The organism is Serratia fonticola (assembly GCF_001006005.1).
GTDB classification, from domain to species: Bacteria; Pseudomonadota; Gammaproteobacteria; order Enterobacterales; family Enterobacteriaceae; genus Chania; species Chania fonticola.
In genome coordinates this window covers 5,125,363-5,240,705 of sequence record NZ_CP011254.1, presented here as the reverse complement: position 1 = coordinate 5,240,705, position 115,343 = coordinate 5,125,363, and the positions used below count along the sequence as shown (strand labels likewise).

The window sequence follows — 115,343 nt, the reverse complement described above, 5'->3', positions numbered from 1 at the left end:
CCGGTGATCCTGCTCAACCAGATTGTTCAGGTACTTGCTCTGCCTGATGGTCATCCTTTCGGTTTGCTGGCGTTGAGTGTGGTCAGGGCGGCCGTGTTGGCGCCACTTTTATCGATAGTCACCCCCTCTGGTTCATCGTGATGACGAATGGCCTTGCGAAAGAAACGCAACGCAGCGGCGGCGTCCCGTCTGGCGGTCAGCAGGAAGTCGACGGTTTGTCCTGCAGTATGGGGTTGTAAGCGGGAACCCGCCAAAATTTTGTGAGAGCGCTACAGCTTTTTGGGATCCACGCAGGAACCGAAATCCTGATCCACTCCGGCAGTCGGAATCAGGGGTTGTACGCAGGAACCCCTGATTTTTTCGCAACCAGTAACGGCGGGGATTGTCACGTAAACGACCGGTTGAGTGGCAATCATTAAAACAACGATTTTAACGCTGAAACTTATCACATAATCCGTAACTTATTCAACGTCATGCAAATCATATGGTCTTTAGCTTTGGTGACGAAATTTTCTGGGGTTCCGGCGTACAAAAAAACCTTAACGTGATTTTCGTTCCACTGAACGTCTGACCCCAGCACCATGAGACCTAAGATTCTATTGGTTTCCCAGTTTTAAACTCCGATGTATCCAACAAAGGCATGACATTGTCTCGCTTAAAACCATAATTCCCAATGGCAATAGCTAAGTTACTTATTGTGTCAGCATTTATAAAAATCGCCTCTTCCCTAACAGTTTTGTTAGTATTAAATGTATCAACAAACTCTTTTATATTCATGTTATAAGCAAACTTAATATGTCCATCTGTAACTATATTTTCCTCTTTCAAAGGACGGATTGAATGAGTATAAAAATCATGTGAATCATCAAGTTGCACATGAATAGGAATTTCATCTCCGTTTGTTTTATCCAGACAAGATTTCTGCTTTATAACCTGAAATAAATCAAGCTTAGTATGAAAATGACTCATTTCATGAATTAGAATATTAATAGCGTTAACTGTGCATTTTGCAAAAAAATTATCCGTCAGCAAAATCCTTCTGTCCTTATCGTTTATTTTTACCAATGCATCAGTAGCAGCTGTCTCGGTCATAGAGCCATATCCATAATATATAGTATCTCTTTTATTTTTTAAGACTTCTCCTATTTCATATTTTATTTTTTTGTAGATGGAGGCCAGTCTTGGTTTAACATCATCGACATCGACAATGCCGTAATATCTTAGGTGGTTGTCCAGTTCATTATTTCTTTTATCTTCTAATTGTTTTATTGCTGAATCCAACAAATTCATGGCGTTAAATGACACTCCTTTAAAAAATTCATATTTATCATGCTCAATACATTTAAGTTGCTCAAGCCCTCTGGCAACAACATTAATGCCATTGGAATTTAAAAAGGTTACAAAATCATCAGGTAAATGTGATCCAGAGCAAAGTGGTGCTGCGTCCGCAACCGGAAACCTCAGAGGGTCATTCCGGGTTATAAACGAACCTGTTTCATACAGTGCATTCGCAACTGGACTTAGCATGGCACTGAAGCCCGTGTTACTGTTATCTGAATACGCTGTATTTCGGGAAACTGAGGGGGACACGCTTCTCTCAGAGGTGAATGCGGGGATATCAGTTGTTGATGAAACAGGGATACCATCAAGCCTTACCTGGCTCAACAGCATCAACAACGGTGCGGCTATGCCCTGTCGCGGAGATGTAGTCTGGTAAGATGGTCTGCTCAGTTCTTCGTGAGAATTGACTGCTCTGTTAATACTGCTTCCTAAATGGTGTATTTCATCCGGGATGGCAGAGCGGACCGGGTTTATGCCCTGAGCCTGTGTTGTGGAGCTTCCCCTGATATTATCGTGAAGTTTATTCTGATAAGCTCCGGCTGTAAATCTGTGCTGCAACGCTGATACTGGCATGATTAAGTCCTGGTCCATGTAAAAATTACTTAATTATATATCTGTGCCTTTATTACTTTCAATTAACAACTCTTTCGCTTATTTACTTCCTTCCGGTAGTGTTCGGCTCCGCATTAACGTCCGGTATACTGTTGGCCGTGACACTGAAAACAATTCAGCCAGGTCGCTAATCGAGTACTGCCCGGTTTCATGCATCCGGTACAGCTCCTTCTGTTGTTTCTCAGACAACTTTGGTTGTTTCCCCCGTAATTTCCCTTTCGCCCGTGCAATAGCCATGCCTTCCCGGGTACGCAGACGTATCAGGTCGCCTTCAAATTCCGCGAAAGTCGCCAGCACGTTGAAGAACATTTTCCCCACCGGGTCTTCCGGATCGTAGAGGCTGGCTCCCAGCGCCAGCTTCACACCTCTGGCCTGTAATGCATCCGCAATTTCCCGCGCATCCGGAACTGACCGGGCCAGCCTGTCCAGTTTTGGTACGACCAGCGTGTCTCCCTGCCGAACGGCCGCCAGAGCCTGATCCAGACCGGGCCGCTGGCGATTTGAGCCGGTCAACCCCTTATCGGTATAAATCCGATCCGGAGAAACACCGAGTTTCACCAGCGCCTCCTGCTGGGCGGTCAAATCCTGCTTATCAGTAGAGCACCGGGCATAGCCAATGCGTATTTCTGTCATAAATATGTACGTATAAGGGGCCGTCAAAGAGATTGATACCGTACCAGTTATATGAGACAACGTCAGCAGTGATTTTCTCCGAAGCGCAAAATTAATTTTTACCGTCCGCAGAACGATCCTCTTACGGACATATCCAGTGTGAGGTCAGGATGACATCCCGCCGTAAAGATAAAGGCAAAAGACTCTCTGTTTTAACGGATGCAGAAAAATTCGCGTTGTATGGCCTGCCTGACTTTGATGAAGGCCAGCAGCTGGAGTATTTGTCGCTCACGACAGAGGAGCTGACGCTGGCAACCAGCCGCCCCGGAATACTGGCGCAGATTTATTGCATCCTGCAGACGGGTTATTTCAGGGCCAAACACGCCTTCTTTCGTTTTTCACCGAAGGACGTGGAAAGTGATTTCGATTTTGTGGTTCAGCGTTACTTTCGTGAAATATCCCTCACCGACAAAACCATTACCGATCATGAATATTATGTCCAGCGTAAGCTTATTACCGACTTCTTCGGGTATCATCAGTGGTCCGGCTCCGTTAGCCCGCAGCTCGATGCCCGCGCAGCACAGATTGTGCGTCGTGATATTACCCCTGGATTCGTTGCCACTGAACTTATCTGCTGGCTGAATGAAAATAAAATCGTCCGGCCGGGCTATTCCACGCTTCAGAAAATCATCAGTAAGGCGCTGTCAACGGAACGACAGCGCCTGGCGGACATACTGTTGTCTTTCCTCGATACAGAAACACAGAGCGCACTGAATTCACTCCTGAAAAAAGATGATGCACTGTCCGGGCTGGCCGTGTTGAAACAGGAGGCGAAAGATTTTCGATGGCGACAAATGTCCAGGGAAAGGGAGAAACGAAACCAGCTGGAACCGATATATCAGAAGGCGCGACAGTTGCTGCCCGAACTCGGGATCTCGCAACAAAATTTGCTGTACTTCGCCAGTCTGGTCAACTTTTATACCATCCACGATCTGCGGAACCTCAAAACAGAGCAAACCTGGTTGTATATGATGTGCTATATCTGGCTTCGCTACCGGCAACTGTCAGATAATCTCACCAGCGCCATGATGTGGCACATGAAGCTGACAGAAGAGCGCTGCAAGGAAGAGGCCAGAAAAAACTTTGAAGCAGATGTTCTGCAGCGGCAACAGGAGAACAATAAAGTCGGCCGTCTGTTATCCCTGTTTGTCGATGACGATGTGATGGACAGCATCCCCTTTGGAGATGTGCGCCAGAGGGCCTGGAAAATCATGCCCCGGGAGGTCCTGCAGAACACCGCGCAGCGAATGCGGATTAAACCTGCCAGCCGGATGGCCCGACGATGGGAGGCGGTTGACACTCAGACTGCTCATATACGACGCCATTTACGCCCGCTCTTTTGTACTCTGAACTTTTCCAGCGTGACGCCTGAATGCCCCTGGCTTGCTGCGCTGGCATGGGTCAGGGCGACGTTCTCAAGGCAGTTGCGGTTGACGCAGCGGCCGCTGGCAGAATGCCCACCGGCTACGCTCCCGCCACGACTGCGAACCTGGTTACTGAGCGTTGATGAAAACGATACGCCAACCGGGCTTCATGCTAACCGTTATGAATTCTGGTTGTACCGACAAATAAGAAAGCGACTTGAGGCGGGAGAGCTTTATCTTGATGACAGCCTGCAGCACCGCCACCTTTCAGATGAGCTGGTTTCCGTAGAGGAAAAAGCCGACATTCTGGCCCAGATGGATATCCCGTTTTTACGTACCCCAGTCGAACAGCAGCTGGATGAACTGACCCGCGAACTGCATGAACAGTGGATAGTGTTCAACAGGGAGCTTAAGCAGGGTAAGTTGTCACATCTGGAATTTGATCATGATACACAGAGACTTAGCTGGCGTAAGTCGGACACGACCGGGCAATCGGACAGTGTGACGGATTTTTATTCACAGTTGCCCCTGTGTGAACTGGCGGATATTTTTCGCTTCGTTAATCAGCGGTGTCAGTTTCTGTCGGCACTGACGCCGCTACAACCGCTGTATGTAAAAACGGGGGCTGATGCAGACAGTCTGATGGCGGTAATAATGGCACAGGCCATGAATCACGGTAATCTGACGATGTCCCAGACCAGTGATATTCCCTACCATGCGCTCAACGATTCCTACGAGCAATATCTGCGTCTTTCCACACTGAAGGCTGCATGTGACTGTATTGGCGACGGAATTAAGACGCTTCCTGTCTTCCCATATTACTCACAGGAGCTGGGGGAACTGTATGGCGCTGTCGATGGACAAAAATTCAGCGTCGAACGTCCGACGATCAAAGCCCGGGCATCAAAAAAATATTTTGGACTTGGGAAGGGCGTGGTGGCCTACACTCTGCTGTGCAACCATATTCCACTAAATGGTTATCTCATCGGCGCGCATGAGTATGAAGCACATCACGTTTTCGATATCTGGTACAGAAATACCAGCGGGATTGTACCAACAGCGATAACCGGTGACATGCACAGTATTAACCGGGCTAATTTTGCCATTCTTCACTGGTTCGGGCTGCGTTTCGAACCCCGCTTTACCTCGACAGAGGACATGCTGAAAGAGCTATACTGCGCGGGCGATCCGGAGCGTTATAAAAAATGTCTTATCCAGCCTGTAGGTCAGATAAATCAGCAAGTTATCATCGATGAAAAACCGCACCTGGACCAGATTGTCGCCACTCTGGGGATGAAAGAAATAACTCAGGGTGCCCTGATCCGCAAATTGTGTACCTATTCAGCGGAAAATCCGACAAGGAAGGCCTTGTTTGAGTTCGATAAACTGATCCGTAGTCTTTACATCCTCCGGTATCTTCGTAACCCGCAGGTGGCCAGAAACAGTCACCGGTCTCAAAATCGCATTGAGTCCTGGCATCAGCTTCGTTCAGCGATCGCGCAGGTTGGTGGCAAAAAAGAGCTGACCGGACAGAATGATGTTGAGCTGGAAATCAGCAATCAGTGTGGGCGGCTTCTCAGCATCATTATTATTTATTATAACTCCGCCCTGTTGTCGCGGTTGTTGCAGAAGTATGAGGATATCGGTAACACCCGGGGACTTGCTCTTCTCAGACGAATGTCGCCCGTAGCCTGGCAACATATCTTTCTTAACGGGCATTACACCTTTATCAGTGAAGGGAAAGAGCTCGATCTGGACGCCATGATTGAGGGGTTGACGTTGTCATAGCCAGGCCCGCAAAATTTTGGCGGGTTCCCGCTTACAACCCCAGTATCTACCGCGCGGTACAGATATTTCCACTGGCCTTTGATTTTGATGTCGGTTTCGTCCATGCGCCACCGCCGACCCACGGTGCGCTTATGTCGACGAAACGCCTTATCCAGCAACGGCACCAGACGGATAACCCAGCGGTGAAGCGTCGAATGGTCAACGATGACGCCTCGCTCGGCCATCATTTCTTCGAGATTGCGCAGGCTAAGGGCATAAGCCAGATACCAGCGAACGCACTGGGCAATGATATCGATGGGATAGTGCAGACGCTTGAAGGCATTTCGGATCAGAGACATGGTCAGGCAACATCACAAAAAAACAGTATGTTACCTGACGCCGCCTTAATGCGACAGAACCCTCGTTTATGCCCAGGCAAACTCAAAAGACCTTATTGAGTTTCCTAACCATGGACGGAAACCCAATCTCAGAAAAGTTCATGTAATGATCATTTTTTGAAATACAAATCAGATGGTCATGAGATAATTCCCCATTCATCAAATCATCAAGTGAGTATGTATGCCTAATATTACTAATACCCATCTGACACAACCCCATTATCCCCTCGCTTTTGTCGAGGCAAAGACTGACCATGGCGGTGAGCGTTTTGTGGTTAATAAAAATACAGGAATCATTTACCAGCTTTCGAGGGTTACAAACAGTAGCTTGCAACTAAATCAGGTTGATTTATCTACACTAAATGGAATGGGCATCAAATTTATAGATAAGGTTACACACTTCAATGCTAATGAGATAATGAAAAATCCTAGTATGATCAATACTGTTCTTAGCCCGTATAGCTTTAATAGCACATTGCCTGGCCGATTCAAAGCCATCACCGATTTAGATGCGGTAGAAAAGACCCAATACAAACAGTTATCAGAATCCGACAAAACGGCACAACTGCGTCAGGCTCTCCTCTCGCTTGTAGACAACGATCTGAAAGAACCGTTCAGTAGTCTGTTAAATGAGTGGGGAACCTATGGTGTTTCCGCCTGCGAGGTCGATAAGGGAGCTTATTCCAATTTCAAAGAATTCTATGATGAAGAAATGGCAAGCCATGCCGTAAAAAAAGATGATTATGCCAAACTTGATTTTTCCACCCAAAATATTAAATCACACATTACCGACCCACGTTGTTTAAACGCTAAACTGACGCCATTACAACTGTTCAAAGCGGCTTTTCAGCTAGGAGATGCCCCTGCAGTTTCCAACTTTCGTTTTATGAACAACCCAGCCAGTAAAGACGACGGTAAATACCGGGAGTGGATGTATCACTTTGACAACAGTAATTATGCTGCCGAGTTTAAACTGATTACCACACGTACCGCAGGTACCGAGCAAGCCAACAACGAACAGTACCTGGCTGCGTTCCCCTATGATACCGAAAAAACCATCCGTTTTACGCAAAGCGAAGCGGCAACAAAATTCCCGACGATGGACGACCTGCAAAAAGAATTCAGTAATATACCGGGAGCCCGCTATGTGGTTATTCGTAACCCCGACAACACAACGCCGATTGAAACAGGTATTCGTACCGAAATGATCGTACATCACCGTTCTGCAAGCGGCAAAAACGAAACGGAATCACGCGACGCCGAATTGATGACCTTCCATGGTGCTGAGCGATGCCAACCTTTCCTTACTCCACAGGAACTTGAACAAGCCCCGCATCTCACGTCATTACAACGTTTCGTATTGAGTGAATTCCGTGATGCCGAGCCGCAACAATTTGTTGAAGCATTAAAAGAACAAAAAGAAACCCTTAATGCACAAATAAGGCAAAGCCTAACGGGCAACGCACTTAAACCACTAGAAAAAATAACCGTGGCAAAATTCAGTGAAGAGGGACAACAAATCACCAACGAGGAATTATTCAGTAAACAGATAAGCACTTACAATAACCTACCCGAAGTTATGGATAAGCTCCCAAAACTGGAGTTTTCTTCTGCGGACTTAACTGAGGACGTGCTCACTATCGTTCCCATGCTAATGAACTACGATCAGAATGCAGAATTGAAGCCGGACTGCTCCGAAAACAAGGCATTTCCTGCCAGAACCCAATTGCGGGAACGCACTAACGAACAATTCAGGGAACCGTTGGAACGAGATTTACAACACGTCCAAATGAGTAACAGCCCCAACAACCTTCTCTCCATGGATAAATTGATTGATATCACTCATCATATTCAGGACTTTTACCAGAAGGGAGTCCATTCTCTCAAAGAGTTAAAGGCAGACCCTAAAGTGATAGCGTTATATGAAAGCCGGGCAGAATTGGCCAGAGAGTACGCCAGTCAGTTCCCGACACGCGCAACTCACCCAGAAACCCATCAGGTACTCTCACTGTTCACCTACTACATGGTAGACGATCTGGACCAGGCAGCCGCCACTTTGCATAACCTGGCGGCCAACGTCGATAGCACTCAGCTTGCCCGTATGAAAGAGCAACAGCAACCACTACTACAGCACTTTATTACCCATCGTCTGTTAAACGATCAACTGGCAGACTGAACCTGTTTCTCCGGGGCCATGATGGCCCCTTTCTCTACAAACGAATAAATAACCAATATGATTATTCAAAATTATCGAAGCATGATTGGCCAATTTTTTCCGCTCCAGCAGGAAAATAATGAAGCCCGTACAGCAAATCTGACCCAGGACAGAACCGCCGGGGAATTTATCAAAATGGATGCCGTGCCGGGTGATAGTAAAAGTAGCATTGAGAAAATGACTCACCCTCTGGCAGGGTGCGATGAAACAGGAAGCATGTCACCTTATATGATGGTGCTGCTTGGCGATCAAAGAGCGCTGGATTTTGCCGATAAAGTGCTTCATGCACCGAGACAGCGCTTGTTGGACACACTGGGTATCGATGCTGATAACAAAGCAGATCGCCACGCCCGGCTACATAGCGAACTGGAATCCCTCGCTCGCTTCTACCCAAATAATCCTGAGTTTGAACCCCAAAAGATCATATTAAATGACCAGCCTTTTATCGAGCAGGAGCCTACCAAACCTTACTTTGCTGGACAAAAAATTATCACACCTGATTTCACCACCTACCGTGCAGAGCAAGAAAAACAAAGAAATAATCTTTTATTATGTAAAACGCGAGATGATAGCGCGCTGTATTTCAATCAAACCCCGATCATCGAACTAAAAAGGTACAACGAGGATGTATTTGCCAAAGAAAAAGCGCTGCGTGCTGGCGAGAACTTTTTGAATAAAACGCAATATTTCACCCCAATGGTCGAGTATTTAACCCAATTCAGCAAAGAAGGGGATATTTTGGTACAAAACCCCTTTGAAACCAGCAGCGATAAAAATACGCCGCACTTACAATTTATTCCTGGCGATGTCCCCTTGCCCCTGTTCTATCAAAACTCGCAGGTGTTAATTGATGAAAAGTACCAACAGGTTGACTGGTATTTACCTACCTTGGCTGTGACCGTGGATAGCCGACAACATGACTGGCGAGAACAGACAGAACGGGTACAGACGGTGTGCCAGGAGTTACTGGCTAATCAACACATCAGTACTACACCAGTGCTCAGGAATCTGGGGAATGGCCTGATAGAAATGTATTTGATCTTCAAACAGGATGGTAGCGATTTGGCAGCAGAAATTATGCAACAGGCCCCCGGTTGGCTGGAATCCTGCGGTATTTTCATTTCTAATACGCCAAAAGCAGTTATGTTTACCACCTTGGGTGCAGTTCAGTATTACGCCCCCTACGGGGTCACGGATAAGGAACAACTGTTGACAAGCCTAGTGCAGCAACTCATTAACTGAGCATAAATGCTTGTACAGTGATAGCCTGGCAACACATTTTGTTAATCGATATTACACATCCAGAGCCGCGCTGAGATTGTGGACCTGAATTCACTGGTTAACATGCTGAGGTAGGGTAACGGAAATATCGACGGAGAAGTCGTCTAAATAGCGGCTCTTCCGTTTTGAAGTGGCCAAAATTTAGTCTTAACGAATGGAAGGGACTTCCCCTGATTATGCGCCTGATTAACTCTTGTGCAATCATGGGGTAAACACAGCCCCGGAGGGATTCGTTATGACCATCACGACAGTCGGTATCGATCTTGCTAAAAATGTGTTCGCTGTTCACGGTGTTGACCAGAATGGCAAAACAGTTCTGATTAAATCCAGAGTAACCCGCACCGCTCTTCCCGGGCTGATTGCTGGTTTGCCACCCTGTGTTATCGGAATGGAGGCCTGTTCCGGAGCGCATTACTGGGCAAGACTGTTCCGGCAGTATGGTCATGAGCCGCGTCTGATGGCTGCAAAGTTTGTATCTCCTTATCGCATGGCCGGTAAATCAGGGAAAAATGATCCAGCTGATGCACAGGCTATCTGTGAAGCGGTTCGTCGCCCACATATGCGATTTGTACCAGTTAAGGATGAAAGCCAGCAGGCGATGCAGTGCCTGCACCGCACTCGTCAGGGGTTTATCGAAGAGAAAACAGCAACGTATAATCGCCTGCGAGGATTGATATCTGAATTCGGCGTCATCGCGCCACAAAGTACTGATGCCCTGCGACACATGGTTTCTGCACAGAAGAATTCTTTACCACTTCAGGTTCAGCAATGTGTTGATGATTTGCTGGAGCACGTTGCTCGTATCGAAGCCAACATAGCTGAATATGACCGAATTTTGTCCCGCATGGCCAAAACAGATCATCGCAGTCAGCGGCTGATGGAGCTGAAGGGTATTGGCCCCACAACGGCCTGTGCGCTGGTCGCCAGTATCGGTAATGCACATGATTTTAAGAATGGGCGCCAGCTGGCAGCCTGGCTGGGGCTAACTCTATCGCAGTACAGCAGCGGCGGAAAGTCGAAGCTTGGCAGGATAACGAAAGCTGGCGATTCGTATCTGAGAACACTTCTGGTTCAGGGTGCCCGCTCGGTACTGATCGGGGTGGAAAAAAGGACTGATTCATTCAGTCGTTGGGTTTGCTCACTGGTCGAACGCAGAGGATACTGGCGCGCTGTTGTTGCCATCGCTGCCAAAAATGCAAGACTGTGCTGGGCATCATTGCATTACGGTGATGATTTCAGGCTGTACTCAGCCAGCTAAAGCACGAAGCAGCAGTATAACCATCTGACCTGCAACTCGTTGATGATAAAGGGTTAGACCCCGTGAGGCCTATCTGGCTATTGTACAGGATATACGTATCCGCTTAACGAACAAGAACCTCACGCGCGTCTTTCATCAGGGTCCGAATCGATGACGATTCATCATGGCCGTTTATAGTGCCGCAGTCTCTCCCCCTTTATTTTTACTGAAGAGCAGACAGAAACCTTGCATACCGGCGTTGACATGCCGGGGAAGCCCTTATAGTACAATAATTTTCGATATCCAAACTGACCCCTTAAAGAACCTTTTGGGGTATGGACATGCCAAGGATAAACAACTTTAATAAGGTGTTTTTCTATGGACAAACTAGTATGAAGATAACCCGTTAATTGTACTAAAGATTATTAATGTCCATAGTCGTCCATATTTCCTTTAGATCGATGAAAGCTTTCTCGATCTCTCCTCGGTGCCTAATTGCGGCAATCTGGAACTGTTTGGGTGGCAGATCAGGGACAAAGTGTGGAGCGAGACGAGGCTAAAGATCGGCGTCGGGATTGCGCAAACCAAAACGCTGGCCAAGCTGGCAAATTTTGCCGCCAAAAGATGGGTGAAACAAACCAACGGCGTGGTCGACCTTTCCAGCCTGGAGCGGCAGCGTAAGCTGATGAATAAGGTGCCGGTAGAAGAGGTCTGGGGCATTGGGCGGCGGATAGCAAAAAAGCTGAACGCGATGGGGATAGAAAGCGCGCTGCAACTGGCCGATGCCAGCACTACCATGATACGTAAACGCTTCAGCGTGGTCATCGAACGAACGGTGCGGGAACTTTGTGGTGAACCTTGTCTTGAGCTGGAAGAGTTCGCGCCAACCAAGCAGCAGATTATCAGCAGCCGCAGCTTTGGCGAACGCATCACCGAGTATGAACATATGCATCAGGCGATCTGCTTATACGCCACACGAGCGGCAGAAAAACTGAGGGCGGAACGGCAGTATTGTCGGCACGTCAGCGCCTGGATCAAAACCAGCCCGTTCGCCACTCACGAGGCCTATTACGGTAATTCGGCCAGCGTCAAATTGAACACGCCAACGCAAGACACCCGCGATATTATTGCCGCCGCCATGCGCTGCCTGGATGCCATTTGGCAACCCGGTCATCGTTTCGATAAGGGCGGTGTGATGCTGCAGGATTTTTTCAGCCAGGGCGTTGCACAGCTCGACATGTTCGATGAGTATCAGCCTAGGCATGGCAGTGAAGAGTTAATGAAAGTAATGGACTCTATCAATAACTCGGGCCGGGCCAAACTGTGGTTTGCTGGCCAGGGAACGCAGCAGGTGTGGTCAATGAAGCGTGAACTGCTGTCACCGGCTTATACCACCAGGCTGAGTGATTTGCCCCGTGCTCGGGTATACTGAGCGGCGATTTTCCCTGACCACTACGCCATAACGTGGTGTTTTATAATTTTATCAGTAAGTTACTAGCTAATGGATTAACGCTATGCGCAGGCCTCTATCATCTTATCACCCGCTGCTTTATTGGTTACGAGTCCAGCAAAAGCGGGTTTTGCGCCATCTTACGTGGCAATGGTCATCGCGCCGGTACGCCAGTGAGAAAAGGCCGGAGCAGCGGCTGGATCACCGTTTTATCAAGCACACCTCGAAGCTGATCCGCAAGCTGGGCAATAGCGATATTGGTTTGCAGCACAATAAAGTGATTAATCTGCGGCTGGCGGTTGCGGCAACCAGCGGAATTATTATCAAGCCGGGTGAGTATTTCTCGTTTTGTAAGCTGGTGGGGAAACCGACTCGCACGCGTGGTTTTGTTGAAGGGATGGAGCTGTCGTTTGGCGAAGCGCGCAGCGGTATTGGCGGGGGTATTTGCCAGCTCAGCAATTTAATCCACTGGATGGCAATCCACTCACCGTTGGTAGTGGCCGAACGGGCCAACCACAGTTTTGATCCTTTCCCGGACGAAGGGCGGATCTTGCCTTTTGGCTCGGGAGCCGCCATTTTCTACAACTATATTGATCTGGTGCTGCATAACCCGACTCAGGATAGCTTTCAACTGGTGTTCAACGTTGCGGAACACCAGTTGGAAGGTGAGCTGCTGTGTTCGGCCCCTCGCACGGTGAAATATCATATCTACCAGAAATCCCACCGATTTATCCGTCGGCAACAGCGTGTCTACCGACAGAATGAAATCTGGCGTGATATCTCCACCAAAGGGCAGGACTCGGTGGTGTTACATTCTGAACGGCTATACCAGAACGATGTGGTGGTAAAATATGATGTTGAAGAACATAGGGTTGAGTGAATATCGTCAATCACGCGGAGCCTCAGCGCCTTGCCATTGACAGCACAACGGTAACAGAAGGAACCCTTATCATTAAGTGGGTAATATTTAGTTAAGCAGAACAAACCCTGCGAATTAAATCAGATGAAACATCAGTTTCACTCTGCTCTCTTATTAGGATAAGGATATTTACCATGAATAATACCGTCAATGGAACCATCAATTTTTCTGGACAAATCGTCGCCCAAAGCATGGGGATTGAAGAGGGTGGCATTATTTTACAGCGGCCACGCAATGCAGGCCTCACCGTCAGCGTTAACGGCAGCGAAACGCAAAATGGCTACGTGCAGCTTGGTGCCGTAAGCGAAGTGCAGCTGGCAAACCCGGGGGCTCAGGCCCAGGCAACCCGCTTTGACATCCGTGTTGCGGGTATCTCGGAGCAATATACTCACGCCTTGGTGTTTTTTGAGGGGGGCGCGACGGTTGATGTAGTCACCGGTGGCCTGATTAATATGGCGGAGGCGGGGAACGTGCAGATCCAACTGCGTAACCAGCAAGGCGATATTGTTCAGGCAGGGAGTAACTCTCAACTGGTCAGTTCGGCGTTTGTCCCGGTGATGGATGGTGAGGTTTATGCCTCCTTTGCCGCAAACTTCTGCAGTACTGGCCGCGCAACGCCGGGTAATGTGGCGAGCAAGGTTGATTACACGCTCTATTTATTTGAGCTGGCTGCCTGATTGATCGATAGTGCTATCTAACCCACCGTTCGGTGGGTTTTAGACTGCTAACAAGCGCCAACAGAGCCAGAACGCTGGGGCGCTGCATGCTGCGTTCGTCAGGAAAATTAGCGGATAAGGCAATATCGGGCCTACATTTATTGCGCCGTCAAACCATCAGTCTTCACCCAGCCCGTGGTTTTATCGCCGGTTTTGGGATGAAGATAACTCACAAACAAAAATCCCTTATAAGCTTGCCCGTGCGTGGCGGTAACGCTATCGCCATTGACGACAAACTTTCCGCCCTCATCCTGGCAGAGCTTATCCGGCGAGTCGTAAAAATAGAGTTTCTTACTCTTCACCAGATACTTCGCCGCAGGCGAGGCCGTTTTGCTTATTGCGGATTCGGCGCTGGCCTGCGCATCGTGGCAAATCTCGTCGAGCGGGGCCAGACGATCAACGTTGATCCAGCCGGAGGTATTGCCATAACCGACTAACAAATAGCCATTTTTCTCGCCTTCGACGGGCTCAAGCGCGGCATACCCCACCACCTGCACCTTGTCATCCGGGATCACAAATTGAGATTCATTGACGCACTGCTCGGTGGGGGTGGCGTGAAAATAAGCCCGGCCTTTACCACGCACCACATATTTAGGGGAATCGGCAATGATGGCGCCTAATTTCATCTGGTCCAGAATGGTCGCACAGCGCTGCTCTTTCTGTAGGCATTGCTGATATTGCTTGCCGTACTGTGGATTAAAGGTGAGCGGTTGCGGATGCTGTTCGTCGGCGCTGTTATCCAGTAGCTGGCCGGTGTGCGGATCGTACATGACCCAACCAAGATGTCCGGCCCCTGGCGAATCGGGCGAGGCTGACTTGCGGCGATCGAACAGTTGAATGGCCTGTATGCCGTTGGCCCGTGGTTCAATATTGATTTCCAGCTTGTTCGCTGGCACTTTCTCCGCCCGGATCAGCGCCTGATTGCTGCTGGCTAACAGCTTGATCAACGGAGCCTGACAGTCAAACAGTGAAGCAGGTCGGTCAGGGGGAAAACCTGGGCCCACTGGCGTCACGGCCTGTAGCGCTGTCCAAGGCGCAAGCAGCACTATTCCAACTACGGCTAAAGTGGCGAGCTTCTCCATTTCTATCCCATCTCCGGTGAGGCAGCATACCTGCCGGCCGCCATCATACCCGGCCAGCAGTGAGTTATGCCACACCGACTACCCGCAACAGCGCCGTCACTGCCGCCGCAGCCAGCAGCACCACGATTAGCGGCGTTTTCCGCCAGGCTAATAATGCTCCCACGGCCACACCGCCTAAACGGGCATAACCGGCAAAGTGCTGCCCTTCGAACAGCGTCGCGATCACTGCTACGGCCAGCAGCAATGTGGTGGCAGAGTCGGCGAGCAAGGCCTGAACCCGGTCAGAAAAGCTCAGGCTGCGGCCCAGCAGGAAACCGGCAAAGCGAAACGCAAAGGTGCCGCTGGCCAGGATCAGAATGCCGATGATGAGTGTTTGGTTACCCATTATTTTTCTCGCTTTCTGATCAGTAAACCCAACAGTGAAAACAGCACCGGCATGCCAATCGGTACCAAGGGCACGCTAGCCAGGGCAATCAGGGTGCCGGAGCAGGCAGAAATGCTGGTGCGTAGTTTTTTCAGCGAACCAACAATCAAGGCCAGCAAAATGGTGGGGAACACGGCGTCCAGCCCGATGGCATTGATATCGGGAATAAAGCTACCGATGGTGCCACCAATCAACACGCCCAACGGCCAGCAGGCGGCGATCCCCAGCCCACAGAGCCAGTAGGCTGCCCGTTTTTTGGCCAACGTCGGTTGGGAAATGCCGAACACCACGCTTTCGTCGTTCATGATATGGCAACCCAATAACTTAAAGCGGCTGCGCTCGATCACCTCTTTCACTGCCATACCGAAAGGCAGGTGGCGTGCATTAACCAGCAGCCCGGCAGCCGCCGCAGCAAAGGGGCTACCACCGCTGGCTACGATGCCGATAAACAGAAATTCAGAGGCACCCGCCAACACCAGCAACGACAGCATCAGTGGGACCCAGAGTTCGAAACCCAGGCCGGTCGCCAATGAACCATAGGAGATCCCCACGATGCCGTCTGCCAGGCAGACCAGCGCGATCCCTTTGATCACGCCCTTATCAAGCGAGGGGAAAAAGTGTTTAGCCATACTATTTTTCTCACTGCCTTTCTCAAAACGAACGGTTGTTCTATTATAATGAACACTTCAATCTCGATTTACAAGTCGAACGATCGTTCGTTATAAGGTGAGTTACGCGACCTATGAAACAACCCATCAATATCATTGCGGAAGCTCTGGTGCGCGAACGCCAGCGTACAGGCCTCTCGTTGGCAGAAATTGCCCGCCGGGCAGGAATTGCCAAATCCACGCTGTCACAACTGGAAGCGGGGAATGGCAATCCGAGTCTGGAAACGCTGTGGGCACTCTGCGTTGCGCTGGATATCCCCTTTGCGCGTTTGATGGAGCCGCAGCAGAGTAAAACGCAGGTGATCCGACGCGGGGAAGGGGCTGCGGTGGTGTCGGAAGTGGCTAACTATACGGCAGTGCTGTTGGCAACCTGTCCGCCTGGCGCCCGGCGGGATATCTATCTGCTGACGACCCAGCCGGGAGCCGACCGTCTTTCTCATCCGCATCCGTTAGGCTCGGTAGAACACATCGTCATCACCCAAGGGCGCGCCTTGGTCGGGCTGGTGGAAGAGCCTGCCGAGCTGAATGCCGGGGATTATATTTGCTACCCAGCCGACCGGCCGCACATCTTCCGCGCCCTGGAGCCGGATACGCTGGCCGTGCTGGTCTCAGAACAAAACTAACATCCCCATCACTCTAACTCTCTCCCAGAAGGGAGAGGGAACCGAATGTTGACTACGGCGTTCTGCCTTATACCTCCAGACTGACTTCCGTTCTTACCTACAACACCGTACCCGCTCCCTCTCCCTTAAACAGCTGTTTATGGGATCCTCCGATTTTACAATGGGAGAGGGCTGGGGTGAGGGGGAACAGCGGTCACTTTGCGTCCATTTGTTAGATCCCTGTCATATTTTTGTTATTTGCCCATTCCAAAACGCACGTTTCGCTTGTTTGGGTTAAAAAATTTCATTAGTCTAATTTTTGAAATAAACGTTTAACGACTGAATGGGGTATTTAACAATTACATCAGGATTTCATTTCAACGCATTGTTTTAAAGTTAATTTTTAATTATTCCCAGGCATCTCATAACCAGTATTAACTGATGCGATGCCAGGTGGAACAGGGTTTTAAGGCGATAATAACGAGCGGATTGTTGTTTGAATGTAAAAAATATTTTTCATTAGCCGTCAAATCAACAGGCCTCTTCACTCTAACGATTAAAGGGTACAGAACATGAAGCTGAAGAAATTGATCGTCACCTCGCTACTGATGTGCATGCTGCCAGCCTCGGTGTTAGCCAAAGATATCAAGATCGGCGTGTCGATGGCCTACTTTGATGACAACTTCCTGACCATCCTGCGCCAATCCATGCAGAACAAAATGAAGCAGGAAGGTAACGTCAGCGGCCAGTTTGAAGATGCCAAAGGCGATATCGCACAGCAGATCCAGCAGATAGAGAACTTCGTCAGTCAAGGGGTCGACGCCATCATCCTTAACCCGGTGGATACCCAGGGCGTCAAGCCAATGATCAAACTGGCGGAGAACGCCCATATTCCACTGGTGTTCGTCAACCGTCGGCCAGAAGCCACCCTGCCAGCGGGTATGGCCTATGTAGGTTCAGATTCCAAACTGGCGGGCAAGCTGCAGATGGAAGAACTGGCCAAGCTGATGAACGGCAAGGGCAACGTGATGATCCTGCTCGGTGAACTCTCCAGCGAAGCCACCCGTGACCGGACCCGCGGCGTTGAGGAAGTGGTGGCCCAATATCCGAATATTCACATTATCGATAAGCAAACCGCCAAGTTTTTCCGCAAAGAGGCGGTTGACGTGACGACCGACTGGATCCTCTCCGGCCAGCAGATTGATGCCATTGCTTCCAATAACGATGAGATGGCGATCGGTGCCATTCTGGCGCTGAAACAGGCGAAGAAAACCGGCGTGCTGGTAGCGGGTGTCGACGGCACCCCGGATGCCCTGGAGTTTATCAAGAAGGGGGATTTGAGCCTCAGCATCTTCCAGGATGCCAAAGGCCAGGGGGAAGGGGCTGTACAAACGGCCATTCAACTGGTCAAAGGCGAGAAGGTCGAAAGCAGCGTCATGATCCCTTACCAACTGATCACCAAAGCCAATTACCAAGACTTTGCCGACAAGAACAAAAAGTAATGACCAACCGGCCCCTTGCCTAACGTGAGGGGCATCGTTCACAGCTATCGGCAGGATAACGGCGGAGGTTATCAGTATGTATCCTTATGTGCTGGAGGCGGAAGGCATCAGCAAGCAGTTCCCGGGCGTTAAGGCGTTGGATAACGTGTCGCTCAAGATCAAACCGGGCAGCGTGCATGCGTTAATGGGGGAAAACGGTGCCGGTAAATCAACGCTGATGAAGTGCTTAATCGGTATTTACCGGCCCGATGCTGGCACCATCAAGGTCAAAGGGCAGCCGGTGACGTTTAACGATACGCTGGCGGCCTTGCACTCGGGCATCTCCATGATCCACCAGGAGCTGAACCTGGTGCCGCATATGACGGTGGCAGAAAATATCTGGTTGGGGCGTGAACCCGCCAAGCTGGGTTTTGTCAATCACGAGGAATTAAACCGCAAAACCCGTGAGCTGTTGGCGCATCTCAAGATTAAATTAGACCCGGAAACTCAACTAGGCACGCTGAGCATCGCCAACCAACAGATGGTCGAGATTGCCAAGGCGGTGTCTTATAACGCCGACGTATTGATCATGGATGAGCCGACCTCGGCATTAACGGAAGGGGAAGTGGTGCATCTGTTTGCGATCATTCGTGAACTGAAGCAGCAGGGCAAAGGCATTATCTATATCAGCCACAAAATGGATGAAATCTTTGCCATCACCGACGAGGTCAGCATCTTCCGCGATGGTACCTCGATCGCCAGTGATAAAACCGAGAATCTGACCAAACAGTCGCTAATCACCATGATGGTGGGCCGCGAGCTGACCCAGATGTTCCCCAAGTTCAATAACAATATCGGTGAAGAGGTGTTGCGTGTGGCCGGGTTGCGGCGCAGCGGCTGGTTCCACGATATCTCCTTTGCGGTTAAGCGTGGGGAAATCCTCGGAGTTGCCGGGCTGGTGGGCGCAGGGCGCAGCGAAGTGATGGAGAGCCTGTTTGGTATGCACCCGGCCGAGGGGGGCGAGATTTATATTGAAGGCTTGCCGGTAAAAATAGATTCCCCCTCCAAAGCCATCGAGCAAGGGCTGGCATTCCTCACCGAAGACCGTAAAAAGTCTGGTCTGTTTCTGGTGCTATCGGTGGTGGAGAACATGAGCATCGTCAACCTTTCCGCCTATACCAGCAAAAACGGCTTTGTCAGCCAGACGCAAATGGCTAAAGACTGCATGGAGCAAATTAGCAAACTCAATATTAAAACCCCGACGATGGACCAGATTATCAATAACCTCAGCGGCGGTAACCAGCAGAAGGTCTTGATTGCCCGCTGGCTATTGGCGCAGCCGAAGATCCTGATCCTGGATGAACCCACGCGCGGTATCGACGTGGGGGCCAAGGCAGAAATTTATCGCCTGATCAGCGAATTGGCGCACCGTGGCGTCGCCATTATTTTGGTTTCGTCCGAACTGCCGGAAATACTCGGCATGAGCGATCGCGTCATGGTGATGCACGCCGGACGCATTACGGGGATCCTGGATAAAGATGAAGCAGACCAGGAAAAAATCATGGCGTTGGCCTCGGAATAACGCAAAGGTAAAACATAATGAATAACGTCAAAGTGGAAACTCAGCCAGTCAAAGCCTCGCTGTTTGCCGGTTTTAGCGGCAAGCTGCCGAAAGATACCGGCATCTTTATCGTCATGATCGGTATTGCGCTGATTTTTGAAATGCTGGGCTGGTACGTGCGCGATCAGTCGTTCCTGCTTAACCCGAACCGCCTGCTGCTGATCGTCTTGCAGGTGGCGATCATTGGCATCATCGCCGTTGGCGTCACCCAGGTCATCATTACCACCGGTATCGATCTCTCTTCTGGCTCGTTGATTGCCCTGACGGCGGTGGTGGCGGCCAGCCTGGCGCAAACCTCCGAAAGCATTTCGCCAATGTATCCGGGCCTGCTGGATCTGCCCGCCGCGATCCCCATCGGGGCCGGGATTGGGGTGGGGATTATTTGCGGATTTATCAACGGGTTCTTGATCACCCGCACCGGCATTCCACCGTTTATCGCCACCTTGGGGATGATGGTTTCTGCCCGTGGTTTGGCACAGTATTACACCAAAGGTAATCCGGTCAGCTTCCTGTCGGACGGTTTCACCTCGATTGGCCAAGGTGCCATGCCGGTGATTATCTTCCTGGTGGTGGCGGTGATTTTCCATATCGCCCTGAAGCACACCCGTTATGGCAAATACGTGTATGCCATCGGCGGCAACATGACTTCGGCCAGGGTCTCTGGGATCAACGTCAATAAATACCTGGTGACGGTCTACACCATTGCGGGTGGGTTGGCAGGATTAGCGGGCGTGGTGCTGGCGGCACGAGTCAGTAGCGGGCAGTCGAGCATGGGGGTGTCTTATGAGTTGGACGCCATTGCCGCAGCGGTCATCGGTGGCAGTAGCCTGATGGGCGGAGTGGGGCGCATTACCGGCACGCTGATCGGCGCGGTGATCCTCGGCCTGATCAAAAGTGGCTTTACCTTTATCGGTGTGGATTCCTACATTCAGGACATTATCAAAGGCATGATCATCGTGGCCGCGGTGGCTATCGATATGCGCCGTAACCGCAAGAAGCTGTGATCCTAGTCTTGGCTGCCGGTCTGGTAACCGGCGGTTTGGCTTGGTGGGCAGTTTTATGCATCGCTGCCATTGATACGCCGGGCCAGTTCGTAACGCGCGCCCCAGTATTGATTATCCAGGCTGGAAACGGTGACGCCCATACTGGTAGAGGCGTGAACAAACTCACCCTCTCCGATATAAACGCCGACGTGGCGCTGACGGGATGAGGTTTTGAAAAACACCAGATCGCCCGTGTGTAACTGGCTTTTAGCTACTCGTGAACCCAGTTTCATTTGTTCACCAGTGCTGCGTGGCAAGCTGACGGCAAACTCATCTTGAAACACGCGCTGCATATAGGCTGAGCAGTCGATGCCTTTGCGCGAGTTACCCCCGAATTTGTATCGAACTCCTTCCCATCGGTCATAATGCGACAGGATTTTTTTTAGCTCCTGAGTATTATTGTGGCCGGAACTGGCTGAAGCGGAAAAGCTCATGCAAAAAGCTGAGCAAGTGAGAAATACAGCAAAAAATTTAAGCATAAAAGATTTCTGAAAGAGCAACTGAACGTCTATCCCTGTAATGGAGTGGCCGGATCGCCTGACTCATTCCTTCTGAGTGGTGGTAATATACACAGTTATCGCTCATAAATAAACCATAAATAGGCTAATTATTAACCATGCCTATGCGAGTTATCGGCTTGTTACTTTTGATAGTAGGCCTCTGGTTGGCTGTGGAAACCCGGGAATGAGGGGCAATCAAGGAATTAGCTACCGGTGGAAGATTTTGCCAACCAAAATTGCAACATGCGCTGCTATCGGTTTATCGGCTGGGTACGGTGGTGGGATCTCAAATTGAGACGAATCATATTGGTAATTTTATCAATTGCGCCATTTTCGCCGATGGTGAGTGTTATTTTTTATCTAATATAATGTTAATTAAATCGAAATAAATTAAGCCTCATCTGTGATGGTTTTCGCATTTAAAACACTCTCCTGCACAATACCACCTGAGAACCGCCCACTCTGCACACAATATGCATGCCCGGAACTCGTGCCGTACATCCATTATCAGGGGGGTTATCAGGCTGTGCCCTCGAATCGTAGCCATCAGGAATGACAACCTGATCAAGGCCGTACAGGAGTGAGGTTCCATGACCAACTTGAATACTATTTTGCCCGGCGAAAAGGCGCAGACGACTGAAAAACCGATTGATAAAGTTGAAGAGATATTACCCATTGCCCATCTTTTTACCCTGGGGCTTCAGCATGTCCTGGTGATGTATGCGGGGGCGGTTGCCGTCCCATTGATGATCGGCGGTAGCCTGGGGCTGGATAAGCTGCAGATTGCTTATCTGATCAGCTCCGATCTGTTTTGCTGTGGCGTGGTGACGCTATTGCAATGCATCGGGATTGGTCGCTTTGCTGGTATTCGGTTGCCCGTCATCATGTCCGTCACCTTCGCTGCCGTCACGCCGATGTTGGCCATCGGTGCCAACCCCGAAATCGGCCTGACCGGTATCTTTGGCGCCACCATTGCGGCTGGAATTATCACCACGTTGCTGGTGCCGTTGGTGGGCCGTTTGATGCCGCTGTTCCCAACCCTGGTGACGGGGATTGTGATCACCTCAATCGGCCTTAGCATTGTACGGGTCGGGATAGATTGGGCCGCCGGGGGCAGGGGCAATGCCAACTACGGTAACCCGGCCTATATTGGCGTCTCGTTGCTGGTGCTGATTTTTATTTTGCTAATCACCCGGTTTAGCAAAGGCTTTATCTCTAATATTTCCGTGTTGTTGGGGATTGGCTTTGGTTTTGTGGTGGCGCTGCTGATGGGAGAAGTCAGCTTTTCTGGCCTGAATGATGCCGCCTGGTTTGCCATCGTGCGCCCCTTTGCCTTCGGTTGGCCCACCTTTGATCCGGCTTCGATTATCACCCTGACGATCGTCATGCTGATCGTATTTATTGAGTCGATGGGCATGTTTATGGCGCTGGGGGAAATTGTCGGCCGCCCAACCACCAAGCAGGATGTGGTCCGTGGGCTGCGGGTTGACGGCCTGGGAACCATTATCGGCGGTATTTTCAATACGTTCCCGCATACCTCGTTCTCCCAGAATATTGGCTTGGTAAGCGTTACTCAGGTGTCCAGCCGCTGGGTGTGCGTGATGGCAGGTTTGATTCTGGTGCTGTTCGGCCTGATCCCCAAAATGTCTATTCTGGTGGCCTCGATCCCGCAGTTTGTCTTGGGGGGCGCGGGTATCGTGATGTTTGGCATGGTGCTGTCTACCGGCATCAAGATCCTGACCAGGGTCAACTTCAATACCAATCGCTATAACGCCTATATTGTCGCCATCAGTCTGGGGCTTGGCATGATCCCGATCGTGGCGGCTGATTTCTTTAACCAGATGCCAGCGAGCCTGCAACCGTTGCTGCACAGCGGCATTTTGCTCTCTTCAGTGGCGGCGGTGCTGCTGAATCTCTACTTCAATGGCTATCATCCGGAGGAATAACGCTGCCGTTTATTGATGATCTCCGTTAACAGTGGCTTGCCAGCCAGTGGCGATAACAGGTAAAAACACTGTTCGACATAAAAGGAGTAATCAATGCGGATAACCTTGGCCCAATTTACCTGCCGTGAAGGGGACATTGCCCATAACCTGGCCGCCGTGCTGGCGCAAATTGAACGTTGCAGCGGCCAAACCGACCTGTTGGTGTTGCCAGAAACGCAGCTTACCGGCTTTACCCATCCTGACGGCAATACGGACTACGCGCTGCAACTGCAAGGCCCGGAACTCGCGCAAGTGGTAGCGGCAAGTCAGCGTACGGGTATTGCCGTCGCAGTGGGTTTTCTTGAGCAGGATGGTGCGCAGTTGTTCAACAGCTCGGTGCTGATCACACCGGAGCAGGGCATCTATCTGCATTATCGCAAAAGCCATTTATGGACCAACGAACGCGTCGAAGCACAAGCGGGCGATCGCCTGGTCTGCGGGCTGTGGCGTGGGCGGCGTGTTGGTTTACTGATCTGCTACGACATCGAATTCCCAGAGGCATCACGAGCGTTGGCCCTGATGGGTTGTGATTTGTTGCTGGTTACCGATGGCAATATGGATCCCTATGGTCATGTGCATCGTAACGCTTTGCTGGCTCGCGCTCAGGATAATCAGATGTTTGTGGCGATGGCCAACCGCGCCGGGCATGGATGTGGGATGCAGTTTGCCGGGGAAAGCCTGGTTGTCGATCCTCTGGGGCGTGAGGTGGCCAGCCTGGGGCGCGAGCCGGGAATAATGCAGGCGGAGCTGGATTTTAGCCTGCTGGAAGCGGCTCGCCGCGAATATCGTTACCTGGAAGATCGGCGTTTGGCACTCTGTGGGGAGACGCAGTGGCAGCAGCGGGATGATGAACAACGCTGGTGGCCATTAATTGCGCGTTAACACCGCTTGCTGAAAGGCCAATGGCTTAGGTAAAGTCATAGCCAGATTGGTCACTGTAATTGATAGACTTGCAGCACTCTAAGGAGCCGTACCATGCAATTCCCCGCCCTGAGTAAAAGAATCGTACCATTGGCTGCGCTGTTGGTGCTGTCATTTCCCGCCGCTTGGGCAGCACAAAACGCCCCAGACCCGATCCCATCGGCGTTAATCGGCAACTGGAGCGTGACCAAGATCATTCCCACCCAGACCGTGAGCTGCTGGGATGAAAAGCAGGCACAGCAGTTGGTCGGTAATAGTATCAACTATAAAGCAGACGGTTTTACCTGGCATGAACAGCAACTGAGCAATCAGGGGGCGACTACCACCACGGTAGAGGCGCAAGAGTTTGTGGAAGACAACTCGGGCGATAATTGGTACGTCGATTTCCCGACTTTGGGCATCAGTACGCCTTCGGTGCAGCGAGTCATCATTCAGCATCAGGATGTCACCGTACCGGGGATCACCGATCAAGGGACTGAAGGCGTTCCCGGTGATAACGTGTTGGTGAAAGATCGTAATACGCTGCTCTTCTCCCAATGCGGCGTGTGGTTTGAGGCGCAACGGCAGAAAAAATAACGGCTTCTGATATTTTCCCCTCTCCCCAAAAAGGAGAGGGGGCTGGCAGGGCGCCGTGGTCAGGTACCGGAGCTAATTTGCTGCACGTTGAGTACCCCTTCCAACCCCAGCGTATACGGAGCTGAAGTCAGGCGCGGATGTTAATCTGTGGCACGTTTGGCCCCCTCTCCCTTTGGGAGAGGGCTGGGGTGAGGGGCTGCAAAACTGTTGGGTATCAGTTCGTCGGTTGGCAATCGGGTATTTCGAGTTTGCGTAACAGTGCAGGAATATCGACGGTGTCTATTTTATCGGCTTGCAGATAGCTCAGGGCGTAGTCATGCCAAATACCAGACTCCAGGAACAGGATCATCAATTCGCGGTCCAGATGATGTTCATTCGCCATGCTGACCAGAATATTGAGTGCCTCAGATAACAGCTTGCCCGGTTTATAAGGCCGATCGGCCGCCGTCAGGGCTTCAAACACGTCGGCGATCGCCATCATACGCACCGGAATGCTCATCTGCAGGTGGGTCAACTGGTACGGATAGCCTTTGCCATCCATGCGTTCATGATGGCCACCGGCAATCACCGCCACGTTGGCCATAGTGCGTGGGAACGGCAGTTTTTCCAGCATGATGATAGTCTGCATAATGTGTTCGTTGATTTTATAGCGCTCTTCCTCACTCAGGGTGCCCCTTCGAATGCCCAGGTTGTAAATCTCCCCGTGGTTATAGAGCAAGGTCGGCTCCTTGAGTTTGAAGTGATAGCTTTCCGGCAGATGGCTTTTCTCATCGCGGTAGATGATATGTTCTTCTTTATCCGCCAGCAGTGGCTCCTGGGTAGGTAAGGGGACGGCAGGGCGGCGGTTTTTTCGCGCCAATTCTTCCCGGGCCACGCCTGCGGTGTCATCCAGAGTGCGGGTCCATTGATATTGTGCAATCTGTTGAATACGTGCGAGCGCGCTGTCAGACAGGAATTCGCCACCGATATTGCACTGGGCAATAAAATAGAAATCCTCATCCAACTGCTGCAACTCATCGCGTAACCGTTGTTCTTCCTGCTCGGTAGCGGGGTTCGTAGCGTGCTTGCGCAGGAAGCTAACCTCTTTTTCCCGTTTCAGCACCTCAAAGCGCATCCGCACCTCGTGAATACGGTCGTAAATCATCTCCAGCTTGGTGGCCTTATCCACTATGGCTTCCGGCGTGGTGATTTTCCCGCAGTCGTGCAGCCAGCAGGCGGTGTGCAGTTCCTCCCACTCATTGGCGGAAAGGGTAAAATCGGCGAACGGCCCTTGTTTGGCCTCAACCGCTGCCTTGGCCAGCATCTTGGTAATGACCGGTACGCGCTGACAATGGCCACCGGTATAGGCGCTCTTGGCGTCGATCGCTCCGGCGATCAATTGAATAAAGGCTCCCATCAGATCCTTTTGCTCTTGCAGCAGATATTGCGTCTCTATCGCTACCGATAAGCTGCCCACCAGGGCATTAATCAGCTGTATTTTGGCTTGCCCATGTTCCGCGCCAGCTTCGGCAGGATTAAACAGCAGCAGGAACCCCATGAGTTGCTTATCATGAGTTTGCATCGGGACGGCCACGTAGCGTAGCGGCAAATGGGAGCCAAAGACCGTAAGCAGTTGGTCGGGGATATTCTCGTCAGTAAAGACTCCGGCAACGGTTTTCCCTTCCAGGACCTGCCAAAACGCGCTGGGTTTCAGTGGATCAAACAGTAAAGATGCTACCTCCGAACTGGCCACCTCTTTTCCAGCCCAGTTGCAGGCTATGGGGGAAAAGCAGCCGGGCGTTTTGTCTGACAGGAGAATAATGCCGCCGCTCATGGCCGCGATTTTGCCAGTTTCATTGAGCAAGCCCTGCATCTGCTGCGGGAAATTATCCTTGGCGGATAACAGGCTGCCCATCGAGATAAACTGCTTGAGCGTCAGCTTCATTTTGGACATGGCTTTGTGCAGGTCGTCCACTTCTTCAATCACCGAGCGTTCCTCCGCCCGCTCATCAAAATGCAGATTGCTGATGGCATCGGCATCCTGGCGCAGGCGGATCAGCGGCCGGGAAATACGTAGGGAGAAATACCAGACCAGCGGCAGGCTGAGCAGCAGCAACGCAAAGGCGATCAGGGTCGAGCGGTTGCGGATGGCGTTGGCATCGGCGGTCAGATAGGCCGAGGGCGTGGCAATCACCAACTGGTAGCCTTGGCTTTGCCCCTTAAGATCCACAACGGCCCCAAACCAGCTCTGCCCTTGTGCCGTAAATAGGTTGCCTGCATCGTGATGGGGATCTAGCAACGTTTGCAGCACCGGGATGTGCGCAATGCTGTTGAGCCCATCCTGGCTTTTGGAGTTTTGCGCAGGCAGGCTGGCGATGGTTTCGTTGGCAGCGTTGATAATCGCCGCCTGGCTATCCGGCGGTAGGCTTTGTTGAAGAAACAGCGAAAGTGAAGCCAGCGAAACGTCCAAACCGATCACGGCATGGCCATCTGCAGCCTGGATGCTGTAGGTGAAGCCGGTCTCGCCGGTACCTTTGAAGGTATAGAGCGGTGAAGTAATCAGTTGCTGAGTTTTTACCGCCAACTGATACCAGGTGCGCTCCCGGGGATCATAATTGTTATACGGCACGGTTTTTATCGCCATAACCTGCTGTTTGCCGTCCAAAAAGATATTCTGTGCCTGGGGTGAGGTCTCTAAAAAGCGATAGCTTTGCGCCAGCCACTGGGCATCTTCCGGCGCATTAAATAAAGCTCGGTTGGCAGGGGAGAGGCGGCGCAGTATAAAGAAATCGCCGTTGGGATAAGCGCTGTATACCGCGTTGGCATAATCATTTTGCTTGAGTATCTCGACCAGCGGGCCGATAAACGCCATGCGTTGTTCGAGCGTGGTGGCTTCTATTATTGGCATGCGTGCCAGCATATTCACCGACATTTTCATGCTGCGGGTAACGGAGTCCAGCTCCGCAGCAATGGCCTCCCCGGTTTTTTGATACTGCCGGTTGGTGCTGGCCTCGGTCAGTTTGGTGAGTTGGCTGTGGCTAAAAAACACGATCACGCTGCCGATGGAGACAATCAGCAAGGTAAACAGCGCGGCAATCTGGATATGTAGCGGATAGCGGCTTCTCAAACCGGTGATCTTTCCTGCCATAGTGCCCACCTTGGATGCCAATTTTTAGCTTTTATAAATTATAGACGAAACAGGGGATTATCTGACTGGGGGGGTAATAAGCTATTGGATTGATTTTAAAGTGAAATTTTTTGTTTTGTAGCTAAATAAACCAATGCGTTATTAAAAAATAAAGCTTTATGAAACAACGGCGACAAAGATAACACTTTTGTCGCGTGCGTTGTTCCTGAAACCCTTGAGGCTGTTACTTAACACCAAGCTTCTCCCTCAGTAGTGGCATATAGCTATCGATGTTATAAGTTTTATCCCCGGTGATGCTGGCGCAGGCGTTATGGGCGTAAATAAAATAGCTTACGCCAACGCTTAGGCCTAAATCATTAAGTTCGGGTTTTTTGGGGTCTAAAAGACCATAGCTTTCAGGGATTAAGTGAGTAAAAACATCTTCTGATCCGATATTTAAGACTTCTCTAACAATAATAGACTTGCCCATGGCGAGGTCTAAAGGTGCTCTAGATTTAACAGTGTCATATTGCTCACTCATGCATAAACGGTATTTATCGCATCCAGATAACTTGTTACTCTCACAATAAGCTGTTGACATTTCGGTTAGATTGTCAATATATAAATAAGAGACGTAGTTACTTTTGCACCCAGAGGTGAAAAGTAATAAAAAAAGCATGTGGTTATATTTTTTCAACTTTATTTGACTCCAGCTTAAACATTTCTTCGGCGTTAGCATGTCCGGTATAGGACATGCGAGGTAACACATTTAGTGCCTGATTATAATCCGCACCTGGACAACTCTCCCAAGGGCCACCCGTTCGAGCGATTAGATTGGCTGAGCTTCCATCGGCAATCGAATAGTCAATGTAGATATTATCCCAGCGTTTGACATTGGCGGGTTTGGGGCTTTTGCCTTTTCTGGATACGGGATCAAGCGTAACTAATAGCTCTATAGGGATATCAGGGTTTTCCTTCGCCAATAAAATCGCCCGGTCTCCACCCCAACTATGGCCGACCAGTACCACTTTCTGTCCGGCAGCATGCCACTCTTTCATTAGCGGCGGAACTTTGCCACCACCATGTTCGGAGTAGGCCACATCCTGTTTGCGCTGGGTGATAACCTTGCCACTGTTATCCTTGGTATCTCTACCATTTTTCTTCTCATAAGGAGCAAAAACAAACTTTAACAAGGGCTGAAAACTTGCGTCCATCGCGCCGCCAATAAACACCACCAACGTCTTTAAACAGCTGGCGGTAATCTTACCTTGCTGCTCTTTTACGCTGGGCAAGATAATATAGTCGCCCGGGTTGTTATTTTTGTGCTTATATTCAAAACCCGGAAAAATAATTCCATCTGATGCGCACATTATCTTGCCTCCAAATGCTTACGTAACATCAATAGTTCCTTTCTGATGCGTCGTTGAGTGTAGGCCACCAACTCAGCGAGCCGTACGTCTTCCTGATTAATGGGGTTATCAGCAAAATGCACCTTAACCCAAGGGTAGAGTGGGTCGTCAAAGACTTTATGGCCCAGGAAGAACTGTAATGCCAGGATAACCGCCTGCCCGTGGAACGTGGTGATCCCATGCTCCTGGAACCAATTTTGATTCTGAGCTAATAGGCCAAACATTTGGTGTATGGGAACGTACTGCGCCCGCTCAGGGTAGAGTGAACGTACATAATTCACCACGTGCTGCTCTTCATACATATAGGGCAACTGATTAAGTTGCAGGATGTTTAGCCTTTCCAGCGCTGCCAGGTAGAGCTCTAACCGCTCGCCCATGCTTCGTACAAAAACCAGCCCCAACTGCTGATTTAACACGGCCAACTGCCCTGGCTCTTCTACTGCGGTTGTCAAATAGGGGGCGACGATATGCTCAAGCTGGAGGTCGGTATCAAAATGGCTGCCTAAACTGCAGGCTAAATCAAGGAATTGGCAACGATCGTTAAAACGCTCCAGCCGGTGAGTTTGGCATTTTTCCGCGATGAGCGTAATGAACCGCTGGACCTGTACATCGCCCAACAGGCGGGTGCGCTTCGGATATTTATCGGTAAAGTAGCGCTGTAGCTGGCTAACCTGCTCGCTCTGGTTTTGCTGCTTTAACTTGGCGAGTTGCGCTTCTTCCAGCGTCACTTTCCCTGTCAGAATTGGAGCTGCCTGGGCGGGTAATTCAATCATCTGTTGCCGGACCCAAAGCGAGCTGAATACCCCCATCAGCTGATTTTGCTGGGACTCGGTGGAGGCCTCCAGGATTAACGGCAGAAACTGGGCATCCCAATAGCGGAAAAATACCGTCTTCCTATCTGGCAAATTAATCTGCGTCAGGCCTCGTAAATGGTCGAGAATGCGCTGACGCGGCTGTTCACTGACTGCCAGCCATCCCCAGTCCGTTGAGGATGCTTCACTCACCCACGCTAAAAACGGGCTATTAACCGACAGCTCCACCAAATAGGGCATCACTTCGTGCCAATCTTTGTAGGCCGTATAGTGATAAATCCCTTCTGCAACGCGGGAGCCATCCAGTTGGTAGTAGTGTTTCAGTGGCTGCGCATCGCTAACGCTGGACAACACAGCATACAACCGTTGTCCTGATGCGCAATTGGCCAGCCATTGCTGTAGTTGACTCTCCATATCTTCGTTTCCTCCGGCAAGCTGTCCCGATTAAATCGCGCAACCCTGTTGTTTACATCGCTCACACTCTTCGCAAAATGCTCGCGGTTGTTTAAACGCACTAACCTGTGCAGGATTTAGCGCAAAGGCAGGGACGCTGGCTGGGATGGGAATAACATCGGGCATTCTGCCACCCCATCCTCTGCCGGAGCCCGGGCTGCCGGTACCCACATTGAGCGTGGGGCCGATCGTGACGCCACTGGGATCGATTTTTATAAAGCTGGAACCGGCCTTTAAGGTGATCTCCGTACCGGTTTCTATCACTATTTTAGTGCCGGACTTCAGGTGAATTTCCTGCCCAACCTCCGTCAATAAGGCGTTGCTGGTGTTAATGTGGAAATTGCTATTCACGGTCAGGGAATAATCGCTTTCTACCCGGTCACGCTTTTCGCCATTAACCTGCAGAAAATCATTGTGGACAATCTGTTGTCGGCGATCGTTGCCTATCCGCCGGTTCTCGTCGTGATCGATACGTGCGGAACTGTCATGCAGCACCTCAGCTGTCATGTTCTTTTGCGCATGTAGATAGAGTTCTTCCTGGCCTTTTTCATCTTCAAAACGCAGTTCGTTAAAACCTTCGCCCTTATGGGTTTGCGAACGGATCGACATCTGGGTTTTGGTGCCCGGTAGCTTGCCTGGTGGCAGGTTGCTGGCGTGATAGGTGCGGCCGATAATTACGGGCTGATCGGGATCGCCATTCAGAAACTCGACGATCACCTCATGGTCAACGCGTGGCACGGCCGACATGCCCCAACGTGGCCCCGCCCATGGTTGTGATACCCGGATCCAACAGGAACTGCTGTCGTCGGTTCTGCCCGAGCGATCCCAGAGAAAACGGACTTTCACCCGACCGAACTCATCACAAAAGATTTCTTCAGTGGCTGGCCCCGTGACAATGGCGATTTGTGCGCCATCAATCCGTGGCTTGGGCAGTAAAGCAGGGCGCCAGGTCTGATCGTGGGGAATAAACGCAAACTGGCTGGTTACGATAGTTCCCGTCCCGCCTGCGTGACTCTCAAGCGCTTGGGGTTGCTGCCCTGAATGGTTGGCTTGGGTGATTTGCCAACGCGTATTGAGTGCCTCCAGAGGATGGTTTTCCAAGGTAAAGCGTACGCCGGGTTGCAGTGCCGGGCAGTTGCTTGCCCCTTCGCCCTGATGAGCATCGTTACGCAGCGCCTGGATGCGCCAGCGGGCAAAAGATTTACCCACCTGAGTGCTTTTAAAACGCCCAGGGAAATCGTAATGGAAATACCGACCGGGCTGATGCTCAGTATCGCGGGCATCATCGCCGAACTCTGCCAACCATAAGGGATCTTTAAAGGTGTAATCTTTCAACAGCACTTCGGAGAGGCGTAAACTTTCCCGGCGCTTAAAGGTGGTGACGCAGGGTTCCTCCAGCGAGGTAGATGGCTGATCGGGATAATAGGGGAGCGTCGGCCCATCATGCAGTGCGGCGCAATCATCGGAAAACACCAAGGTATGTTTGCCATTTTGGTGCTCAAAGAAATAGTAAATCCCTTCTTCTGCGGCCAGGCGGTTAATAAAATCGAGATCGCTTTCATTATATTGGACGCAAAACTCACGTACGGCATGGGGGTAGCGCAACGCGTGGGCGTAGTCGCTGATCTTGTTTTCTTTTAGCAGGGTTTCCAGGATTTCCAGAAAATTTTGTTGCTGGAAAATACGTGAACGGTGTCCCAAACCGGCGCGCCAGAGCGAGGGACGGATGCTAAACCGGTAACGCGTTTGATGAAGTCCGGTGTCCCCTTGCTCAATGGAAATAACGATGCCATTAACGACCCGTTGCACCTCGGTTTCACGCCAAATCGTCAGGGTCGCGTTACCATCCAGGATTGAACGGAACTCCACGCTGGGCTTGGCGCTAGCCACCTCAAGCTCTAGCGCGAACGGGATGGAGAATTGCTCATGCAGCGTAAATCCCACCACCACAAAAGCCTCTGCTGGCAGGTTGCCAACACTTACCGTAAACCTCAGCCCGCTGGCTTTATTGCTCATCCCTGGCATGCACTTCCTCCATTTATTACATGAATATATTCCGCTCAATTACAACAAAAAATCCATAGATATATAAATAATATTAATGTATTGATGGCGAAATAACAACCAAAGGTGCTGTGTAAATGCGATCCAATACGACAATGGGTGATTAAAGCGAAGAGTTGTCCTGCCTGGTTTAGAGCGGATGGGTGCATTACGCCATTTTCATGCGAAATGTCATGGAAATGGATCAAATATAACCACTATATTTACATGGTTATAACCTTACTGACACCTGCCTACGCCAGCCAAGATAAGGAGATAACGTCAACGAAAGCGTGTTTTTTCAGTCAGCCTGTTCGGAAAGGATACCTATGAATCAATTTATCGTTGCGGAATCAGAAGCCTGCATTGGCTGCCGGAGTTGCGAGGTCGCCTGTGTGACTGCGCATCATCAAGGGGCATACCCAAGCAAGCGCGAATATTTCACCCCAAGAGTCAAGGTTATTCAGGGCACCCATGGTAATACGGCCGTGTTCTGCCACCATTGTGAAGATGCACCCTGTGCCAATGTTTGTCCAACCGGAGCCATTGAACAGAGTGATACCAGCATCCAGGTCAGCCAGGAGAAATGCATCGGCTGCAAAGCCTGTGCGGTCGCTTGTCCGTTTGGCATGATGACGGTAGTGACCGAAACGGTGCAGCCCGCCAATCATCGCCTGGCAGACAGCTATCAGAAGGTCGAGGCACAGAAATGCGATCTGTGCAGCGAGCTGAACCATGAGCCTGCCTGTGTACGTGCCTGTCCCACCCATGCACTAAGCCTGGTGGACAACCAAACGTTGCTGGACCAGCAGCGAGAAAAGCGGCTACGTGCAGCGGCGCGCGATCACCATAGCCAATTGTTTGGCAGTGCCGCTAATCAGAGTCCAGAAGCGAAAGCCCCGAAGAAATCAACGCCGATCCGTAATCTACTGCAACAGCCGCGGGCACCTCGCTTGGAAGCCAGTAAAATCCCACTTGAGCTGCGCAAAACCAGCTTTGCCGAAATCTACCAACCCTTTAATGAGCAGCAGATCCAGCAACAGGCCGAACGTTGCCTGAGCTGCGGCAAGCAGAGTATCTGCTCCTGGACCTGCCCGCTGCATAACCAGATCCCGCAGTGGATCAGGCTGGCCAGCCAGGGGCGCATCTGGGAAGCGGCGGAGCTATCGCATCAAACCAGCAGCCTGCCGGAAGTGTGTGGTCGTGTATGCCCACAGGACAGACTGTGCGAGCAATCCTGTACGCTCAATGAGCACGGGGGAGCCGTCACCATCGGCAACATTGAGCGCTACATCACCGAAACGGCCTTTGAGATGGGTTGGCGGCCAGATATGTCGGCGGTGAAAGACAGTGGCAAGCGCGTTGCCATTATTGGCGCGGGTCCGGCGGGGCTGGGCTGTGCCGATATCCTGGTGCGCCATGGCATCAAGCCGGTGGTGTTCGATCGCTATCCGGAAATTGGCGGGTTGCTGACCTTCGGCATTCCGGCGTTCAAGCTGAAAAAGGACGTGATGGCCAGAAGGCGTGAAATTTTCAGCGATATGGGCGTGGAGTTCCGTCTGAACACCGAGATTGGCAAAGACGTCTCGATGGAAACCCTGCTCAATGATTACGACGCGCTGTTCCTTGGCGTGGGGACCTATAAATCGATGCGTTCCGGCTTGGAAAATGAAGGTGCGCCGGGAGTGTATGACGCCTTGCCATTCTTGATCGCCAACACGCAACAGCTAATGGGCTATGCCGAGAATCCGCAAAGTCCTTACATCAATATGGCGGGCAAGCGGGTGATCGTACTGGGGGGCGGTGATACCGCTATGGACTGCGTCCGTACCTCACTACGTCACGGTGCTGAACAGGTGATTTGTGCCTATCGGCGTGATGAAAAGAGTATGCCGGGGTCGAAAAAGGAAGTGAAAAATGCGCGGGAAGAGGGCGCAGAATTCATGTTCAACCTGCAACCGCTAAGCATCGTGATCGATGAGGAAGGTAAGGTCAGCGGCATTCAGATGCGGCGAACCGAAATGGGGGCTCCAGACAGCCAGGGCAGGCGGCAGGCGGTACCCGTTGAGGGTTCCGAACATGTCGTACCGGCGGATGCGGTGATCATGGCCTTTGGCTTTAGCCCGCATCGTATGGGGTGGTTGTCGGAACATAATGTGATGCTCGACAGGCAAGGGCGCGTGGTGGCGCCAACGGTGGCGGGTTATCCGTACCAAACCAGTAACCGCAAGATTTTCGCCGGTGGTGACATCGTGCGCGGCGCCGATCTGATCGTGACCGCCATTGCCGAAGGGCGCAAGGCGGCCGAAAGCATCGGTTATTACCTCAATGTGCTCTAACGCGGTTCAAGGAGAGACGGTATGAATCAGTTTGTCATTGCCGATATGAAACAGTGCATTGGCTGCCGCACCTGCGAGATTGCCTGCGTGATGGCGCATCAGGGGGATAATCCGTTGCCGATGACGGCGGAAAACTTCAATCCTCGCTTGCGGGTGATGAAAACCCTTAGCGTCAGCGTACCGATGCTGTGCCGCCAATGTGAGAATGCCCCTTGCCTGAACGCCTGCCCGAACGAGGCCATCTATAACCAGGATGGCAGCGTGCAGGTGATCCAGTCGCGCTGTATTGGCTGCAAGAGCTGCATGGTGGCTTGCCCTTATGGCGCGATGGAGGTGGTGGTCAATCAGGGTTATGGCTGCAATGGTGTCGCGTACCAACGGGCTCAGGCGAATAAATGCGACCTATGTCATGGGCGCGAAGCGGGGCCGGCCTGTGTTGAGGTGTGCCCAACGGCGGCGTTAACCCTGATCCGGCCAGCAGACCTGCAAGCTATGCAGTTGGAAAAGCAACAGCGCGCGGCCCGTGGCTCTGCGCCGAACCTGCGGTAAATTATCCCTTACCTCACTACAACCCATTCTGCGCGATAACCGCGTGGAATGGGTTTTCTTTCATGATCCGCGCGACGTGGCTAGATGACACGAATATCGCTGCTTTACCTTTGAACGTGATGATCTTTCAGAAATCTTACCACCAGGCTGCATGCTATAATTCGTCGATATTCTGCACGGAACCTCTTTGTTAAGGATAAATGACGATGACCCTCTTCCCTGGATTTAAAACCACGCTGTTGGCGGCCTCGGTGCTGTTGGCCTATACCGGCCTGGCGCAGGCGCAAAACGTCACGCTCAACGACGTGACGGTCTTTATTCGCGGTGCCGAGTTATTCAACAGCAGCAAAGTGACGCTACCGGCGGGGGAAAGCGAAGTCGTCTTTACCAATATTGCCAGCGGGCTGAACGAACAGAGCCTGATGCTCGATGCCGATAACGGCGTGGTCGTGCAATCTTTCAGCATAAAACGCGATTTTCTTACCGAACATGTGTCGCCTGAAGTGGAGCAATTAACCAAGCAGATTGATGATGAGGTGCGCGAGCAAAGCAAACTGAACGTGCAGCGGGAAGTGATCCAGGCGCAGTTGGCGGTACTGGAAAGTAACCGTGCGCTGGGTTCGGAGAAAGAGGGCGATTCCGTTGAGCAGGTTAATCAAATGCTTGAGCTGGTTAGCCGCCGCATGAGTGAGGTGCTGCTGGCGGATATCGAGATTAAAGAGAAAATCGCTGCGATTGACAAGAATATCGAAAAGCTGAAGAGCCAGTTGGACGAGGCTCAGCAGAAGACTGGCCAAACGGTGAATCAGGTGGTGGTGAAGTTTTACACTGCGAAAGCCGTGACCAGTAACGTTAAGCTGTCTTATGTGATCCCAGATGCAGGTTGGGTGCCGACTTATGATGTGCGGGTCAACAGCATTACCCAGCCGGTCAAGTTGAGCTATAAGGCCAATGTGTTTCAGAACAGCGGCATCAACTGGGATAAGGTCAACCTGACGCTTTCCAGCGGCAACCCGAGCGAAGGGGCGCAGGCGCCGAAGTTGCAACCTTGGTACCTCGATTTTTATCAGGACTACTCAAGTTCCAAGATGGCAAGGTCGATACCCAGACCGGCACCGGCTCCCCTTGCGGAAATGGCCGCTGGCGCGAATGCTCCAGAGCTTGATGGAGCAATGGCCCCCAGAGCTAAAAGCTCCCTCTCTGACTATGTGGTCACCGACGCTGGTGGTGTGAATACCCGCTTTAGCATTTCCCTGCCTTATAACATTGCCTCCGATGGTAAAGGGCATTCCGTCACCATCAAGGATGTAGACGTTCAGGGCGACTATCGCTACGTGGTGGTGCCGAAAATTGAGCCTGATGCCTTCTTGCAGGTACAGTTAAAAGACTGGGAGCAGCTTAATTTGTTGCCGGGCAAGTCCAGTATTTTCTTCGAGGGTTCGTTTGTCGGCCAGGGGTATATCAATATCGCCGAGGCCAAAGAGACGCTGGATCTGTCATTGGGCCGGGACAAAAAGATTATCGTTAACCGCGAAAATGGCAAGCAGCTGACCTCGAAGGCTGAGTTCTTTGGCAATTCGGTAAGCCAACAGTACTCCTTTGTCACCAGCGTGAAAAATACCCGCAAAGAGCCGATTAAGCTGGTGGTGATGGAACAGATGCCGCTGAGCCGGGATTCGGCGATTACTATCGACGGGCTGAAGTACGACGGTGCCAGCTACGATAAAGACACCGGTAACGTGCAGTGGGCACTGGATTTACCTGCGAATCAGTCTGAGAAGTTCACCCTGTCTTATACGGTGAAGTATCCAAAGGATAAGCGCGTGAGCAATTTATAACTTTACCCCTCACCCTAGCCCTCTCCCACAGGGAGAGGGGACCGAACGTGCCACATCTTTGCTACTGTATTAGTCCTCAACAGTAGCCTGGTTAAAGACTGACTTCTGTACCTGAAAACGGCTCTGTGCCAGCTCCCTCTCCCTGTGGGAGAGGGTTGGGGTGAGGGGCCAATTCAGCTTCCTTGGCAAATAGCTGCCACAGTGCCTCAACGGATTTAGCCATCTTGGTCACGGGCCGGTAGAGGCGTATCTCAATGGGCAGACACAAATCGTCGGGGCGGTCGGTGGCAACTACGATCTTGCCGCTATCAACGTCGGCCTCTGCCAGCGACTGCGGCAACCAGGCGACACCTTCTCCAGCCGCCACCATGGCGAGCAACGTGGCGGCGAGATCCGAAGTAAAAGCGACTTCCATCCCTCGTTTGGCCCGGCTAATCACCGCGCTGTTGGCGATAATTCGCCCCAACCCCGAGTCATTGCTGAACGACAGGTAAGGGAATTTTTGCTCCCCGATTTTCCACATCGGCGTTGCGGAACCCGGCAAAGCCAGGCTGTAGGGCAGCAATCGATCCTTCCCCAGGCGTAGGCTAACAAACTTTTCCGCATCGAGAGTCATCTGCATATGCGGATGATAATGGCAGAGTAAATATTGCGCCTCCCCTCGTGCCAACAGGTTCTCACAGGCTTTTAGCGTATCGGACAGCAGGCGGAAAGAGCCTAATCTGGCCATCTTTTCATTGCGCCTGAGCAACGCCGGAAAGAAAGAGAATGAGAGGGCGTGGGTGGCTGAAAATACCACGTCCGGTTGGTGCTGCCCGGTGGCATCCAGGGTTTCGCTCCTCAGCGTGTAGAGCGCTCTGATTAACTCGGGGGCCTGTTTGCAAAAGACTTCACCGGCCTTGGTGAGGTGAACTCCCCGCCGATTACGTTCGAAAAGCGGCGTGCCGACCCACTCTTCCAGCGACTGAATGCGGCGGCTGAATGCCGGTTGGGTGACATAGCGAGCCTCGGCGGCCTTGGAGAAATTGAGGGTATCGGCCAGCGCTACGCAATCCTCAAGCCAGGTGAGTTCCAAGTGATGCCGATTCTGCATAACAGCTATCCTTTTTTCGCATTGGCCGGTGATGTTCTAGCCGCTTACTATGGCAAGAAACCGGCAGGGTGCCAATGCCTGACAGTCTAGGATGCGAAAAATGCATCAACGATACCCCTGCGAATCACGACCGTTGGAGAGAAAAATGCGTATTACAGACGTGGTGGAAATCACCAAACCGATTGCCTCGCCGATCAGGAATGCCTATATCGATTTCAGCAAGATGACCACCAGCCTGGTTGCGGTAGTGACCGATGTGGTGGTTGATGGCCGCCGGGTGGTGGGCTACGGCTTTAACTCCAACGGGCGCTATGGGCAAGGGGGGCTGATCCGCGAGCGTTTCCGCGATCGCATCTTGCAGGCTGAGCCTGACAGTTTACTCAACTCACGGGGCGATAACCTCGATCCGCACCGGGTGTGGCAGGCGATGATGATCAATGAAAAGCCCGGGGGCCATGGAGAACGTTCGGTAGCCGTGGGAACGCTGGATATGGCGATCTGGGATGCCACCGCCAAAATTGCCGGTAAGCCGTTATTCCGTCTGCTGGCGGATATGAAAGGCACCGTGGCTAATCCACGGGTGTTTGTCTATGCCGCCGGTGGTTATTACTATCCAGGCAAAGATCTCACCGCGCTGCGTCAGGAGATGCGTAGTTATCTGGATCGTGGCTACAACGTGGTGAAAATGAAAATTGGTGGTGCGCCGCTGGAGGAGGATCGCCGTCGTATAGAGGCCGTATTGCAAGAGATTGGCCACGAGGCGCGGCTAGCGGTGGATGCCAACGGTCGCTTTGATTTAGAAACCGGGATTGCCTACGCCGAGATGCTGCGGGAGTATCCGCTGTTCTGGTACGAAGAGGTGGGTGACCCGCTAGATTTCGCTTTGCAGGCCGCGCTGTCCGAGTTCTATCCGGGGCCAATGGCGACCGGAGAGAACCTGTTTTCACACCAGGATGCCCGTAATCTGTTGCGCTACGGCGGTATGCGCCCCGACCGTGATTATCTGCAGTTTGACTGCGCGCTCTCCTATGGGCTGGTGGAATATCTCCGCATCTTGGAAGTCCTTGAGCAGTTCGGCTGGTCTCCCTCCCGCTGTATTCCGCATGGTGGCCACCAGATGTCATTAAATATTGCTGCGGGCTTGGGCCTAGGGGGCAATGAAAGCTACCCGGATCTGTTCCAACCCTACGGCGGATTCCCAGACTCGGTGAGGGTGGAAGACGGCCATATTGTGATGCCTGAACTGCCGGGGATTGGCTTTGAAGGTAAATCGGAACTCATCAAGGTGATGCGTGCGTTGGCGGAGTGATATAAGGCAACAGGCAGGAGAAGAACCCTGCCTGTTCGGATCCTTACGCCATAGAGCTTATCGTCTTACGGAAGCGGCTAAGCGCAAAGCCAAAGAACGCGAAACCAATCACCAGCAGGATAGCAAACTGTGGCCACACGATACTGAAATCCGCTCCACGATAAAGTATGGCCTGCGCCAGACTGACAAAGTGAGTGGTTGGCATGGTTTGCATAAAATTCTGCACTAACCACGGCATGCTTTCACGTGGGGTAGAGCCGCCAGACAACATCTGTAGTGGCAAGAGCACCAGGATCATCAGCAGCCCCAGTTGCGGCATCGAACGCGCGATAGTTCCCATAAAGATGCCGATTGAGGTGGTGGCAAACAGGCTCAGCGCCACGCCCAGCATAAACAGCAAAATGGAGCCTTCGATAGGCACATTCAGCACGCCTTGCACCATAAACACCAGCGAGAGTCCGGAAGCCAGCAGTACCACTAATCCCATCGACCACACCTTGGCCAGCATGATCTCAAACGGCGTGATTGGCATTACCAGCAGATGTTCGATGGTACCGTGCTCGCGTTCGCGGATCAGCGCCGAACCGGTGAGGATAATCGCCAACATGGTGATGTTATTGATAATCGCCATGACCGATCCAAACCACGATTGCTCCAGGTTGGGGTTAAAGCGGGTGCGTATTTCCAGATCTACCGGCAGTGCGGTACCCTCCCGATAACGCTCCATGAACTCGTTCACTTCGCCAGTGACGATGTTTTGTATGTAGCTGTTACCCAGAAAAGCCTGGCTCATGCGGGTGGCGTCTACGTTAAGCTGGATGGCGGGTTGCCGGCCAGCCAGTACGTCGCGCTGGAAGTTGGGCGGGATATCTATCGCAAAAGTATAGCTCCCCGCATCCAGCAACGTGTCTATCTGATGGGAGTCAATCATGGCCGGTGGCAGGAAATAGGGCGCATAAAAACTGTTTATCAGGCGAGTGGAGAGCTGAGATTGGTCTTGATCCGCGATGGCCAACGGAGCCAGATGCAAAGAGCCTGGCGTCACCGTTGCTGATGAATAGATAGACAGCGTAAACGAAAAGACGATCAACGCCAGCATGGCTTTATCACCCAGCAGAGTGCGTAGCTCTTTAATCCCGAGGTTGAAGATGTTACGTAAGCTGCGCATTAAGCCTCCTGTTTTTTCAAAAGAAGCACGCTTAGCCCGATAATCACCGGAATGGCGATCGTCAGAGGAATAAACGAAGCCTGTAGGTCGAACAGGTTCAGCGCTTTGGAGAAGGTACCGCGCGTGATGGCCAGGAAATGCGAGGTCGGGTAAATATTGCCGATCCAACGGCCAATGCCCTCTAACGACGAAACCGGGTCAATCATGCCGGAGAACTGGGTCGCCGGGATCAGAGTGATGATTGCCGTACCAAAGATCGCCGCTATCTGGCTCTTCATAAAGGTAGAGATCAACAGCCCAAGGCCGGTAGCGATTATGATGTACAACAATGCCGCCAGCGACAGCGTAAGAAAACTGCCTTTGTGCTCCACACCAAACAGGAACACCGACAGCGCGCACAGCAGCAAGAAGTTAAGCATGCCCAATACGATATAGGGCAGCTGTTTACCCAGCAAAAACTCGGTCTTGGTCACTGGCGTAACATACAGGTTGATGATGGAGCCAAGCTCTTTTTCCCGCACTACACTTAGCGCGGTGAGCATAGCAGGGATCATCATCAGCAACAGCGGGATCACCGCCGGGACGATGGCAGGCAGGCTTTTCACATCCGGGTTGTAGCGATAGCGCGTTTCTATGTCCATCAGCACGTTGCTCTTTGCCACGATAGGCTGTTGCGCCGCCATGCTGCCTAACCAGTTCAAATGCATCGCCTGTACGTAGCCCCGCACCGTTTCCGCACGGTTAGGCATCGCTCCGTCCACCCAGACACCGATTTTCACCTTGTGTCCACGGGCGATATCACGGCCAAAATTAGGTGGAATTTCGATGGCAACTGCCAGTTCGCCGTTGCGCATCCGGTGTTCCAACTGGTCATAATCGGTGATCGGTTGCTGCTCGATAAAGTAGCGTGAACCCGCAAGATTTAACACGTAGGCCTGGCTGGTGCCGGTTTGATCACGATCCATCACGGCGAACCGCAGGTTTTCTACGTCCATGCTGATACCGTAGCCCATGATAAACATCAGGATTACGCTGCCGACCAACGCCAGCGTAGAACGCACAGGATCGCGTCGCAGCTCCAGCGATTCTCGCTGGCTATAGCTAAACATGCGTGCGAGGCTGAAACGGTTATTCACCCCATGTGGTGATGCCTGGGGAGCAGGGTTTTCTGCCAGAGATTCTGGTGGCATACCGTCGTCGCCAGAAGCTTCACGCAGGTAGGTAATAAATGTTTCCTCCAGCGTGTTCAGGCCGCGCTGTGCCACTAAAGCCCGCGGTGTATCGCTGGCTAACACTTTACCGGCATGCATCAGCGAAATACGGTCACAGCGTTCCGCCTCGTTCATAAAGTGCGTGGAGATAAAGATGGTCACGCCGTCTTGCCGCGAGAGGTCCACCATCAAATTCCAAAACATATCGCGAGCCACCGGATCGACACCGGAAGTGGGTTCGTCGAGGATCAACATTTCAGGTTTGTGGATCACCGCGACTGCCAGGGATAAACGCTGGCGAATGCCCAGCGGCAGGGATTCAGGCAACGCATCTGCCACTTCAGTGAGCATGAAGCGCTGATTCATTTCCTCTACCCGAGCGGCGATTTGTTCTTCGGGGATATGGAACAGCCGAGCGTGAAGCTCGAGGTTTTGACGTACCGTCAATTCGCTGTAAAGCGAAAATGCCTGCGACATATAGCCTACCCGGCGGCGGGTTTCGATATCTTTAGGATCGACTTCCTGACCAAACAGCCAGGCTTTACCTTCGCTGGCGGGTAGCAGCCCGGTCAGCATCTTCATGGTGGTGGATTTACCACAGCCGTTGGAGCCCAGAAAACCGAAGATTTCACCGCGTGGAATGCGGAAATTCACGTTTTCTACTGCGACAAAATCCCCAAAGCGCATCGTCAGCCCCTGAGCTTCAATCGCCACGACGTCATCATTGGATTTATCACGCGGTGGAATAATGACCTGTTGATGATTATTGCGTTTCTCTTCAGGCAGCAAAGCGATAAAGGCTTCTTCCAACGTCGCGCTTTGGGTTTGCTGGCGGAGTTCACGCCCGCTACCGGTTGCCAATACCCGCCCGGCGTCCATGGCTACCAGCCAATCGAAGCGTTCGGCTTCCTCCATATAGGCCGTGGCGACCAGTACGCTCATATTGGTCTGGCGTTCACGGATGCGATCGATCAGTTCCCAGAACTGGGCACGAGAAAGAGGATCTACTCCGGTTGTGGGTTCATCGAGGATCAGCAGTTCGGGATCGTGTATCAACGCGCAGCATAGCCCCAGCTTTTGCTTCATCCCGCCGGAAAGTTTGCCTGCAGGGCGGTCGCGGAATTTTGTCAGCCCGGTACTGTGCAGTAAATCGGTTATCCGTTGCTCTCGTTCTGCTTTCGCCTGGCCAAACAGGCGGCCGAAGAAATCGACGTTTTCATAGACAGACAGGGTGTGATAGAGGTTTTTCCCCAACCCCTGAGGCATATAAGCAACGCGTGGGCAAACGCTGCGCCGGTGGTCGGCATCGGCCATATCCCCACCGAGCACCGCAATCTTGCCAGACTGAATGACCCTGGCTCCGGCTATCAGGGACAGCAGGCTGGATTTACCCACGCCATCCGGCCCGATTAACCCGACCATCTGCCGTGCAGGGATCTCAATGCTGACCTCATGTAACGCGGCGGTACCTCCATAATGTTGGCTAACCTGGCTCAGTTCGACCACAGATGTGCCGGTGCGATTCATCATTGCGGTAGCCTCACAGCCAGATCTTCCGGCCAGCTTTTGGCGCTATCTAGCCGGACATAGGCCATCCCCGGTAAACCGGTTTTGACGTACTCAAGGTGTTTTTCCAATAACTCCGGCGAGATACGTGCTTTCACACGGAACATCAGTTTGAGGCGTTCATTATCGGTTTCAACGGTTTTCGGCGTGAATTGGGCCACGCTGGCGACATAGGTGATTTTGGCGGGAATTCTCAGCGTTGGGGCTGCATCCAGGATCACATGTACTTCGCTGCCGATTGCGACTTGACCCGCTTGCTCGGTAGGGAGGAAGAAGGTCATATACACGTCGCTAAGATCGACCATGTTCAACACGCGTCCGCCAGCGGCCAAGACTTCACCCGGCTCGGCGACGCGATACTGAATGCGGCCATTGCGGGGGGCTTTTAACGCACTGTCTTCGATGTCGGCAACGATCCGGCGTTCGGTCGCTTTAGCCGCTTCGACGCGGGTATAGGCTTGAATAATGCCCGCCTGTGCGGATTCTATCGCTGCCTGAGCCGCAGAAACCTGTGCCTTTGCCGACTCTAGTGATGCAAGCGTGCTCTGTGCTACGGCGGTATCATCATCCAGCTGTTGGGCGGATACGGCATTGTTTTTGACCAGCGTTTTTGAACGTAAAAAACGCTTGTTGGCCGAATGCAGTTCCGCCTCTCGCTGCCGAACCACCGCTTGTGCCGCTAATTTTTCACTTTGGCGTTGGGCTAACAACGCCTTGGCTGTGGCAATTGCACTCTCGGTTTCACGGATCTGGGCCTGTGCTTCAAGCCGCTGCTCATCCAACACGCGGGTATCCATGTGGGCTAGTACCTGGCCTTGTTTGACAAAATCCCCCTCGCGCACCTCAATCTTTTCAATACGGCCCGCTACCTTGGTCGAAATATCAATTTCTGTCGCTTCAATCCGGCCATTACTGCGGGCGAATCCCTCGGGGATACCAGGATCGCGTAGATGCCACCATGCAGCACAAGCGGCCACGATGACCAGGATAAGCAGTGAATAGAAAGTGAGGCGTTTTCTGTTTTTGATATTCATAAAGACTCGCTGTAGTCCATACAAGAAAAAAGAAAGGCGCTACGAGGTCTAACAAACCCAGCTAGGCTGCTCTGTTAAACGGAATTTCAGTCATGGCAGACAGGGATAAAAAATGATGAATCGATAACAAAACAGGGGAGGTTCTGCCGCTAAGGCAGAGGGAAAAGAGAAAGAAGGCAAGGCCATGAATACGTGTCTTCAAGATATCCCATCGTTGTATGAATGAAACAAGCGCACTAATAGCTAATACTGGTCCTCATACTAATATGAAAGCTCCTAACTCTATTGGGTTATTGTGCCTTTTCGACGTGCGACAACCGGAAAAAATGAATAGAAACAAGGAGAAAAAATAGGCATGGCGCCGTCAATCAGCGCCATGTAGGGATTACGCCGGTTTAAGAGCCGGTTCAACCAGGCTATAGACCTGTTGATTGAGTGCGGGGGCATTTGCCAGTTGCTGGACATGTGCAGCAACGTCCGCACGCATCACAAAGCCATGAACTTCTTGCCCCTGAAAGCGTTGCGCCTTGCCGGTAGCATTGCCGTTTAGCAGCCCGCCGGGGCGCAAGATGGCGTGATCCAGCGTGCTGGTCTGTAACCAGCTTTCCGCCAGCGATTTCTCGCGTACCGCCTGGCCAAACCCTGCTTTGGCGCGTGGTGATAAAAACGGCCAACCGTCGCCACAGCCCAACGAGGTGACGAGGATCATGCGCGATATCCCGCATTTCTCCGCCGTATCAATCACTGTCCGATGGGCCAGATAATCCTGTGCGCCGCCCATTGAAGAGATGATCGTCGCGTTGGCACCCGCAGCTTCGCAAGCGCGGGTGACTGCAATGGCATCACAAGCGTCACCGAGATAAACCTGTACGCCTTTCTCCCGCAGGCGAGCGGCAGCCTCCGGATTGCGTACCACCGCAACCACCGGACGCTGTTCCGCCAGCGCAAGTTCCAGGGTCAGCGCGCCGACCCCTTTGCCGCCAGCGCCAAAAATCAGCCATGGTTTCATCGTTCACTCCTGTTAGAGGGTGGCTACCGCAATGCGCGGCAGATCCAGTTGTTGGAGCAGCTCATCAAGAGACTGCAGAATATTGCTTGCCCAGAAGCGCCCTTCGTTGGTCAGGCGCAGGCAGGTTGTAGCGTCGCGGGTTAACCCCGCCCGATGCCACTGTGCGAGCAGCGGCTTCAGCTTTTCCGCATCGGGCGTCAGTTCATCCAGCGGGATGCGCGCGTTTTCCACGCCAGCCTGTAACGGCTGACGCCACTGGCTTCGGTTACCTGAGGTACGCATCATCATCATCAGCGGTTTGCGACCCGCAGCGATAGCGTCGTGCCAGCTAGTGAGGTTGCGCTCAATCATCCAGGAATAGCCGTTGACCGAACCCCCGCCGCCGGAGCCAAAGGCCAGGCAATCTGCGCCTTGCTTAATCAACAGGTTGTACAAATTGCGTTCTCGCGTGGTGCGCGCCCAGTGACTATTGCTGATACAGCGCCAGCCTGCCTGGTCCATGAAATCGCAGCCCTGCAAATAGAGATCGCGCCGCTCGGCAGGTGAGGGAACGGAGGTGCGGCCAGCTTCCACTGCTTTACCCAGCGGCGTATTGGGCAGCAGATTGAGGGCGTAGAGATCGACACCGTCCAGGCCTATATCGCGGGCAATCGCCAGATCTTCGCCCCAAAGTTTCGCATCCTGACCGGGTAAGCCGAATAGCAAATCGCAGACCACGGCAGCGCGGTCGCGACGAACTAGTCCTTCCATAAACGCAATGGCGCTTGCGCCGTCGGAGGTACGGGCCATTTTTTTGCGGATTTGGCTATTAAACGACTGAATACCAATCGAAAAGCGATTGGCTCCGGCATCCAGACAGGCGTCTATCCGCTCATCGTCAAAGTTTAGCACCCGGCCCTCGATGGTGATTTCGCAGTCTGGGGCCAGCGGCAGTCGTTCGCGTAGTGCGGTGATGATGCGAGCCAGATCCCGTGCGGCAAGCGCCGAAGGCGTTCCACCACCAAAATAGACGGCATGGATTGGCGCAGACTGATGCAGAGGGCTGTCTGCCTCCATTTCGATCTCGCGTAGCAGCGCATCGGTGTAGCGGGCGCAGCTGTCCTCCTCGAAACGGTTTTGGTAAAAGCCGCAGAAGGTGCAGTGGGTGGCACAAAACGGAATGTGTAGATACACCAGACGCTTGCGGCTGGGCGTGGTCTGGCCGATGACGTTTTGCCAGGTTGATGCCAGCAGCGGTTTTTCCACGGGGATCGCGCCGCGCAGCGGCATCATGGCACGACGATCTTTAAACGGCTGATTGCCTGCCAGTGCAAAATGCGGGGTTAAATCCAGCTCAGTGTCATGTTTCAACTCAAGTTCCTTCAATGGGGCAGAACTGATGGAGGCAGGGCCGCATGGAAGCGCAGCCACTCAGACCTGTCATAGTTTAACTGAAAATGATTACCATTTGCATTTATATACTGACAATCGTCAGCAGAGTCTATCCAGCAAGCCGCCAATTAAATGTAACGTTGACTTGGGTCAAACTTTGCGGCGCCCCGAATTAAATTTTAATGGTCGATGCGAACAACCATTGCTAACGCTGGAGTTTATATGTACTATCGCCGCGTTTTCCCATTCATTCACTTTGCAAAGGAGGTACATCATGAATTATCACGCACTGTTTACCCTTTGCGGGTCGTATCCTCAGGCATAATTTCCTGTTCTCCAGGTATTGCTAGGGCTACCGCCCGCCAAATCCAAAAAATGAGATAAAATATTAATCAGGATTGGTTATGAGCAATACTATTGGCTCCGTTACGCCGCGAGTTTCATTGATCGCGTCGGAACACACCTGGATTGAAGGAAATGCAATCCAACAATTAGAAATTACCGCCAAGCTGCCGGATATGGTGCGCGTAGTCGGGATGCCAGATTTGCATCCTGGCCGTGGTTACCCGGTCGGTGCCGCTTTCTTTTCACAACATCGCTTCTACCCGGCGTTAATCGGTAATGATATCGGTTGCGGTATGTCGCTATGGCAAACAGATTTGCTGGCGATGAAACAGTCGCTGGATAAACTGGAAAAAAACCTGGGCAATATTGACGGCCCGCTAGAGGAAGAAGAGTTGGGGGATATTCCGCCTGCGCTTGGCGATTATTCTCGTGCATTAGGCACCATTGGCGGCGGTAATCATTTTGCTGAACTGCTACGCATCGACGAAATATATCAGCCGCAGGCCGGTCTCGATAAAAAACGTCTGATGCTGTTGGTGCACAGCGGTTCGCGTGGCTTGGGCCAGCTAATATTGGAACAGCATGTGCGCGCCCATGGGCATCATGGCCTGCTGGAAAATACCGATGCGGCCAACGATTATCTGCAACAGCATCAACAGGCATTGGATTTTGCAGGCTTAAACCGGCAACTGATTGCCCAGCGGATATTGCAGCGGTTACGCACTGCTGGCGATTGCCTACTGGATATCCATCATAACCTGCTGGCGGCGGCCACTATCGAGGGCGTGCCTGGCTGGCTGCATCGTAAAGGGGCTACCCCGTCGGATGAAGGGCTGGTGGTGATCCCCGGTTCGCGCGGTGATTACAGCTATATCGTCCAGCCATTACCTGCCGCCAGCAGTTTGTATTCGTTGGCGCATGGTGCCGGGCGAAAATGGATGCGTTCCGAGTGTAAAGACCGCTTATCGGCGCGTTTCAGCACCGAGCAGTTGGCCAGAACCCGTTTCGGCAGCCGGGTGATTTGCCGCGACCGCCAACTGATTTATCAGGAAGCGCCGGAAGCCTACAAGCCGATTGATAGTGTAGTAGGAGCCTTGCAGCAGGCCGGATTGGTCACGTTGGTGGCGCGTATGCAGCCAGTGTTGACCTACAAAACCAGCGGGGGGCAGTCATGATCTTGTTACAGATTTCTGCCGCCCAGGGGCCGGATGAATGTTGCCTGGCGGTGAGTTTGGCACTGCGCCAGCTCCACAAAGAGGCTCAGGCCATGCAGGTGGAACTGCATGAGGTTGAGCGGGAAGAGGGCCGCCTGCCCGGCACGTTGCGTTCGGTGCTATTGACGCTTAACGGCGAAGCGGCGGAGCCATTGGCCGCCAAGTGGTGCGGGACATTGCAGTGGATTTGCGAAAGCCCGTGGCGTACAGGGCGCTCCAGAAAGAACTGGTTTATTGGTGCAGCGCGTTTCTCTCCGGCAGCAGTGCCAAAAGAGAGCGAGATCCGTTTTGAGACGTTGAAGTCCTCCGGGCCGGGTGGGCAGCACGTGAATAAAACGGAGTCGGCTATTCGCGCCACCCATATCGCTAGCGGCATTAGCGTCAAAGTGCAGACCGAGCGCAGCCAACATGCCAATAAGCGTTTGGCGTATTTGCTGATCGCTCACCGTTTGGAACAGCTTGAGCAACAGCAACTGGACGAACAGCGTGCTGAACGACGGATGTTTCACCATCAAATAGTGCGCGGTTCACCGGTTCGGGTGTTTAAAGGCGAAAGCTTTACGCCGCTCGCTTAATCAATATCGGCCTGATGGGGCAGGCCGATAACGCTATAAGAAGAAAAGAAATGGAAACACATAAATATGGTCGGACGTACCATTATCCGTTCTCACCGGGAACCACCAGTGACGATCGGATCAATAAACACTATTGGCAAGACATACGGTTAATCCCCTCACTGATCCATACGGAAAAGCTCGATGGTGAGAATAACTGCCTGAATCGATATGGCGTATTTGCACGCTCCCATGCGGCACCGACGGTTTCTGCCTGGACGCGCCAGATCCGCCAGCGTTGGCAACTGATTAAAAATGACCTGGGCGATATCGAACTGTTTGGGGAGAATTTGTATGCCACCCATTCGATCGAATATCGTGGCCTGCAACAGGACTTTTATCTATTCGCCGTGCGCTGTAAAGACATGTGGCTGAGTTGGCAAGAAGTGCAGTTTTACGCGACATTATTTGATTTTGCCTGTGTACCAGAAGTGGTACAGGACGTGCCGCGCCAGACGGAACAAGAATACCGCTCGGCAATACTGGAGCAGGTGGGAGTAGTGGGGAGTTTTGCGCCGCACGATGTACATACCGGCTTGCCATGTACTATGGAAGGGATTGTCACCCGCAATGCGGCTGAATTCCCGGTGGCTCAGTTTTCCCATAACGTATTTAAGTACGTGCGTAAAAACCATGTGAAAACCGATCGTCACTGGAGAGTGAATTGGCAACGAGCGCGTATGGCGTACGAGTATCAGCAGGAGGATAAACCATGTGGTGCTTAAGTGAAGACAAGCAGTGGGGCAGGCTGGCGGATAAATTCCGTTGGGTGGCCGACATGCATCAGGTGCCACAAGATCCCCGTCATCATGCGGAAGGCGATGTGGCAATCCATACCCAGCGCGTGCTGGCGGCACTGACCGAGTCTGCGCAGTTTTTGGCGTTGCCAGAGCAACAGCAGGAGCTGGTTTGGGCTGCCGCCTTGCTGCACGATGTAGAAAAGCGCAGTACCACGCGGGTTGCCGACGATGGTTCGGTGACCTCACCCAACCACGCTAAACGCGGTGAACTGACCACGCGCTCGATCCTCTATCGGGATATCGTGACACCGTTTGAACTGCGTGAACAGGTAGCGGCCTTGGTACGTTTTCATGGTTTGCCATTATGGATCATGGGGCGGCCATCGCCGGAGCGGGCGCTGTTATTAGCGGCCTTACGGTTGGATACACGGTTGCTGGCGATGTTGGCACGGGCGGACGTGTTGGGGCGCGAGTGTGACGACCAAAACGGCCTGCTGGATAACATCGAGCTGTTCGAACTGTTTTGTCAGGAGCAGCATTGCTGGGGGCAAGCACGTCCTTTTGCTAGCGATAACCAGCGTTACCACTATTTGACGCATCCGCAGGCTAGCGTGGATTTTGTTCCCTACGAGCAATTTCAGAGCGAAGTGACGTTACTCTGTGCGCTGCCGGGAATGGGTAAAGATCGCTATATCGCGCAGCATGCCGCTGGGCTTGAGGTTATCAGCCTGGACAACATCCGCCGGCAACACCGGTTGTCTCCTACCGACAAGAACGCGACCGGCTGGGTCGTGCAGCAGGCCAAGTCGCAGGCAAAAACGCTGCTAAGGCGAGGTGAGCCTTTTGTCTGGAATGCCACCAATATTACCCGGCAGTTGCGTAGCCAGTTGGTTGAGTTGTTTATCGCCTATGGCGCAAGGGTGAAGATTGTTTACCTGGAAGTGCCGTATGCCCAGTGGCAGCGGCAGAATGCCGAGCGGGAGTACAGCGTACCAACTGATGCGATGGCGCGGATGCTGAGTAAATTGGAGATCCCGCAGGCGGACGAGGCGCATGAGGTGGAGTTGCGGGTCAGCTCTTGAGGTTTGCGCTATAGTTAAGCCATTGTTTGTCTTCTGATCAAAGGATGCCCGATGATGACTGCCCGAATGTTGCTTCTGTTACCCTGCCTGTTGATGTCTGCCAGCGTGCTGGCAGACTCCGCGTTTGAATCACTGGAGTTTGCCAAGCAAAAGCAGCAGATTATGGTCGATCTCAAAAAGCGCTGCCACCCGCCAACCACGATCTCTGACGAGGCATGGGCCAATACCATTTTATCGTCAGAGACCAATGAGCGTTATGTCCGCGAAGCCAAATTGGCTATTGAGCGTAATAACCCTAAAAATTACCAGGCCGCACTAGACAAGGTGGAATGCCCGAAACTCTGATGCCTTGCGGTTAAGCAGAACCTTCAGTTTGCGATCACCGTGACCAATTGCGGTGATTCAAACATCGCCTTCGGCGAAATAACCGATTCGTCCCACGGGATTCGCGTTCCGTAGCGCTCTTTCAGTTTCTGCTGCACGGCAGGAGCACCAAAGTTAAATTCACGCACTTTTTGCAGCTTGCCGATTTGTATCCCTAGTGCGCGATCGTAAATTTTCCACACCAACTCCGAGCAATATAACTTCTCATCAGACCAGGAAAACTGCATGTCGTAGGGCTTTCCGGCAAAGCTTTTGGCCTGCTGGCGTATTTTTAGCTGCGCGGACGGCGTCATCATTTGCTTGGCGTTCTTCAGCCGTTTGACGACAAAATGCTTTTGCTCTCCCCGATCGATCCAGGCGGCCAGCGGCGTGTATTTCACCGTCGATACCGCTTCGAATACGTAAGGTTTGCCATCTCGCAGCACAATGATGCCCATGTGGCTGTAACGCGAGCCGGTGGCTTGCTGTATCGCCAGGCTCTGTGCCGAGCGGGAAGTGTGGAAAATGATGTCACCATCCTGCACCGCAGGTAGCTCGCGAGCTTGGCTGACCAGCACGGTCATCAGGCCGATGGTGAGAAAGAGGATAGCCCACAGGCGTTTGGTAAAAATCACGTTCAATCCCTCGAAGTTAGAATCTAGCCATTTTATCGGGGCTGTGTGAAGTGAGGATGAAGTGGTAGATCAAAGCAGGGAGGTCGCATTGGCTGCCCTCATGCTTTAATAAAAATAATGCTATTTATCAATGTAATAATAACAATTCCAACATTGTGGTTAAAGGGTGCTTAAAGCGGGCCGATAGCTGTTCTATTGATGTTGTCAGCTAAATAGGACGAAACCGGATGTTAGGGATCTACCGTATATCGATGAGAATGAAGCTTTTCATTGCTCTGTTTCCACTGCTACTGGCTTTATGCTGGTTTGCCGGTTCGGGTATGAAAACCCGTATCAACACCGAACGTCAGATGGATGTCATCGTTCAGCTAACGGCAATTGCGCGTGGTGCAGGGGATGTCGTGCATGAGCTGCAAAAAGAGCGTGGCATGAGCGCCGGTTACCTGGGCTCTGGCGGCGGGCAGTTTCGCGCTGAACTAGCGGATCAACGTAAACTAACGGATGCGGCTATGGCGACATTTAGCCAGCTGTTAGCTAAAACGGATCGCCGCGCATTGGAAGGGATTGATACATCGGCGATTCAGTTATTTAACGACCAAACTCAGTTGCTGAGCGAGGTGCGTAATAACGTCAGCAATTTACACACCGCGGCGCCAAAAGCCATTGGTTTTTATACTAAGACCATCGCGCAGGTGCTGGATTTTGTCGGCGGTATCGGGCATTTGACGACCTCGGGCAAAATCGGCCAAGAATTGTCAGCGTATTACAGCCTGCTTAACCTGAAAGAACAGTCGGGAATAGAGCGGGCATTACTCTCCGGCGTTTTCTCTAGCGATCGTTTTGGTGACGGGCAATTCCGCCAGTTGAGCGATGTGGTAGGAAAACAAGAGGCCTGGCTTTCTGCGACTCGTCGTTTCAGCACCGCGGAGCAGGCGGCGGCGCTTGATGGCGCATTACGCTCTGCATCGGCAGCCGATGCCCTTAAGTTTCGTGAGATTGCGATCGATAAAGTCACCACCGGTGGATTCAAAGTTAATCCTACCGATTGGTTCAAGGCTCAGACTCTGCGCATTGAAGTGCTGCGTCAACTAGAGAATCAAACCGCTGACACCTTGCAAAAGCATGCTGCAGAGTTGTCACGCACGGCACGTAGCGAATGGATAACTTTCCTGTGCATCAGCCTTCTTTCCCTGGCAGTGGCCTTGGCGATAGCCACCGTCGTTGCGCGGAGTATCCATCTGCAACTGCAAGGAACGCTGAAAACGATTGGTGAAATGGAGGGGGATTTGACCCAACGCCTTAGCGTGCCGGGTAGTGATGAGCTGTCAGCATTGAATCATGCCTATAACCAATCCATTGAAAATATTCAGCATATCGTTAAAGAGATTAAATCCGGCTCGGAGGTGCTTCACCATGCTAGCGGTGATATTGCTGCTGGCAATCAGGATTTAGCGCAACGTACTGATGAACAGGCGGCATCTATCGTTGAAACTGCGGCAAGTATGGAACAAATATCCACGGCGATTGCCCAGACTGCAGATAACGCCCGCGAAGCTGAACAACTCACGCTGGCGATGGAGCGTGATGTCATGCAGGCGAATCGCGTGGCGAATGAGGCCAGCCAGAGCATGACGGAGATCCGTAATTCTAGTGAGCAGATTTCACGTATCGTGGCTTCTATTGACGACATTTCTTTTCAGACCAATTTATTGGCGCTCAATGCTGCGGTAGAAGCCGCTCGAGCTGGCGAGTCCGGCAGGGGATTTGCGGTGGTAGCAAGTGAGGTGCGTAACTTATCTCAACGTTGTGCTAAAGAGGCGAGCCAGATCCGAGAGCTGATTAATCAAAATATGGAAAAAATTGCGGAAGGCGTCGCCCGGGTTTCGGCTTCCGGGATCGCGCTAAAAGCGGCAGCAGATAATTCAGGACTGATGAAACAATATGTTAGCGATATCGCTCAGGCCGCCAACGAACAATCATTGGGGGTGGGGCAGGTTCATCTGGCTTTGAATCAGCTTGAACAAGTCACCCAGCAAAATGCGGCTTTGGTTTCCCAAGCGGCCAGTGCCAGTCAGGTACTGGACAACCAAGCGGCAGCGATGACCCAATTAGTGAATCGGTTTATCGTATAATGTTGTTGTAAGGACGGTGGGAGTAATCCCACCTCCGACTCGATCGTTTGCTCCGTAGCGTATTTTTATTATTCTTGAGACGTCTCCACTTTCCCTCATGCCGTTTACCGTATATTTCCTGATGTCTTTTTGTGTAAGCGGTATGTCGTTTTGTGCTGCCTGGGTGCATACTATTGCCCTCCCAAAGGCGGTGGGCAAGGCTTTGGCGCTATCTGATAATAAAAAAGGAACGGTGATGAAAAGGCGTAAATTTCTCAAGGGTGCGGCGGCGTTATCTTCTTTTGGGCTGATAAGCCCGGTCTGGTCTGAGTCGCGTAAAACGGATATCCCTGCGTCAACCTGCGTTGATAACAGAAGACGTTTTGTGATGACACAAACTTACCAGCTGAAAGCGCCAGCAGGCTCAGAAGGTAAGGCCAATTTGTGGATCCCGGTCCCCCTGGACACCGCCTTCCAGCAACTGAAGCACATTTCTTTTTCTGGCAACTATCAGCAGGCCTACCTCACGGCGAATAATACCTACGCAGCCAAAACGTTGTTTGCTTCCTGGCCGGACTCCAAAGGCCCAATGGAACTGAAGGTGGAAATGCTGATTGAAACCTTGGACTGGGAACCGCTGAAGAGCAACCAACTGGCCGAATGGCACCTCCCGCAAACCGATCTGGTGTTCCCCGCAGAAGTACAACCCTATCTTAACGCGACCCCACATATCCCGGTGGATGGGCTAGTGAAAGAAACGGCGTTGAAGATTATTGGCAGTGAGAAATCCCCTCTGCAGCAGGCGCGATTAATCCATGAGTGGGTAAGAACCCATATGCATCGTGACGATGCGGTGATTGGCTGCGGTACCGGTGATGTGGGCCAAATCCTTAAGGCCGGCAAACTGGGCGGCAAATGTACCGATATCAACTCCGTGTTTGTCGCGTTGTGCCGTGCCTGCGGGATCCCGGCGCGTGAGATGTTTGGTATTCGCTTGGGCGCATCCCGCAAGTTGGGGAGCTATTCGAAGAAGGCATTTGGCAGCGCTGATGAGCAAGGCGTGGCAAAAGTCAGCGGGGGGCAGCACTGCCGGGCGATGTTCTGGCTGGCAGGTTTCGGCTGGCTACCAGCCGATCCGGCCGACGTCACTAAAATGCGTCTGGCAGAGATAAAAGAAAACGGTGATGCCGCCGTTGAAGCCGTCAACGATTACCTGTTCGGCAACTGGGAAATGAACTGGGTTGGTTTTAACTACGCCCGTGATTTCGCGCTTTCGCCAGAGGCAGAGCAGGGCGACCTCAATAACTTTGGTTACCCCTATGCTGAAGTGGATGGTGACCCGTTAAACTTCTACGATCCGGCCGAATTCAGCTATGACTATGTCTCTGTCGAACAGCGTTAAGGGCAGTGTAATGACGCTGCTGGCGGCTCTGCTTGCCGCCGCAGCATCGACGCTTTGCTGCCTCGGGCCGTTGTTGTATCTGGTGTTTGGTATCTCGGCTGCCGGGCTCACGGGGATCCCGGCGCTATCCTGGTTGCAGTGGCCAATGATTATTGTGGCTATCGGATTGATGCTGCGAGGATTTTGGCGGCTTTATCTGTCGCCACGCCCGGTCTGCGTGAACGTCGTCAGCCGTCGGGTACTCATTTGGCTTTACTGGCTGTCAGTACCTTTGCTATTGGCGTTGATGACCTACCCCTACGTATTACCTTGGATTTGGGAAATGATGGAATGAAGAAGCGCATTTTTCTGCTGCTGGCTCTGGTATTGATTGCGCCGCGGTTATGGGCGGAGAACCAGAAAGTCACGATTGATATCAAAGCCATGACCTGCTCACTGTGCGTCATCTCCATCAATAAAGCGTTGCGCTCGACTGATGGAGTGATTAAGGCCAAAGCCTCACTGAAAACGCACCAGGCAGAAGTGATTGTGCCCGAGGGTTTTGATAATCAGGTATTGCTGACGGCGATTTCCCGTACCGGCTATAGCGGCGAAATCCAGGGCGTAGTGCCAGCCCCGTAGTTACACTGTGCTGATTTTTGTACTGAATTGCTGCGAGGAAACCTGAGGCACCAAGATATAAAAAAATCCACGCGGTTGCGTGGATTTCAAATGTTTACTGGGCTTCATTAGTTGTTCAGATACTGTTGTGAAGCCAAGAAACCATTTAGACGTTGAACAAGAAGTTCATCACATCGCCATCTTTAACGACGTAGTCTTTCCCTTCTGAACGCATCTTGCCGGCTTCTTTGGCACCTTGCTCACCCTTGTAGGTGATAAAGTCTTCAAAGGCGATGGTCTGCGCACGGATAAAGCCTTTTTCAAAGTCGGTGTGGATTTTACCGGCGGCTTGCGGGGCAGTAGCACCAACCGGGATGGTCCAGGCACGCACTTCCTTCACGCCAGCGGTGAAGTAGGTTTGCAGATTGAGCAATTCATAACCTGCGCGGATCACGCGGTTCAGACCTGGTTCTTCCAGACCCAACTCAGCCATAAATTCAGCGCGGTCTTCATCTTCCAACTCTGCGATGTCGGATTCAACAGCGGCGCAAACCGCAACTACCACGGAACCTTCTTCGGCAGCAATCTTACGCACAACATCCAGATACGGGTTGTTCTCAAAACCGTCTTCGTTGACGTTGGCGATGTACATGGTTGGCTTCAGGGTCAGGAAGCTCAGGTAGCGGATCGCGGCTTTATCTTCAGCAGTCAGATCCAACGCGCGCAGCATACCGGCGTTTTCCAACTGTGGCAGGCATTTCTCCAGCGCAGCCAATTCGGCTTTTGCGTCTTTATCGCCGCCTTTGGCTTTTTTCTGCACACGATGAATGGCGCGTTCACAAGTATCAAGATCGGACAGCGCCAACTCGGTGTTGATGACGTCAATATCGTCAGCCGGATCCACTTTGTTATTCACGTGAATGATGTTGTCATTCTCAAAGCAACGAACCACGTGGCCGATAGCTTCGGTTTCACGGATGTTGGTCAGGAACTGGTTACCCAGGCCTTCGCCTTTGGAAGCCCCTTTTACCAGGCCTGCGATATCAACGAATTCCATGGTGGTGGGCAGAATGCGTTGTGGTTTGACGATTTCGGCCAGTTGATCCAGACGTGCATCGGGCATCGGTACCACGCCGGTATTAGGTTCAATGGTGCAGAACGGGAAGTTAGCCGCCTCAATACCCGCTTTGGTCAACGCATTGAACAGGGTGGATTTACCAACGTTAGGCAGACCGACGATACCGCATTTGAATCCCATGTTTATATCACCTTAAATATCTTGACTATCAACAGGTTAACATTAGCCTGCTGCATAAAGGACGAAATTATCCCGCCATTATACACGTTATGGGCAGTTATCTCGATCTGCCCGTTGCTGGCGCTATCACTTGAGGCGTGCCTTACGGCTGCTAACGCCCGGGTCGGCTCAATTCAACGTCGGTAGAGGTGTTCTGCAGGCAAGGTGCAGATCCAGGTTGAACACATCTGGCAATAGGACATGGAACGCTAATATCGGAGATTACTCTAGGTATTTGTTATCAGATATTTAGTAATATAAGTGAGTTAATGTTTTATTTAAAATGCATGTTTAACCATAAAGGCGCTCTTTTTCTGTGGTTATTATTGAGCTTTCCTTTCCCTCATCCAATGAAACAATGTGGCAACATATGATAATAAAAGCGGGTGGATCACAGCGGATAAAGAGTTACAGAACGTTAAACCGCAATACGTTACTTATCTTATGGTGGGCTATCTATATAGGTTAGAAAAATACATTAATTTCAAACTATTTTTTGTTTTAAATATGATGAATATTTAATCATGGTCTCGTATGGCAGTCATTTATTTAAGCACAATGAAATTGTATGATATTGTTTTTATTGGTATTTGTTATTTAATGGGATTATTCTTTGCACTTAGTCTGAATGGTTAATTTATTTAATATGTTATTGTAATTGCCTTTGGTTTAATAAGAATTATCTGTGATTGTTTAATGGAAATATCCTATCGCCCTTATAGGATGTTTCCGTGGAAACATAAGTATTCTCTTAATTATATTGAGGTAGGCTTAGAAGGGTAACGATAAATTTAACTATAACTATTGTTGGGCGTATTTTTTTAAGATATTATCCGCGTATTATTCGCTGTGCTATTTGAATTCAAGGAGGAATTTATTCTATGAATGGGATTGATGTGCTTTCCGCACCGATTTTATTATTACTTTCAGTTATTTCTTTTATTATTCATTTCAGGAACGAGCGGAGGAAGAGCCTGATTGAGCGGCCTTTTTTTGGTGGAAATGCGGATTTGAAAAAGAAAACTACGCCGGATGTGGTTGATGTTGTTGTGCAAAACAGCGTGCAGCCATGCTGTACCCGTAAACTGTGCCGCTATTGTCCAATAAGTAGCAGGCCAAGCAAGTGAAAATCACATTACTTGGCCTAACCGCTTAGCTAGTCGCTTTAAATGCATGCAAACGATTCATGGCTTTAGTCATACCTTCCTTCAGCAAGATCTCCGTGCAACGTAGCGACTCATCGATGGCATCATCAATCAGCGTTTGCTCTGATGCTGGCGGTTTACCCAGCACAAAGCCTACCACCTTGTTTTTATCCCCTGGGTGGCCGATGCCAATGCGCAAGCGATAAAAGTTCGGGTTGTTGCCCAGCTTGCTCTGGATATCCTTCAGGCCATTGTGGCCACCGTTGCTGCCACCTAATTTGAGTTTCGCCACCCCTGGTGGCAGATCTAATTCATCGTGGGCTACCAGGATCTCTTCCGGCAGAATGCGGTAGAAGGTAGCCAAGGCGCCAACGGCTTTACCACTCAGGTTCATAAAGGTGGTAGGAACCAGCAGCCGAACGTCGTTACCGGCCAAATTCAGGCGTGCGGTGTAACCGAAGAACTTACTCTCTTCCTTCAGCGGTTGGTTGTGGCGTTGCGCCAGTAGGTCAACATACCATGCGCCGGCATTGTGCCGTGTCTGGGCATATTCTGCGCCCGGGTTGGCCAGGCCAACAATCAGTTTGATACTGCTCACAAGAGATTCACTATGCTAGAAAAATGGAAAGGGCGTGCCCGTTGCCTGCCAGGTTGCGATCGCCTGAGGTTTCACAACGGCACAGCTCGAAATTTATAGGCCGTTAGTGTACCTGCCTGCGTGCAGAATGACAAAAATCTGGCGCCCCCCCGTGAATAGCTGAAAACTGAATAATACATTAGTAAAACAATTTAGTTACCTCGCTAATTTTTAACATAAAGTAAAGAATTGTCAGCCTTTTGTTGCCATTTGTGATCGGTCACGCAATACCCATGCTGAAATAACGACTATACTTAACTAATCAAAGTGGGATAACGAGTTAGGGTTTTCCCTCTATTGGCACATGGCACTATGGAGGTGGCATATGAAACGTAAAAACGCTGAGGTCATTGGCAACGTTTTAATGGGAATGGGTATGGTAGTGATGGTTGGCGGGGTAGGATACTCCATCCTGGCTGAAGTATCACAGTTCAATTTGCCGCAGTTCTTTGCCCACGGCGCCATCATTAGTATCTTTATCGGCGCCTTGTTGTGGCTTGCCGGTGCACGTATTGGTGGGCGCGAGCGGGTTGCAGATCGTTATTGGTGGGCAAAACACTTTGATAAACGCTGCCAAAACAACCCGCGCCGTCCGTCACATTGATTAACCACAACCAAGGATCTGGCGAACAAAGGCAAGGAAACCTGGCCGTATAAGGTTTAAGGCTATGTCCCACATCCCGTAAAAAACCCGTTGTTGCTCGCGCTTCAACGGGTTTTTTGTTTTCTGAGATGTTCACCCGAACAACCTGGCGCAGTGGAGGTAAACCGCGCCAGAGAAGGGATTAATGTTCGAACATCGCGGAAATTGACTCTTCATTGCTGATACGGCGGATAGCTTCAGCCAACATACCGGACAAGGTCAGAGTGCGCACGTTTTTCAACGCCTTGATTTCTGCTGACAGTGGAATAGTGTCACAGACGATCACCTCATCAATCACCGAGTTCCTGATGTTATCCACGGCGTTACCGGAGAAGATCGGGTGCGTGGCGTAGGCAAATACGCGCTTGGCACCGCGTTCTTTCAACGCTTCAGCTGCTTTACACAAGGTACCACCGGTATCGATCATGTCATCGACCAGTACACAGTCGCGGCCTGCCACGTCCCCGATAATATGCATCACCTGAGAAACGTTTGCGCGAGGGCGACGTTTATCAATGATGGCCATGTCGGTATCGTTAAGCAGTTTGGCGATCGCGCGGGCGCGCACGACACCACCGATATCTGGGGAAACCACGATCGGGTTTTCCAGGTTCTGTTGCAACATGTCTTCCAACAGGATCGGGCTACCGAATACGTTATCTACCGGGACATCGAAGAAACCTTGGATCTGCTCGGCATGCAGATCGACTGTCAATACGCGGTCAACCCCTACGCTGGAGAGGAAGTCGGCAACAACTTTGGCAGTGATTGGCACACGCGCAGAACGCACACGGCGATCCTGGCGGGCATAGCCGAAGTAAGGAATTACAGCAGTAATACGACCTGCGGAGGCGCGACGCAGGGCATCAACCATAACAACCAGTTCCATCAGGTTGTCGTTGGTGGGTGCACAGGTGGACTGGATGATGAAAATATCACCGCCGCGTACATTTTCGTTGATTTGCACGCTCACTTCGCCGTCGCTAAAACGACCTACAGCGGCGTCACCAAGGCTGGTGTACAAACGGTTGGCAATACGTTGTGCTAGTTCCGGGGTGGCGTTACCAGCAAAAAGCTTCATATCAGGCACGAGAAGAACCTCAGCATGCGTCCAGAGAAGATATTGTCATACGGTCTTCGCCAAGGGGCAGTTGGCGACGCCGACGCAATATACATACGGGTGTGTAAAACTAACTTGAACTGCAGAGCAGCGCAGAGATGACAGGGCCAGGTAGACGACCCTGCGCAACGACACGTTGAGCTACGGCTCAAACTGCCCGGAACGGATGCGATGTAGTGGTGAGACGTTAACGCCACGCGCTACAAATCCACGCAACCAGGCCGGGGCTTGATTTAACACCTGAAGAGCGGCGGGCTCGGAGTCGAATTCTGCAAACACACAAGCACCTGTGCCAGTCAGGCGTGACGGCGCGTATTGTAACAGCCATGAAAGAAGCTGTTCAACCTCGCGAAAACGTTTTCTTGCGATCGGTTCGCAATCATTTGCGTAAGGTGCCTGTAATAGGGCGTTCAGAGGGCGAACCGGGGTGTCTCTTTTTAATTCGGCATCGGCAAAAATCACCGGAGTGGGGATGCTGACGCCGGGATGTGCGACCAAATACCACTTTTCTGCCGGATTTGCCGGCTGTAGCTGTTCACCGATCCCTTCGGCAAATGCCGCATGGCCGCGCACAAATACCGGGACATCGGCACCGAGGGTTAGCCCCATCTCTGCCAACTGGTCGTCGCTCAGGCCACATTGCCAAAGTTCATTCAGCGCGACCAGTACCGTTGCCGCGTTGGAAGAGCCGCCGCCAAGGCCGCCACCCATCGGCAAGCGCTTGTCTATGCTGATGTCGGCTCCACGGGGAAGGGTGGCAATGGCGTGGGCCGTGCAATGTTGCTGTAACAGACGAGCGGCCCGGACAATCAGGTTCTGCTCATCTGGCACCCCTTCTACGGGCGTTAGCAGCTGGATTTGGTCATCCTGGCGGGGAACGATGGTTAGCGTATCGCCATAATCCAGGAACTGGAACAGCGTTTGCAACTGATGGTAGCCGTCTGCACGACGGCCGGTGATATAGAGAAACAGGTTCAGCTTTGCCGGGGAGGGCCATTGGTGGATCATCACTTGAGCGTCCAGTTATCCATTTTCAGCTTGATGCGTTGATCGCCCTGTTGCAGCTCAAGGCGGCTCGGTAACGGGATTTTGAGATCGGTATTGTAGTCCTGATAGGTGACAACCCAGGTCAGATCGCCCTGTTTGTAGGTCAGCTTGTTCAGGCGGTACTGGGAGTCCAGGCTGAAATCGGTAGCTTGCCCTGGCAGGCCAAGCATCCACTGGCGCAGGTTATCCAATGGGATCTGCATGCCGGTCAGCTTGCGGATCATCTCTTCCGGGTTGTCGCTGACATAGCGTTTACCCTGGTTATCCGTCAGCTGCACCCCGCTTTTTTGCACGTTCAGCTCTAGCTCGGTGCTGCCAAGTGGGTTGGTCAGCAGCAGGCGGTAGCGGTCGGGCGTGTATTGTTGCCAGAAGAAGCGGGCGTAGACTTTTTTCTGATCGGTCAGATAAGCAAAAGCGCCCCGGGTCTGATACTGCTCAAGCTGTTGCACCGCTTGCTCATGAGCGAGCCACTGCGGAGACGTCGGGCTGGTGGCCGGGCCAGGCTTGGTGAGAGTACAGGCCGTCAGCACCAGGCTGGCTAATGGGATCAGGCGAAGCAAACTAACTTTGCGGATAGGCATAACGTTTTGTTGTCCTTTTGTCCTTGCGGGGCAGTGCTGTTTAGCATTTCTGCCACCACGCTAACGGGCGAGTGGCGTAACGTCAATAATACAATGGCGCAAAAGCCTTGCAGCAAGGGTGGCGTCTGGCGTGTGGAAGATTGTAAACGATGGCGAGGTTTTTTGGGGGGGAAATCTGTGGGCGCAGTATCTTGCATCCCTACAGAGCGAGTCTTTCGCCTCAGCGCGCCACCAGGGCGCGCTTTGCCAGATCAGAAATCGTAACGCAAACGAACAACCGTCATATCGCCCAGATTATCGGTGCTGGACGTCAGCACGTGTTCAACGTCGGCGCGGAAACCGTAGTCGAACTGGAAGGAGACACCCAAGCCATTATCAATACGCTGATAATCGCGGCCAGTGGTGTACTGCAGGCGGTCGCCCATAAAGTAAGGCATGATGGATTTCACCGCGTATTCGCCTACCGGGAAGCTATAACCGGCGAAATATTCAATCCCCCAGGCATCCCCGGCGAAGTAGTTGTTCACCTGATTTTTCTTGCTGGTCAGGAAGTTGTCATACCAGCCGCCGCCAAAGCTGAGCGTCCAGTTGTCCGGTTTCCAGCTCAGTGCGGTACCAAAAATGTTCTGATTGTAGTCATTGCTTTCGCCACTATTGGGGTTACGCATCTCGGCGCTGGTGTAGTTCCAGGCGGTGCCCCAGGTCAGGTCTTTACTCAGGTGATAATCGACGCCCAGCGAGCCGCCGCCCTTGCGCTTGTAGCGTAAGCCGTTACCAGGCAGGTATTCGTCATCGTTGAACAGGTAAGCGGCGTAGATATCGGCGTCGCCCACGGTTGTTTTATATTTCAGCATGCTGCGTGAACGGTAGGAGCCGTCATAGTCGCCGTTAATGCCGTTGCCTGGTGCCTGGGCCAGCATGTCGTAATCCCAGATGTCGGTTTTGGCCCCGACCACGTCGTAATAAACGCTGTTTTGCTTACCGAAGGTCAGTTGACCCCAGGTTTTGCTTTTCAGGCCGGTATACAGCATACGGCGTGAGGTGTTGTTGGCACCCTCGGCGTAGTGATTATCCCAACTGAACAGCGCCGGGATGTTGACGCCTAACTCGTAATAGTTGATCCAACTGATGTCGTCGAACAGGTAGTAATCAGTGGCGAAGCGAAAACGGGTGCCGCCGTCAAAACCGTTGCGTTTATAAGAACCTTTATCGCCATCGCCGGTCATCATGTTGAACTGAGGACGGATACTGCCGCCAACGGTGAAAGTGAGGCGGCTAAGGGGATCGCCCGCTTGCGGATCCTGCTTTAATAAGGTGATTTCACCATGTGCTGCAAATGCGCTACAACCCGCTATCAGCCCTGCGGTAACCGCTTGGCTTAATCTACGTAATTTCATGGAACGTCCCTTCTTACGTGCTGCTCAAGATACGAAAACCCATCCATCGGCCAACAACGCCCGGGGCTTTCTGGTTTGCTCACTTTCCGATTTCAGAAAGTGAAATTATGAAACGGTTTCTGTGTAAATAATTCGCCAGCTAACTATTTGGCGGGATTATGGGAACATGTCGAAAAAATAGCAATTAAAACAATGGAGACCGTAACCCATCGCGATTATCAGTAATGTGAAATGTTAAGCCGTGGGAATACGAAGGATGTCGCCAGGCAGGTTGAAAGGGGGAGTTTGCAAGGGTTGGCGCTGCCTTTCAGCGTTTATCCCTTGAGGTTTCTGATGAGTTTGAAACATACCGAGTTTTGTCGTGCTGACTGATTTGTCCCGCCAATACCAGCGATTGGCCGGAAGATGCGGTTGTCACTTTAATTGATGTCGCGCATCAAGTAGAATGCCGGACAACGAGAACCCGTACCAAGAGAAGTATTACTCGAAGCAATGACCCTTCTGGCGTTAGGTATTAATCACAAAACCGCTCCGGTTTCTCTGCGAGAACGGGTGACCTTCTCCCCAGAGTCGATCGACAAGGCGCTGAATAGCTTGCTGCAACAGCCATTGGTGCAGGGCGGCGTTGTGCTGTCTACCTGTAACCGTACCGAGCTGTACCTCAGCGTGGAGCAGCAGGATCATCTGCATGAACAACTGGTAGCCTGGTTATGTGATTATCACCATCTGCACCCTGAAGACGTGCGCAAGAGCCTGTATTGGCATCACGGCGACGAGGCCGTCAGCCACCTGATGCGCGTTGCCAGCGGGTTAGACTCTTTGGTACTGGGTGAACCCCAGATCCTCGGGCAGGTAAAGAAAGCCTTTGCCGAATCCCAGCGTGGCCAGTCACTTTCCGGTGAGCTGGAGCGCCTGTTCCAGAAATCCTTCTCTGTTGCCAAACGTGTACGCACTGAAACCGAAATCGGTGCCAGCGCGGTATCCGTTGCCTTTGCCGCCTGTGCGCTGGCGCGTCAAATCTTCGAATCCCTTGCCGAACTGAATGTGCTGTTGGTCGGTGCCGGGGAAACGATCGAGCTGGTGGCCCGCCATCTGCGTGAGCATAAAGTGCAGCATATGATCATCGCAAACCGCACCCGTGAACGCGCTCAGGTCTTGGCGCAAGAGGTGGGGGCAGAGGTGATCTCATTGCCGGAGATTGACGCACGCCTGGCAGATGCCGATATCATTATCAGCTCCACCGCCAGTCCGTTGCCCATCATCGGCAAGGGCATGGTTGAGCGGGCACTGAAAGCGCGCCGCAATCAGCCGATGTTGCTGGTGGATATTGCCGTTCCGCGCGATATCGAGCCGGAAGTGGGCAAACTGGCGAACGCCTATCTCTACACCGTGGACGACCTGCAGGCCATTATTCAGAGCAATATGGCGCAACGGCAGGCGGCGGCCGTACAGGCCGAGACCATTGTGCAGCAGGAAAGCAGCAATTTCATGACCTGGCTGCGCTCACAAGGCGCGACAGATACCATCAGAGACTACCGTTCGCAGGCCGATCAAATCCGTGCGGAAATGGAGTCAAAAGCGCTGGCAGCGATTGCTCAAGGCGCTAACGTGGAGCAGGTGATCCATGAGCTGGCCCACAGATTAACCAATCGTCTTATTCATGCCCCTACCAAATCCCTCCAGCAGGCCGCCGGTGACGGCGACATGGAGCGGTTGCACATTTTACGCGACAGCCTCGGGCTGGATCAGCATTAGTTCTCTTTTATTAACAGGGTTTAAAACCACGCATGAAGCCTTCTATTGTTGCCAAACTGGAAGCGTTACAAGAGCGCCATGAAGAAGTTCAGGCGTTGCTCGGCGATGCCGGTGTCATTGCCGATCAGGATCGGTTCCGTGGCCTGTCGCGCGAATATGCGCAGTTGACCGACGTCAGCCGTTGTTTTCTGGAATGGCGTCAGGTGCAGGACGACCTCGCCACGGCAGAAATGATGCTGGACGATCCGGAAATGCGTGAAATGGCGCAGGAAGAGCTGAAACAGGCCAAAGCGACGACGGAAGAGCTGGAACAGCAACTGCAGGTGCTACTGCTGCCGAAGGATCCGGACGATGAGCGCGACTGTTTCCTGGAAGTGCGCGCCGGAACCGGTGGCGACGAAGCGGCCATCTTTGCTGGCGATCTGTTCCGTATGTATAGCCGTTACGCTGAAACTCGCCGCTGGCGGGTTGAGATCATGAGCGAAAACGTGGGTGAACACGGCGGTTACAAAGAGGTGATTGCCAAAGTCTCTGGCGACGGCGTTTACGGTCAACTGAAGTTTGAGTCTGGCGGTCATCGCGTTCAGCGCGTGCCGGAAACCGAATCCCAGGGCCGTATTCATACCTCTGCCTGCACGGTGGCGGTGATGCCAGCGGTACCAGAGGCGGAGCTGCCAGAAATCAACGCGGGCGATCTGAAAATCGATACCTTCCGTTCCTCCGGGGCCGGTGGTCAGCACGTTAACACCACCGATTCTGCGATCCGTATTACCCACTTGCCGACCGGTATTGTGGTTGAATGCCAGGACGAACGTTCACAGCACAAGAACAAAGCCAAGGCGATGTCGGTGCTTGGGGCACGTATCCGCGCCGCAGAGATGGCGAAACGCCAGTTGGCAGAGGCCTCTACCCGCCGCAACCTGCTGGGCACCGGCGATCGTTCCGATCGTAACCGCACCTATAACTTCCCGCAGGGGCGTGTGACCGACCACCGCATCAACCTGACGCTGTATCGTCTGGATGAGGTGATGGAAGGCAAGCTGGATATGCTAATCCAACCGATCGTGCAGGAATACCAGGCCGATCAGTTGGCTGCACTCTCTGCCGAGCCTGAATAATGGATTATCAAACCTGGCTGAAAACCGCGACCTTACGCCTGACGCACAGTGACAGCGCCAAACGTGATGCGGAGATCCTGTTGGGTTTCGTGACCGGTCGGGCCAGAACCTACTTGTTGGCATTTGGCGAAACTCCGCTGACGGCAGAGCAGGCTGAGCAGTTAACGGTGCTGCTGGCTCGCCGTGAACGCGGGGAACCGGTGGCGTATCTGGTTGGCGAGCGTGAGTTCTGGTCGCTCCCTCTGTCGGTTTCGCCCGCTACGCTAATCCCGCGCCCGGATACCGAATGTTTGGTGGAGTTGGCCCTGGAGCGTCTGCCCGCAACGCCTTGTGCCATTCTGGATCTTGGTACCGGCACCGGCGCGATTGCCCTGGCGTTAGCCAGCGAAAGGCCAGACTGCCAGCTCACCGGCATCGATCTGCAACCGGAGGCCGTGGCGCTGGCGCAGCATAACGCGCAAAAACTGGCGATTGACAATGCGCGCTTTTTGCAAGGGAGCTGGTTTACGCCGGTAGCCGGGCAAAAGTTTGCGCTGATCGCCAGTAATCCTCCCTATATTGATGAAGCCGATCCTCACCTTGGGCAGGGCGATGTCCGCTTTGAACCCGGCAGTGCGCTGGTGGCCGCCGATCAGGGGCTGGCCGATCTGGCTGCGATCGTGCAGCAGGCCGCAGATTATTTAGAGCCGCAGGGTTGGCTGTTGCTTGAGCACGGTTGGCAACAGGGTGAAAGTGTACGTACGCTGCTGAATGCCGCGGGATTTATCGCGGTGGCAACGCATCGCGACTATGGCGGCAACGATCGCGTGACTCTGGGCCAAAAACCACTATAAGAAACCAAGGAAACCATTATGGCCGCTTACATGGCGCTAAAACATCTGCATTTATTAACGGTAGCCATCAGCATTACGTTGTTTGTACTGCGTTTCTTCTGGAAGTGGCGTGCATCGCCGATGATCAACAAGCGCTGGGTAAAGATCACGCCGCATATCAATGATACGGTGCTGTTTGCCACCGGTATTGCCCTGGTGGTGATGTTCAAACTTTACCCACTGCTTGGCATGGACTCGTGGCTGACCGAGAAGTTGTTTGGCGTTATTATCTATATCCTGTTGGGCTATGTCGCATTGGGCAAGAAGACGCAAAGCTGGAATATCCGTACCTTGGCATTCGTTCTGGCACTGGGTTGTCTGTATCTGATCGTTAAACTTGCCACGACCAAAATACCGTTCTTGATGGGATACCTATGAGCAGCATTGCCGATTTCGAATTTAACACTTCCTCACTGAGTGAGGGGGTGATCCTGGTATCCAAGATCATCCGGCGGGACTTTCCGGTGGCGGAAGTTGAGCGCAAGTTACAGCAGTTGAGTGAAGAAGCGCGCGCAATCATCCCGGACGATCTCAACCAGGATCAGCAGTTGGAAGCGCTTATCGAATTGTTCTTTAAAACCTGGGGATTCGGCGGTGCCAGCGGTGTTTATCGGCTCTCTGACGCCATCTGGCTGGATAAGGTGTTGGAAGCCCGCCAAGGTACGCCAGTCTCTCTGGGAACCATTTTCCTGCATATTGCCCACCAGTTGGATCTGCCGCTGATGCCGGTGATTTTCCCCACTCAGTTGATCATGCGTGCTGACTGGCTGGATGAGGAGATGTGGCTGGTTAACCCGTTGAACGGGGAAACGCTTAACGAACATCAGTTGCAGGTTTGGCTCAAAGGTAATCTGGGGCTGGGGGCTGAACTGGAAGATGACGATCTGGACGAATCGGAAAATATTCTGGTGGTGCGTAAGATGCTCGATACGCTGAAAGCCGCGCTGATGGATGAAAAGCAGATGGAAATTGCGCTGCGAGCCAGCGAGGCAGTGCTGAGTTTTGACCCAGACGATCCTTACGAGATCCGTGACCGTGGCTTGATTTATGCCCAGCTGGAATGCAACCATATCGCCATTTCCGATCTCAACTATTTTGTCGAGCAGTGCCCTGAAGACCCGGTGAGTGAAGTGATAAAAATTCAAATCCACTCCATCGAGCTCAAGCAGGTCACGCTGCATTAATTCACTGATTCCGATTTATTAATCAATAAGGTGCAAGCATGGAACAGAAAGTAGTCAGCATTGGCGACATCAAGGTAGCGAACGATCTACCGTTTGTACTGTTCGGCGGTATGAACGTACTGGAATCACGCGATTTGGCGATGCGCATCTGCGAACACTACGTCACCGTGACGCAAAAACTGGGCATCCCTTACGTTTTCAAAGCCTCTTTTGATAAAGCCAACCGCTCATCTATCCATTCTTACCGTGGCCCAGGCCTGGAAGAAGGGATGAAGATTTTCCAGGAAATCAAAAGCACCTTCGGCGTGAAAATTATCACCGATGTGCATGAAGCCTCACAGGCGCAGCCAGTTTCCGAAGTGGTTGATGTGATCCAGCTGCCAGCTTTCCTGGCACGCCAGACCGACTTGGTTGAAGCCATGGCGAAAACCGGCGCGGTGATCAACGTCAAGAAACCGCAGTTCGTCAGCCCGGGCCAGATGGGCAATATCGTCGATAAATTCAAAGAAGGCGGCAACGATCAGGTTATCCTGTGCGATCGTGGCAGCAACTTTGGCTATGACAACCTGGTGGTCGACATGTTGGGTATCAACGTGATGAAGAATGTGACCGGTGGCCATCCGGTGATCTTTGACGTGACCCACGCCCTGCAAACCCGCGATCCGTTTGGTGCTGCTTCAGGCGGCCGCCGCGCGCAGGTTGCCGAGCTGGCTCGTGCCGGTATGGCGGTAGGTTTGGCTGGCCTGTTTATCGAGGCACACCCAGATCCAAGCAATGCCAAATGCGATGGTCCTTCGGCGTTGCCGTTGGATAAGCTGGAACCGTTCCTGGTACAGATGAAAGCCATCGACGATCTGGTGAAAAGCTTCGCTGAGCTGGATACCAGCAACTAACTGCTGCTGGCAAACCCTCTCCTGGCCCATGATGTAGGGGCGCTGCATGCTGCGCCCGTATGGAGAATCAATGGGTTAGGTAGGTTGGGGTGTTCGATTTCTACAAACTCAGCAATATTGCTACTTTGTCAGCGATTTGAAGGCCCGACATTAATTTGTCGGGCCTTTTGCTTTACTGGCCGTTAAGCGCGGTGAGTGCCTCGGGCAAGGTGGGATAGAAATGCAGCTTGCCATCGATTGGCTTCATGCGCGCACGAGCCAGGGTTTTTAACGGCTGGAACGGAATATCGGTGATCACCAGCTGTTTTTCGGCGGGCAGGGCGTCGATATAACGTTGCAGCGCGTTGAGCCCCCCGGCATCCAGCACCGGTACGGCATCCCATTGCAGTACGATGGTGTGGTAGTTTTCACCGCGTACCAGCAGATCGTTGAACACGCGTTCGGCAGCGGCGAAGAACAGCGGCCCGTTGACGCGTAGCACCAGCCGGCCATCCTCGGCGCTCAACTCGCTCAGGCGGGTCATGCGTGCGATTCGGCGCATAAACAGCAGTGAGGCCAGCACGATGCCAACGGTAATGGCAATCACCATATCAAACAGTACCGTCAGCGACATACACAGCAGCATCACCAAAATGTCGTCTTTCGGCGCCCGGCGCAGCAGATAAACCACTTTATGCGCCTCGCTCATGTTCCAGGCGACCAATAGCAACAGCGAAGCCATCGCCGCCAGCGGTAAGTAGGACAGCCACGGTGCCAGCACCAGCAAGGACAGCAGCACCATTAACGAGTGGATGATTGCCGAAACCGGTGAGGTTGCTCCTGCTCGCACGTTGGCTGCCGAGCGGGCAATGGCGGCCGTCGCGGTAATGCCACCGAAGAACGGGGCGATGATATTCCCCGCGCCCTGGCCAATCAGTTCGGCGTTGGAGTGGTGCTTTTTGCCCGTCATGCCATCCAACACTACCGCGCATAGCAGCGATTCGATCGCCCCAAGCATCGCCATGGAAAAGGCAGCCGGTAACAGGGCGGAAAGCAGCTGCCAGCTCAGCTCCGTTGGTTTACCGTCGCCAGCAGGCAGATGCCATGGCAACAGCCACTGCGGCAGGATCGGCGGGATACCTTGGCCTTGGCTGCCGTCTGCCAGTTCGAAACTGAAACGAGAGCCAATGGTCGCAACCTGATGATCGAACTGTGCCAGGATAGCCATCACCGCGGTGCCTGCCAACAAGGCGGGCAGGTGGCCTGGAATACGCAGCCCCAGCTTTGGCCAGAGCAGCAGGACCACCAAGGTGACCGCGCCAATCAACGTATCGCCATAGTCCAGGGTGGGTAAAGCATGCAACAGCGCATTCACCTTACCGATGTAGTTTTCCGGTACTTCCGCCAGCTGTAAGCCAAAGAAATCCTTCACCTGCATGGTAGCGATGGTGATGGCAATCCCGGAGGTAAACCCAAGCGTGACCGAAAGTGGAATGTATTCGATCAGGCGGCCAAGCCGCGCCAACCCCATAATCAGCAGGAATACGCCGGACAGCATGGTGGCAATCAATAAGCCAGAGAGCCCAAACTGCTGTGACACGGGGAACAGGATCACCACAAACGCCGCGGTGGGGCCGGAAACGCTGTAGCGCGAACCGCCGCTGACGGCGATCACGATGCCAGCAATGGCGGCGGTATACAGCCCATACTGCGGAGGAACGCCGCTGGCAATGGCCAGCGCCATCGCCAGGGGTATGGCAATGATGCCGACGGTCACCCCGGCAATGGCATCTTTCAGCAGACGTTGAAGGGAATAGGGCTCGCGCCAGCAGGCATCTATCAGGGCGCTAAAAGGGCGGATACCGTTGATTTCGTGCGTTTTCATCTAAGTTGCAAACCAAGTCTATAAAAGAGAACGGAATGGCGGGCCATGGAGGTCCGTCTCGGAATAGCTGGTAGATACCATACCCCTTTCTGTCCGCCGATACCTAGATTTGTATCAAAGCATCACGATTGCGATTAATTTATATTTGTTCAGCGGACTATTCGCGCCAAGCGCCAGCCTGTGCAGATCGTCCGCTGTGGAGTGGGGGAAAAGCGCAGCTTTTATCGCTTAGTGTACTGCGGGCAAGGGTAAGCCTAGAAACTGAGCAAGAGTGCTGACCAGCAGATGATGGTCTTCGAGCTGCGGGGAGCCAGAAAGAGAGATGGAACCGACACAACCCACATTGAGCAGGTTGATGGGGAATGCGCCACCGTGGGCGGCATAGTCACGTACGCTGAGGCCATATCTCTCCTCCAGCGTCACTTGCCGTTGTTGCAGGCGTAAACCCACGGCATAAGAGCTTTTATGGAAATGGTTGACCACGTTGCGCTTGCGCCGCACCCAGTCGGCAATGTCTGGCGTTGCACCTGGCAGGGCGTAATAAAACAGCGTTTGTCCGTTTAGCTGAATTTCGATAGCGATGGGTAATTGGCGATGTTCTGCGGCATTTTTTAGCGCTACACCCAGCTCCCACGCGGTGGTATGGTCGAAATGGTGGAAGGTAAGGTCCGCTTCTTGTGTCGCCAGCGCTTGCAATTCATCATCGATATTCATCAGATTTTCCCCGTGGTGTGATGGATAACAGACTATCCTGAACTGAGGATAGGACATAGATTGCCTGGCAATAACATATACCCGCCTAGCCGTTATCATTTTGACTATCGTAGGGGCGCTGCATGCTGTGCCCGTCTGGATAATCAGCAACCCGAAAAAAATTGCCGCATCCTGGAGTATGCCGAATAGTTATGACATATATTGCGTCAATCTCGTCTTTTTACAGTGACGCGTGCATCACCTATGCCACGCTGTCGGTAGCCTACTTTGCGCTTAGCAGAAACGCCCCTTTTTCCTACCAATCCGCCGTATGGAAACGGATATTGTTTGGTGTGCTGGCAGGGCTGGCGGTGCTGTATCTGAATCAGACCCGGCTGTTGCTCGCAGGTGACATTTATTACAGTTTTGCCATGATCCCGATGATTCTGGTGCTGTTTTTCGGCGGTGCAGTCAGTGGGGTGGTGTGCTATCTGGTGAACTTTGGCTTTAACGGTGGCTTCACGCTGGATAATCTGTTTATCGGTTCGATCATCTTGCCGCTGCTGCTATCGGGAGTCTGGCGGAAAAAATCGAACCGGGTATTTTACCTTACCATCGGTGTCATTGCGCTCTACCGCATTGCCGTGGTTGGTTCGTTGGTCAACTTCCGTGAACTATGGCTGGATATTCTGTTGTATCAGGCTGCATCGGCGCTTTGCCTGGCGATTTGCTACCACGCCCTGAGCTTTAAAGAGCGCCATATTCACGCCTTTTTCTCCATGCGTAACAAAGCGACGACGGACAGCCTGACTCACATCAACAACCGCGCCAGCGTAGACTATAAAATGATGCTGCAGCATGCCCAACGGGAGTCTTGTGGCCTGATGCTGCTGGATTTAGACAATTTCAAACAGGTGAATGACACCCATGGTCATTTGGCCGGTGACGGTGTGTTGGCTAGCGTGGGGGCCATTCTGAAAGATTGCGTACGTGATGAAGACTTTGTCGGGCGCTACGGCGGCGAGGAGTTTATGGTCATCACTTCCAGCTATGAACCGCTGCATATTGCGGCCGTGGCGGAACGTATTCGCAGCCGGGTGGAAGAATTTGATTTTATTACCGAGAGTGGGGAGGCGATCCGGTTGACCATCTCCATCGGGACCTCGCTCTATCTGCCCGGTATGTCGGTGGAGAAAGCGATAGAGATGACGGATGAAGCGCTGTATGACGCTAAGCGCCAAGGTAAAAACCGCGTGGTCAGCAGCCGTTTGATGTCGCTATCACAGTTGGGGGAGAGGTTTAGCCCTATGGCGGCTAAGAAGTCTTAGCCCGGCCCGGGAGTAAACAACGCTTTCTTTGACACCTTTACTTTTTCCCCTCCAGCGTTGTTGCGTCGGTTTTACCGACGACAGCAACATTGCTTTCGGCATAATCTAACTCTTTAGATAAAAAGTAATTAAGGAATGTACGTATCACGGCAATGATTACCAGTTTAATCAACTCTTCCATACTAGGGTTGATCGTCGTTGCCAAGATATCAGCCGCTAATTGAAACTCTAACGCCAAAGCAAGCCAGGTTCCAAAACGTGCCCTTATTAAATAGAGTATGGACTGACTTTTAACTTTGGTGATTGTGGTATAAAGTGCCTTTACCAGCCCGACAAAAACGCAAATAACGGATAGAAACTCTAAAAAAACCTGTAGCATTAGAGAGAAATAGATAATTATTTCTTTGATACTTTCCAATTAGATAGCTCCGTTTTCCATGTTTATCAGGCCTCTCACCAACAAACCGTGCTTAGTTAATGGCTTGGAATAGGGCGTTTTAGCTCAGGCCCGTAAAGCATTTTACTTTTCGCTATGCTTGTTGTTTAAGTGCAGTGAAAAACACTTATTGAAATAAGCTTTGACGTGGTCTTCCATCGCGTGAACTTTTTCGTCAATGCGCTGGCAAAGGAATTCATCGCTATTCATTGCCTGGACTCGTTGTAACGCTATTAAGTCAATTTCTTTTTTTTGTTCTTCAGTCAATTCGTTGTTGGTGTGCTGATTAGTCATGATGATACCTGTATCCTGAGTAAAGTAACTAAATTATAGCGCTATCAGTATTGTAGCAAATACTTTCTAACTTTTGTTTAAACAGAATGTGACGATAAATTGTCCGATTTTATCGTTGAGGCGCTGACATCTACCTTGAAGCCGCGCCCCTCACCCTAGCCCTCTCCCAAAAGGAGAGGGGACCGAATGTGCTACAACTTAATTACGGCAATCGTCCTCTACATCAAACTTGTCACAGATCGCCTCTGTACCTGAACATGGCACCGTACTAGCTCCCTCGCCCTTTGGGAGAGGGTTGGGGTGAGGGGGAATTGGTAGTCTTAACTGACAGCCAATAGCTCAGTCTTTATTGGAATATGGCGGTGAGAGAGGGTTTGATTCGCAAGCTCACCCTACGGGCGGCCGGTCGGCCGTCCAAAATGTCTCTGCGCTGCGAGCCATTTTGTCGAACCCTATCGAGGCTTCTCACCCCTCTCTGTACGGGGTAAATGCAAAAAAAAAGTCTGAACGTGAGTCCAGACTTTCTCTTAAAATATGGCGGTGAGAGAGGGCTTGATTCGCAAGCTCACCCTACGGGCGGCCGGTCGGCCGTCCAAAATGTCTCTGCGCTGCGAGCCATTTTGTCGAACCCTGTCGAGGCTTCTCACCCCTCTCTGTACGGGGTATATGCAAAAAAAAAGTCTGAACGTGAGTCCAGGCTTTCTCATTTAATATGGCGGTGAGGTCGGGCTTGATTCGCAAGCTCACCCTGCGGGCGGCCCGTCGGCCGTCCAAAATGTCTCTGCGATGCGAGCCATTTTGTCGAACCCTGTCGAGGTTTCTCACCCCTCTCTGACTGTGTTACATGCAATAAAAAAGCCTGAATGTGAATTCAGGCTTTCTCATTTAATATGGCGGTGAGAGAGGGGTTCGAACCCTCGATACACTTACGCGTATACACACTTTCCAGGCGTGCTCCTTCAGCCACTCAGACACCTCACCGTACGTTGCGCGTTACTCAGTGCAACGGGGCGCTACTATAGGGAGAGTCGGTTAACCGGTCAAGAATATTTTTACGGTTTTAGCTCAGGTGGTTAAGCCGTCGCCGCTTTGCCGTAAATCAAGACCGGAAAACCGGTTTTACTAGCCCATCACCATCGGCATCCACACCAATCCGGTAACTATTAACAACCCCAGGAAGATCAGACCAAAGATGGCTCCAAGCCGCCAATAGTCGTTGGTGGGAAGATAACCGCTACCATAGTAAATCGGGCTGGGGCCGGTGGCATAAGGGGTAACAATGCTTCCCAGGCCAATGGCAGCACCAATCATCAGGCTGAAGGTCGGTAATGGGATAGCGGGCAGCATGAGTGCGGCGGCAATCATCATTGGCGCTAACGCCGAGGTGTAGGCTGTTGCGCTGGCAAAGAAGTAGCGCAGCAGATAGAACACTACGACCAACAGCACCATCACCACCGTGGTCGAGAATCCCTGCAAACCTTGGGCTATCAGCTTGCCGAACCAGGTAATAAAACCGACGTTGTTCAAGCCGGTCGCCAACGCAATTAGCGAAGCCAACCAGAAAAACACGCTCCATGCCGCTTTATTACTGATGATGTCATCCCAGGTGATAATTTTGCCCAGCAACATCAAAGCCACCACCGAATAACCGACCAGCGCCGCATCAATATACTGCCCCGCAAAGATCCACAGCAGCAGGGCAATGATCATCAGCCCCAGCATTTTCGTCTCACGCAGGCTGAGTGGCCCCATTGCGGCAAGTTCGGCAGAGGCCCACTTGGGGACCTGCTCACCGGCCTTGATGGTTGGCGGATAAAGGACATAGCTTAACCAGGGAACCAGAGCGATCAACAGCAGACTGAGTGGCAGCATGCCAAGAAACCAATCGCCCCAGGATAGCGACAAATGGGACGACGTTTTTAGTAATCCAACCAACAGCAGGTTGGGGGCCATGGCGGTGAGGAAAATGGCACTGGTCACACAGTTGGCGCTGATACCCATCCACATAATATATGAGCCAATGCTGCGTGCGCTCGGCGTATTGGGCTGGGAATTATACAGCGGTGGTAAGTTGCGCACGATGGGATAGATAATCCCCGCGCCGCGTGCCGAGTTAGAAGGTGTTACCGGGGCCAATAACAGTTCGGAAAACATAATCGCATAACCGAGCAGCAGGGTCTTATGCCCCATTTTTTTTACCAGGATTAGCGCAATACGCCTCCCTAGGCCGGTTTTTTCATAGCCGGTCCCAAACATAAAAGCGGCAAAAATCAGCCAGATCACCGAGTTGGAAAAGCCGGAGACCATCCACGACAGCGAACTGGAGGTATATTTAAAGCCGGGAGTGGCAAGCTGTTCCGGGCTATATAGCAACCAGGGCGAGAAAATGGCAATAATGGCCAGGCCGGTCATGGCGACCACCGCACCGGGGGCCGGTTCCAGAATTAAGCCGACGATAACACCAAGGAATACAGAGAAATAGAGCCAGGCATGGGGTTGCAACCCCGCAGGAGCCGGGCACAAGGCGAGGGTTAGCGCCACAATAACTGGGGCAAACCATCTCCATGACAAATTAAACTTTGCCATAGCAGGAACCTCTTTCTAATTATTGGGTAAGAGGGGCGCTTACCCCTCCTGGCGGTTCACTTGATGTAATGGACGTGCTGACAGATCTCTTCCACGATCGGTTCGCAGCGCTGGGCAAACACCTTCTTGTTTTCATCGATCAGGTTATTGCCGTGAGTATCGATAGAGACAATCAATGGGCCGAACTCTTTAACCCGGCACACCCATAACGACTCCGGCATGCCCAATTCGGTCCAGTGCACCTCTTCAATTTCCTCCACCTGCGTTGCCGCCACTACGGCACAGCCCGCGGGGAATATCACGTGCAGCGCCTTGAATTCCTTACAGCCAGCCACGGTATTTGGCCCCATACCGCCTTTGCCGACGATCAGCCGTACGCCAGTCTGTTCAATGAATTCTTTTTCGAAGCTTTCCATTCTCATGCTGGTAGTTGGACCAATTGACACCATCTCCCATTTCTCACCGTTCTTGCGTACGATTGGCCCCGCATGGAAAATCGCCTTGCCGCGCAGGTCGTAAGGGATCTCACGTTTGAGTTCGATCAGCCGCCGGTGGCAAACGTCACGGCAGGTAACCAGTGTCCCATTGAGATAGATAACGTCGCCCACGCGGATATCGGCCAAGTCTTCCGCTTTAATTGGGGTGGTAAGGATCTTTTTCATAATGCCTCCCGAGTGTGGGAAATACTTTCAAACGACAGATCTTGGTGAACCAGCAATGTGCCACGGCGGTGTGCCCAGCAACCGGTCGAGACGGCGACGCCAATGGTAGAAGGGTGACGAGCCGCGGATTCGATATGTACCCCCATTACGGAACTGTTCCCCATCAACCCTTGCGGGCCAATACCCAGTTGGTTGAGGCCAGCTTCCAGGCGTAGCTCCAGATCGGCGGCGATTGGATTGGGATGGCGGGTGCCGATAGGGCGCAAGATGGCTTTGCGAGAGAGCACGGCTGCCGTTTCAACCGAGGTTGCAATACCAACGCCAACCAGCACCGGCGGGCAGGCGTTGACCGCCAGAGTGGAAATGTTTTCAAATACGAACTTCACTACGCCTTCATAACCTTCGGAAGGCATCAGCACTTTGGCGCGGCCGGGCAAAGTACAGCCACCGCCGGCCATATACACTTCAATTTCTGCATCGCTCCTGTTGGGCACCAGATCCCAGGTTACCCACGGCACGCCAGAGCCGGTATTTTTACCGGTGTTGACCTCATCAAAGATCTCTACCGCGTTATGGCGCAGTGGTGCTGCCACGGTGGCATCCTCTACCGCCTGTTTCAGTGCGGCCTGGAGTTCGGCCAGCAGGGGAAAACACGTGCCCACTTTGACAAAAAACATGATTTCGCCGGTATCCTGGCAGGCGGGGCGGTTGAGGGCGATGGCTTTCTCCATATTGTCAAACATCGTATGGTAGATAATCTTGCCCATGCCTTCGGTTTCTAACTCTCGTAGCTGTTTTAATTTATCGACGACATCATCCGGCATGCGCGTTGAGATCATGGCTGTGAAATTCGCGACAATGCGGGTTAGTTGCTCAACCTTAGCGTTTTTTTCAATTACGTTCATAAGTGTGACTCCCGTCAGGCTGAAATGAACATGCTCACTGTTAATAGTTATAAAAACTGTTTTCTTGGCCTGAATAAACGCTACCATAGCGGAGAGGCACGATCCGCAACCGGTTCGTGAACCGTTAATTCACAGAATGTTAATCATAATTATTTGTTTAAATTCATGTGGATGGAATTTAATTTGCAATGCAGCAGGAAATACATTTAACACCCGTGCAGCAAAATAAAACACTTAAAGAACGATAGCGTCATTCATTGATAACTATTTAGTGAGCATTTCAGTGAGGCTAGAAAAATATGTCATTAATTCATTATCCTCAACCTAAAGATTTACAGGTGCTAATTGCGGTGGTTAATACCGGCAGTTTCAGTGCTGCCGCCGAAATATTGGGGCAGACACCGGCATTTGTCACTAAACGTATCCAACAGATGGAGGCATTACTGGGCGTGAAGTTACTGAATCGGTCCTCTCGTGGCATGGCGCTCACGGAAAGCGGGCAGACGGCTTACGCCTACTCGCTGGAGATTATGGATCGCCTGCAAAAGATGGTGGATGAGGTGACGCATATCAAGGAGCAACCGGTGGGGATGATCCGCATTGGCTCCAGCTTTGGTTTTGGCCGGGCTTATATTGCGCCAGCCATCATGGAGATCATGGAGATCTATCCGCAATTGCAGATCAACTTTGAGCTGTTTGATCGGCAAATTGACCTCAACCGGGATAATGTCGATCTGGATATCAGGATCAACGATGACATTCCGGATAATTACATTGCCAAGCTGTTGGCCAAGAACCAGCGCATCCTTTGTGCGTCTCCCGAGTACCTAAAACAGCGGGGGATGCCCGAGACGCTGGCAGATTTGCAGCATCATGATTGCCTGGTGACCAAGGAACGTGATCAAACTATCGGCGTATGGGAGTTGGAAAACCAGCAGGGTAAAAAGTCGGTAAAAATATCCGGGCATCTGTCGTCTAACAGCGGGGAGATCGTCTTGCATTGGGCGCTGAATGGCAAAGGGATCATGCTGCGTTCCGAATGGGATGTCTCGCCGTTTCTGCGCGATGGCGTGCTGGTGCGGGTTTTGCCCGACTACGCGCAGAGCGCCAACATCTGGGCGGTTTACCAGATGCCGCTTTACTCATCGACCAAGCTGAAGGTATGCGTTGAGTTTTTGAGTCAGTACTGCCGCAATATGGGCAATTAGGTCTCATCAATACGCTACATCACTGGCGGCATCAGGCTGCAATGTAAAAAAGGAACGTCGTTATCATAAATATAAAACATAGTTTTAAAAAATAGAGATTGATCGGCTATTTCTTCTTTTGTTTGCCATAGACTCGCCATCACTGGCAAAAACACAAAGGTTTTCCCATAGCCATAACCGTATGTTACGAAAATTCCCTGCATATCGCCGGGAAGATAACACGTGATGTGGCTACGGAGATGGCAACAATGAAGACACGTAAAATCGGTCTGTTTAACTATCTTGCTTACGGCTCTGGGGATTTTCTCGGTGCGGGAACCACGGCACTCACCGCCGCCTGGTTACTCTATTTTTATACAACGTTCTGCGGGCTTAGCCCGATCGAGGCCACCTTTATCTTTGCGATGGCAAGGGTACTGGATGCGGTTGTCAGCCCGTTAATGGGCTATCTGACCGACAATTTTGGTTCCACCTGGCTGGGCAAACGCTTTGGCCGCCGCAAGTTCTTTATCCTGCTCGGTATTCCATTGGTCTTTAGCTACAGCCTGATGTGGGTTGGCCATATGGACTATTGGTACTATTTGCTGACCTATCTGTTCTTTGACGTGGTCTACACCATGATCCTGGTACCGTATGAAACGCTGGTGCCGGAGATGACGGATGACTTCAAACAAAAAACCAAATTCTCCGGTGCCCGCATTGGGCTAGCGCAGCTGTCTGCCATTCTGGCGGCATTCCTGCCAGGCATTCTGCTCAGCTACCTGGGTAAAGACAGTGCCGTTTCATTCTTCTATTCCAGCCTGGTGTTCTCGATCATCTGTGCCTGCGTGTTGACACTGGTCTATTTCTTCACTTGGGAACGACCAGCAGAACAAAAATCGGCTGCCGCGCTAGAAGCTGAAAAACAAAAGCTCACGCTGTTCCAGAGCTTGAAGCGCTTGAACGTCGAGCTGTCTTCTACGTTGCGCATCCGTATTTTCCGCCAACACCTGGGGATGTACCTCGGGGGCTATATCGCCCAGGACGTCTTTAATGCGGTGTTCACTTATTACGTGGTGTTTGTACTGATGCAGAGTGCTGCCACGGCCTCCAACCTGATGGGCACCATGGCCATCATGCAATTTGTCGCAGTGATCGCGATGATCCCGCTGTGTATTCGGTTCGGGCCAGCACCCTCCTACCGTATGGTGGTCGTACTGTTCGGTATGGGGGCTATCTCCTACGCCGTACTGTATTACGCCAACCTCAGTGACGTTTTCTCATTGCTGCTGCTGGTATCCGCCCTCGCCGGTTTGGGTAGGGGTGGTATCAACTACGTACCATGGAATATCTACACCTATATTGCCGATGTGGACGAAGTGATCACCGGGCAACGCCGTGAAGGCATCTTTGCTGGCATCATGACTTTGACACGTAAGGCCTCTCAGGCCGGTGCGGTGATGCTGGTTGGCATCATTCTGCAGCTGTCAGGCTTTGTTTCTGGCCAAAATCATCAATTACCCGAGGTGAGTCACGCCATTCTGATGATCCTGAGCGTCGGTACTTTGGTCGTGCTGGCGATCGGCTTCACCGTCTCGCTGCGCTTCAAACTCAACTTGACCACACACGGCGTACTGCGCCAGGAAACAGAGAAGATGCGCATCGCGGGCCGAGTGGTGCCGGAGAACATCACGCCAGAAGCGCGCGCTACCGTCGAAATGCTGGCAGGTATGCCTTATGAATCTCTGTGGGGTAACAACAATATCGGCTACCTCAACCGCAATAAACCTGCTGCTCCGCCATTGCCCAAGGCCACTCAAGGCCAGAAAGCGGCAGGCAGCGCGACACCTTGAACTAAAGGCATAAAAGGACATCACTATGTTGGTATATCCCGTAAAACACAGCCCGTTACTGCGCCAACCGGAACGCTTTATCAGCCGCCAGGAACTGCAGCAGTTGATTGATAGCCTGGTGGAAAACCTGGTCAACATCACCGATGAAACCGGTGAATTCCTGCTGCGTCTTGACGATGGCCGCGTCATCGATACCAAAGGCTGGGCCGGCTGGGAATGGACGCACGGCATTGGTCTGTACGGCATCAACCAGTATTATCGCCAGACCGGTGACAGCAAGATGTGCGCCATCGTTGACGATTGGTTCACCGCGCGCTTTGCCGAAGGCACGCCAACCAAGAACGTGAATACCGCTTGTCCGTTTCTGACCCTGGCCTACCGCTATGAGGAAACGGGTGATTCACGCTGGCTACCGTATCTGGAGCGATGGGCGGAATGGCTGATGTATGAAATGCCACGCACCGAGCGCGGAGGTATGCAGCATGTCACGCTGGCGGAGGAAAACCATCAGCAACTGTGGGACGATACCCTGATGATGAGCGTGTTGCCGCTGGCCAAAATTGGCAAGCTGCTGAACCGCCCGCAGTACGTGGAAGAGGCCAAATATCAGTTTCTGGTCCACATCCAGCACCTGATGGAGCGCGAAAGCGGTCTGTGGTTCCACGGCTGGACCTTCGAAGGCAAGCACAACTTTGCCAAAGCCCGCTGGGCGCGCGGTAACAGTTGGCTAACCATCGTGATCCCGGAATTCCTCGAACTCTTGGATCTGCCGCAATACGATGCTACCCGCCGTTTTCTGGTACAGGTTTTGGAATGCCAGGTGGCGGCACTGGCAGCGTGCCAGCACGAAAGTGGCCTGTGGCATACGCTGCTGGATGATCCGGATTCTTATCTGGAATCATCCGCAACCGCCGGTTTTGCGTTCGGCATCCTGAAATCGGTACGCAAACGCTATATCGACGGCAAGTATCTGCAGGTTGCCGAAAAAGCGCTGCAAGGGGTGGTGAAACAAATCAACACCGATGGCGAACTGATGCAAGTCTCGTTCGGTACCGCGATGGGCAAAAACCTGGACTACTATCGCCAGGTCCCGCTGACTTCGATGCCTTATGGTCAGGCGATGGCCATTCTGTGCCTGGTTGAATACCTGAACGTTTACCTGTAACAGCAACGGGCCGCTGCCGCGGCCCGTAAGAGATATATTTCCTGAATTGCGAATAAGCATTACTGCATGGCTGTATTTTAATAAAAAACGATCACACAAAATAAACGGGTCATAAGGAAATTATTATGAAAGGAAATTTTTTATTATTACTCACCACGTTATCATTATTAACACCGCTGACAACGCATGCGGTGTATGTAGATGTGCGCCATGAGTATCTTGATGACAGCAAGGCCAACTACGATCGCGCCTATATTTCCCATCGTTTTGGTAACGGCTTTGGTTTTGCCATTGAGGCTATATCAAAATCGGGAGGGAATGATACCAATAAGGCTTTTCATGATATGGAAGCCCAAGGGAATGAGTATACGGCCAGCTATCAATTCAATAGCGGGCCTTTAGCGATCCAACCCGGGTTGGTACTTGAAACGGGTAATGGCTACTCGGTATACAAGCCTTACTTACGAACGACCTATGCGATCAACGAAGCATGGTGGGTTGCCGGGCGTTACCGTTTCGAATACATACGTCGGTCGTCCGACAGTCGCGAAGATGACACGATTAATCGATTGGATGCCTGGGTTGGGCACAAGACCAATAATTTCGAGTTCGTCATCGAAGGGATTTATAAAATTGCCGATAAGTATAATTTGTATAATAACAGTAAGAGCAACTATGAATATAACTTTCGAACGGCTTATAACATTGACGCCTGGACACCCTTCGTAGAAGTAGGAAATGTGTCAGTCAGAAGCGACAGCAATGAAAGACAAACCCGATTCCGTGTCGGGTTGGGATATACCTTCTAATCCAGCTTCAAAGGGAAATAACAATGAGAAAAGTTGCGGTTTTACTGGCCCCTGGATTTGAGGAAGGGGAGGCAATTGTTATTATAGATATTCTGCATAGATTGAAGATCAGGGTAGAAACACTTTCCTGCACCTCAAGCAAAGAGGTCGTGAGCTACCATAAAATACCCGTGGTGGCAGACAGTACGCTCAAAGAAGCTTTCGACACCAATTATGATGCCGTCGTGTTGCCTGGCGGGCCAGAGGGCAGCGTGTTTCTTGCCAACAGCCAGGACGTGGTGCGTTTTGTCAGCCGCCATGACCAGGCGGGTAAATTAATCTGCCCAATTTGCTCCGCTGCTGCCCGGGTATTGGGGGGAAATGGCTTGCTCAAAGGACGCCGCTACGTGTGCTCTGGCGATTTATGGCAAAACGTCAGCGATGGGGTTTATGTTGACCAAAATGTGGTGGAAGACGGCAATTTGATCAGTGGCAAAGGGTTTGGTGTGGTCTTTGATTTTGCTTTTACCTTGGCCGCCCGTTTGCGGGGTGACAGTGCTTGCGTCAATGAACATGCTGAGCACATTTACTATTCGTGGCAGGAATAGGGGAGAGTGGCAGGATCGTGGTAGCTAGATGGATTGCCCCACCGGTAAGGTGGGGCAAGTCTTCAGGGCATTAAGCCAATAAAGACCGTCTTTTTGCGTGGACCGGTCATCAAAGACTCCAGCTCTTTGACGCAGGCCAGGTAGTGCGGAGTCGTTTTATGGAAAGCCACGGCCTGCTCATCGGCGTAAGCCTCGTAAATATAAAAACGCGTGGGGATGTCAGGGTCCTGTAACACATCGAAGCGCAGGTTGCCCTTTTCCTGGATCGCACCCAGATGGTTTTGGCGAAACACCTCGATAAACCGTTCAACCTTGTCGTCATGAACGTTAATTTCGACCAGGGTAACGTGCATAATCAGCCTCCTTGAATGGGGCGGGCTTGGAAAACCAGCCCGCATTTCGGCCGTATCAGCCTTTTTCGCTAAGGAATAGTTCGTAGGCGTGTTCTACCGTTTCGTTCTGATGAACGATGGCGTGCACCGCCTTGATCATGGCAACCGGGCTTTCTGACTGAAAAATATTCCGCCCCATGTCTACCCCGGATGCCCCTTGATCAATCGCCTGGAAGCACATCTCCAGCGCCTCGCGCTCTGGCAGTTTCTTCCCGCCGGCGATGACAATGGGGACTGGGCAGCCAGCTACAATGCGTTCGAACCCTTTATCCACGTAGTAAGTTTTGATGATTTGCGCCCCCATCTCGGCCGCGATACGCGTGGCTAGTGAAAAATAACGCTGATCGCGTGCCATATCTTTCCCTACGCCGGTCACCGCCATGGTGGGCATGCCGACTTTCAGACCTGCATCGATCAGTTGGATGATGTTTTTAATCGACTGGTGTTCATGTTCCGTGCCGATATAAACCTGTGCGGCAACGGCACAGCTATTCAGACGCACCGCGTCGTCCATGGCGACAGCCACCGCCTCATTGCTCAACTCGGTCAGAATGGAGTTTGCCCCTGAAGCGCGTAGCACGATGGGTTTGTTGGTGGCTGGCGGGATCACGCTACGCAGAATACCCCGGGTACACATCAACACGTCGGCATGTGCAAACAGCGGCGCAATATTGATATCAATCCGCTCCAGCCCGGTCGTCGGCCCCTGGAAATAGCCGTGGTCAAAGGCCAGCATCACGGTTCTGTTGGTGCGGGGATTGAAAATGCGTGCCAGGCGGGACTGCATGCCCCAATCCAGCGCACCGCACCCTTTTAAACTGAACAGGGCATTTTGCTGCGGCTTATCGATATGGAAGTCTTTACCATCTTTGATGTCATCTAAATCAGCCATTGTCTTACTCCCTCCAAATAATCGGTGCGATAGGTTAGAAGTTGTATTTGTCGATATTGTCTTTATTGAACACCACGCGCTCAGGCAGCAGCACGATGCCATTACCTTTTGCCTGGTAGTCGTAGCCTTGTACGCTGTTCGGCGAAACCTCTACCTGACCCACGCCAGGGATATCGAGCTTGTCGCCAACCTTCAATTCGCCGTTTTTCAGCAGAGCGTTGGCCACGTAAACCGAGATTTTCCCCTGTTCGACCACGTCCCACAGGCCGAACTCTTTAACCGTGCCGCGCTGAATATAAGGGCGCATGACGTTTGGGGTGCTGAACCCTACAATTGCCACGTTGTCACGCTTGAGGTTTTCTGCCGCCTGGGCCGCTGCGGGCAGGGCATTGGCATCCGGGGCGATGATGGCATCCAGATCGCCGTAGGCTTTCAGGATCCCTTCGGCGGTTTGCAGTGACTTGGTGGCATCGTTGTAACCAAACTGTGTGGTGACCACTTCCCAGCCTGGATGGTCTTTTTCGATTTTACGCTTGGCTTCATTCACCCATTGGTTCTGGTCTGTGACCGTCGGGCTGGAGTAGAAGAAGGCGACCTTGGCCTTATCTTTCTTCACCTGATTGGCTGCCATATCGACCAACATGCCCCCGAGTTGGGCTGGTGTCCCCTGATTGATGTAGTAAGAACGGCATTCGGGCTTGGTGTCTGAGTCCCAGGTCAATACCTTCACGCCCCGCTGCATGGCGCGTTTTAACGCCGGGCAGAGTCCTTCCGGGGAAACGGCAGAGACGATAATGGCGTTATAGCCCTGGTTAACGAAGTTATTGATCAACTGAACCTGGCCGGAAACGCTAGGTTCGGTTGGGCCATCGTAGGTCACGTCAACGCCCAGCTCTTTCCCCGCCTCTAGTGCTCCATTACCCCCGCTGGTGAAAAAGCCGACGCCCACCAGTTTGGGGATAAAGGCAATGCGTTCCGCTGCCTGTACGCCAATGCTTAGCGAAGCCATGCCGAGTACGCTTAAAAGCGCGATTTTTTTGATACGTTGTAGGGTCATGTTGTTCTCCGTATATCGCGTTGTCAGAAGTTGTCTGTCTGAGCTCAAACCTGATGGATGCTGCGTCGTCGTTGGAGCCACTCTTTGATCTGATGCCGATGTAGGCTGATGGAGCGGCCAACGACGACAATAATCAGCAGCGCTCCGGAAAGTGCGCTGGAGATCTGGTTGGGCACGCCAGCCATTTGTAATCCCTGTTGCAGATAGCCGACCAACAAGACGGCTACGGCGGTACCGAGAATGGAGCCAGAGCCGCCGTAAATATTCGCCCCGCCAAGCACCACTGCCGTGATGGCTGGCATCAGGAAGGAGGCACCGAGGTCGGAACGTGCCGAACCAAAGTAGGAAACCAGCAATACCGCAGCGATGGCCGAAGCAAATCCGGTCATTGCATAGAGTGCACATAGCGTTCGGTTAACCGGGATCGCACTGTATTGCGCCACGCGCTGGCTTTGGCCAATCAGGAAGATGTTGCGCCCTGCGTGTGTCCGGTGCATCAGCAGCCAGCACAGCAGCACACAGACCATAAAGAAGGTCAGCGGGACTGGCAGGCCAAACACCGTCAGGTTGGCGAAATCGGTAAAGGCCATCGGGAATCCTCCGATGCCTTCATAGCCGGTGGCACCAGAGATGCCCGAAAGCAGCAGGGCACTACCGCCAAACAGGTACATGGTGCCGAGGGTGATCACCAAAGGATTGATACCGGTGTAGATGATCAATCCGGCGTTGATCAAACCGCATAGGGCACCCAAGGCTAGCGTTATCGCAATTGCCAACGGCAAGGGCAGGCCCGCCTGGAACAATACCCCTAGCGCAATGGCACACAGGCCAATGGTGGAACCAAATGAAATATCAATGCCACCACTGACGATCACCATGGTTAACGGCAGTGCCACAATGCCAATACAGATAAAGTCGCTGGTGCTGAACAACAGGACATTGATGTCCAGCATGCGCGGGTTAACGACGCCGAACGCCAGGATCTCAATCAGCAGCAGGGCGGCCAGCGCCAGTTCCCAGCCGAAACGTCGCCATTGTGCCATCATGCGATCTCCCGTTTTTTTCCCTGTGCAGGGAGTTGGGTGGAGTTAGGGGATGTTGGGGAAGGAGGTGGGGGATCGATAAACCGGGCATATTTCTGGCGGCGGATATTCCTTTGCAGGGCGCAGCGCAGGCGGCCATCAAATACCAGGACCCCCAACAAAACCAGGCCAGCGATAAAGTCGTTCCACCACGCAGGAATGCGCAACAGTACCAGCACGCTGTCGATCTGCGTCAGGAAATAGGCCCCCAGAATGGCCCCCACCACCGTGCCAGAACCACCAAGCAGACTGATGCCTCCCAGCACGCAGGCGGCAATGGCCTTCATTTCCAGTCCGGTTCCGGTCTGGTTGGGAATAAAGCCAATCTGTGCGGCAAACACGATCCCGGCGAGCGCCGCCATTAGCCCATTAAGTGAGAAAGCGATGATGCGAATGGCCTCGGTGCGGATCCCGAGTTGACGAGCACCCTGCAGGTTGTCACCGGTGGCATAGAAGCTGCGGCCGAATGAGGTTTTCAACAGTAGCCAGGCCATTAACGCCACCAGCAGTAAAGTTAGCCAGCCAATCGGTGAAATACCCAGCAGCACTGGGGAAGAGAGTTGCTTGAGCGAGCTTGGCAAACCCTCGATCCATTTACCGCCGGTCCATAGCAGCATGATGCCGCGATACAGGCCAAGGGTGCCCAGGGTGGCGACTATGGCAGGAATTTTGAACCAGGCGACCAGCACTCCATTAAAAAAGCCAGCCAGCAAACCGAGTAGCAGCGTGACGGTAAAGGCGACGGGCAAGCTATATCCGGCATTAAGCGTTATCCCTAGCAGCACCGCACACATCCCGGTGATGGAACCGACGGAGACATCAATATTACGGGTCAGCATGACCAGCGCCGCGCCGATGGCCAGCAACATCAGAATTTGCGAACTGCTGAAAATCATGGTCAGCGTCTGGAAACTGAAATAGCTGCTATCAATGCCCCCCAGTAACGCAAACAGGCCGATGATGGCCAGCAGGGCCGTCAGCTCTCGGTTGTTTTGTATCATCTTTAGCATGAGGTCTCCCCGTTGGCATGAGGCTGATGGGATGCGGCATGTTGTTCGCCAAAGGCCATATGCATGATGGTATCCACAGTGATCTCGTCGCCAGACAGCGTGCTGCTTGCCACCTCGCCCTGGTGCATGATGCAGACCCGATCGGCCATCATGGCTATCTCTTCGAGATCGGATGAAATAAACAGGATAGCGACATGCTGCTGGGCAATGCTCCGAATGAGCTGATAGATATCGTTGCGTGCACCGACGTCGACGCCACGGGTCGGTTCATCGACGATCAGCAACTGTGGCGATGCTTCCAGGCATTTGGCGATCAGGATTTTTTGTTGATTACCGCCAGACAGGGTGCGGGCCGGTTGTTCCGGGTGACTGAATTTGATATTCAGCGCCCGGCGATAACGTTCAAGCGTAGCGTTATCACGCTGTGGATGGGCCCAGATCCCGCCGGTATTGTGGGTTAGGGCACAGACGTTCCAGGAGAGCGAGGAGTCCAGATACAGCCCGGAAGACTGCCGGTCTTCCGGCAAATAGATCAGCCCGCGTTGCAACCGCTGGCGGGTATTCAGTTCCGCGATTTCTTCACCATTGAGCATGATGCTGCCCGCACTGGCTGGGCGTAATCCATACAGCGTTTCAGCCAACTCGGTGCGCCCGGAGCCGACCAGGCCAGCCAGACCTAGGATTTCCCCGGCGTGGACGTTGAGTGTCACCTGGCGGAAGCCTTCGCCAGTGAGTTCCCTCAACTGCAACACGGCTTTGCCCTGAGGGTTGGCTGGCCGATTGCCAGGCAGTTCGAGCCACAGTTTCTGGCTGGCGGAGAGATCCACATTACGGGCCGCTGGGGTGATTGCCTGAATAATCTCATCCGTGCTCAGCGAGGCGGTTTTCCCCGTCAGGGCGATTTTGCCGTCACGCATTACGCTGACGCGGTCGGCAATCTGGCGGATTTCCGGCAGCTTATGGGAAATAAAGACGATACCGACACCTTTGCCAAGCAGTTCATGCAGGCGGGCAAATAAGCGGTCCGTTTCGGCAGGCGTCAGCGACGCCGTGGGTTCATCCAGGATCAGGATCTGGGAATCACGCATTAATCCCCGCATGATCTCAACGATCTGGCGGTCAGCCACATCCAGCGACCCTGCCATACTGTTGGGTTCAAGCTTGCATCCCAACAGTTCGAGTAACTGCTGCATTTTTTCCACAGCAGCCCGTTTGGCGGGCAGGCCAAACAGAATATTCTCTTTAACCGACAGGCTGGGGAACAACAGCGGTTCCTGCGGCACCAGATAGATCCCCAGTTGATGCGCTTTTACCGGGGTCAGGCTGGCACAACGCTGGCCATTGATCTCGATAGCGCCGCCATCCGGTGGGACTACGCCAGCGATGATCTTCATTAGCGTAGATTTCCCCGCGCCATTGCCACCGAGCAAGGCATGTACCTCCCCGGCATGCAGGGTAAAGTCGATACCTTTCAGCACCTCAACACCGGAATAGTGTTTATTAATGTTTTGTACGCAGAGCAGAGGCGGATCTGAATATTCACCGGTTTGCATCTTGCCTCCGTTCACTCGAAGATGAGTGACTGAGTTGAACAAATATTTTTTGGAAAACTAATTGTTCATAACCTTAGTCAGGGTTTGGCGATAAAACCATCACTGCGATCACGTTTTTTGAATAATTGTTTGCTGTGAAAACCGATGTTCAAATTTGGTGTATATTTGTGGCATGACTCACAGCTATTGTTGAGCGATAGCGGAACAATTGTGTTCAAGATTTAAAAATGTTCAAAGAGAAGCGGATTTATGACGATAAATGACAGTGCATTGACACCCGAACATGGCATGTGTGAGGAGGAGCAGGTCGCCCGTATCGCCTGGTTCTACTATCACGACGGGCTGACGCAAAGCGAGATTAGCGCCCGGCTTGGACTGACGCGCCTTAAAGTTTCGCGTTTGCTGGAGAAAGGGCATCAGTCTGGGATTATTCGGGTGCAGATTAACTCTCGCTTTGAAGGTTGCCTACAGTATGAAGATGCATTGAAAAAACACTTTGACCTGAAAAACATTCGCGTATTACCCGCCTTGGCCGAGGCTGATGACAGCGTGAGGTTGGGGATCGGGGCGGCACACATGCTGATGGAGTCTCTGGAGCCGCAGCAGCTGTTGGCGGCGGGATTTGGTGAGGCCACCATGAGCACTTTGAAAAGGCTCAGCGGTTTCATTTCTTCGCAGCAAATTCGGCTGGTCACGCTTTCCGGTGGTGTAGGACCTTATATGACTGGGATTGGTCAGTTGGATGCCGCCTGCAGCGTCAGCATGATCCCAGCTCCATTGCGCGCTTCCTCTGCCGATATTGCCCGCACTCTGCGGGATGAAAATAGCGTCAGGGACGTGCTGCTGGCGGCCCAGGCTGCCGATGTCGCCGTTGTTGGGATCGGTGCGGTGAGTCAAAAAGATGCCGCCACCATTTTACGCGCTGGCTATATCACCGAAGGCGAGCAGTTGATGATTGGCCGAAAAGGTGCCGTTGGCGATATTCTCGGCTACTTTTTTGATGCCAGCGGCGAAATCATTCCCGACATGCAGATCCATCAAGAATTGATAGGACTGAGTTTAAGTGCACTCGCCACCATACCTACCGTTGTCGGGGTTGCGGGGGGAGTACCAAAAGCTGAAGCGATCGTGGCGGCATTGAAGGGTGGCTATATCAACGCCTTGGTCACCGATCAGGACACGGCGGCAGAAATGCTCAAACTTATTGGAAAGTAAAGGTTAATAACGATGTAACAGACTGTCTCAAACACCAGCCGAGGACAAACACATGGCTCGACTCTGTACTCCTGCCACATCAGGCCAATACCTGATGGCTCTGGATGCCGGTACCGGCAGCGTCAGAGCGGTAATTTTTGATTTGGAAGGCAATCAAGTCTCAGTAGGGCAAGCCGAATGGCTACATTTGGCGGTTCCTGATGTACCGGGCTCCATGGAATTCGATCTTGCCAAAAACTGGCACCTCACCTGCCAATGCATCCATCAAGCGTTAAAGATGGCGGCCATTGCGCCGGAGGCGATTGCGTCCGTGGCTGCGTGTTCAATGCGTGAAGGGATTGTGATCTATGATGCAGAAGGTCAGCCAATCTGGGCATGCGCCAACGTAGATGCACGGGCAACGCGTGAGGTCAGCGAGTTAAAAGAGATCCACAACCATACTTTTGAAGATGAGGTTTACCGTTGTTCAGGGCAGACGCTGGCACTCAGCGCAATGCCCCGGCTGCTGTGGTTGGCGCACTACCGCCCTGATATCTATCGCCAGGCAGCCGCGGTCACCATGATCAGTGACTGGTTGGCTTATATGCTCAGCGGTGAACTTGCGGTCGATCCGTCAAATGCCGGGACTACCGGGTTGCTTGATCTGGTCACACGAGACTGGAGAAAAGGCCTGTTGGAAATGGCGGGCCTGCGTTCGGACATTCTTTCACCGGTAAAAGAGACGGGAACCCCGCTGGGGGCGGTGACGGACAACGCTGCCACACTTTCAGGCCTGCGGGCTGGCACCCCGGTGATTGTCGGGGGCGGTGATGTTCAATTGGGTTGCGTGGGGCTTGGCATCGTCAGACCAGCGCAGATCGCCGTATTAGGGGGAACGTTCTGGCAGCAGGTCGTGAACCTTCCTGCGCCGGTTACCGATCCCAATATGAATGTGCGCATTAACCCGCATGTGATCCCGGGCATGGTCCAGGCTGAATCCATCAGCTTTTTTACCGGGCTGACCATGCGCTGGTTTCGTGATGCCTTCTGCGCCGAAGAGAAGCTGATTGGTGAACGTCTGGGCGTGGATACCTATGCGTTGTTGGAGGATATGGCCAGGCGTGTACCATCAGGTGCTTATGGCGTTATGCCCATCTTCTCCGATGTCATGCGCTTTAAGAACTGGTATCACGCCGCTCCCTCATTTATCAACCTGTCAATCGATCCGGAAAAGTGCAACAAAGCCACGCTGTTCCGCGCCCTGGAAGAGAACGCGGCTATCGTATCGGCCTGTAATCTGCAACAAATCGCCGAGTTTTCAGGTATCAAGGCCGATTCGCTGGTGTTTGCCGGTGGCGGTTCAAAGGGGACGCTCTGGAGCCAGATCCTGGCCGATGTCACCGGGCTGACCGTACGAGTCCCGGTGGTTAAGGAAGCGACCGCGCTGGGATGTGCCATTGCCGCTGGAGTGGGGGTAGGAGTCTATTCGTCGTTGGCGGATGCGGGGGAGAGCCTGGTGCGTTGGGATAGGGAACATATCCCGAATCCAGAAAACAGTGAGGTTTATCAACAGGCACGTCAAAAATGGCTGGAGGTGTATCTGGATCAACTTGGTTTGGTCGATCACGGGTTGACGACGTCAATGTGGAAGGCTCCTGGCCTTTAATGGAGGGTATCATGATCAAGACCAATGAAATGGCTCACGACTATCGCTTCGGTGACAATGGCCCGAAATACCTGATCCGCGGCCCGATGTGCGATATGGGCGTAGTGGTGTTGCAACCTGGGCAGTCATTCAGAAATCACCGCCACAAGGAGGTTTGCGAAGTTTTTTATACCCTCAGTGGAGAGGTGTGCCTGTATCTGGAAGGGGCGATGCAAATGCTGCGTGAAGGGGATGTGTTGCAGTGTGATCCTGGTGAGGCGCATTTTCTGGTCAATACTGGCTCGGTGCCGTGGAAAGGGGTATTCGTGAAATCGCCACATGTGCTAGGGGACAGCCATCCCGCAGAGCCTGAGAGCTATTAGGGAAAAAGCCCAAGCTTCCGGCTTGAGGTTGGATGAATTTAGCTTGTCGTGTTCTGGTGGACATGATAAATGAAATATAATACTAAACAGGTGCTTAAAAATTCTATCCCCTCAGGGACAAGCGAGTAACAATGCAGATAATGAATGTCAAACAGGCCAGGATAATCAGTTTCATCTTTGTGATGGGGGGGATCCTGCTGCTGCTGCCGTTGCATCTTTTTACCTGCTTTATGGCTGGTTTTCTGGTTTACGAGATCGTGAATATCCTGACGCCACATTTTCAGAAGGTCATCGGTGGCCATCGGGCCAGATGGCTGGTTGTGGCGGTGATCAGTACTTTGGTGGTCGGCCTGTTGATCACCATTGTGGGGAGTATCGTCGGCTATCTGATGCAGGATATGAAGAATATCTCTGCCATTAACACCCGTATTGCGTTCATCCTGCAGGATGTCCAGCAAGAGGTGGCAAAATATATGCCGGGCTACCTGCCGTTGAGTGTGGAAGAACTGAAGAACGAGATCCTGAGCCGGATGCAACAGCACATAGCGCTGCTGCAGACGATGGGTAAGAGCGTACTGCATGGCCTGGTGACCATGCTGATCGGGATGGTGCTCGGTGCCATAGTCTCACTGTATAACATTGATAGCAGCGAGGAGCGGCCATTACTGAAAAGTGAGCTGATGAAAAGGATTTCGCTGTTATCGCAGGCGTTCCGCAATATTGTGTTTGCTCAGGTTAAAATATCGGCAATCAATACCTTCTTCTCGGCTATCTTTATCCTTGGTGTGCTGCCGCTGTGTGGGATCCATATCCCGTTGGCGAAAACGCTGGTGGTGTTTACCTTTATCTTTGGCCTGCTGCCGGTGATCGGCAATCTGATCTCCAATACCATTGTTTTCATCTCTGGCCTGTCGGTTTCACTCGGAGTGGCACTGATTGCGCTGCTCTACCTGATCGTGATCCACAAGTTTGAGTATTTCCTTAATGCCCGTATTGTCGGCACTAAAATCAGGGCTAACTCCTGGGAGATCTTGCTGGCAATGTTGGTCTTTGAGGCAGCATTTGGCCTGGCTGGCGTGGTTGCCGCTCCTATCTATTATGCCTATCTGAAGAGTGAGCTTAGGGAAGCTAAGCTGATTTGAGGGGCGGGGAGGGGCCATTTTGCGAACCAACTATGTTTTTGCAAAGTAGGTAATGAGTTCAGATGTACGGTAGGGCAAAGTTGAAATGTCCGTGATGTGCCAGAAGCGGATGCATCAACATAACTCAATGATAACAAGAAGCAGAGTAAGACTGTGAGACCCTCATGGTCTTACCCTGAAGTGTAAATTTTAATCCCATTAAAGTTAAAAGCAGCGCCACCATTAAAGACAATCGCAACACTTTTAACAGGTCTAGTCAGGCCGACATACAGCTCATACGAAAGAAGGAAGATGCTTTTGCAAGATGTAGGCTTTACAAAAACCGTATATCCATCGTCATTTAAAGAATGAGTCGTCAGTTGTTTGTTTCTCTGGATGGGCCCAAGGGAGCCGGTAAAACCACACTATTAGAGGCCATTACGAAAGTATTAAGGGCTGACAACAAGAAGGTGATCCGACTCTGCGAGAAAAAAAGCGATCCATACAGGGCGGAAACAATGGCCCTCGTTAACAAGCACGCCAGAAATCCCACCCTGGATTTGGAATTGGAGGTTTGTGAGCGCTTTGCTGATAGCCGTGCTTGGATTTCCCAGCATGTGCTGACTAAGCAGCCACCGGACAGCATTATCTTGATGGATCGCTGGTACCCTTCGGACGCCGCGTTTCGGCGAATGGTTCCATTCGCAGAGATTTTACAGCTTAATATTGAACGAAACGTGCGAGCGCCAGACCTGCATGTCGGGGTGATTACTGCGCCTGATATTTCATGGGCAAGGGCCGCGGCTCGATCGCGTGGGCTAGGCAGTACAGTGATTTCTAAGGTGGAGGAGCATGTCGCTTGTACCAGGGCATTCGAGCGAGAAATTGCAAATCACGGCTGGGTTTTATGCCGTAATGAAGGAAGAATCGAAGACGCAACAATGCAGGTCATTTCTGAGATTTACAGTATGCTCGGATCTACCGCCTCAGCGGCTTCCAATCCTTATACACGGACATCACGTTAAATATCGCGGCCAAAACCGATCCCTTGCTTTTCTCCGGGAGCGGATTTGACGCGGCGATTCATTTCGAGCACCCAGCATGGGCAGGCATGCGTAGGCAGGTACTCTTTGAGGAGAGACTGGTGCCAGTGTGCCATCCCGATCGGTTAACCGATAAGAATATCTTTGGACAGCTAAAGACGCTCCCCCGCATTCACCGGCGGCAGAATCCGGAAGCCTGGTTGCATTATGCTGAGCAAAGCGGGATAGCCCTTGATAACCCGGCTCAAGGTGTCCGGTATGACCTTCATGAAATGGCGATAGCTGCCGTACTGATGGGACAAGGTGTGGCGATGGTGCCGCGCATCTACGTCGAAAATGAACTAAACAGAGGATCCCCTTATGGCACCCTGGCCGCAATCAGAACAACTGAGCAAAAAATTCTGTTTGGTAAAACCCGCTGAAACAGGAATCAATGAAACTGCATTGAAAGATTTTGAGCGCTGGTTGCAGGTTGAATCGTTGCTCGTAAATTGACAAATTGATGGGTAACTTTGTGCCAAAAGCGGACATTGCTAATTTGCCAGTGTATGAAGTATTAGGAGCTGGTCACAGGACAATCTACTTCAAATTGCTTAATATTCTGGTCATCGGTTGTTAAAAATTTCATTTTCCTGTCAGGACTATGCCGTGGCAATCTTTGATATTGATAAAGATGAATTACTTGGACTCTCAGATACTCTTTTGGAAGAGTTAATTGCTCGCCTTGCTGAAGCCGAAGTAGCTGCCAGAGGTTACAGTCCGGCCTGGGTGCGCTGGTCGGGATCGATCAATGCACCAGATGGTGGAATTGATGTCCACGTGCAGGTGCCGGTCGAACAACTCAACAGCGGGTTTATTGAGCGACCAGATACCGTTTTCCAGGCCAAGAAACACAAGATGCGCAGGGCCGATATTCTGCGAGAGATGGCTCCTTCAGGCGTCCTTTCTCCCATGATATCCGGCCAGGCCAGAAATGGGGGAAGCTATATCATTGTCAGTCTGGGCGAGGATTGCACTCCCCCCATGCTTGCCGAACGCGTTGCTGCAATGCGGGAGTCTGTCAGACATGATCCCTGTCATCAGAACCTTCATCTAGCCTTCTATGATCGCTCTAAGTTAGCTCAGTGGATACAACAGCATCCGTCAGTGATGCTGTGGGTCAACAGAAAACTGGGGAGGGGATATTCCGGCTGGCAGCCTTACGGAGCATGGAGTTGTCCACCAGAGGGGGTGGCAGATATTCTGATTACTGCATCCGGTATCACGATCTCGCTCCCGTCTGAAAAAGGTCATCCCCTGAGTATTGAGGAAGCCATCGTACCGATACGCCAGCTTATCCGGGCCACCAGGAAAGCTGTTCGAATTACCGGTCTATCGGGTGTCGGTAAAACGAGGATCGTTCAGGCATTGTTTGATGAAACCGTTGGGTCCGATGCTCTGGAGCGCACCCTGGCGGTCTATGCCGATACCGGTGACGATCCGGCCCCTTCAGCAGCAGCCATGCTGGAACGACTCATCGCCGACCAGCACAGCGCAATTATGGTTCTCGATAATTGTCCCTCTGAGCTCCATGCTTCCCTCGCGGCGAGAGTTACCTCTCAGGGGAGCAGGATAAAACTTATCACCGTTGAGTATGATATTCGGGAGGACAAACCTCAGACCACGGAGGTGATCCACATCGAGGCGGTAGGACCGGAAGTCGCAGAAAAACTTCTGTTGCGCCGTTTCCCCAGTATTGGACAGTTGAACGCCCGGCGGATCGCTGAATTCGCTGACGGAAATGCCAGAGTCTCGCTGGCTATCGCTGAGAGAGTGGATGAGGGGGAGTCGTTGGCCGTTCTGTCCGATGCACAACTCTTCGACAGACTTTTTGAACAACGTCATGAACGAGACGAAGGATTACGGGAGCAGGCCGAGATACTTTCGCTGGTGTACTCGTTTTCGAGTGACTTTTCTGAAACCGGCGACAGTGAATTGGAGATCCTTGGCACGCTCGCGGGCTATTCACATAACCAGTTGTACCGTACGCTCAAGAAGCTGACCGATCGCCACATGCTTCAGGCCAGATCGCACTGGCGAGCCATCTTACCCCATGCTATCGCGAACAAACTGGCCGCCTCCGCTCTGGATAGCTTCCCGGTTGCGTTTCTGAGGTCCACCTTTGAAGCGCCAGGACGGGATCGCCTTCTTATGTCGTTTGCTCACCGGCTGGGCCTTTTACACGATCATCCGGTGGCAAAGGAGATAGCTGCTACATGGCTTCAGCCGGAAGCCATACTGGGTAACCTGCTGGCGTTAGAGGACTTTCCGGTTCGTATGCTGGAATTCATTGCGCCGGTGGTGCCTGACGTTCTACTTAACCGGATTGACGAGGTCCTCAGGGCCGCAGACTTTAAAGGCCGGGAAAGACATTACGACCCACGCTGGAGTACCATCCTCAACCTTTTGCAGGCACTGGCCTGGGAACCTTCATACTTTGACCGTTGCGCCAGCCTTCTGCTGCAAATAGCGGATCATGAAACGGATAAGTATCGTCAGGAGAATACACGGGACAGACTCACATTGTTCTGTCAGCCCTATCTGTCAGGTACACACGCTTCTCTGGAGCAGCGGATTGCGCTTCTGGAGGCTTGTCTTACTTCAGGTTTATTACAGCGTCGCACGCTGGGGCTGAAAATGCTTTCTGCCGGACTTAGCGGTTCTACGTGGACAAGTTCGGGTATATATGAGTTTGGTGCCCGCCCGAGGGATTACGGGGCAGAGCCAGACTATGACGCGTTGATGGCGTGGCGACATGCGTTCATCGCAATTACCGTTCGCGTCGGGAACGCCGATGATATGCATCTTGCCAACGGTGCGCGGACAGTTCTGGCAAATGCACTCAGTGACCTGTGGAGTGACAAGAGGATGGGCTCCGTCCTCATTGATGCCGCACGTACATTGCATGCCTGTCTTCCCTGGGGGGAGGGCTGGAAGGCGATTCGGACAAAACTGTACTTTGTGCGGAAGGATCCTCAGATATCGCCCGTGCTGCTTAAAACTCTTGATGCTCTGGAAAGGAAGCTCAGACCGAATGATTTGCTTTCCGGTATCCGGTTTTATGTCCTGAGCAAAGGCCACCACAACTGGGTGCTTGATGACGACTTTAACCGAAATGACCAGGACCGATACGCTGAAGCAGAAGAGCGACTGATGGCCAGAGCAGAGCAACTGGGGCGTGAGTTTGCCGCTTCAACACTTTGTCTTTCTGACCTGAGACCCAATCTGTTCTCTTCTGAGTGGATGCCTTACCGGAGCGTATTCGGACAGGGGCTTGCTCAGGGAACCGCGAGTCCTCGTGAAGTTTGGCAATTGCTTATAAAAGAACTGGAACAGGACTCTACTGAAAATAAAGATTTTTCGGTATTTCTAGGCTTTATCGAAGGCGTGGATCGTATTAATGAAGCGCTAGCCCATGAATTTCTGGATCACTGCGCTGTGCATCCTTCACTCTGTCGAGTTCTGGTTAATTTGCATCCCCATCGAGATTTTACAGAAACGGACCTCAATCGATGCATGTCGCTTCTGGATAAACTTGATACTCGTCCAGTTATGTTTGACGCCATTTTTTGGCAAAAAAAATGCCTGCATCTCCCAGTACCTCGAGTGCTCGAACTGGCCGAACAACTGTTAGCCAAAGAAAATGGCGCTGAGGTGATTCTGAATGGGCTAGGGATGAGGCTACATGGCAAAAAAGCGACAGAGGACATGCCTGATCCGGAACTCCTTCAAATCGGTCTCAGGGCAGCCATTCAGGCTTTACAGAAAGATGCTGACGATCGGGGCGGTCTCTTTGATGACTTTATGGAATCTGTCGTAGCGGCAGCATTGCAATTTGGCAGCTATGAAGGGAGAAAAGAACACTGGCTGGATGCAATCTTCTCAGCGATTGATAAACACTATGGTTACATGAATGGTTACCGTAAAACCATTCAGACAACGGTGTCACTCATACCTGAAGCGTTTCTCTCCCGTCTCTTTGCGGATTCTGAAGATCAACGATGCATGCGGCTGTTCTTCATGCGTAGCGGCATTTCGGATACTCCGCTGCTTTCATGTGTTGCCATCGAAACCTTGATTGACTGGTGCTCCAGGAGTGACGATCCCAAGGTATGGGCATATGTGCCACAAGGGTTAGAACTCTGGTCAAGTAGTAGTGACACAAGCAGCGTTACTTTGTGCGAGAACGCTATCAAATTCTTGGAAGCTGCACCTGAACCTTCAGTAGTTCTTGAGTCTTTTGCTGAATTAACGAACCCATCAAGTTGGAGTGGGAGTCTTGCGAATATATTACAGTGCCGGACTGACGCTATTGGTGAACTCATTGAACACGATCGGGACGACATTGCAAACGCTGCGAAAGAGATTCATGGGAAATCGATGCTTTTGATTGAACGTCAAAGGATTCGGGAACAGCGGAAAGAACGTGAAGGGGAACAGCGGTTTGAGTAGCGAAACGTCCGCTTTTCGCTTATAGCCGACGATGGATCCTATTCGCAAGCTCACCCTGCGGGCGGCCGGTCGGCCGTCCAAAATGTCTCTGCGATGCGAGCCATTTTGTCGAACCCTGTCGAGGATTCTCACCCCTCCCAGAGTGTGGTACATGCAATAAAAAAGCCTGAATGTGAATTCAGGCTTTCTCATTTAAGATGGCGGTGAGGGAGGGCTTGATTCGCAAGCTCACCCTGCGGGCGGCCGGTCGGCCGTCCAAAATGTCTCTGCGCTGCGAGCCATTTTGTCGAACCCTGTCGAGGATTCTCACCCCTCCCAGATTGGGGGATATGCAAAAAAAAGTCTGAACGTTAGCTCAGACTTCTTCTTTAAATATGGCGGTGAGGGAGGGGTTCGAACCCTCGATACACTTACGCGTATACACACTTTCCAGGCGTGCTCCTTCAGCCACTCAGACACCTCACCGTTTTGTCATCGGCAACGGTTTACGCTGTCGACGGGCGCTAATGTAGGAGAATCTGATCCCAGCGTCAATAGCCTTGTGCCATAACCGTGTGCGTTTAGCCAAACTTCCAGCAATCTGCTGATTTGTCGCACGATAATTCCTCCTTCTCTCTGCCAGTTTATTCTTGCATAGTGCGGCAAAGCGCGAAAGGATAGCTAAAAATCCACCCAAGAAGGGAACCGGCAGTGAATATTATTTTCTATCACCCGTTTTTTGATGCGCAAGATTGGCTGGCAGGAATGGCGAAGCGCTTACCACAGGCGAATATCCGGGCATGGCAACCGGGGGATAATCGTCCGGCGGACTACGCGCTGGTATGGCGGCCACCTTATGAGATGCTGACCAACCGCCGCGATCTGAAAGGGATCTTTGCTCTGGGAGCTGGCGTAGACGCCATCCTTGAGCAGGAACGTCAGCATCCCGGTGTCCTACCTGCGGGAGTACCGCTAATCCGGCTGGAGGATACCGGCATGGCGCAGCAGATGGATGAATACGCGTTGGCTGGCGTATTGCGCTATTTTCGTCGTTTTGATGAGTATCAGTTGCAGCAACAGCAGCAGAACTGGTTGCCGCTTGAGCCTCATCAGCAAAGTGATTTCACCATCGGCATTCTGGGCGCCGGGGTATTGGGGAAAAGTGTGGCGCAAAAGCTGGTGGCGTTCGGTTTTAACGTCCGCTGCTGGAGCCGCAGCCCCAAGCAGATTGAGCACGTACAGAGTTTTGCCGGGCAACCTCAGTTAGCGGCGTTTCTTGATGGCACGCGGTTGCTGATCAACCTGTTGCCCAATACGCCTGAAACTGCGGGTATCCTTAATCGCCAGCTGTTTAGCCGTTTGGTGCCAGGCGCTTACCTGATCAACATTGCACGCGGTGCTCATCTGGTGGAAGACGATCTGCTGGCGATGTTGGCACAAGGGCAACTGGCGGCCGCCATGCTTGACGTCTTCGTCAACGAACCTTTGCCGTCCGCTCATGCCTTCTGGCGTCATCCCCGTGTCACGATTACCCCGCATATTGCTGCTGTTACTCTGCCGGAACAGGCGATGGATCAGGTTAGTGCCAACCTCCTGCGGCTTGAGGCGGGTGAACAGCCTGCTGGACTGGTTGATATTCAGCGTGGCTATTGATGCTTTCCCAATCCGTTAACATGTCGCTAGCGGCGTTAACTGCTATCATGAACAAGGATCGGCCGCCATCCGCTGACCCTGGCGAGCGCCTAAGAAGGAGAAAGAATGTACCCCGTTGATTTACATATGCATACCGTAGCCAGTACCCATGCCTATAGCACCCTGCACGACTATATCGCCGAAGCGAAACACAAAGGCATCAAACTGTTCGCCATCACCGACCACGGGCCGGATATGGCCGATGCGCCACACTACTGGCACTTTATGAACATGCGTGTGTGGCCACGCCTGGTGGATGGCATTGGCATTCTGCGTGGCATTGAGGCCAATATCAAAAACCTGGCCGGCGATATCGACTGCACCGGACCCATGCTCAACGAAATCGATCTGATTATTGCCGGGTTCCATGAGCCGGTATTTGCTCCGCAGGATCGGGCCGCCAACACCGAGGCGATGATTGCCGCCATGGCGCAGGGCGATGTCCATATCATCAGCCATCCGGGCAACCCAAAATATCCGGTCGATATCCCGGCGATAGCCGCAGCGGCAGCCAAATATCAAGTAGCGTTGGAGCTGAATAACTCTTCGTTTATTCATTCCCGCAAGGGCAGTGAATCAAATTGCCGTGCGATAGCTGCCGCAGTGCGTGACGCTGGCGGCTGGCTGGCATTAGGCTCTGACTCGCATGTGGCTTTTGCTCTCGGTGGTTTTGAACACTGCGAGCGTATCCTTGAGGAAGTGGATTTCCCGCAGGAGCGCGTTTTAAACGTGTCACCGCGCCGGATCCTGAACTTTCTTGAGCAGCGTGGCAGACCGGCAATTGCGGAATTAGCCGATCTGTGACATCGTCACGGCAAATTTTAGTTTTATAGGGTGTTATCATGAATGAGTTTTCCGTTGTCTGCCGGGTGTTAGGCACGCTGTTTTACCGCCAGCCGCAGGATCCGTTGTTGGAGCCGCTGTTTACCTTGATCAAAGAGGGCAAACTGCAACAGCACTGGCCGCTTGAGCAGGACGAACTGCTGACTCGTTTGCAACAGCATTGTACCGATCCGCAGTTGGCCGCCGATTTTAACGCTCTGTTTGTCGGCAGTGAGTGCAGCGTCTCACCACTGCGTTCGTCCTACGTTGAAGGTGCCAGCGAAGCGGACGTGCGGGTATTTCTCCAGCAGCGTGGGATGCCATTAGGTGAAGCGCCAGCCGATCATTTCGGTTCGCTGTTGTTGGCCGCCTCCTGGCTGGAAGATCAGTCGCAGGAAGATGAAGTCCAGGCGCAAATCACGCTGTTTAACGAGTTCTTGCTGCCTTGGTGTGGCCGCTTCCTGGGTAAGGTTGAAGCACACGCCACCAGCGGTTTTTACCGTACTTTGTCAGAGATCGCTCGCCATGCCATCGCAGCTATGTGTGATGAGCTAGCAGAGTATGAACAGGATGAAGAAGGGAAGGACGAACAAGAGTAAATGAACGAGGGCGCAGCAAGCACTGCGCCCAAAAGAATTAATCGGTGAACGGGATCACCAACTGACCGGGCTTCACTTCCAACCCTTTAGCCAGTTTGAGTGCCATGGCTTCCGTTTTGCTCTTATCCGCATTGAGAACATACACCGGTTTCTGATCGAAATACGATTTCAACGACTGATTCAGGTAAGGCGACAGAGCCTTCATCACCGTATCCATCTTCTCCGGCTGCACCTGGTAATCGACCAATTCCATGTCTTTGAGGAAGATCGCACCCTTTTCGCGGTCGTAGACCGGTTGCGCCTTCAACGTTAGCTGCAAATCGGCGGCCTGTGGCCCGAGGATCGAAGTAATATTGACCTTGGCATTACCAGACAATGTCACCTTGTTAGGTTCAGTGCGGCCAATCTGGCTCTGCAACTGGGTTAACACGATATTGGCATCAACCAACCCCGGTACGCCGATCTGCTTTTGGTAGTCGTTGTGTTTTTGCAGGTAATTATTCACTTCCTGCTCGCTGACGCTGTATTGGGTAAGCTGGTTACAGCCGACAAGCGTACCGGCAACGACCAGGGCAGCCATGCCCATCAGGATCTTCTTCATTCAAACCTCGTAAAACGAAAATGCGGCAGACTTTGACTGTTGCAAACCAAAGGTGACTGCCAGCAAAGAAAAATTTCAGCTCGCAGGATAACAGATGACGCGGCGCAAAGGGGTTTTTACCTAGTCGGATAAGGCTGAAATTACCTATCGCCGCAGCCGCCATACCAACAGCACCACGCCTCCCAGACAGGTTAACCCGCCAAGCGCGGGGAACAGAGGAATGCCCCACAGCTGGCTGGTGGAACGCATCAGATAAGGAGCCAGCCCCAGTGCGAATGCCGCCGTGACGATCGCAATGGCCAGCGTGACCGCCGCACGTTCCAAAGCTTTGCTGAGCTGGCCGAGGTTCTTGACGTTGATTTCGGCGTCGATCTTGCCCTGCTTTAAACGGCGCATCAGCAAACGAATGGCCTGTGGCAGTTCCTCTCCGGCATCCAGCGCTTCGCCACCCAGCAATAGAGCACGACGGCGCAGCGCTTCGGGTGTATAGCGCTGGAGCATCACCTGGCGCAACATCGGTTTAAGGGTGGCTACGATATCAAAGGCGGGATCCAAGCGGTGTAAAACGCCATCCGCGGTGATCAGCGCCTTGAATAACAGCACCAGATCGGGAGGTAACGGTAGCTGATGCTCACGGGCCATCACCAACAGGTCGGTAAGTGCCTTGCCCAGCGTCAGGGTGCTTGAGGCTTGCTTATCGAGAAAGTTTTGCGCAGCCTGTTCCAGATCGGTCAGATCCAGTTCCTGGCTGTCAGACCAGGCGATCAGCGTATTGACGATGCCGTCGCTCTGGCGCTCCGCAATGGCCTGCAGCAACAGCAGAAGTTGGTTACGCCGCCGTTCCGACAGCTGGCCAACCATGCCAAAATCGATAAACCCTACGTGGTTGTCGCCCAGGGCCATTACGTTACCGGGATGAGGATCGGCGTGATAAAGCCGATGTTCCAGCACCATGGTCATAAATGCCTGCGCGCCACGCTGTGCCAGCAACGGGCCATCGAACCCGGCGGCGGCTAATTGCTGCGGATTTTCGGGGGCGATGCCGGGCAGATATTGTTGTACCAGCAGGCGTTTTGACGAGTGCTGCCAATAAATTTTCGGGATCACCACTTCGGGCTGTTTGGCAAAGTGTTCCGCAACCCGATCGCAATTATTACCTTCATGCGTCAGATCCAGCTCGTGATTGAGCGCGGTGGCCAGCGTTTGCACCATCTGGTGCGGGCGATAACGCGCCAGTGCCGGGCTTTGTTGCTCCACGGTTTCTGCCAGATAGGCCAATAGGCGCAGATCGGCATGAATGGTTTTGGCTAACCCTGGACGCAACACTTTCACCACCACCGACTCGCCACTGTGCAGGCGGGCGCGGTAGATTTGCGCCATAGAGGCGGCGGCTAGCGGGATGGGATCGAATTGGGCAAATACCTGCTGAGGATCACCGCCCAGATCGGCGGTGATCTGCGCGGCCAGCTTATCCCAGGGTAGGGTTGTCGCCTGGCTATGCAGGCGCTCCAGCTCGTCTGTCCAGCGCTGTTCCAGCAGGTCGGTGCGGGTGGCCAGGATCTGGCCGAATTTAACGAAGGTTGGCCCTAAAGCTTCCAGGGCCGCGCGCAGACGTTCTGGCAATGTCTGATTATCGACCTCCACGCCGCCGCTTCTCAGGCCGCCAAGCATCTTGCCTAACCCTAGCAGCCTGATGACATCCTGCAAACCGTAACGGATTAGTACGGAAGAGATTTCTTGCAGCCTGGCGCGGTCACGAGCGGTGACAAAAAACATTTTTAGCATCTGCGCGTGACTCCCTTATCGCCGATGTGGATCATTGCTCCATATCGAACAGCAACGGAATATCAACGCGCTGCGCCATGTGGTTGCGGTAAGCCTCCACGTTGTCCGGCAGGGCGACACCGGCCACGATCGACAGCGAGCGTAACAGCGGGAACAGATGGATATCATCTTCACTGAGCGTGCCGTTGACCGCTTCCGATGACTGGATCAGCGGGGAGAGCGTGGCCAGATCCTCTTCCAATTGGGCGATCAGGTCAGCGCTGTCGGCCAGTAATACGGCAAAATCACCGCTGGCGGCCTGTTTTTTGTCGCTGAAATAGCGGCGCGCGTTGTCAGTGGCGAACTCTTCGAAATCGGCATTGGCAAAGCGCGGTAACAGCAGTTTGTTGACGTAGGTGGCAGTGTGTTGCAACCATGCGGCGATGGCCGGATTGGTTTTTCCCGTCAGTAGCGGTTTGCCGTCCAGATTATCGACGTAATGCACGATATCCATGCTTTCGGGCAGATAGCTACCGTCGTCTTTTTGCAGGATTGGCGCCATCTTCTTGCCGATCATGCTGGTGGGGGTGATTTCGTCATCGCTTAGCAGGGTCACCAAACGCACCGGCAAATCCTTGAGGCCGAATATCATGCGAGCCTTTACGCAGAATGGGCAGTGGTCGTAAATAAACAGTTTCATGCATGCTCCTGTTGTCGGGTTTAGCAGCCAGTCTGGGCCGTTGCGCAGGTTGTTGTGGGATGATGCTCCATCATAAGCCTTTCTGCGCCGTTTTTTGTACTATCAGGATAGCAACTTTGGCAGAGTTGGTCGCCAGAGACTGCGCGCAAGGGATGCGCCCGGGCAAAAATCAGCCACCGCGGACGATTGCGGGGGCTGCGGTACGCGGATTAAATTGCCAGTACAAGGCAAACAGCGTGATAAAGCCCACCAGCCCCAGCAGGAACCAGGGCAACTCCGGCATGCCCATCGCATTGCCAGTGTCATACATCCAGCCACCGCCGGTATAACCCAATGCGCCGCCGAGTGCCAACCCCAGGCGGCTAAAGCCCATGTAGCTGCCGCGTGCCCGAGAGTCGGCCAGTGAGGCGCTCAAGGTCTCACGTGCCGGCTCGGCGATGATCGATCCCAGGTAGAAGCAGCAGATCAGAGTAAACACCGCTTGCAGGCTGGTGGCAAAGCCGACGGGCAGCAGGCTGAGGGTCATCAGCAGCAAGCCGGCCATCAGGCGTTGTTCCAACCGGAAGTGTTTTTCGCTCCAACGTGCCAGCGGGTATAGCAATGAAAGCGATAGCGCAGCTTCTATGGCGTACATCCATTTGACCGCCGACGGCGAACCGGCGATCTCGTTAACCACTATTGGCAGCATCAACATCACCTGTACCGATAACATGTAATAGCCGGTCAACGTCAACACATAGGTCAGGAAGCGGCGATCGCGCAGCACGCGCATCATGCCATCTTTCATCGGCGCTCGTATGGTAGAGATCCGGTAGTTGGGTAATAGCCAGGCGTTCCAGCCTGCGGCCAGCACGAAAATACCCGCGCCCACCCAGCAGACGAAATGGAAGTCGTACTGCAGCAGCCAACTGCCGATTAACGCACCGATTACGGCACCGGCGCTGTCTTGCATCATCAGCAGTGAATAGAAACGGCTCCGTTCATGCGGGCGAGTCAGTTTGATGACCAGCGCGGTACGGGGCGGATCGAACAGGGTGCCGCCAATGGCGGACAGCGCGCAGGAAAACCACAGTATCCAGGGTTGATCGGCCATCGCCATGGTGGCAAAGCCCGCCGCACGCAGCAGCATGCCGGTGACGATCATCGGTTTGGCGCCAAAACGGTCGGCAATCGCTCCACCAAAGATCCCCAATCCCTGCTGAATGAGTTGGCGTAACCCCAGAGCCAGGCCCACGACCACGGCCGCCCAGCCCAGTTGATCGACAAAGCGAATAGAAATAAGTGGGAAGACGACGAAAAAGCCTAAAACCACCAACAGGTTATCGAACAATAAAAAATACTTACCCAAGCTCCGAGCTTGCGATACCAGAGACATGCTTCACCACGAGCAGTTAAAAGGAGAGGAAGACTACCTAGATTATTCTCTACCCAATATGCGGCGGCTGATAGGGGGGTGATAGATAATATTTTTTAATCGTCAATACGTTACCTGAGTGGCAAAACTACACTTAAAAATGGGCAAAACAGCTAAGTGGCTATTTACTGAGCGCTCAGGGGCTTACCTGCCGGGCAGGCTACGGTTATATTACCGGGGGAATACGCGGTTTTACGCCGATAGTCTGCCATGAGTCATGCGAGATAACGCCTGAGCCCGTAGACGTTGACCCAATCAATACTTCTTATCGAACCGTTCTGACCGCGGGGGAAATGATGTTTGGCTATCGCTCTGCATCACCGAAAATACGCCTTACCACAGACCGGCTGGTTGTCCGTTTAGTTCACGAACGTGATGCCTACCGCCTGGCCGAATACTATGCCGAAAACCGGGCGTTCCTGAAGCCCTGGGAGCCGGTGCGCGATGATAGCCACTGTTACCCCTCTGGCTGGCAAGCCCGCCTGGCTATGATCACGGAAATGCAAAAGCAGGGCAGTGCCTACTATTTTATCCTGCTCGATCCGGAAGAACTTCATGTGTGCGGCGTGGCCAACTTCAGCAATGTGTTGCGCGGTTCGTTCCATGCCTGCTTCCTGGGATACTCCCTGGGTGAAAAGTGGCAGGGGCAGGGGCTGATGTACGAAGCGTTGCAAACGGCCATCCGTTATATGCAGCGCCAACAACGGATGCATCGCATTATGGCCAACTATATGCCACACAACCAACGCAGCGGAGCGTTGCTGACCCGGCTCGGTTTTGAACGCGAAGGCTATGCCAAGGATTACCTGCTGATCGACGGACAGTGGCAGGATCATGTGCTGACCGCATTGACCAATAAAGAGTGGCAACCACCACGCTGAGGCCGTAACAATGAAATATGAATTAAATGCCAAAGAAGCCCGAGTGATCGGCTGCATGATGGAAAAGCAGGTGACCACCCCTGACCAATATCCCCTTTCCCTGAATGCCATTACGCTGGCCTGTAATCAAAAAACCAACCGCGAGCCGGTGATGGACCTGTCGGAAAGCGAAGTCCAGCAGCAGCTCGATTTGCTGCTGAGAAGACACTTTTTGCGCACCTTAAGTGGTTTTGGCAATCGAGTAGTGAAGTATGAGCAGCGTTTTTGCAACTCCGAGTTCGGCCAACTGAAACTGTCGCCAGCCGAAGTGGCGGTAATTGCGACCCTGTTATTACGTGGCGCACAGACGCCGGGTGAACTGCGTACTCGCACCAACCGGATGCACGAATTCAACGACGTCAGCGAAGTGGAAGAGGTGTTGCAACAGTTGACGACCCGTGAAGATGGGCCGTTCGTGGTGCGTTTGCCGCGTGAGCCAGGCAAGCGTGAGAGCCGCTTTATGCACCTGTTCAGCGGCCAGATTGATGCGGCTCCGGCTGAAGCTGAGGAGGCCAATGCTGGTGAATTGACTGAACGCGTAGTGCGTCTGGAGGCCGAAGTCGCCGAATTGAAACAGCAGGTGCAGCAACTACTGGCGCGGGGTTCACATGAGTAAACTGCGTATCGGGGTCGTGGGTTTAGGCGGTATCGCGCAAAAGGCTTACCTGCCCATTCTTTCTCAAGCGGTGGACTGGCAGCTTGTCGGCGGCTTTTCACCGAATCAGCAGAAAGCCCAGCCGGTATGCGATAGCTATCGTATGCCCTATTTCTCTCGCCTTGATAGCTTGGCACAACAGTGTGATGCAGTGTTCGTACACAGCAGCACTGCTAGCCATTTTCAGGTAGTTGGGGAACTGTTGGCGCAGGGCGTACACGTCTATGTGGATAAACCGCTGGCGGAAACGTTGGATCAGGGTGAGCAACTGATCGAACTGGCCGCAAAGCAGGGCGTGGCACTGATGGTGGGCTTCAACCGCCGTTTTGCGCCGCTGTATCGCCAGTTGAAACAGCAAATGCAGCTACCGGCTTCGATCCGTATGGATAAACACCGCGCCAATAGCGTAGGACCCAAGGATCTGCGTTTTACCTTGCTGGATGACTATCTGCACGTGGTGGATACCGCGCTGTGGTTGGGAGGCGGGAACGCCAGCTTGCAGAGTGGCCAGTTGCGCGCAAACGAAGCGGGCGAGATGCTTTACGCGGAACACCACTTTGCCTGCGGTGACACCATCGTTACGACCAGCATGCACCGGCGTGCTGGCAGCCAACGGGAGAGCGTGCAGGCAGTCACCAACGGCGCGGTCTATCAACTGAACGATATGCGCCAATGGCTGCGGGAAGACCCGCAAGGCGTGCTCGAAAAACCAGCCCCAGGCTGGCAAACCACGCTGGAACAACGCGGTTTTGCCGGTGCGGTACACCATTTTATTCAGTCCATCAGCAACCAGACCGTGCCAGAAACCGCCGGAGAACAGGCCATTTACGCCCAGCGATTGATCGAGAAAATGCTGCGTGATGCCAGTTAACCCCATGTAACATATGGCGGTAGCTATTAACGGCGTGGAGCCGTAGACTAACGCCACTCAACTGACGCCTGCCAATGCAGGCGTTGATATTTACCCGTCGTACTCATCAGAAAAACCACATGAATCTACTTAAATCACTGGCAGCCGTTAGCTCGATGACCATGTTTTCACGGGTGCTGGGCTTTGCGCGTGATGCCATCGTGGCACGCGTTTTCGGGGCAGGGATGGCTACGGATGCTTTCTTTGTGGCGTTCAAGCTGCCAAACCTTTTACGCCGCATCTTTGCGGAAGGGGCTTTCTCCCAGGCGTTTGTGCCGATCCTGGCGGAATACAAAAGCCAGCAGGGGGAAGAGGCGACGCGCACCTTTGTTGCCTACGTTTCTGGCCTGCTGACGCTGGTACTGGCGGTAGTGACCGTGCTTGGTATGCTGGCTGCGCCCTGGGTGATCTTTATTACGGCTCCTGGTTTTACCGATACGCCGGATAAGTTTGCCCTGACCTCGTCGCTGTTACGTATCACCTTCCCTTATATTCTGCTGATTTCACTGGCCTCGCTGGTGGGGGCGATCCTCAACACCTGGAACCGTTTCTCCATCCCGGCCTTTGCGCCAACACTGTTGAACGTCAGCATGATCGGCTTTGCGCTATTTGCCGCGCCGTACTTCAATCCGCCGGTGCTGGCTTTGGCCTGGGCGGTGGTAGTGGGGGGCGTACTGCAACTGGGTTATCAATTACCGCACCTCAAGAAAATCGGCATGCTGGTATTGCCGCGCCTGAAGCTGAATGACGCTGGCGTATGGCGTGTGATGCGCCAGATGGGGCCAGCGATCCTGGGGGTTTCGGTCAGCCAGATCTCGCTGATCATCAATACCATCTTCGCCTCGTTCCTGGTCTCCGGCTCAGTTTCGTGGATGTATTACGCCGACCGCCTGATGGAGTTCCCGTCTGGGGTATTGGGCGTGGCATTGGGAACCATTCTGCTCCCGTCCTTGGCGAAGAGCTTCTCCAGCGGTAACCATGACCAATATAACCGCCTGATGGACTGGGGCCTTCGTCTGTGTTTTGTGCTGGCTTTGCCGAGTGCCATTGCGTTAGGCATCCTGGCCAAGCCGCTAACCGTTTCGTTGTTTCAGTACGGCAAGTTCTCCGCCTTTGATGCGGCGATGACCCAGCGCGCGCTGGTGGCCTATTCGGTTGGTTTGATGGGCCTGATCGTAGTGAAAGTGCTGGCACCGGGTTTCTACTCGCGCCAGGACATCAAAACGCCGGTCAAAATTGCCATCATTACGCTGATCCTGACCCAGGTGATGAACCTGATATTTATTGGTCCACTGAAGCATGCCGGGCTTTCGCTGTCGATTGGTTTGGGGGCCTGTCTGAATGCTTCGCTGCTGTATTGGCAACTGCGCAAGCAGGATATTTTCCAACCGCAACCCGGCTGGGCGATGTTCCTGTTCAAGCTGGTAGTCGCCGTGCTGGTGATGGCAGCGGTATTGCTTGGCGTGATGTGGCTGATGCCGGAATGGGATCAGGGCAATATGCTGGCTCGCTTACTGCGTCTGTCGGTCGTGGTGGCTGCGGGGATTGTTGCCTACTTCGCGGTGTTGGGGATCCTTGGTTTCCGCCCTAGAGACTTTGCTCGGCGGGTAGACTGATTTCCCACCGCTAATCACCAGATAACAAAAAGGTCGCTAACGCGACCTTTTTTACGGCTATCGAATGGGATTACATGCGTTCGACAGTTTCGATCCCGAGCGTATCCAGACCGGTTTTCAATGTTTTAGCGGTCAGCAGAGCCAACTTCAGGCGGCTCTGACGAGCTTCTTCGCTTTCGGCATTGAGGATCTGGCAATGCTCGTAGAAGCCAGAGAACAGCCCCGCCAGGTCGTACAGGTAGGTACACATCACGTGCGGCGTACCTTCACGGGCGACCACGGTGAGGGTTTCTTCGAACTGTAGCAGGCGAGTTGCCAGCGCGACTTCACGTTCTTCGGTCATCACCAACGGCAGCGTCAGGTTGCTTTCATCCACGCCAGCACGCTTGAACACCGAGGCGACGCGGGTATAGGCATACTGCATATACGGCGCGGTGTTGCCCTCGAAGGTCAGCATGTTATCCCAATCGAAGATGTAGTCCGTGGTACGGCTTTTCGACAGATCGGCATATTTCACCGCACCGATGCCGACCGCGTTCGCCACGTTCTGCATTTCGTCGGCAGGCATGTCCGGGTTCTTCTCGGCAATCAGTTTGCTGGCGCGTTCAACGGCTTCATCCAGCAGATCGGAGAGTTTGATGGTGCCGCCTGAACGGGTCTTGAACGGCTTGCCGTCTTTACCCAGCATCATGCCGAACATGTGGTGTTCCAGCGAGACGGAGTCTGGCACGTAACCTGCTTTGCGCACGATAGTCCAGGCTTGCATCAGGTGCTGATGCTGGCGCGAGTCGATGTAATACAGAACACGATCGGCACCCAGGGTCTCGAAACGGTATTTGGCGCAGGCAATATCGGTAGTGGTATACAGATAACCGCCATCTTTCTTCTGGATGATGACCCCCATCGGATCGCCGTCTTTATTTTTGTACTCGTCAAGGAACACCACGGTAGCGCCTTCGCTTTCTACCGCCAGCCCTTTCGCCTTGAGATCGGCAACGATGCCCGGCAGCATGGCGTTGTACAGGCTTTCGCCCATGACGTCATCTTCGGTCAGGGTGACATTCAGACGGTTATAGGTCAGTTGGTTCTGCGCCATGGTGATGTCCACCAGCTTGCGCCACATCTTCAGACAGTATTCGTCGCCGCCTTGCAGTTTGACCACGTAACCACGGGCGCGCAGAGCGAAATCTTCGTCTTCGTCGTAGTTTTTCTTGGCTTCGCGGTAAAATTGCTCCAGATCCGACAGCCCCATATCGCTGGCGTGCTCGTTTTGCATCTTTTCCAGGTAGGCGATCAGCATGCCGAACTGGGTACCCCAGTCGCCCACATGGTTGGCGCGTATGACTTTATGGCCCAGGAATTCCTGAGTACGGGCAGCGGCATCGCCAATAATGGTGGAGCGCAGGTGACCCACGTGCATTTCTTTCGCCACATTGGGCGCAGAATAGTCGATCACGATGGTTTGCTGCTTAACGGGGGCAATGCCCAGCTTAGCTGCGCCCAGGGTGGCATCGGCCTGGCGGGCAACCCATTCGCTGTTCAGGAAGATATTGATAAAGCCAGGGCCGGCAATTTCCACTTTGCTGCTGATGTCACCCAGGTCCAGCAGTTGCACGACTTTCTCTGCCAGTTGTCGTGGCGGCATACCAAGATTTTTGGCAACGGACATCACGCCGTTGGCCTGATAGTCACCAAACTGTGCTTTCGCGGACTGACGAACCTGAGCTTCGCAATCGGCAGGTGCACCTGCGGCAATCAGCGCCTGGCTGACCTTATCTGATAGAAGAGCCTGAATATTCACCGGGTTACCTTAAATGACAAACGAGGGCCGTGCAGTACGCCCTCCGGATCAAAAGGTGGTTTTACTCTGTTGGCCTGCAAAACGCCTTGGCGCACAACTTGCAGTCCAGCAGGGACGACGCCGCACATCGCAGGCGACGCTCAACCACAAAACAGCCTGCAATTGTAACCGATTGACGGCACCGCGTCAGTAGTTGACGCGGGCTGGCATGGTGAAAGATGGGGAAAAGTGAAGGCCAAAAAGGTAAGTCGGTGAATCAAACCGTCCGCTGTCATAGGTTTGATGGGTGCGGATTAATGGACGCTTTAGCGCTTTTTATTGCCTCGGCCAGAGCGTAACACACTATTCTGACGAGTTTTGAAATGGCGATAAATCGCGTAGCCAGCGATGGCTATTAAAACAAGGGATATACCTAACAGGATCATGTTTATTTATCCAAAATCAAATGCTCTCCTAACCTAACTTATTAACGTCATTGAATCAATTGTAATGGCACTGTTTAGGACTGTTCGCATGATTTCTGTTTTTTACCATTAAAAACATGGCATTACATTTGTTGTGGGGTTGTGTTTAGATTCCATTTCAAGTGATTTATATATGTTGTCCTTGAGGGGGTAAAGAACGATTAAACATTAGGCGTTCTTAAGATTATTAATAATGGTTTAATTAATTATGATATGAGACGATTCTTGATTGCTTCATCTTTCATGAAGGATAATTCGGTCCAAAATAGGCTTGGGCGCAAAATAGACAACATTATGTTCATCCGTTAGGTTTTTATTCTCTGATCCATAGCCTCAAGGCGATTCGACGTGTAGATTATTGGCCTGCCAAAGATCCTGGAGAGCCTGAGAAACTTATGACTACCTTGTCATCGATCGCTGAACTTAACGACCTGACGCTGGATTTGCCTCGCTTTGAACTGGCGCTGGAGCAGTTTGCACAACGGCTCCATCTTGAGCTGGTAAAATTCAGCGCAGACCATATCTCGCTGCGTTGCCATCAGAACAGCACCGCCGATCGTTGGCGGCAGGGGTTGTTGCAATGCGGATCGCTGCTTTCGGAGACGATGATTAATGGCAGGCCGATTTGCCTGTTTGATCTCCATGAGCCACTACAGGTTGGTCCTTGGCAGATTGATTGTATTGAACTGCCGTACCCCGGCGAGAAGCGCTACCCGCATGAAGGATGGGAACATGTAGAGCTGGTGCTAAGCGGCGATCCCGCTACCCTGTATGCTCGCGCCCTGGAACATCTGGCGGACGAAGCCTTGCTGCTGCCGGGCATCAAACTTAAGCAGAGCTCACCTAAAGGTGAGGGCGAACGCCTGGCCAATCCGACCTTGGCGATCACCGATGGCAATGTCACCATCAAATTCCATCCGCATCATATTCGTGACATCGTGGCCAGTGAACGGGTGAAACAGTAGCGTGTCTTTCGTTGCCTGTTTCGAATGGGGGTTAGGGGAAAAAATGATGCGTTTGCGTTATTTATCCGACTTAACGCCGCCACTGTGACTGCGATCGATCCATTAATCAAAATTGAGTGCCATAGTTAGCACCTTGTGCCGTTAAGACTTTTATCAGATTGTCATCCTGTGGCCTAAGGGCGACGGGTAAACGTTTGCTGTAGCATTTTTGACCGTTATCTGGGGGTAA

95 protein-coding genes, 2 tRNA genes, 3 other RNA genes and 5 pseudogenes (1 of these 105 running past the window's edge) are annotated in these 115,343 nt (G+C 52.5%); 56 read left to right on the top strand and 49 right to left on the bottom strand.

Going from position 1 to position 115,343, the window contains the following annotated elements:
- From WN53_RS27735 to WN53_RS23220, 3 genes and pseudogenes are all read right to left on the bottom strand, one after another.
- Positions 1-227, bottom strand: a pseudogene (locus tag WN53_RS27735) (DDE-type integrase/transposase/recombinase) (its annotated part extends 168 nt beyond the left edge of the window); the annotation flags it as partial.
- A gap of 361 nt (positions 228-588) precedes the next feature.
- Complete coding sequence (locus WN53_RS28745; protein WP_158645293.1) at positions 589-1,914, bottom strand: hypothetical protein; 1,326 nt, start codon at positions 1,912-1,914, stop codon at positions 589-591.
- Between the two features lie 78 nt (positions 1,915-1,992).
- Positions 1,993-2,586: a recombinase family protein gene (locus WN53_RS23220; RefSeq protein ID WP_024485381.1), complete on the bottom strand. Its 594-nt coding sequence runs from the start codon at positions 2,584-2,586 to the stop codon at positions 1,993-1,995.
- A 149-nt stretch (positions 2,587-2,735) separates the two neighbouring features.
- Here WN53_RS23220 and WN53_RS23215 point away from each other — a divergent pair, with 149 nt between their 5' ends.
- Entirely contained in the window at positions 2,736-5,777 is a 3,042-nt protein-coding gene (locus WN53_RS23215; RefSeq protein WP_024485380.1) for a Tn3 family transposase, read from the top strand.
- A 41-nt stretch (positions 5,778-5,818) separates the two neighbouring features.
- Here WN53_RS23215 and WN53_RS27730 read toward each other — a convergent pair.
- Positions 5,819-6,115 (bottom strand): annotated as a pseudogene (locus WN53_RS27730) (IS6 family transposase); the annotation flags it as partial.
- A 220-nt stretch (positions 6,116-6,335) separates the two neighbouring features.
- Here WN53_RS27730 and WN53_RS23205 point away from each other — a divergent pair.
- The 6 genes and pseudogenes from WN53_RS23205 to WN53_RS23180 all read left to right on the top strand — a co-directional run bounded on the left by WN53_RS23205 (position 6,336) and on the right by WN53_RS23180 (position 13,933).
- Positions 6,336-8,330, top strand: coding sequence for a hypothetical protein (locus WN53_RS23205; RefSeq protein ID WP_152526609.1), 1,995 nt, complete (start codon positions 6,336-6,338; stop codon positions 8,328-8,330).
- A gap of 57 nt (positions 8,331-8,387) precedes the next feature.
- Positions 8,388-9,611 (top strand): hypothetical protein, encoded by a 1,224-nt coding sequence (locus tag WN53_RS23200; RefSeq protein ID WP_024485377.1) that lies wholly within the window; start codon positions 8,388-8,390, stop codon positions 9,609-9,611.
- A gap of 274 nt (positions 9,612-9,885) precedes the next feature.
- On the top strand, positions 9,886-10,908 hold the full coding sequence (locus WN53_RS23195) for an IS110 family RNA-guided transposase (protein WP_024485376.1): 1,023 nt from the start codon (positions 9,886-9,888) through the stop codon (positions 10,906-10,908).
- A gap of 436 nt (positions 10,909-11,344) precedes the next feature.
- Positions 11,345-12,319: pseudogene (gene umuC, locus WN53_RS23190) on the top strand (translesion error-prone DNA polymerase V subunit UmuC); the annotation flags it as partial.
- 148 nt (positions 12,320-12,467) lie between these two features.
- The gene (locus tag WN53_RS23185; RefSeq protein ID WP_235166983.1) at positions 12,468-13,217 is read left to right on the top strand and encodes a VanW family protein; all 750 of its coding nucleotides are present in this window, start codon (positions 12,468-12,470) and stop codon (positions 13,215-13,217) included.
- A 173-nt stretch (positions 13,218-13,390) separates the two neighbouring features.
- Positions 13,391-13,933, top strand: coding sequence for a fimbrial protein (locus WN53_RS23180; protein WP_024485373.1), 543 nt, complete (start codon positions 13,391-13,393; stop codon positions 13,931-13,933).
- A 137-nt stretch (positions 13,934-14,070) separates the two neighbouring features.
- On the opposite strand, the gene WN53_RS23175 is transcribed toward WN53_RS23180, so the two are convergent.
- The 3 genes from WN53_RS23175 to WN53_RS23165 form a co-directional block, all read right to left on the bottom strand.
- Entirely contained in the window at positions 14,071-15,054 is a 984-nt protein-coding gene (locus WN53_RS23175) for a hypothetical protein (RefSeq protein ID WP_152526608.1), read from the bottom strand.
- A gap of 64 nt (positions 15,055-15,118) precedes the next feature.
- Positions 15,119-15,439, bottom strand: a complete 321-nt coding sequence (locus tag WN53_RS23170) for an AzlD domain-containing protein (RefSeq protein ID WP_024485371.1) — start codon at positions 15,437-15,439, stop codon at positions 15,119-15,121.
- Positions 15,439-16,107, bottom strand: coding sequence for an AzlC family ABC transporter permease (locus tag WN53_RS23165; RefSeq protein WP_024485370.1), 669 nt, complete (start codon positions 16,105-16,107; stop codon positions 15,439-15,441). The genes WN53_RS23170 and WN53_RS23165 overlap by 1 nt, the downstream gene beginning before the upstream one ends.
- Before the next feature lie 113 nt (positions 16,108-16,220).
- On the opposite strand from WN53_RS23165, the gene WN53_RS23160 reads away from it, so the two are divergent.
- The 4 genes from WN53_RS23160 (at position 16,221) to WN53_RS23145 (ending at position 20,854) form a co-directional block, all read left to right on the top strand.
- Positions 16,221-16,769 carry a helix-turn-helix domain-containing protein gene (locus WN53_RS23160; RefSeq protein WP_021181074.1) on the top strand — a complete coding sequence of 183 codons (549 nt, stop codon included), beginning with the start codon at positions 16,221-16,223 and terminating at the stop codon, positions 16,767-16,769.
- Between the two features lie 551 nt (positions 16,770-17,320).
- Positions 17,321-18,250, top strand: a complete 930-nt coding sequence (locus WN53_RS23155) for a sugar ABC transporter substrate-binding protein (protein ID WP_021181075.1) — start codon at positions 17,321-17,323, stop codon at positions 18,248-18,250.
- Between the two features lie 76 nt (positions 18,251-18,326).
- Positions 18,327-19,811 (top strand): sugar ABC transporter ATP-binding protein, encoded by a 1,485-nt coding sequence (locus WN53_RS23150; protein ID WP_024528816.1) that lies wholly within the window; start codon positions 18,327-18,329, stop codon positions 19,809-19,811.
- A 17-nt stretch (positions 19,812-19,828) separates the two neighbouring features.
- The gene (locus WN53_RS23145) at positions 19,829-20,854 is read left to right on the top strand and encodes an ABC transporter permease (RefSeq protein WP_024485369.1); all 1,026 of its coding nucleotides are present in this window, start codon (positions 19,829-19,831) and stop codon (positions 20,852-20,854) included.
- Between the two features lie 53 nt (positions 20,855-20,907).
- Here WN53_RS23145 and WN53_RS27720 read toward each other — a convergent pair whose 3' ends face one another.
- Positions 20,908-21,372, bottom strand: a complete 465-nt coding sequence (locus WN53_RS27720; RefSeq protein WP_037412668.1) for an NlpC/P60 family protein — start codon at positions 21,370-21,372, stop codon at positions 20,908-20,910.
- A 611-nt stretch (positions 21,373-21,983) separates the two neighbouring features.
- Here WN53_RS27720 and WN53_RS23135 point away from each other — a divergent pair.
- The 3 genes and pseudogenes from WN53_RS23135 to WN53_RS23125 all read left to right on the top strand — a co-directional run.
- Positions 21,984-23,324: pseudogene (locus WN53_RS23135) on the top strand (nucleobase:cation symporter-2 family protein); the annotation flags it as partial.
- Positions 23,325-23,432: 108 nt separating this feature from the next.
- Positions 23,433-24,260, top strand: coding sequence for a carbon-nitrogen hydrolase family protein (locus tag WN53_RS23130; RefSeq protein WP_024485367.1), 828 nt, complete (start codon positions 23,433-23,435; stop codon positions 24,258-24,260).
- A 93-nt stretch (positions 24,261-24,353) separates the two neighbouring features.
- On the top strand, positions 24,354-24,875 hold the full coding sequence (locus WN53_RS23125) for a hypothetical protein (protein ID WP_024485366.1): 522 nt from the start codon (positions 24,354-24,356) through the stop codon (positions 24,873-24,875).
- A gap of 214 nt (positions 24,876-25,089) precedes the next feature.
- Here the strand turns inward: WN53_RS23125 and WN53_RS23120 are convergent, their stop codons facing one another.
- The 5 genes from WN53_RS23120 to WN53_RS23100 all read right to left on the bottom strand — a co-directional run bounded on the left by WN53_RS23120 (position 25,090) and on the right by WN53_RS23100 (position 32,671).
- On the bottom strand, positions 25,090-28,002 hold the full coding sequence (locus WN53_RS23120) for an HD domain-containing phosphohydrolase (protein ID WP_046808315.1): 2,913 nt from the start codon (positions 28,000-28,002) through the stop codon (positions 25,090-25,092).
- 223 nt (positions 28,003-28,225) lie between these two features.
- Complete coding sequence (locus tag WN53_RS23115; protein ID WP_152526619.1) at positions 28,226-28,678, bottom strand: hypothetical protein; 453 nt, start codon at positions 28,676-28,678, stop codon at positions 28,226-28,228.
- Positions 28,665-29,351 carry an alpha/beta hydrolase gene (locus WN53_RS23110; RefSeq protein ID WP_024485923.1) on the bottom strand — a complete coding sequence of 229 codons (687 nt, stop codon included), beginning with the start codon at positions 29,349-29,351 and terminating at the stop codon, positions 28,665-28,667. The genes WN53_RS23115 and WN53_RS23110 overlap by 14 nt, the downstream gene beginning before the upstream one ends.
- Positions 29,351-30,616: a DUF4123 domain-containing protein gene (locus WN53_RS26935; RefSeq protein ID WP_024485924.1), complete on the bottom strand. Its 1,266-nt coding sequence runs from the start codon at positions 30,614-30,616 to the stop codon at positions 29,351-29,353. Before WN53_RS26935 ends, WN53_RS23110 begins: the two co-directional genes overlap by 1 nt.
- Before the next feature lie 30 nt (positions 30,617-30,646).
- Entirely contained in the window at positions 30,647-32,671 is a 2,025-nt protein-coding gene (locus WN53_RS23100) for a type VI secretion system Vgr family protein (protein ID WP_051346366.1), read from the bottom strand.
- Positions 32,672-33,027: 356 nt separating this feature from the next.
- Between WN53_RS23100 and aegA the strand changes: the two genes are divergently transcribed.
- The 3 genes from aegA (at position 33,028) to WN53_RS23085 (ending at position 37,424) form a co-directional block, all read left to right on the top strand.
- A complete protein-coding gene (gene aegA, locus WN53_RS23095) occupies positions 33,028-35,037 on the top strand; it encodes a formate-dependent uric acid utilization protein AegA (RefSeq protein ID WP_024485926.1) in 2,010 nt (669 codons plus the stop codon).
- Between the two features lie 21 nt (positions 35,038-35,058).
- Positions 35,059-35,586, top strand: coding sequence for a 4Fe-4S binding protein (locus WN53_RS23090; protein ID WP_024485927.1), 528 nt, complete (start codon positions 35,059-35,061; stop codon positions 35,584-35,586).
- Between the two features lie 200 nt (positions 35,587-35,786).
- Positions 35,787-37,424 carry a DUF4139 domain-containing protein gene (locus tag WN53_RS23085; protein WP_080660743.1) on the top strand — a complete coding sequence of 546 codons (1,638 nt, stop codon included), beginning with the start codon at positions 35,787-35,789 and terminating at the stop codon, positions 37,422-37,424.
- A 91-nt stretch (positions 37,425-37,515) separates the two neighbouring features.
- Here the strand turns inward: WN53_RS23085 and WN53_RS23080 are convergent, their stop codons facing one another.
- The gene (locus WN53_RS23080) at positions 37,516-38,517 is read right to left on the bottom strand and encodes a LysR family transcriptional regulator (RefSeq protein WP_024485929.1); all 1,002 of its coding nucleotides are present in this window, start codon (positions 38,515-38,517) and stop codon (positions 37,516-37,518) included.
- Positions 38,518-38,662: 145 nt separating this feature from the next.
- On the opposite strand from WN53_RS23080, the gene WN53_RS23075 reads away from it, so the two are divergent.
- The gene (locus tag WN53_RS23075) at positions 38,663-39,826 is read left to right on the top strand and encodes a mandelate racemase/muconate lactonizing enzyme family protein (RefSeq protein WP_024485930.1); all 1,164 of its coding nucleotides are present in this window, start codon (positions 38,663-38,665) and stop codon (positions 39,824-39,826) included.
- A gap of 43 nt (positions 39,827-39,869) precedes the next feature.
- Here the strand turns inward: WN53_RS23075 and WN53_RS23070 are convergent, their stop codons facing one another.
- The 5 genes from WN53_RS23070 to hutW form a co-directional block, all read right to left on the bottom strand.
- Complete coding sequence (locus WN53_RS23070; protein ID WP_024485931.1) at positions 39,870-40,994, bottom strand: ABC transporter permease; 1,125 nt, start codon at positions 40,992-40,994, stop codon at positions 39,870-39,872.
- Entirely contained in the window at positions 40,994-43,735 is a 2,742-nt protein-coding gene (gene rbbA, locus WN53_RS23065) for a ribosome-associated ATPase/putative transporter RbbA (RefSeq protein ID WP_024485932.1), read from the bottom strand. Before rbbA ends, WN53_RS23070 begins: the two co-directional genes overlap by 1 nt.
- A complete protein-coding gene (locus WN53_RS23060; RefSeq protein WP_024485933.1) occupies positions 43,732-44,805 on the bottom strand; it encodes an HlyD family secretion protein in 1,074 nt (357 codons plus the stop codon). Before WN53_RS23060 ends, rbbA begins: the two co-directional genes overlap by 4 nt.
- A gap of 385 nt (positions 44,806-45,190) precedes the next feature.
- Positions 45,191-45,814, bottom strand: a complete 624-nt coding sequence (gene chuY, locus WN53_RS23055) for an anaerobilin reductase (protein ID WP_046808314.1) — start codon at positions 45,812-45,814, stop codon at positions 45,191-45,193.
- A gap of 12 nt (positions 45,815-45,826) precedes the next feature.
- Positions 45,827-47,164: a heme anaerobic degradation radical SAM methyltransferase ChuW/HutW gene (gene hutW, locus WN53_RS23050; RefSeq protein WP_024485448.1), complete on the bottom strand. Its 1,338-nt coding sequence runs from the start codon at positions 47,162-47,164 to the stop codon at positions 45,827-45,829.
- A 425-nt stretch (positions 47,165-47,589) separates the two neighbouring features.
- Between hutW and WN53_RS23045 the strand changes: the two genes are divergently transcribed.
- From WN53_RS23045 to WN53_RS23025, 5 genes are read left to right on the top strand one after another with little or no spacing between them, the layout of a single operon-like run.
- Positions 47,590-48,705 (top strand): RNA ligase RtcB family protein, encoded by a 1,116-nt coding sequence (locus WN53_RS23045; RefSeq protein ID WP_024485447.1) that lies wholly within the window; start codon positions 47,590-47,592, stop codon positions 48,703-48,705.
- Positions 48,702-49,319 (top strand): peptide chain release factor H, encoded by a 618-nt coding sequence (gene prfH, locus WN53_RS23040; RefSeq protein ID WP_024485446.1) that lies wholly within the window; start codon positions 48,702-48,704, stop codon positions 49,317-49,319. The genes WN53_RS23045 and prfH overlap by 4 nt, the downstream gene beginning before the upstream one ends.
- A 50-nt stretch (positions 49,320-49,369) precedes the next feature.
- Positions 49,370-50,083 (top strand): RNA ligase family protein, encoded by a 714-nt coding sequence (locus WN53_RS23035; protein WP_024485445.1) that lies wholly within the window; start codon positions 49,370-49,372, stop codon positions 50,081-50,083.
- Positions 50,071-51,180: an AAA family ATPase gene (locus WN53_RS23030; RefSeq protein ID WP_024485444.1), complete on the top strand. Its 1,110-nt coding sequence runs from the start codon at positions 50,071-50,073 to the stop codon at positions 51,178-51,180. Before WN53_RS23035 ends, WN53_RS23030 begins: the two co-directional genes overlap by 13 nt.
- A gap of 51 nt (positions 51,181-51,231) precedes the next feature.
- Positions 51,232-51,525 (top strand): YicS family protein, encoded by a 294-nt coding sequence (locus tag WN53_RS23025; RefSeq protein ID WP_024485443.1) that lies wholly within the window; start codon positions 51,232-51,234, stop codon positions 51,523-51,525.
- Positions 51,526-51,548: 23 nt separating this feature from the next.
- Here WN53_RS23025 and WN53_RS23020 read toward each other — a convergent pair whose 3' ends face one another.
- Positions 51,549-52,127, bottom strand: coding sequence for a YiiX family permuted papain-like enzyme (locus WN53_RS23020; protein ID WP_046808508.1), 579 nt, complete (start codon positions 52,125-52,127; stop codon positions 51,549-51,551).
- Positions 52,128-52,405: 278 nt separating this feature from the next.
- Between WN53_RS23020 and WN53_RS23015 the strand changes: the two genes are divergently transcribed.
- The 4 genes from WN53_RS23015 to WN53_RS23000 all read left to right on the top strand — a co-directional run bounded on the left by WN53_RS23015 (position 52,406) and on the right by WN53_RS23000 (position 56,312).
- The gene (locus tag WN53_RS23015; RefSeq protein ID WP_024485441.1) at positions 52,406-54,310 is read left to right on the top strand and encodes a methyl-accepting chemotaxis protein; all 1,905 of its coding nucleotides are present in this window, start codon (positions 52,406-52,408) and stop codon (positions 54,308-54,310) included.
- 235 nt (positions 54,311-54,545) lie between these two features.
- Positions 54,546-55,691 carry a transglutaminase-like domain-containing protein gene (locus WN53_RS23010; RefSeq protein ID WP_046808507.1) on the top strand — a complete coding sequence of 382 codons (1,146 nt, stop codon included), beginning with the start codon at positions 54,546-54,548 and terminating at the stop codon, positions 55,689-55,691.
- Positions 55,692-55,701: 10 nt separating this feature from the next.
- Entirely contained in the window at positions 55,702-56,025 is a 324-nt protein-coding gene (locus WN53_RS23005) for a hypothetical protein (protein ID WP_244887729.1), read from the top strand.
- Positions 56,022-56,312, top strand: coding sequence for a heavy-metal-associated domain-containing protein (locus WN53_RS23000; RefSeq protein WP_024485439.1), 291 nt, complete (start codon positions 56,022-56,024; stop codon positions 56,310-56,312). Before WN53_RS23005 ends, WN53_RS23000 begins: the two co-directional genes overlap by 4 nt.
- A 145-nt stretch (positions 56,313-56,457) precedes the next feature.
- On the opposite strand, the gene ychF is transcribed toward WN53_RS23000, so the two are convergent.
- A complete protein-coding gene (ychF, locus tag WN53_RS22995; protein WP_021181096.1) occupies positions 56,458-57,549 on the bottom strand; it encodes a redox-regulated ATPase YchF in 1,092 nt (363 codons plus the stop codon).
- A gap of 920 nt (positions 57,550-58,469) precedes the next feature.
- On the opposite strand from ychF, the gene WN53_RS28740 reads away from it, so the two are divergent.
- Positions 58,470-58,715, top strand: a complete 246-nt coding sequence (locus tag WN53_RS28740; RefSeq protein ID WP_021806703.1) for a hypothetical protein — start codon at positions 58,470-58,472, stop codon at positions 58,713-58,715.
- Positions 58,716-58,740: 25 nt separating this feature from the next.
- Here WN53_RS28740 and pth read toward each other — a convergent pair whose 3' ends face one another.
- On the bottom strand, positions 58,741-59,331 hold the full coding sequence (pth, locus tag WN53_RS22990; protein ID WP_021806702.1) for an aminoacyl-tRNA hydrolase: 591 nt from the start codon (positions 59,329-59,331) through the stop codon (positions 58,741-58,743).
- A 364-nt stretch (positions 59,332-59,695) separates the two neighbouring features.
- On the opposite strand from pth, the gene ychH reads away from it, so the two are divergent.
- Positions 59,696-59,974 (top strand): stress-induced protein YchH, encoded by a 279-nt coding sequence (ychH, locus tag WN53_RS22985; RefSeq protein ID WP_024485438.1) that lies wholly within the window; start codon positions 59,696-59,698, stop codon positions 59,972-59,974.
- Positions 59,975-60,155: 181 nt separating this feature from the next.
- Here ychH and prs read toward each other — a convergent pair whose 3' ends face one another.
- The 4 genes from prs to WN53_RS22965 all read right to left on the bottom strand — a co-directional run bounded on the left by prs (position 60,156) and on the right by WN53_RS22965 (position 64,158).
- Entirely contained in the window at positions 60,156-61,103 is a 948-nt protein-coding gene (prs, locus tag WN53_RS22980) for a ribose-phosphate diphosphokinase (RefSeq protein ID WP_002211240.1), read from the bottom strand.
- A gap of 171 nt (positions 61,104-61,274) precedes the next feature.
- The gene (ispE, locus tag WN53_RS22975) at positions 61,275-62,141 is read right to left on the bottom strand and encodes a 4-(cytidine 5'-diphospho)-2-C-methyl-D-erythritol kinase (RefSeq protein ID WP_024485437.1); all 867 of its coding nucleotides are present in this window, start codon (positions 62,139-62,141) and stop codon (positions 61,275-61,277) included.
- Positions 62,141-62,761 carry a lipoprotein insertase outer membrane protein LolB gene (gene lolB, locus WN53_RS22970; protein WP_046808313.1) on the bottom strand — a complete coding sequence of 207 codons (621 nt, stop codon included), beginning with the start codon at positions 62,759-62,761 and terminating at the stop codon, positions 62,141-62,143. Before lolB ends, ispE begins: the two co-directional genes overlap by 1 nt.
- A gap of 251 nt (positions 62,762-63,012) precedes the next feature.
- Positions 63,013-64,158, bottom strand: a complete 1,146-nt coding sequence (locus WN53_RS22965; RefSeq protein WP_024485436.1) for a porin — start codon at positions 64,156-64,158, stop codon at positions 63,013-63,015.
- 492 nt (positions 64,159-64,650) lie between these two features.
- Between WN53_RS22965 and hemA the strand changes: the two genes are divergently transcribed.
- The 6 genes from hemA to kdsA are packed head-to-tail and all read left to right on the top strand — an operon-like array spanning position 64,651 to position 69,980.
- Positions 64,651-65,913: a glutamyl-tRNA reductase gene (hemA, locus tag WN53_RS22960; RefSeq protein ID WP_024485435.1), complete on the top strand. Its 1,263-nt coding sequence runs from the start codon at positions 64,651-64,653 to the stop codon at positions 65,911-65,913.
- Between the two features lie 32 nt (positions 65,914-65,945).
- Positions 65,946-67,031 carry a peptide chain release factor 1 gene (gene prfA / locus WN53_RS22955; RefSeq protein ID WP_024485434.1) on the top strand — a complete coding sequence of 362 codons (1,086 nt, stop codon included), beginning with the start codon at positions 65,946-65,948 and terminating at the stop codon, positions 67,029-67,031.
- A complete protein-coding gene (gene prmC, locus WN53_RS22950) occupies positions 67,031-67,864 on the top strand; it encodes a peptide chain release factor N(5)-glutamine methyltransferase (protein WP_024485433.1) in 834 nt (277 codons plus the stop codon). The genes prfA and prmC overlap by 1 nt, the downstream gene beginning before the upstream one ends.
- Positions 67,865-67,882: 18 nt before the next feature.
- A complete protein-coding gene (locus WN53_RS22945) occupies positions 67,883-68,281 on the top strand; it encodes a SirB2 family protein (RefSeq protein WP_024485432.1) in 399 nt (132 codons plus the stop codon).
- The gene (sirB1, locus tag WN53_RS22940) at positions 68,278-69,087 is read left to right on the top strand and encodes an invasion regulator SirB1 (protein WP_021806696.1); all 810 of its coding nucleotides are present in this window, start codon (positions 68,278-68,280) and stop codon (positions 69,085-69,087) included. The genes WN53_RS22945 and sirB1 overlap by 4 nt, the downstream gene beginning before the upstream one ends.
- 38 nt (positions 69,088-69,125) lie before the next feature.
- On the top strand, positions 69,126-69,980 hold the full coding sequence (kdsA, locus tag WN53_RS22935) for a 3-deoxy-8-phosphooctulonate synthase (protein WP_024485431.1): 855 nt from the start codon (positions 69,126-69,128) through the stop codon (positions 69,978-69,980).
- Between the two features lie 172 nt (positions 69,981-70,152).
- Here the strand turns inward: kdsA and dauA are convergent, their stop codons facing one another.
- Both dauA and WN53_RS22925 read right to left on the bottom strand, forming a co-directional pair.
- Positions 70,153-71,844 carry a C4-dicarboxylic acid transporter DauA gene (gene dauA / locus WN53_RS22930; protein ID WP_024485430.1) on the bottom strand — a complete coding sequence of 564 codons (1,692 nt, stop codon included), beginning with the start codon at positions 71,842-71,844 and terminating at the stop codon, positions 70,153-70,155.
- A gap of 228 nt (positions 71,845-72,072) precedes the next feature.
- The gene (locus tag WN53_RS22925; protein ID WP_024485429.1) at positions 72,073-72,558 is read right to left on the bottom strand and encodes a heme-degrading domain-containing protein; all 486 of its coding nucleotides are present in this window, start codon (positions 72,556-72,558) and stop codon (positions 72,073-72,075) included.
- Positions 72,559-72,749: 191 nt separating this feature from the next.
- Here WN53_RS22925 and WN53_RS22920 point away from each other — a divergent pair, with 191 nt between their 5' ends.
- Positions 72,750-73,865 carry a GGDEF domain-containing protein gene (locus WN53_RS22920; RefSeq protein ID WP_046808312.1) on the top strand — a complete coding sequence of 372 codons (1,116 nt, stop codon included), beginning with the start codon at positions 72,750-72,752 and terminating at the stop codon, positions 73,863-73,865.
- Positions 73,866-73,902: 37 nt separating this feature from the next.
- Here WN53_RS22920 and WN53_RS22915 read toward each other — a convergent pair whose 3' ends face one another.
- The 8 genes from WN53_RS22915 to ttdA all read right to left on the bottom strand — a co-directional run bounded on the left by WN53_RS22915 (position 73,903) and on the right by ttdA (position 78,748).
- A complete protein-coding gene (locus tag WN53_RS22915; protein WP_024486941.1) occupies positions 73,903-74,283 on the bottom strand; it encodes a DUF1622 domain-containing protein in 381 nt (126 codons plus the stop codon).
- A gap of 102 nt (positions 74,284-74,385) precedes the next feature.
- Entirely contained in the window at positions 74,386-74,595 is a 210-nt protein-coding gene (locus WN53_RS22910; protein ID WP_024486940.1) for a hypothetical protein, read from the bottom strand.
- Positions 74,596-74,952: 357 nt separating this feature from the next.
- A non-coding RNA gene (locus tag WN53_RS29185) (RtT sRNA) lies at positions 74,953-75,085 on the bottom strand.
- Positions 75,086-75,130: 45 nt separating this feature from the next.
- A non-coding RNA gene (locus tag WN53_RS29180) (RtT sRNA) lies at positions 75,131-75,263 on the bottom strand.
- Between the two features lie 223 nt (positions 75,264-75,486).
- A tRNA-Ser gene (locus WN53_RS22905) sits at positions 75,487-75,576 on the bottom strand.
- A gap of 141 nt (positions 75,577-75,717) precedes the next feature.
- On the bottom strand, positions 75,718-77,181 hold the full coding sequence (locus WN53_RS22900) for an anion permease (RefSeq protein WP_037413324.1): 1,464 nt from the start codon (positions 77,179-77,181) through the stop codon (positions 75,718-75,720).
- A gap of 56 nt (positions 77,182-77,237) precedes the next feature.
- Positions 77,238-77,843, bottom strand: a complete 606-nt coding sequence (gene ttdB / locus WN53_RS22895) for a L(+)-tartrate dehydratase subunit beta (RefSeq protein WP_024486592.1) — start codon at positions 77,841-77,843, stop codon at positions 77,238-77,240.
- The gene (gene ttdA, locus WN53_RS22890; protein WP_024486593.1) at positions 77,840-78,748 is read right to left on the bottom strand and encodes a L(+)-tartrate dehydratase subunit alpha; all 909 of its coding nucleotides are present in this window, start codon (positions 78,746-78,748) and stop codon (positions 77,840-77,842) included. The genes ttdB and ttdA overlap by 4 nt, the downstream gene beginning before the upstream one ends.
- A gap of 299 nt (positions 78,749-79,047) precedes the next feature.
- On the opposite strand from ttdA, the gene ttdR reads away from it, so the two are divergent.
- The 5 genes from ttdR to WN53_RS22865 all read left to right on the top strand — a co-directional run bounded on the left by ttdR (position 79,048) and on the right by WN53_RS22865 (position 84,349).
- Positions 79,048-79,956, top strand: coding sequence for an L-tartrate utilization transcriptional activator TtdR (gene ttdR / locus WN53_RS22885; protein WP_024486594.1), 909 nt, complete (start codon positions 79,048-79,050; stop codon positions 79,954-79,956).
- Between the two features lie 248 nt (positions 79,957-80,204).
- On the top strand, positions 80,205-81,788 hold the full coding sequence (locus tag WN53_RS22880; protein WP_046808311.1) for an MFS transporter: 1,584 nt from the start codon (positions 80,205-80,207) through the stop codon (positions 81,786-81,788).
- Between the two features lie 25 nt (positions 81,789-81,813).
- Positions 81,814-82,953 carry a beta-galactosidase BglB gene (gene bglB, locus WN53_RS22875; protein ID WP_024486572.1) on the top strand — a complete coding sequence of 380 codons (1,140 nt, stop codon included), beginning with the start codon at positions 81,814-81,816 and terminating at the stop codon, positions 82,951-82,953.
- Between the two features lie 125 nt (positions 82,954-83,078).
- A complete protein-coding gene (locus WN53_RS22870; RefSeq protein WP_024486573.1) occupies positions 83,079-83,762 on the top strand; it encodes an oligogalacturonate-specific porin KdgM family protein in 684 nt (227 codons plus the stop codon).
- Positions 83,763-83,785: 23 nt separating this feature from the next.
- The gene (locus WN53_RS22865) at positions 83,786-84,349 is read left to right on the top strand and encodes a DJ-1 family glyoxalase III (protein ID WP_024486574.1); all 564 of its coding nucleotides are present in this window, start codon (positions 83,786-83,788) and stop codon (positions 84,347-84,349) included.
- A 62-nt stretch (positions 84,350-84,411) separates the two neighbouring features.
- On the opposite strand, the gene lsrG is transcribed toward WN53_RS22865, so the two are convergent.
- From lsrG to lsrA, 6 genes are read right to left on the bottom strand one after another with little or no spacing between them, the layout of a single operon-like run.
- Entirely contained in the window at positions 84,412-84,702 is a 291-nt protein-coding gene (gene lsrG / locus WN53_RS22860) for a (4S)-4-hydroxy-5-phosphonooxypentane-2,3-dione isomerase (protein ID WP_021181113.1), read from the bottom strand.
- 55 nt (positions 84,703-84,757) lie between these two features.
- Positions 84,758-85,633 (bottom strand): 3-hydroxy-5-phosphonooxypentane-2,4-dione thiolase, encoded by an 876-nt coding sequence (gene lsrF / locus WN53_RS22855; RefSeq protein WP_024486575.1) that lies wholly within the window; start codon positions 85,631-85,633, stop codon positions 84,758-84,760.
- A gap of 34 nt (positions 85,634-85,667) precedes the next feature.
- On the bottom strand, positions 85,668-86,690 hold the full coding sequence (gene lsrB, locus WN53_RS22850) for an autoinducer 2 ABC transporter substrate-binding protein LsrB (RefSeq protein ID WP_024486576.1): 1,023 nt from the start codon (positions 86,688-86,690) through the stop codon (positions 85,668-85,670).
- A gap of 44 nt (positions 86,691-86,734) precedes the next feature.
- Positions 86,735-87,736 (bottom strand): autoinducer 2 ABC transporter permease LsrD, encoded by a 1,002-nt coding sequence (gene lsrD / locus WN53_RS22845; protein ID WP_099049937.1) that lies wholly within the window; start codon positions 87,734-87,736, stop codon positions 86,735-86,737.
- The gene (gene lsrC, locus WN53_RS22840) at positions 87,733-88,782 is read right to left on the bottom strand and encodes an autoinducer 2 ABC transporter permease LsrC (RefSeq protein WP_024486578.1); all 1,050 of its coding nucleotides are present in this window, start codon (positions 88,780-88,782) and stop codon (positions 87,733-87,735) included. The genes lsrD and lsrC overlap by 4 nt, the downstream gene beginning before the upstream one ends.
- On the bottom strand, positions 88,776-90,335 hold the full coding sequence (lsrA, locus tag WN53_RS22835) for an autoinducer 2 ABC transporter ATP-binding protein LsrA (RefSeq protein WP_046808310.1): 1,560 nt from the start codon (positions 90,333-90,335) through the stop codon (positions 88,776-88,778). The genes lsrC and lsrA overlap by 7 nt, the downstream gene beginning before the upstream one ends.
- 249 nt (positions 90,336-90,584) lie before the next feature.
- Between lsrA and lsrR the strand changes: the two genes are divergently transcribed.
- From lsrR to WN53_RS22800, 7 genes and pseudogenes are all read left to right on the top strand, one after another.
- Positions 90,585-91,550 (top strand): transcriptional regulator LsrR, encoded by a 966-nt coding sequence (lsrR, locus tag WN53_RS22830; protein ID WP_161629434.1) that lies wholly within the window; start codon positions 90,585-90,587, stop codon positions 91,548-91,550.
- Positions 91,551-91,602: 52 nt separating this feature from the next.
- Positions 91,603-93,195, top strand: a complete 1,593-nt coding sequence (gene lsrK / locus WN53_RS22825; protein WP_024486580.1) for an autoinducer-2 kinase — start codon at positions 91,603-91,605, stop codon at positions 93,193-93,195.
- Positions 93,196-93,206: 11 nt separating this feature from the next.
- Entirely contained in the window at positions 93,207-93,557 is a 351-nt protein-coding gene (locus tag WN53_RS22820) for a cupin domain-containing protein (RefSeq protein WP_024486581.1), read from the top strand.
- Positions 93,558-93,688: 131 nt separating this feature from the next.
- Complete coding sequence (locus WN53_RS22815; RefSeq protein ID WP_024486582.1) at positions 93,689-94,699, top strand: AI-2E family transporter; 1,011 nt, start codon at positions 93,689-93,691, stop codon at positions 94,697-94,699.
- Positions 94,700-95,046: 347 nt separating this feature from the next.
- Entirely contained in the window at positions 95,047-95,703 is a 657-nt protein-coding gene (locus WN53_RS22810; RefSeq protein ID WP_024486583.1) for a dTMP kinase, read from the top strand.
- Positions 95,655-96,216 (top strand): annotated as a pseudogene (locus WN53_RS26930) (LysR substrate-binding domain-containing protein); the annotation flags it as partial. The gene WN53_RS22810 and the pseudogene WN53_RS26930, both read left to right, overlap by 49 nt.
- 117 nt (positions 96,217-96,333) lie before the next feature.
- Complete coding sequence (locus WN53_RS22800) at positions 96,334-100,212, top strand: hypothetical protein (RefSeq protein ID WP_315902240.1); 3,879 nt, start codon at positions 96,334-96,336, stop codon at positions 100,210-100,212.
- Positions 100,213-100,410: 198 nt separating this feature from the next.
- Here the strand turns inward: WN53_RS22800 and WN53_RS27715 are convergent.
- A non-coding RNA gene (locus tag WN53_RS27715) (RtT sRNA) lies at positions 100,411-100,543 on the bottom strand.
- Between the two features lie 44 nt (positions 100,544-100,587).
- Positions 100,588-100,677, bottom strand: a tRNA-Ser gene (locus WN53_RS22795).
- Between the two features lie 225 nt (positions 100,678-100,902).
- On the opposite strand from WN53_RS22795, the gene ghrA reads away from it, so the two are divergent.
- From ghrA to WN53_RS22780, 3 genes are all read left to right on the top strand, one after another.
- The gene (gene ghrA / locus WN53_RS22790) at positions 100,903-101,844 is read left to right on the top strand and encodes a glyoxylate/hydroxypyruvate reductase GhrA (RefSeq protein ID WP_024486939.1); all 942 of its coding nucleotides are present in this window, start codon (positions 100,903-100,905) and stop codon (positions 101,842-101,844) included.
- A 105-nt stretch (positions 101,845-101,949) separates the two neighbouring features.
- Positions 101,950-102,687 (top strand): phosphatase, encoded by a 738-nt coding sequence (locus WN53_RS22785; RefSeq protein ID WP_024486938.1) that lies wholly within the window; start codon positions 101,950-101,952, stop codon positions 102,685-102,687.
- 38 nt (positions 102,688-102,725) lie between these two features.
- Entirely contained in the window at positions 102,726-103,304 is a 579-nt protein-coding gene (locus WN53_RS22780; RefSeq protein ID WP_024486937.1) for a TorD/DmsD family molecular chaperone, read from the top strand.
- Positions 103,305-103,341: 37 nt separating this feature from the next.
- On the opposite strand, the gene WN53_RS22775 is transcribed toward WN53_RS22780, so the two are convergent.
- The 4 genes from WN53_RS22775 to mdtH form a co-directional block, all read right to left on the bottom strand.
- Positions 103,342-103,905 carry a lipoprotein gene (locus WN53_RS22775; protein ID WP_024486936.1) on the bottom strand — a complete coding sequence of 188 codons (564 nt, stop codon included), beginning with the start codon at positions 103,903-103,905 and terminating at the stop codon, positions 103,342-103,344.
- Positions 103,906-104,049: 144 nt separating this feature from the next.
- The gene (locus tag WN53_RS22770) at positions 104,050-105,690 is read right to left on the bottom strand and encodes an ABC1 kinase family protein (RefSeq protein ID WP_046808308.1); all 1,641 of its coding nucleotides are present in this window, start codon (positions 105,688-105,690) and stop codon (positions 104,050-104,052) included.
- A 31-nt stretch (positions 105,691-105,721) separates the two neighbouring features.
- Positions 105,722-106,369: a glutaredoxin 2 gene (grxB, locus tag WN53_RS22765; RefSeq protein ID WP_024486698.1), complete on the bottom strand. Its 648-nt coding sequence runs from the start codon at positions 106,367-106,369 to the stop codon at positions 105,722-105,724.
- Positions 106,370-106,538: 169 nt separating this feature from the next.
- Entirely contained in the window at positions 106,539-107,744 is a 1,206-nt protein-coding gene (mdtH, locus tag WN53_RS22760; RefSeq protein ID WP_024486699.1) for a multidrug efflux MFS transporter MdtH, read from the bottom strand.
- 335 nt (positions 107,745-108,079) lie between these two features.
- Here mdtH and rimJ point away from each other — a divergent pair, with 335 nt between their 5' ends.
- The 4 genes from rimJ to murJ all read left to right on the top strand — a co-directional run bounded on the left by rimJ (position 108,080) and on the right by murJ (position 111,884).
- Positions 108,080-108,664 carry a ribosomal protein S5-alanine N-acetyltransferase gene (gene rimJ / locus WN53_RS22755; RefSeq protein ID WP_024486700.1) on the top strand — a complete coding sequence of 195 codons (585 nt, stop codon included), beginning with the start codon at positions 108,080-108,082 and terminating at the stop codon, positions 108,662-108,664.
- 10 nt (positions 108,665-108,674) lie between these two features.
- Positions 108,675-109,319, top strand: coding sequence for a YceH family protein (locus WN53_RS22750; protein ID WP_024486701.1), 645 nt, complete (start codon positions 108,675-108,677; stop codon positions 109,317-109,319).
- Positions 109,312-110,229 (top strand): Gfo/Idh/MocA family protein, encoded by a 918-nt coding sequence (locus tag WN53_RS22745; protein ID WP_046808307.1) that lies wholly within the window; start codon positions 109,312-109,314, stop codon positions 110,227-110,229. The genes WN53_RS22750 and WN53_RS22745 overlap by 8 nt, the downstream gene beginning before the upstream one ends.
- A gap of 119 nt (positions 110,230-110,348) precedes the next feature.
- Positions 110,349-111,884 (top strand): murein biosynthesis integral membrane protein MurJ, encoded by a 1,536-nt coding sequence (gene murJ, locus WN53_RS22740; protein ID WP_024530484.1) that lies wholly within the window; start codon positions 110,349-110,351, stop codon positions 111,882-111,884.
- Between the two features lie 70 nt (positions 111,885-111,954).
- Here the strand turns inward: murJ and argS are convergent, their stop codons facing one another.
- Positions 111,955-113,685 (bottom strand): arginine--tRNA ligase, encoded by a 1,731-nt coding sequence (argS, locus tag WN53_RS22735; RefSeq protein WP_024486440.1) that lies wholly within the window; start codon positions 113,683-113,685, stop codon positions 111,955-111,957.
- Between the two features lie 859 nt (positions 113,686-114,544).
- Between argS and WN53_RS22730 the strand changes: the two genes are divergently transcribed.
- Positions 114,545-115,114, top strand: coding sequence for a VOC family protein (locus WN53_RS22730; RefSeq protein WP_024486441.1), 570 nt, complete (start codon positions 114,545-114,547; stop codon positions 115,112-115,114).
- Positions 115,115-115,343 lie beyond the last annotated feature (229 nt).

Coding starts and splice junctions, on each gene's coding strand:
- WN53_RS23145 (WP_024485369.1), top strand. CDS start 19,829: ATGAATAACGTCAAAGTGGAAACTCAGCCAGTCAAAGCCTCGCTGTTT.
- WN53_RS23090 (WP_024485927.1), top strand. CDS start 35,059: ATGAATCAGTTTGTCATTGCCGATATGAAACAGTGCATTGGCTGCCGC.
- WN53_RS23200 (WP_024485377.1), top strand. CDS start 8,388: ATGATTATTCAAAATTATCGAAGCATGATTGGCCAATTTTTTCCGCTC.
- aegA (WP_024485926.1), top strand. CDS start 33,028: ATGAATCAATTTATCGTTGCGGAATCAGAAGCCTGCATTGGCTGCCGG.
- WN53_RS23070 (WP_024485931.1), bottom strand. CDS start 40,994: ATGCGCAGCTTACGTAACATCTTCAACCTCGGGATTAAAGAGCTACGC.
- WN53_RS23215 (WP_024485380.1), top strand. CDS start 2,736: ATGACATCCCGCCGTAAAGATAAAGGCAAAAGACTCTCTGTTTTAACG.
- WN53_RS22865 (WP_024486574.1), top strand. CDS start 83,786: ATGAGAAAAGTTGCGGTTTTACTGGCCCCTGGATTTGAGGAAGGGGAG.
- WN53_RS22810 (WP_024486583.1), top strand. CDS start 95,047: ATGAGTCGTCAGTTGTTTGTTTCTCTGGATGGGCCCAAGGGAGCCGGT.
- WN53_RS22920 (WP_046808312.1), top strand. CDS start 72,750: ATGACATATATTGCGTCAATCTCGTCTTTTTACAGTGACGCGTGCATC.
- WN53_RS22730 (WP_024486441.1), top strand. CDS start 114,545: ATGACTACCTTGTCATCGATCGCTGAACTTAACGACCTGACGCTGGAT.
- WN53_RS22880 (WP_046808311.1), top strand. CDS start 80,205: ATGAAGACACGTAAAATCGGTCTGTTTAACTATCTTGCTTACGGCTCT.
- lolB (WP_046808313.1), bottom strand. CDS start 62,761: ATGCCTATCCGCAAAGTTAGTTTGCTTCGCCTGATCCCATTAGCCAGC.
- mdtH (WP_024486699.1), bottom strand. CDS start 107,744: ATGTCTCTGGTATCGCAAGCTCGGAGCTTGGGTAAGTATTTTTTATTG.
- WN53_RS23165 (WP_024485370.1), bottom strand. CDS start 16,107: ATGGCTAAACACTTTTTCCCCTCGCTTGATAAGGGCGTGATCAAAGGG.
- grxB (WP_024486698.1), bottom strand. CDS start 106,369: ATGAAACTGTTTATTTACGACCACTGCCCATTCTGCGTAAAGGCTCGC.
- kdsA (WP_024485431.1), top strand. CDS start 69,126: ATGGAACAGAAAGTAGTCAGCATTGGCGACATCAAGGTAGCGAACGAT.
- lsrF (WP_024486575.1), bottom strand. CDS start 85,633: ATGGCTGATTTAGATGACATCAAAGATGGTAAAGACTTCCATATCGAT.
- WN53_RS22925 (WP_024485429.1), bottom strand. CDS start 72,558: ATGAATATCGATGATGAATTGCAAGCGCTGGCGACACAAGAAGCGGAC.
- WN53_RS27720 (WP_037412668.1), bottom strand. CDS start 21,372: ATGCTTAAATTTTTTGCTGTATTTCTCACTTGCTCAGCTTTTTGCATG.
- ychH (WP_024485438.1), top strand. CDS start 59,696: ATGAAACGTAAAAACGCTGAGGTCATTGGCAACGTTTTAATGGGAATG.
- bglB (WP_024486572.1), top strand. CDS start 81,814: ATGTTGGTATATCCCGTAAAACACAGCCCGTTACTGCGCCAACCGGAA.
- murJ (WP_024530484.1), top strand. CDS start 110,349: ATGAATCTACTTAAATCACTGGCAGCCGTTAGCTCGATGACCATGTTT.
- WN53_RS23150 (WP_024528816.1), top strand. CDS start 18,327: ATGTATCCTTATGTGCTGGAGGCGGAAGGCATCAGCAAGCAGTTCCCG.
- WN53_RS23060 (WP_024485933.1), bottom strand. CDS start 44,805: ATGAATATCAAAAACAGAAAACGCCTCACTTTCTATTCACTGCTTATC.
- WN53_RS22785 (WP_024486938.1), top strand. CDS start 101,950: ATGTACCCCGTTGATTTACATATGCATACCGTAGCCAGTACCCATGCC.
- WN53_RS23080 (WP_024485929.1), bottom strand. CDS start 38,517: ATGCAGAATCGGCATCACTTGGAACTCACCTGGCTTGAGGATTGCGTA.
- hemA (WP_024485435.1), top strand. CDS start 64,651: ATGACCCTTCTGGCGTTAGGTATTAATCACAAAACCGCTCCGGTTTCT.
- WN53_RS22910 (WP_024486940.1), bottom strand. CDS start 74,595: ATGACTAATCAGCACACCAACAACGAATTGACTGAAGAACAAAAAAAA.
- prfH (WP_024485446.1), top strand. CDS start 48,702: ATGATCTTGTTACAGATTTCTGCCGCCCAGGGGCCGGATGAATGTTGC.
- WN53_RS23130 (WP_024485367.1), top strand. CDS start 23,433: ATGCGGATAACCTTGGCCCAATTTACCTGCCGTGAAGGGGACATTGCC.
- dauA (WP_024485430.1), bottom strand. CDS start 71,844: ATGAAAACGCACGAAATCAACGGTATCCGCCCTTTTAGCGCCCTGATA.
- WN53_RS22945 (WP_024485432.1), top strand. CDS start 67,883: ATGGCCGCTTACATGGCGCTAAAACATCTGCATTTATTAACGGTAGCC.
- WN53_RS23025 (WP_024485443.1), top strand. CDS start 51,232: ATGATGACTGCCCGAATGTTGCTTCTGTTACCCTGCCTGTTGATGTCT.
- WN53_RS23000 (WP_024485439.1), top strand. CDS start 56,022: ATGAAGAAGCGCATTTTTCTGCTGCTGGCTCTGGTATTGATTGCGCCG.
- WN53_RS23175 (WP_152526608.1), bottom strand. CDS start 15,054: ATGGAGAAGCTCGCCACTTTAGCCGTAGTTGGAATAGTGCTGCTTGCG.
- WN53_RS23045 (WP_024485447.1), top strand. CDS start 47,590: ATGAGCAATACTATTGGCTCCGTTACGCCGCGAGTTTCATTGATCGCG.
- ttdA (WP_024486593.1), bottom strand. CDS start 78,748: ATGAACGTAATTGAAAAAAACGCTAAGGTTGAGCAACTAACCCGCATT.
- prfA (WP_024485434.1), top strand. CDS start 65,946: ATGAAGCCTTCTATTGTTGCCAAACTGGAAGCGTTACAAGAGCGCCAT.
- ychF (WP_021181096.1), bottom strand. CDS start 57,549: ATGGGATTCAAATGCGGTATCGTCGGTCTGCCTAACGTTGGTAAATCC.
- WN53_RS22775 (WP_024486936.1), bottom strand. CDS start 103,905: ATGAAGAAGATCCTGATGGGCATGGCTGCCCTGGTCGTTGCCGGTACG.
- lsrA (WP_046808310.1), bottom strand. CDS start 90,335: ATGCAAACCGGTGAATATTCAGATCCGCCTCTGCTCTGCGTACAAAAC.
- WN53_RS23220 (WP_024485381.1), bottom strand. CDS start 2,586: ATGACAGAAATACGCATTGGCTATGCCCGGTGCTCTACTGATAAGCAG.
- WN53_RS23155 (WP_021181075.1), top strand. CDS start 17,321: ATGAAGCTGAAGAAATTGATCGTCACCTCGCTACTGATGTGCATGCTG.
- WN53_RS23085 (WP_080660743.1), top strand. CDS start 35,787: ATGACGATGACCCTCTTCCCTGGATTTAAAACCACGCTGTTGGCGGCC.
- lsrR (WP_161629434.1), top strand. CDS start 90,585: ATGACGATAAATGACAGTGCATTGACACCCGAACATGGCATGTGTGAG.
- WN53_RS22745 (WP_046808307.1), top strand. CDS start 109,312: ATGAGTAAACTGCGTATCGGGGTCGTGGGTTTAGGCGGTATCGCGCAA.
- WN53_RS23195 (WP_024485376.1), top strand. CDS start 9,886: ATGACCATCACGACAGTCGGTATCGATCTTGCTAAAAATGTGTTCGCT.
- WN53_RS23005 (WP_244887729.1), top strand. CDS start 55,702: ATGACGCTGCTGGCGGCTCTGCTTGCCGCCGCAGCATCGACGCTTTGC.
- WN53_RS28740 (WP_021806703.1), top strand. CDS start 58,470: ATGAATGGGATTGATGTGCTTTCCGCACCGATTTTATTATTACTTTCA.
- WN53_RS23100 (WP_051346366.1), bottom strand. CDS start 32,671: ATGAGCAATAAAGCCAGCGGGCTGAGGTTTACGGTAAGTGTTGGCAAC.
- WN53_RS23110 (WP_024485923.1), bottom strand. CDS start 29,351: ATGTGCGCATCAGATGGAATTATTTTTCCGGGTTTTGAATATAAGCAC.
- lsrC (WP_024486578.1), bottom strand. CDS start 88,782: ATGCTAAAGATGATACAAAACAACCGAGAGCTGACGGCCCTGCTGGCC.
- rbbA (WP_024485932.1), bottom strand. CDS start 43,735: ATGATGAATCGCACCGGCACATCTGTGGTCGAACTGAGCCAGGTTAGC.
- WN53_RS22870 (WP_024486573.1), top strand. CDS start 83,079: ATGAAAGGAAATTTTTTATTATTACTCACCACGTTATCATTATTAACA.
- WN53_RS23020 (WP_046808508.1), bottom strand. CDS start 52,127: ATGACCGTGCTGGTCAGCCAAGCTCGCGAGCTACCTGCGGTGCAGGAT.
- lsrG (WP_021181113.1), bottom strand. CDS start 84,702: ATGCACGTTACCCTGGTCGAAATTAACGTTCATGACGACAAGGTTGAA.
- prmC (WP_024485433.1), top strand. CDS start 67,031: ATGGATTATCAAACCTGGCTGAAAACCGCGACCTTACGCCTGACGCAC.
- WN53_RS22820 (WP_024486581.1), top strand. CDS start 93,207: ATGATCAAGACCAATGAAATGGCTCACGACTATCGCTTCGGTGACAAT.
- WN53_RS23170 (WP_024485371.1), bottom strand. CDS start 15,439: ATGGGTAACCAAACACTCATCATCGGCATTCTGATCCTGGCCAGCGGC.
- sirB1 (WP_021806696.1), top strand. CDS start 68,278: ATGAGCAGCATTGCCGATTTCGAATTTAACACTTCCTCACTGAGTGAG.
- WN53_RS23180 (WP_024485373.1), top strand. CDS start 13,391: ATGAATAATACCGTCAATGGAACCATCAATTTTTCTGGACAAATCGTC.
- WN53_RS23035 (WP_024485445.1), top strand. CDS start 49,370: ATGGAAACACATAAATATGGTCGGACGTACCATTATCCGTTCTCACCG.
- lsrB (WP_024486576.1), bottom strand. CDS start 86,690: ATGACCCTACAACGTATCAAAAAAATCGCGCTTTTAAGCGTACTCGGC.
- WN53_RS23125 (WP_024485366.1), top strand. CDS start 24,354: ATGCAATTCCCCGCCCTGAGTAAAAGAATCGTACCATTGGCTGCGCTG.
- rimJ (WP_024486700.1), top strand. CDS start 108,080: ATGTTTGGCTATCGCTCTGCATCACCGAAAATACGCCTTACCACAGAC.
- WN53_RS22900 (WP_037413324.1), bottom strand. CDS start 77,181: ATGGCAAAGTTTAATTTGTCATGGAGATGGTTTGCCCCAGTTATTGTG.
- WN53_RS22815 (WP_024486582.1), top strand. CDS start 93,689: ATGCAGATAATGAATGTCAAACAGGCCAGGATAATCAGTTTCATCTTT.
- WN53_RS22770 (WP_046808308.1), bottom strand. CDS start 105,690: ATGCTAAAAATGTTTTTTGTCACCGCTCGTGACCGCGCCAGGCTGCAA.
- WN53_RS23075 (WP_024485930.1), top strand. CDS start 38,663: ATGCGTATTACAGACGTGGTGGAAATCACCAAACCGATTGCCTCGCCG.
- chuY (WP_046808314.1), bottom strand. CDS start 45,814: ATGAAACCATGGCTGATTTTTGGCGCTGGCGGCAAAGGGGTCGGCGCG.
- WN53_RS26935 (WP_024485924.1), bottom strand. CDS start 30,616: ATGGAGAGTCAACTACAGCAATGGCTGGCCAATTGCGCATCAGGACAA.
- lsrK (WP_024486580.1), top strand. CDS start 91,603: ATGGCTCGACTCTGTACTCCTGCCACATCAGGCCAATACCTGATGGCT.
- WN53_RS22750 (WP_024486701.1), top strand. CDS start 108,675: ATGAAATATGAATTAAATGCCAAAGAAGCCCGAGTGATCGGCTGCATG.
- ispE (WP_024485437.1), bottom strand. CDS start 62,141: ATGATCCACCAATGGCCCTCCCCGGCAAAGCTGAACCTGTTTCTCTAT.
- WN53_RS23015 (WP_024485441.1), top strand. CDS start 52,406: ATGTTAGGGATCTACCGTATATCGATGAGAATGAAGCTTTTCATTGCT.
- WN53_RS23205 (WP_152526609.1), top strand. CDS start 6,336: ATGCCTAATATTACTAATACCCATCTGACACAACCCCATTATCCCCTC.
- ttdR (WP_024486594.1), top strand. CDS start 79,048: ATGTCATTAATTCATTATCCTCAACCTAAAGATTTACAGGTGCTAATT.
- WN53_RS23010 (WP_046808507.1), top strand. CDS start 54,546: ATGAAAAGGCGTAAATTTCTCAAGGGTGCGGCGGCGTTATCTTCTTTT.
- lsrD (WP_099049937.1), bottom strand. CDS start 87,736: ATGATGGCACAATGGCGACGTTTCGGCTGGGAACTGGCGCTGGCCGCC.
- WN53_RS23120 (WP_046808315.1), bottom strand. CDS start 28,002: ATGGCAGGAAAGATCACCGGTTTGAGAAGCCGCTATCCGCTACATATC.
- ttdB (WP_024486592.1), bottom strand. CDS start 77,843: ATGAAAAAGATCCTTACCACCCCAATTAAAGCGGAAGACTTGGCCGAT.
- WN53_RS22780 (WP_024486937.1), top strand. CDS start 102,726: ATGAATGAGTTTTCCGTTGTCTGCCGGGTGTTAGGCACGCTGTTTTAC.
- WN53_RS28745 (WP_158645293.1), bottom strand. CDS start 1,914: ATGCCAGTATCAGCGTTGCAGCACAGATTTACAGCCGGAGCTTATCAG.
- WN53_RS22965 (WP_024485436.1), bottom strand. CDS start 64,158: ATGAAATTACGTAGATTAAGCCAAGCGGTTACCGCAGGGCTGATAGCG.
- WN53_RS23160 (WP_021181074.1), top strand. CDS start 16,221: ATGAAACAACCCATCAATATCATTGCGGAAGCTCTGGTGCGCGAACGC.
- WN53_RS23030 (WP_024485444.1), top strand. CDS start 50,071: ATGTGGTGCTTAAGTGAAGACAAGCAGTGGGGCAGGCTGGCGGATAAA.